The sequence below is a fragment of the Geodermatophilus sp. URMC 65 genome (assembly GCF_053502545.1).
Genome location: NZ_CP199954.1, coordinates 4366071 through 4481413 on the forward strand (window position 1 = coordinate 4366071; position 115343 = coordinate 4481413).

At 73.9% G+C, this 115343-nt stretch carries 106 protein-coding genes and 2 pseudogenes (1 of these 108 only partly in view); 48 read left to right on the plus strand and 60 right to left on the minus strand.

From position 1 onward, the window contains the following. The 3 genes in view from cydC to ACWIX7_RS21195 are tightly spaced (at most 34 nt apart) and all read right to left on the minus strand, a layout consistent with a single transcriptional unit that may run on beyond the window. Window positions 1-2911 carry the 5' portion of a thiol reductant ABC exporter subunit CydC gene (gene cydC / locus ACWIX7_RS21185; RefSeq protein WP_448618383.1) on the minus strand. The gene continues 473 nt to the left of window position 1, outside the view, so 2911 of the gene's 3384 nt are visible here — the first part of the coding sequence; its start codon is at window positions 2909-2911; the stop codon falls past the left edge of the window. Then, window positions 2908-3924 (minus strand): cytochrome d ubiquinol oxidase subunit II, encoded by a 1017-nt coding sequence (gene cydB, locus ACWIX7_RS21190; protein WP_448618384.1) that lies wholly within the window; start codon window positions 3922-3924, stop codon window positions 2908-2910. Before cydB ends, cydC begins: the two co-directional genes overlap by 4 nt. A gap of 34 nt (window positions 3925-3958) precedes the next feature. Further along, window positions 3959-5494, minus strand: a complete 1536-nt coding sequence (locus tag ACWIX7_RS21195) for a cytochrome ubiquinol oxidase subunit I (RefSeq protein WP_448618385.1) — start codon at window positions 5492-5494, stop codon at window positions 3959-3961. 114 nt (window positions 5495-5608) lie between these two features. Between ACWIX7_RS21195 and ACWIX7_RS21200 the strand changes: the two genes are divergently transcribed. Continuing rightward, the gene (locus tag ACWIX7_RS21200; protein WP_448618386.1) at window positions 5609-5974 is read left to right on the plus strand and encodes a BlaI/MecI/CopY family transcriptional regulator; all 366 of its coding nucleotides are present in this window, start codon (window positions 5609-5611) and stop codon (window positions 5972-5974) included. A gap of 2 nt (window positions 5975-5976) precedes the next feature. Next, the gene (locus ACWIX7_RS21205; protein WP_448618387.1) at window positions 5977-6906 is read left to right on the plus strand and encodes a M56 family metallopeptidase; all 930 of its coding nucleotides are present in this window, start codon (window positions 5977-5979) and stop codon (window positions 6904-6906) included. A 141-nt stretch (window positions 6907-7047) separates the two neighbouring features. Here ACWIX7_RS21205 and ACWIX7_RS21210 read toward each other — a convergent pair whose 3' ends face one another. The 6 genes from ACWIX7_RS21210 to ACWIX7_RS21235 all read right to left on the minus strand — a co-directional run bounded on the left by ACWIX7_RS21210 (window position 7048) and on the right by ACWIX7_RS21235 (window position 11806). Then, window positions 7048-9318 carry a heavy metal translocating P-type ATPase gene (locus tag ACWIX7_RS21210; RefSeq protein WP_448618388.1) on the minus strand — a complete coding sequence of 757 codons (2271 nt, stop codon included), beginning with the start codon at window positions 9316-9318 and terminating at the stop codon, window positions 7048-7050. 43 nt (window positions 9319-9361) lie between these two features. Further along, window positions 9362-10234 (minus strand): hypothetical protein, encoded by an 873-nt coding sequence (locus ACWIX7_RS21215; protein WP_448618389.1) that lies wholly within the window; start codon window positions 10232-10234, stop codon window positions 9362-9364. An 11-nt stretch (window positions 10235-10245) separates the two neighbouring features. After that, the gene (locus ACWIX7_RS21220) at window positions 10246-10452 is read right to left on the minus strand and encodes a heavy-metal-associated domain-containing protein (protein ID WP_448618390.1); all 207 of its coding nucleotides are present in this window, start codon (window positions 10450-10452) and stop codon (window positions 10246-10248) included. Window positions 10453-10486: 34 nt separating this feature from the next. After that, window positions 10487-10783, minus strand: a complete 297-nt coding sequence (locus ACWIX7_RS21225) for a metal-sensitive transcriptional regulator (protein ID WP_448618391.1) — start codon at window positions 10781-10783, stop codon at window positions 10487-10489. Between the two features lie 78 nt (window positions 10784-10861). Then, the gene (locus tag ACWIX7_RS21230) at window positions 10862-11218 is read right to left on the minus strand and encodes a helix-turn-helix domain-containing protein (RefSeq protein ID WP_448618392.1); all 357 of its coding nucleotides are present in this window, start codon (window positions 11216-11218) and stop codon (window positions 10862-10864) included. 90 nt (window positions 11219-11308) lie between these two features. Next, window positions 11309-11806 carry an Hsp20/alpha crystallin family protein gene (locus ACWIX7_RS21235; protein ID WP_448618393.1) on the minus strand — a complete coding sequence of 166 codons (498 nt, stop codon included), beginning with the start codon at window positions 11804-11806 and terminating at the stop codon, window positions 11309-11311. Window positions 11807-12050: 244 nt separating this feature from the next. On the opposite strand from ACWIX7_RS21235, the gene ACWIX7_RS21240 reads away from it, so the two are divergent. From ACWIX7_RS21240 to ACWIX7_RS21255, 4 genes are read left to right on the plus strand one after another with little or no spacing between them, the layout of a single operon-like run. Continuing rightward, the gene (locus ACWIX7_RS21240) at window positions 12051-12473 is read left to right on the plus strand and encodes an STAS domain-containing protein (protein WP_448618394.1); all 423 of its coding nucleotides are present in this window, start codon (window positions 12051-12053) and stop codon (window positions 12471-12473) included. A 50-nt stretch (window positions 12474-12523) separates the two neighbouring features. After that, window positions 12524-13810 (plus strand): YibE/F family protein, encoded by a 1287-nt coding sequence (locus ACWIX7_RS21245; RefSeq protein WP_448618395.1) that lies wholly within the window; start codon window positions 12524-12526, stop codon window positions 13808-13810. Window positions 13811-13824: 14 nt separating this feature from the next. Further along, on the plus strand, window positions 13825-14463 hold the full coding sequence (locus ACWIX7_RS21250; RefSeq protein WP_448618396.1) for a class I SAM-dependent methyltransferase: 639 nt from the start codon (window positions 13825-13827) through the stop codon (window positions 14461-14463). Further along, window positions 14460-14786, plus strand: coding sequence for a TraR/DksA family transcriptional regulator (locus tag ACWIX7_RS21255; protein ID WP_448618397.1), 327 nt, complete (start codon window positions 14460-14462; stop codon window positions 14784-14786). Before ACWIX7_RS21250 ends, ACWIX7_RS21255 begins: the two co-directional genes overlap by 4 nt. A 90-nt stretch (window positions 14787-14876) precedes the next feature. Here ACWIX7_RS21255 and ACWIX7_RS21260 read toward each other — a convergent pair whose 3' ends face one another. The 5 genes from ACWIX7_RS21260 to ACWIX7_RS21280 all read right to left on the minus strand — a co-directional run bounded on the left by ACWIX7_RS21260 (window position 14877) and on the right by ACWIX7_RS21280 (window position 19928). Then, window positions 14877-15758 carry a glycosyltransferase family 2 protein gene (locus tag ACWIX7_RS21260; RefSeq protein ID WP_448618398.1) on the minus strand — a complete coding sequence of 294 codons (882 nt, stop codon included), beginning with the start codon at window positions 15756-15758 and terminating at the stop codon, window positions 14877-14879. A gap of 98 nt (window positions 15759-15856) precedes the next feature. Beyond that, the gene (locus ACWIX7_RS21265; RefSeq protein ID WP_448618399.1) at window positions 15857-16738 is read right to left on the minus strand and encodes a glycosyltransferase family 2 protein; all 882 of its coding nucleotides are present in this window, start codon (window positions 16736-16738) and stop codon (window positions 15857-15859) included. Continuing rightward, the gene (locus tag ACWIX7_RS21270) at window positions 16735-17799 is read right to left on the minus strand and encodes a prenyltransferase (protein ID WP_448618400.1); all 1065 of its coding nucleotides are present in this window, start codon (window positions 17797-17799) and stop codon (window positions 16735-16737) included. Before ACWIX7_RS21270 ends, ACWIX7_RS21265 begins: the two co-directional genes overlap by 4 nt. 19 nt (window positions 17800-17818) lie before the next feature. Beyond that, the gene (locus tag ACWIX7_RS21275; RefSeq protein ID WP_448618401.1) at window positions 17819-18565 is read right to left on the minus strand and encodes a class I SAM-dependent methyltransferase; all 747 of its coding nucleotides are present in this window, start codon (window positions 18563-18565) and stop codon (window positions 17819-17821) included. Window positions 18566-18677: 112 nt separating this feature from the next. Next, window positions 18678-19928 carry a glycosyltransferase family 4 protein gene (locus ACWIX7_RS21280; protein WP_448618402.1) on the minus strand — a complete coding sequence of 417 codons (1251 nt, stop codon included), beginning with the start codon at window positions 19926-19928 and terminating at the stop codon, window positions 18678-18680. Window positions 19929-20016: 88 nt separating this feature from the next. Here ACWIX7_RS21280 and ACWIX7_RS21285 point away from each other — a divergent pair, with 88 nt between their 5' ends. The 3 genes from ACWIX7_RS21285 to ACWIX7_RS21295 all read left to right on the plus strand — a co-directional run bounded on the left by ACWIX7_RS21285 (window position 20017) and on the right by ACWIX7_RS21295 (window position 22479). Then, window positions 20017-20310 carry a Dabb family protein gene (locus ACWIX7_RS21285; protein ID WP_448618403.1) on the plus strand — a complete coding sequence of 98 codons (294 nt, stop codon included), beginning with the start codon at window positions 20017-20019 and terminating at the stop codon, window positions 20308-20310. A 147-nt stretch (window positions 20311-20457) separates the two neighbouring features. Then, on the plus strand, window positions 20458-21264 hold the full coding sequence (locus ACWIX7_RS21290) for a hypothetical protein (RefSeq protein WP_448618404.1): 807 nt from the start codon (window positions 20458-20460) through the stop codon (window positions 21262-21264). 141 nt (window positions 21265-21405) lie between these two features. Then, entirely contained in the window at window positions 21406-22479 is a 1074-nt protein-coding gene (locus ACWIX7_RS21295) for a DUF4192 domain-containing protein (RefSeq protein ID WP_448618405.1), read from the plus strand. A 40-nt stretch (window positions 22480-22519) separates the two neighbouring features. On the opposite strand, the gene ACWIX7_RS21300 is transcribed toward ACWIX7_RS21295, so the two are convergent. Continuing rightward, window positions 22520-24604 (minus strand): S9 family peptidase, encoded by a 2085-nt coding sequence (locus tag ACWIX7_RS21300; protein ID WP_448618406.1) that lies wholly within the window; start codon window positions 24602-24604, stop codon window positions 22520-22522. A 130-nt stretch (window positions 24605-24734) separates the two neighbouring features. Next, window positions 24735-25442 carry a metal-dependent transcriptional regulator gene (locus ACWIX7_RS21305; protein ID WP_448618407.1) on the minus strand — a complete coding sequence of 236 codons (708 nt, stop codon included), beginning with the start codon at window positions 25440-25442 and terminating at the stop codon, window positions 24735-24737. A 141-nt stretch (window positions 25443-25583) separates the two neighbouring features. On the opposite strand from ACWIX7_RS21305, the gene ACWIX7_RS21310 reads away from it, so the two are divergent. Beyond that, the gene (locus ACWIX7_RS21310; protein ID WP_448618408.1) at window positions 25584-26765 is read left to right on the plus strand and encodes an acetoin utilization protein AcuC; all 1182 of its coding nucleotides are present in this window, start codon (window positions 25584-25586) and stop codon (window positions 26763-26765) included. Beyond that, window positions 26758-29484: a bifunctional acetate--CoA ligase family protein/GNAT family N-acetyltransferase gene (locus ACWIX7_RS21315; protein ID WP_448618409.1), complete on the plus strand. Its 2727-nt coding sequence runs from the start codon at window positions 26758-26760 to the stop codon at window positions 29482-29484. Before ACWIX7_RS21310 ends, ACWIX7_RS21315 begins: the two co-directional genes overlap by 8 nt. Window positions 29485-29588: 104 nt before the next feature. Here ACWIX7_RS21315 and sigB read toward each other — a convergent pair whose 3' ends face one another. From sigB to ACWIX7_RS21330, 3 genes are all read right to left on the minus strand, one after another. Continuing rightward, window positions 29589-30572, minus strand: coding sequence for an RNA polymerase sigma factor SigB (gene sigB / locus ACWIX7_RS21320; RefSeq protein ID WP_091216823.1), 984 nt, complete (start codon window positions 30570-30572; stop codon window positions 29589-29591). Window positions 30573-30824: 252 nt separating this feature from the next. Next, entirely contained in the window at window positions 30825-31256 is a 432-nt protein-coding gene (dtd, locus tag ACWIX7_RS21325) for a D-aminoacyl-tRNA deacylase (protein WP_448618410.1), read from the minus strand. 74 nt (window positions 31257-31330) lie between these two features. After that, complete coding sequence (locus ACWIX7_RS21330) at window positions 31331-32071, minus strand: ANTAR domain-containing protein (RefSeq protein ID WP_448618411.1); 741 nt, start codon at window positions 32069-32071, stop codon at window positions 31331-31333. A 381-nt stretch (window positions 32072-32452) separates the two neighbouring features. On the opposite strand from ACWIX7_RS21330, the gene ngg reads away from it, so the two are divergent. Then, window positions 32453-34204, plus strand: a complete 1752-nt coding sequence (ngg, locus tag ACWIX7_RS21335) for an N-acetylglutaminylglutamine synthetase (RefSeq protein WP_448618412.1) — start codon at window positions 32453-32455, stop codon at window positions 34202-34204. Between the two features lie 211 nt (window positions 34205-34415). Here ngg and ACWIX7_RS21340 read toward each other — a convergent pair whose 3' ends face one another. Together ACWIX7_RS21340 and ACWIX7_RS21345 are read right to left on the minus strand one after the other, a co-directional pair. Then, window positions 34416-35498, minus strand: coding sequence for a tartrate dehydrogenase (locus tag ACWIX7_RS21340; RefSeq protein ID WP_448618413.1), 1083 nt, complete (start codon window positions 35496-35498; stop codon window positions 34416-34418). A gap of 99 nt (window positions 35499-35597) precedes the next feature. Continuing rightward, window positions 35598-36521: a LysR family transcriptional regulator gene (locus ACWIX7_RS21345; protein ID WP_448618414.1), complete on the minus strand. Its 924-nt coding sequence runs from the start codon at window positions 36519-36521 to the stop codon at window positions 35598-35600. A 140-nt stretch (window positions 36522-36661) separates the two neighbouring features. On the opposite strand from ACWIX7_RS21345, the gene dctA reads away from it, so the two are divergent. The 6 genes from dctA to ACWIX7_RS21375 all read left to right on the plus strand — a co-directional run bounded on the left by dctA (window position 36662) and on the right by ACWIX7_RS21375 (window position 42852). Next, a complete protein-coding gene (gene dctA / locus ACWIX7_RS21350; protein ID WP_448618415.1) occupies window positions 36662-38083 on the plus strand; it encodes a C4-dicarboxylate transporter DctA in 1422 nt (473 codons plus the stop codon). Between the two features lies 1 nt (window position 38084). Further along, complete coding sequence (locus ACWIX7_RS21355; RefSeq protein ID WP_448618416.1) at window positions 38085-39224, plus strand: glycerate kinase; 1140 nt, start codon at window positions 38085-38087, stop codon at window positions 39222-39224. A 388-nt stretch (window positions 39225-39612) separates the two neighbouring features. Next, window positions 39613-40677 (plus strand): alpha/beta fold hydrolase, encoded by a 1065-nt coding sequence (locus ACWIX7_RS21360; RefSeq protein WP_448618417.1) that lies wholly within the window; start codon window positions 39613-39615, stop codon window positions 40675-40677. A gap of 144 nt (window positions 40678-40821) precedes the next feature. Beyond that, entirely contained in the window at window positions 40822-41691 is an 870-nt protein-coding gene (locus tag ACWIX7_RS21365; protein WP_448618418.1) for an alpha/beta fold hydrolase, read from the plus strand. 76 nt (window positions 41692-41767) lie between these two features. Further along, complete coding sequence (locus tag ACWIX7_RS21370; protein WP_448618419.1) at window positions 41768-42352, plus strand: HhH-GPD-type base excision DNA repair protein; 585 nt, start codon at window positions 41768-41770, stop codon at window positions 42350-42352. 158 nt (window positions 42353-42510) lie between these two features. Further along, complete coding sequence (locus ACWIX7_RS21375) at window positions 42511-42852, plus strand: DUF3099 domain-containing protein (RefSeq protein WP_448618420.1); 342 nt, start codon at window positions 42511-42513, stop codon at window positions 42850-42852. A gap of 82 nt (window positions 42853-42934) precedes the next feature. Here ACWIX7_RS21375 and ACWIX7_RS21380 read toward each other — a convergent pair whose 3' ends face one another. Beyond that, window positions 42935-43804, minus strand: a complete 870-nt coding sequence (locus ACWIX7_RS21380) for a carbohydrate kinase family protein (RefSeq protein ID WP_448618421.1) — start codon at window positions 43802-43804, stop codon at window positions 42935-42937. A 2-nt stretch (window positions 43805-43806) separates the two neighbouring features. After that, the gene (locus tag ACWIX7_RS21385; RefSeq protein ID WP_448618422.1) at window positions 43807-44757 is read right to left on the minus strand and encodes a pseudouridine-5'-phosphate glycosidase; all 951 of its coding nucleotides are present in this window, start codon (window positions 44755-44757) and stop codon (window positions 43807-43809) included. Window positions 44758-44834: 77 nt separating this feature from the next. Here ACWIX7_RS21385 and ACWIX7_RS21390 point away from each other — a divergent pair, with 77 nt between their 5' ends. Further along, window positions 44835-45062, plus strand: coding sequence for a DUF3039 domain-containing protein (locus tag ACWIX7_RS21390; RefSeq protein ID WP_448618423.1), 228 nt, complete (start codon window positions 44835-44837; stop codon window positions 45060-45062). Between the two features lie 173 nt (window positions 45063-45235). Here ACWIX7_RS21390 and ACWIX7_RS21395 read toward each other — a convergent pair whose 3' ends face one another. From ACWIX7_RS21395 to ACWIX7_RS21410, 4 genes are all read right to left on the minus strand, one after another. Then, a complete protein-coding gene (locus tag ACWIX7_RS21395) occupies window positions 45236-46300 on the minus strand; it encodes a YihY/virulence factor BrkB family protein (RefSeq protein WP_448618424.1) in 1065 nt (354 codons plus the stop codon). 161 nt (window positions 46301-46461) lie between these two features. After that, on the minus strand, window positions 46462-48660 hold the full coding sequence (locus ACWIX7_RS21400; RefSeq protein ID WP_448618425.1) for a VanW family protein: 2199 nt from the start codon (window positions 48658-48660) through the stop codon (window positions 46462-46464). A gap of 143 nt (window positions 48661-48803) precedes the next feature. After that, complete coding sequence (locus tag ACWIX7_RS21405; RefSeq protein ID WP_012949566.1) at window positions 48804-49028, minus strand: DUF7455 domain-containing protein; 225 nt, start codon at window positions 49026-49028, stop codon at window positions 48804-48806. 1323 nt (window positions 49029-50351) lie between these two features. Next, on the minus strand, window positions 50352-50900 hold the full coding sequence (locus ACWIX7_RS21410) for a 2,4'-dihydroxyacetophenone dioxygenase family protein (RefSeq protein WP_106277443.1): 549 nt from the start codon (window positions 50898-50900) through the stop codon (window positions 50352-50354). A 668-nt stretch (window positions 50901-51568) separates the two neighbouring features. Between ACWIX7_RS21410 and ACWIX7_RS21415 the strand changes: the two genes are divergently transcribed. Next, window positions 51569-52380, plus strand: a protein-coding gene (locus ACWIX7_RS21415; protein ID WP_448618426.1) for an IS5 family transposase whose coding sequence is annotated in 2 segments (ribosomal slippage) — window positions 51569-51908 and window positions 51908-52380 — 813 coding nt in all. Because the reading frame shifts where the segments join, the coding sequence is not laid out codon by codon here. A 63-nt stretch (window positions 52381-52443) separates the two neighbouring features. Here ACWIX7_RS21415 and ACWIX7_RS21420 read toward each other — a convergent pair. After that, window positions 52444-53370 carry a transposase family protein gene (locus ACWIX7_RS21420; RefSeq protein WP_448618427.1) on the minus strand — a complete coding sequence of 309 codons (927 nt, stop codon included), beginning with the start codon at window positions 53368-53370 and terminating at the stop codon, window positions 52444-52446. A gap of 180 nt (window positions 53371-53550) precedes the next feature. Here ACWIX7_RS21420 and ACWIX7_RS21425 point away from each other — a divergent pair. Next, a pseudogene (locus ACWIX7_RS21425) lies at window positions 53551-54376 on the plus strand (IS5 family transposase). Between the two features lie 181 nt (window positions 54377-54557). On the opposite strand, the pseudogene ACWIX7_RS21430 reads toward ACWIX7_RS21425, so the two are convergent. The 5 genes and pseudogenes from ACWIX7_RS21430 to ACWIX7_RS21450 form a co-directional block, all read right to left on the minus strand. Next, window positions 54558-55730, minus strand: a pseudogene (locus ACWIX7_RS21430) (IS701 family transposase). Between the two features lie 65 nt (window positions 55731-55795). Further along, window positions 55796-58351, minus strand: coding sequence for an FxSxx-COOH system tetratricopeptide repeat protein (gene fxsT, locus ACWIX7_RS21435; protein WP_448618428.1), 2556 nt, complete (start codon window positions 58349-58351; stop codon window positions 55796-55798). Between the two features lie 106 nt (window positions 58352-58457). Next, complete coding sequence (locus ACWIX7_RS21440; protein ID WP_448622176.1) at window positions 58458-58712, minus strand: tetratricopeptide repeat protein; 255 nt, start codon at window positions 58710-58712, stop codon at window positions 58458-58460. Between the two features lie 224 nt (window positions 58713-58936). Continuing rightward, the gene (locus ACWIX7_RS21445) at window positions 58937-59200 is read right to left on the minus strand and encodes a hypothetical protein (protein WP_448618429.1); all 264 of its coding nucleotides are present in this window, start codon (window positions 59198-59200) and stop codon (window positions 58937-58939) included. Window positions 59201-59496: 296 nt separating this feature from the next. Beyond that, on the minus strand, window positions 59497-59670 hold the full coding sequence (locus tag ACWIX7_RS21450) for a hypothetical protein (protein ID WP_448618430.1): 174 nt from the start codon (window positions 59668-59670) through the stop codon (window positions 59497-59499). 228 nt (window positions 59671-59898) lie between these two features. On the opposite strand from ACWIX7_RS21450, the gene ACWIX7_RS21455 reads away from it, so the two are divergent. Next, a complete protein-coding gene (locus ACWIX7_RS21455; protein WP_448618431.1) occupies window positions 59899-60090 on the plus strand; it encodes a hypothetical protein in 192 nt (63 codons plus the stop codon). After that, entirely contained in the window at window positions 60087-60260 is a 174-nt protein-coding gene (locus ACWIX7_RS21460) for a hypothetical protein (RefSeq protein WP_448618432.1), read from the plus strand. Before ACWIX7_RS21455 ends, ACWIX7_RS21460 begins: the two co-directional genes overlap by 4 nt. Before the next feature lie 309 nt (window positions 60261-60569). Here ACWIX7_RS21460 and ACWIX7_RS21465 read toward each other — a convergent pair whose 3' ends face one another. The 3 genes from ACWIX7_RS21465 to ACWIX7_RS21475 all read right to left on the minus strand — a co-directional run bounded on the left by ACWIX7_RS21465 (window position 60570) and on the right by ACWIX7_RS21475 (window position 62716). Further along, entirely contained in the window at window positions 60570-61253 is a 684-nt protein-coding gene (locus ACWIX7_RS21465; RefSeq protein WP_448618433.1) for a YciI family protein, read from the minus strand. 563 nt (window positions 61254-61816) lie between these two features. Further along, window positions 61817-62302: a tyrosine-type recombinase/integrase gene (locus tag ACWIX7_RS21470; RefSeq protein WP_448618434.1), complete on the minus strand. Its 486-nt coding sequence runs from the start codon at window positions 62300-62302 to the stop codon at window positions 61817-61819. A gap of 156 nt (window positions 62303-62458) precedes the next feature. Further along, a complete protein-coding gene (locus ACWIX7_RS21475) occupies window positions 62459-62716 on the minus strand; it encodes a site-specific integrase (RefSeq protein WP_448618435.1) in 258 nt (85 codons plus the stop codon). Between the two features lie 456 nt (window positions 62717-63172). Here ACWIX7_RS21475 and ACWIX7_RS21480 point away from each other — a divergent pair, with 456 nt between their 5' ends. Next, the gene (locus ACWIX7_RS21480; RefSeq protein ID WP_448618436.1) at window positions 63173-63331 is read left to right on the plus strand and encodes a hypothetical protein; all 159 of its coding nucleotides are present in this window, start codon (window positions 63173-63175) and stop codon (window positions 63329-63331) included. A gap of 636 nt (window positions 63332-63967) precedes the next feature. On the opposite strand, the gene ACWIX7_RS21485 is transcribed toward ACWIX7_RS21480, so the two are convergent. From ACWIX7_RS21485 to ACWIX7_RS21495, 3 genes are all read right to left on the minus strand, one after another. Then, entirely contained in the window at window positions 63968-65737 is a 1770-nt protein-coding gene (locus ACWIX7_RS21485) for a CocE/NonD family hydrolase (protein ID WP_448618437.1), read from the minus strand. Next, window positions 65734-66333 carry a TetR/AcrR family transcriptional regulator gene (locus ACWIX7_RS21490; protein ID WP_448618438.1) on the minus strand — a complete coding sequence of 200 codons (600 nt, stop codon included), beginning with the start codon at window positions 66331-66333 and terminating at the stop codon, window positions 65734-65736. The genes ACWIX7_RS21485 and ACWIX7_RS21490 overlap by 4 nt, the downstream gene beginning before the upstream one ends. A gap of 371 nt (window positions 66334-66704) precedes the next feature. Then, a complete protein-coding gene (locus tag ACWIX7_RS21495; RefSeq protein WP_448618439.1) occupies window positions 66705-67001 on the minus strand; it encodes a hypothetical protein in 297 nt (98 codons plus the stop codon). A gap of 908 nt (window positions 67002-67909) precedes the next feature. On the opposite strand from ACWIX7_RS21495, the gene ACWIX7_RS21500 reads away from it, so the two are divergent. The 5 genes from ACWIX7_RS21500 to ACWIX7_RS21520 all read left to right on the plus strand — a co-directional run bounded on the left by ACWIX7_RS21500 (window position 67910) and on the right by ACWIX7_RS21520 (window position 72215). Continuing rightward, entirely contained in the window at window positions 67910-68794 is an 885-nt protein-coding gene (locus tag ACWIX7_RS21500; RefSeq protein WP_448618440.1) for a diacylglycerol kinase family protein, read from the plus strand. Window positions 68795-69290: 496 nt separating this feature from the next. Beyond that, entirely contained in the window at window positions 69291-69758 is a 468-nt protein-coding gene (locus ACWIX7_RS21505; RefSeq protein ID WP_448618441.1) for a GtrA family protein, read from the plus strand. 78 nt (window positions 69759-69836) lie between these two features. Beyond that, window positions 69837-70295, plus strand: a complete 459-nt coding sequence (locus ACWIX7_RS21510; RefSeq protein WP_448618442.1) for a DUF6069 family protein — start codon at window positions 69837-69839, stop codon at window positions 70293-70295. A gap of 805 nt (window positions 70296-71100) precedes the next feature. Next, window positions 71101-71337 (plus strand): hypothetical protein, encoded by a 237-nt coding sequence (locus ACWIX7_RS21515; protein ID WP_448618443.1) that lies wholly within the window; start codon window positions 71101-71103, stop codon window positions 71335-71337. Between the two features lie 26 nt (window positions 71338-71363). Next, window positions 71364-72215 (plus strand): MOSC domain-containing protein, encoded by an 852-nt coding sequence (locus tag ACWIX7_RS21520; protein ID WP_448618444.1) that lies wholly within the window; start codon window positions 71364-71366, stop codon window positions 72213-72215. Between the two features lie 1722 nt (window positions 72216-73937). Here the strand turns inward: ACWIX7_RS21520 and ACWIX7_RS21525 are convergent. The 8 genes from ACWIX7_RS21525 to ACWIX7_RS21560 all read right to left on the minus strand — a co-directional run bounded on the left by ACWIX7_RS21525 (window position 73938) and on the right by ACWIX7_RS21560 (window position 81602). Further along, the gene (locus tag ACWIX7_RS21525) at window positions 73938-74984 is read right to left on the minus strand and encodes a hypothetical protein (protein ID WP_448618445.1); all 1047 of its coding nucleotides are present in this window, start codon (window positions 74982-74984) and stop codon (window positions 73938-73940) included. Window positions 74985-75246: 262 nt separating this feature from the next. Beyond that, window positions 75247-75849 (minus strand): hypothetical protein, encoded by a 603-nt coding sequence (locus tag ACWIX7_RS21530; protein ID WP_448618446.1) that lies wholly within the window; start codon window positions 75847-75849, stop codon window positions 75247-75249. 5 nt (window positions 75850-75854) lie between these two features. After that, window positions 75855-76652, minus strand: coding sequence for a DUF4386 domain-containing protein (locus ACWIX7_RS21535; RefSeq protein ID WP_448618447.1), 798 nt, complete (start codon window positions 76650-76652; stop codon window positions 75855-75857). Between the two features lie 114 nt (window positions 76653-76766). Further along, window positions 76767-77537, minus strand: a complete 771-nt coding sequence (locus ACWIX7_RS21540) for a DUF4386 domain-containing protein (protein ID WP_448618448.1) — start codon at window positions 77535-77537, stop codon at window positions 76767-76769. Between the two features lie 114 nt (window positions 77538-77651). Beyond that, window positions 77652-78416: a DUF4389 domain-containing protein gene (locus ACWIX7_RS21545; RefSeq protein ID WP_448618449.1), complete on the minus strand. Its 765-nt coding sequence runs from the start codon at window positions 78414-78416 to the stop codon at window positions 77652-77654. A gap of 141 nt (window positions 78417-78557) precedes the next feature. Next, entirely contained in the window at window positions 78558-78932 is a 375-nt protein-coding gene (locus ACWIX7_RS21550) for a hypothetical protein (RefSeq protein ID WP_448618450.1), read from the minus strand. A 109-nt stretch (window positions 78933-79041) separates the two neighbouring features. Next, window positions 79042-79728 (minus strand): response regulator, encoded by a 687-nt coding sequence (locus ACWIX7_RS21555; RefSeq protein ID WP_448618451.1) that lies wholly within the window; start codon window positions 79726-79728, stop codon window positions 79042-79044. After that, window positions 79725-81602, minus strand: coding sequence for a GAF domain-containing protein (locus tag ACWIX7_RS21560; protein ID WP_448618452.1), 1878 nt, complete (start codon window positions 81600-81602; stop codon window positions 79725-79727). Before ACWIX7_RS21560 ends, ACWIX7_RS21555 begins: the two co-directional genes overlap by 4 nt. A gap of 1493 nt (window positions 81603-83095) precedes the next feature. Here ACWIX7_RS21560 and ACWIX7_RS21565 point away from each other — a divergent pair. Continuing rightward, window positions 83096-84385 carry a wax ester/triacylglycerol synthase domain-containing protein gene (locus tag ACWIX7_RS21565; RefSeq protein ID WP_448618453.1) on the plus strand — a complete coding sequence of 430 codons (1290 nt, stop codon included), beginning with the start codon at window positions 83096-83098 and terminating at the stop codon, window positions 84383-84385. A 613-nt stretch (window positions 84386-84998) separates the two neighbouring features. Here the strand turns inward: ACWIX7_RS21565 and ACWIX7_RS21570 are convergent. The 3 genes from ACWIX7_RS21570 to ACWIX7_RS21580 form a co-directional block, all read right to left on the minus strand. Next, on the minus strand, window positions 84999-85625 hold the full coding sequence (locus tag ACWIX7_RS21570; RefSeq protein WP_448618454.1) for a nitroreductase family protein: 627 nt from the start codon (window positions 85623-85625) through the stop codon (window positions 84999-85001). Continuing rightward, window positions 85595-85930 (minus strand): DUF6092 family protein, encoded by a 336-nt coding sequence (locus ACWIX7_RS21575; protein WP_448618455.1) that lies wholly within the window; start codon window positions 85928-85930, stop codon window positions 85595-85597. Before ACWIX7_RS21575 ends, ACWIX7_RS21570 begins: the two co-directional genes overlap by 31 nt. Before the next feature lie 139 nt (window positions 85931-86069). Then, on the minus strand, window positions 86070-86282 hold the full coding sequence (locus ACWIX7_RS21580; protein ID WP_448618456.1) for a hypothetical protein: 213 nt from the start codon (window positions 86280-86282) through the stop codon (window positions 86070-86072). A 455-nt stretch (window positions 86283-86737) separates the two neighbouring features. On the opposite strand from ACWIX7_RS21580, the gene ACWIX7_RS21585 reads away from it, so the two are divergent. The 6 genes from ACWIX7_RS21585 (at window position 86738) to ACWIX7_RS21610 (ending at window position 93796) form a co-directional block, all read left to right on the plus strand. After that, complete coding sequence (locus ACWIX7_RS21585) at window positions 86738-88081, plus strand: cation:proton antiporter (protein ID WP_448618457.1); 1344 nt, start codon at window positions 86738-86740, stop codon at window positions 88079-88081. Between the two features lie 264 nt (window positions 88082-88345). After that, window positions 88346-88918 carry a BBE domain-containing protein gene (locus ACWIX7_RS21590; protein WP_448618458.1) on the plus strand — a complete coding sequence of 191 codons (573 nt, stop codon included), beginning with the start codon at window positions 88346-88348 and terminating at the stop codon, window positions 88916-88918. Window positions 88919-88926: 8 nt separating this feature from the next. Then, on the plus strand, window positions 88927-89121 hold the full coding sequence (locus tag ACWIX7_RS21595) for a hypothetical protein (protein WP_448618459.1): 195 nt from the start codon (window positions 88927-88929) through the stop codon (window positions 89119-89121). 54 nt (window positions 89122-89175) lie between these two features. Continuing rightward, on the plus strand, window positions 89176-90780 hold the full coding sequence (locus tag ACWIX7_RS21600) for an FAD-dependent monooxygenase (protein ID WP_448618460.1): 1605 nt from the start codon (window positions 89176-89178) through the stop codon (window positions 90778-90780). 518 nt (window positions 90781-91298) lie between these two features. After that, on the plus strand, window positions 91299-92555 hold the full coding sequence (locus ACWIX7_RS21605) for an alpha/beta hydrolase family protein (protein WP_448618461.1): 1257 nt from the start codon (window positions 91299-91301) through the stop codon (window positions 92553-92555). A 605-nt stretch (window positions 92556-93160) separates the two neighbouring features. Continuing rightward, window positions 93161-93796, plus strand: a complete 636-nt coding sequence (locus tag ACWIX7_RS21610; protein ID WP_448618462.1) for a hypothetical protein — start codon at window positions 93161-93163, stop codon at window positions 93794-93796. Window positions 93797-94316: 520 nt separating this feature from the next. Here ACWIX7_RS21610 and ACWIX7_RS21615 read toward each other — a convergent pair. The 5 genes from ACWIX7_RS21615 to ppgK all read right to left on the minus strand — a co-directional run bounded on the left by ACWIX7_RS21615 (window position 94317) and on the right by ppgK (window position 100926). Then, window positions 94317-97022, minus strand: a complete 2706-nt coding sequence (locus ACWIX7_RS21615) for a LuxR C-terminal-related transcriptional regulator (protein WP_448618463.1) — start codon at window positions 97020-97022, stop codon at window positions 94317-94319. 570 nt (window positions 97023-97592) lie between these two features. Next, window positions 97593-98234, minus strand: a complete 642-nt coding sequence (locus ACWIX7_RS21620; RefSeq protein WP_448618464.1) for a tyrosine-type recombinase/integrase — start codon at window positions 98232-98234, stop codon at window positions 97593-97595. Further along, complete coding sequence (locus tag ACWIX7_RS21625) at window positions 98235-98489, minus strand: site-specific integrase (RefSeq protein ID WP_448618465.1); 255 nt, start codon at window positions 98487-98489, stop codon at window positions 98235-98237. 115 nt (window positions 98490-98604) lie between these two features. Next, window positions 98605-99879 (minus strand): RNA polymerase sigma factor, encoded by a 1275-nt coding sequence (locus tag ACWIX7_RS21630; RefSeq protein ID WP_448618466.1) that lies wholly within the window; start codon window positions 99877-99879, stop codon window positions 98605-98607. Window positions 99880-100182: 303 nt separating this feature from the next. Then, window positions 100183-100926, minus strand: coding sequence for a polyphosphate--glucose phosphotransferase (gene ppgK / locus ACWIX7_RS21635; protein ID WP_448618467.1), 744 nt, complete (start codon window positions 100924-100926; stop codon window positions 100183-100185). 58 nt (window positions 100927-100984) lie between these two features. Here ppgK and ACWIX7_RS21640 point away from each other — a divergent pair, with 58 nt between their 5' ends. Further along, window positions 100985-101803, plus strand: coding sequence for an inositol monophosphatase family protein (locus tag ACWIX7_RS21640; RefSeq protein WP_448618468.1), 819 nt, complete (start codon window positions 100985-100987; stop codon window positions 101801-101803). Between the two features lie 89 nt (window positions 101804-101892). On the opposite strand, the gene ACWIX7_RS21645 is transcribed toward ACWIX7_RS21640, so the two are convergent. Further along, complete coding sequence (locus tag ACWIX7_RS21645) at window positions 101893-102432, minus strand: LytR C-terminal domain-containing protein (RefSeq protein WP_448618469.1); 540 nt, start codon at window positions 102430-102432, stop codon at window positions 101893-101895. A gap of 52 nt (window positions 102433-102484) precedes the next feature. Continuing rightward, window positions 102485-103531, minus strand: a complete 1047-nt coding sequence (locus ACWIX7_RS21650) for a phosphotransferase family protein (protein ID WP_448618470.1) — start codon at window positions 103529-103531, stop codon at window positions 102485-102487. 323 nt (window positions 103532-103854) lie between these two features. On the opposite strand from ACWIX7_RS21650, the gene ACWIX7_RS21655 reads away from it, so the two are divergent. The 7 genes from ACWIX7_RS21655 (at window position 103855) to ACWIX7_RS21685 (ending at window position 108643) form a co-directional block, all read left to right on the plus strand. After that, entirely contained in the window at window positions 103855-104157 is a 303-nt protein-coding gene (locus tag ACWIX7_RS21655) for a DUF4193 domain-containing protein (protein WP_012948011.1), read from the plus strand. A 165-nt stretch (window positions 104158-104322) separates the two neighbouring features. Further along, entirely contained in the window at window positions 104323-105216 is an 894-nt protein-coding gene (locus ACWIX7_RS21660) for a hypothetical protein (protein WP_448618471.1), read from the plus strand. Window positions 105217-105393: 177 nt separating this feature from the next. After that, window positions 105394-105888 carry a dUTP diphosphatase gene (dut, locus tag ACWIX7_RS21665; RefSeq protein WP_448618472.1) on the plus strand — a complete coding sequence of 165 codons (495 nt, stop codon included), beginning with the start codon at window positions 105394-105396 and terminating at the stop codon, window positions 105886-105888. A 1-nt stretch (window position 105889) separates the two neighbouring features. Beyond that, a complete protein-coding gene (locus ACWIX7_RS21670; protein WP_448618473.1) occupies window positions 105890-106603 on the plus strand; it encodes a DUF3710 domain-containing protein in 714 nt (237 codons plus the stop codon). Further along, the gene (locus ACWIX7_RS21675; protein WP_448618474.1) at window positions 106600-107418 is read left to right on the plus strand and encodes an alpha/beta hydrolase family protein; all 819 of its coding nucleotides are present in this window, start codon (window positions 106600-106602) and stop codon (window positions 107416-107418) included. The genes ACWIX7_RS21670 and ACWIX7_RS21675 overlap by 4 nt, the downstream gene beginning before the upstream one ends. Beyond that, the gene (locus ACWIX7_RS21680; protein ID WP_448618475.1) at window positions 107415-107792 is read left to right on the plus strand and encodes an OB-fold nucleic acid binding domain-containing protein; all 378 of its coding nucleotides are present in this window, start codon (window positions 107415-107417) and stop codon (window positions 107790-107792) included. The genes ACWIX7_RS21675 and ACWIX7_RS21680 overlap by 4 nt, the downstream gene beginning before the upstream one ends. Further along, entirely contained in the window at window positions 107789-108643 is an 855-nt protein-coding gene (locus ACWIX7_RS21685; RefSeq protein WP_448618476.1) for a DUF3159 domain-containing protein, read from the plus strand. The genes ACWIX7_RS21680 and ACWIX7_RS21685 overlap by 4 nt, the downstream gene beginning before the upstream one ends. On the opposite strand, the gene ACWIX7_RS21690 is transcribed toward ACWIX7_RS21685, so the two are convergent. Then, window positions 108640-109308 (minus strand): potassium channel family protein, encoded by a 669-nt coding sequence (locus ACWIX7_RS21690; protein WP_448618477.1) that lies wholly within the window; start codon window positions 109306-109308, stop codon window positions 108640-108642. The genes ACWIX7_RS21685 and ACWIX7_RS21690 overlap by 4 nt on opposite strands. Beyond that, window positions 109308-109976 carry a potassium channel family protein gene (locus tag ACWIX7_RS21695; RefSeq protein ID WP_448618478.1) on the minus strand — a complete coding sequence of 223 codons (669 nt, stop codon included), beginning with the start codon at window positions 109974-109976 and terminating at the stop codon, window positions 109308-109310. Before ACWIX7_RS21695 ends, ACWIX7_RS21690 begins: the two co-directional genes overlap by 1 nt. Window positions 109977-110139: 163 nt before the next feature. Between ACWIX7_RS21695 and ACWIX7_RS21700 the strand changes: the two genes are divergently transcribed. Further along, window positions 110140-112179 (plus strand): APC family permease, encoded by a 2040-nt coding sequence (locus ACWIX7_RS21700; protein ID WP_448618479.1) that lies wholly within the window; start codon window positions 110140-110142, stop codon window positions 112177-112179. A 79-nt stretch (window positions 112180-112258) separates the two neighbouring features. Further along, window positions 112259-113551, plus strand: coding sequence for a class I SAM-dependent RNA methyltransferase (locus tag ACWIX7_RS21705; protein ID WP_448622177.1), 1293 nt, complete (start codon window positions 112259-112261; stop codon window positions 113549-113551). 4 nt (window positions 113552-113555) lie between these two features. On the opposite strand, the gene ACWIX7_RS21710 is transcribed toward ACWIX7_RS21705, so the two are convergent. Then, the gene (locus ACWIX7_RS21710) at window positions 113556-114296 is read right to left on the minus strand and encodes a hypothetical protein (RefSeq protein WP_448618480.1); all 741 of its coding nucleotides are present in this window, start codon (window positions 114294-114296) and stop codon (window positions 113556-113558) included. A gap of 210 nt (window positions 114297-114506) precedes the next feature. Here ACWIX7_RS21710 and ACWIX7_RS21715 point away from each other — a divergent pair, with 210 nt between their 5' ends. Both ACWIX7_RS21715 and ACWIX7_RS21720 read left to right on the plus strand, forming a co-directional pair. Continuing rightward, on the plus strand, window positions 114507-114734 hold the full coding sequence (locus ACWIX7_RS21715; RefSeq protein ID WP_448618481.1) for a DUF4177 domain-containing protein: 228 nt from the start codon (window positions 114507-114509) through the stop codon (window positions 114732-114734). Window positions 114735-114909: 175 nt separating this feature from the next. Further along, complete coding sequence (locus ACWIX7_RS21720) at window positions 114910-115278, plus strand: hypothetical protein (RefSeq protein ID WP_448618482.1); 369 nt, start codon at window positions 114910-114912, stop codon at window positions 115276-115278. The last annotated feature ends 65 nt before the right edge of the window (window positions 115279-115343 follow it).

The following is a 115343-nucleotide window of genomic DNA, read 5'->3' on the forward strand; positions in this document are numbered from 1 at the left end:
ACGCGGTGTCGACGCCGCCCAGCGCGTACGTTCCCGCCCGGGGCCGCAGGGCGGCGAGCAGCACGGCGAGGAACGTCGACTTGCCGGCGCCCGAGGGCCCGCGCAGGACCAGCCAGCCACCGTCGGCGTCGACCCGGGTGGTCAGGCCGCGGAGCACGTCGGGGCCGCCGGGCCAGCCGGCGACCAGGCCGTCGGTCGCGAGCGCGCGCACCGGCGCGGGGACGGGGCGCGGGTCGGCGGGGTCGGCCGGCACCGGCGCGGTGAGGACGGCGTCGAGCCGGTCGCCAGCGTCGGCGAGCGTGCCGCGCCGCTGCAGCGCCGTCACCAGCCCGGCCAGCGGCTCGGCCAGGGCCAGCGGGGCGAGCGCCACCGCCGCGATCGCCGGTCCGATCACCCCGGCCGCGGCGCCGGCAGCCGTGGCGGCCACGGCAGCCAGGCCGGTGCCGAGGACGACGACCCCGGTGCCCAGCGCGCCGGCGCGGGTGCGGGCGCGGTCGGCCACGCTGCGGTCGGCGGCGAGCGCGGCGAGGTCGGCCGCCGTCCGCCCGGCCAGGCCGTGCGCCCGCAGGTCGGCCGCGCCCTCGAGCGCGGTGGTGGTGTCGCGCAGCGCGGCCACCCGCAGCGCCGCCTCGGCGCGCGCGGCGCCGGCGTCCACCCGCCGGTGCGCGAGCAGCACCAGCGCGACGGTGGCCAGCAGGACCGCCGCCGCGGCGCCGGCCGCGGCGGGGGAGACCAGCGCCAGCGCGCCGACGGTCGCGGCGGTCACGGTGCCGGCCACCAGCGCGGGCGGGACGACCCGCACCGAGAGGTCCTGCACCAGGCCCACGTCGCCGACCACGCGGGCCAGCGCCGAGCCCGCCGTGCGGTCGGCCGCGATGCCCTGGGCGGCCAGCGCCCGCCAGACCCGGACCCGCAGGTCCGCGGCCAGCCGGAGCGCGGCGGCGTGCGCGGTCATCCGCTCTCCCCAGCGCAGCCCGGCGCGGCCCAGCCCGAAGGCCCGGACGCCGACGATCGCCACCAGCAGGGTGAGCACCGGCGGCATCTCGGCGGCCCGCACGATCAGCCAGCCCGAGACCGCGGTGAGCGCCACGCCCGCGCCGGCCGAGGCGGTGCCGGCGGCGACCGCCCGCACCAGCGCCCGCCGCGGCCAGCGCAGCCCGCCACCAGCGGAGCCGGTCGGTGGAGGTGCGGCCGGGGTCGGGACAGCGGTGTGTGCACGTGCTGTCGTCGGGGTGGGGGTCGGTGCGGCGGGATGTGCACGGACCGCGGACGAGGGACCGGGAGAGACCAGGTCGACGGTGCGGTCGGCGAGCGCGGCCAGGCCTGCGTCGTGGGTGACCAGCAGGACGCTCACCGTGCCGCGCAGCCCGGCCAGCACCGCGGCCACCCGGGCGGCGGAGGCGTCGTCCAGGTGCGCGGTCGGCTCGTCGAGCAGCAGCAGCCGGGCGCCGCGGCGCACCCGCACCAGCGCGCGGGCCAGCGCCACCCGCTGCAGCTCGCCGGGGGAGAGGGTGGTGCAGTCGCGGCCGGCCAGGTCGGTAGCGCCGGCCCGGGCCAGCGCGTCGACGACGTGGGCCTCGCCGGCCAGCCCGTCCTCGACGTCTCGACTCCCGCCCGGCCCGGAGCCCGCGTGCCGGCGCAGCTCGTCGGCGACGGTCGCGCCGGTGGTGCGCGGGTGCTGGGGCACGTACGCGACGCCGCCGGCAGGGACGCCGGACACCGTGCCGTGCACCTCCGCGGCGGGGTCGGCCAGCCCGGCCAGGACGGCGAGCAGCGTCGACTTGCCCGAGCCGCTGGCGCCGCGGAGGGCGACCAGCCCGCCCGGCCGGACGGCGAGGTCGACCGGGGGCAGCGCCGGGACCGTGCGGCCGGGGAAGCGCACGGTCAGGCCGGTGACGGCCACGTCGGCGCCGCGCGGGTCGCCGCCGTCGTCCGCCGTCGGGGCGGGGGTGGCGACCGGGGTGGCGAGCACCGCGCGGGCCTCGGCGGCGGCGAGCGCGGCGTCCTCGCCGGCGTGGTGGGCGGCACCCAGGGCGCGCAGCGGCGCGAAGGCCTCGGGCGCGAGCAGGAGGGCGGTCAGGCCGACGGCCAGGTCGAGGTCGCCGTGCACCAGCCGCAGGCCGACGGTGACCGCGACCAGCGCCACCGACAGCGTGGCGAGCAGCTCGAGCACCAGCGCGGAGAGGAAGGCCAGCCGCAGGACCGACAGGGTGCGCCGGCGCGCGGCGTCCCCCAGCTCGGCGAGCGCCGCGGCCTGCTCGGCGGCGCGGCCCAACCCCACCAGCACCGGCAGCCCGCGGACCAGCTCGGCGACGTGCGCGGCGATGCGGTCCAGCGCCCGGGCGGCGGCGGTCGTGCCGTCGCGGGTGGTCAGCCCGACCAGCACCATGAACAGCGGCACCAGCGGCAGGGTGACCGCGACCAGGCCGGCCGAGAGCAGGTCGGTCCAGGCCAGCGCGACCAGCAGCACCGGCGGCACGACCAGTGCCTGCGCCAGCGCGGGGAGGCGGGTGGCCAGCGCCGGCCCGAGCTCGGCCAGCCGGGTGGTGGCCAGCAGCGCCGCCGGAGCGGGACCCCCGGCCGCCGCGACCGCGGCGGGGGAGGCGGCGAGCCGGGCGGTCAGTGCCGCGCGCAGCTGCTCCTCGGCCCGCCGGGCGTGCCGCGCGGCCGTCAGCTCGCCGGCCCAGCCGGCCACCGCGCGCAACAGACCGCCCGCGGCGGCGAGGAGCAGCGGGCCGGTCAGGACGCCGTCGTCCTGGCCGGTGGCGCGGGCCACCGCGTGCGCCAGCCCGGCCGCCAGCAGGACCAGCCCGGCGACCTGGCCGAGCGCGGCGAGGGCGGCACGGACCACTGCCCCGGTCACCCCCGGCACGCCGGCCAGCGGGCCGAGCGGGCCCCGGTCCGACCTCATGCGTGCACCCCTGCGGGCTCGCCGTGCTGGGGCTCGGCGGTCAGCCGCCTGCGGAAGACCCAGTAGGTCCACGCCTGGTAGCCGAGCACCACGGGCAGGCCGACGCCGGCGGCCCAGGTCATCACCGTGAGCGTGTAGTCGCTGACCGAGGCGTCGGCGATCGTCACGTCGAAGGCCGGGTCGATCGTCGAGGGGACGACGACCGGGTACGCGGCACCGAACAGCGTCGCGGCGGCCGCGACCAGCATCGCGCCCCACGCGGCGAAGGCCTGCCCTTCGCGGCCGACCCGCAGCCGGGCCCAGGCGATCAGGACGGCGAGCGCGGCGAACAGCCACAGCGCCCCGGTGACCGGCGTGCCGTACCGCAGGTGCACCAGGCCGGCCCAGGCCAGCAGCGGCAGCGCGGCCACCGGCGACCACCGCAGCGCGAGACGCCGGGCGGCGATCCGCAGCGGGCCGTCGGTCTTCAGCGACAGGAACACCGCGCCGTGCACGACGGAGAAGGCCAGGACGGCGACCGCGCCCAGCAGCGCCGACCAGCCCAGCCCGGAGAACGCCCCGCCGACCCGGTCGCCCTCGGCGTCGATCGGCAGGCCCAGGGTGGTGGCCCCGAGCGCGGCGCCGATGCCGGCCGCGGCGATGAGCGAGCCGGCGGTGATCACCCGCGTCCAGGTGGCGTCCCACGCGTCGGTGTGGTGAGAGTGCCGCCACTCGAAGGCGACCGCCCGGACGATCAGGCCGAACAGCACCAGCACGAAGGGCAGGTACAACGCCGGCAGCCAGGTGGCGTACCAGCCGGGGAAGGCGGCGAAGACCGCGCCGACGGCGGTGATCAGCCAGACCTCGTTGCCGTCCCAGAGGGGGCCGATGGTGCGCAGCATCAGGTGCCGCTCGGCGGTGCGGCGGCCGAGCACCGGCAGCAGCGCGGCGACGCCGAAGTCGAAGCCCTCGAGCAGCAGGAAACCGGTCCACAGCAGCGCGACGGCGGCGAACCACAGGGTCTGCAGGTCCACGGGGGAGCTCCTGGGTGGGTGGGCGGACGAGGACTCAGTACGCGAACTGGAGGACGTCGTCGTCCTCGCGGGACTCCGGCGTCCCCTCCGTCGGGGTGGCGGGGGTGGGGGTGCCGTCCCCGGTGGGAACGCCGCGGCGCACGAAGCGGGTGATCAGCCACAGCTCGACGACGGCCAGCGCGCCGTAGACGAGGGTCAGCAGCGACAGCGACGTCCAGACCTCGGCGGCGGTGACGCCGGGCGAGACGGCCTGGGCGGTGAAGAAGTACGTCTGCTCGCCGACCGGGACGTCGGGGTTGGGGTGGACGACGAACGGCTGGCGGCCCATCTCGGTGAAGACCCACCCCGTGGCGTTGGCCACGAAGGGTGCGGCGACGGCCAGCAGCGAGCCGTAGACGCCGATCCGCGAGGTCGGCACCCGGCCCTTCCGCGTGGCCCACAGCGCGTAGGCGGCGACCCCGGCCGAGACCGCGCCCATGCCGATCATGAGCCGGAAGCTCCAGTAGGTGACGCCCAGCAGCGGGGTGTAGTCGATCTCCTCGCCGGCCTTGTCCCCGAACCGCGCCGGGTCGTCGGGGTAGGTCGCGCCGTAGACCGCGGCGTACTCCTCCTGCAGCTGGTTGACACCGGGGACGGCGGTCGAGAAGTCGTCGTGCGCGAGGTAGGAGAGCAGGTACGGGACGGTGATCGAGTGGACGTCGTCGCACTCGTTGGAGCCGAGCTTGCCCCAGGCGAAGATCGACAAGGACGCCGGCGCCTCGGTCTCGCAGAGCGCCTCGGCCGAGCTCATCTTGAGCGGCTGCTGCTCGTACATGAGCTTGCCCTGCCAGTCGCCGGTGAGGGCGACGAGGACGAAGGCTGCCAGCGACACCCAGCCGCCCAGCCGGACGGAGCGGCGCCAGACGGCGTGATCGACGTCCGTGGTCGACTGCTCCGCCAGCTCCCGCCGGCGCAGGTGCCACAGCCCGATGCCGACCAGCAGCGCGCCGGCGACCATGAGCGCGGCGACGATCGCGTGGCTGAAGGCGGCCAGCGCGGTGTTGTTGGTCAGGACGGCGAGGAAGTCCACCTGCAGCGGGCGGCCGGTGGTGTCGTCGACCTCCACGCCGACCGGGTGCTGCATCCAGGAGTTGGCCGCGATGATGAAGTACGCGCTGACGATCGAGCCGACCACCGCGGCCCACAGCGCGGCGAGGTGCAGCTTCTTGGGGATGCGGCCCCAGCCGAAGATCCACAGACCGAGGAAGGTCGACTCGAGGAAGAAGGCCAGCAGCGCCTCGAGGGCCAGCAGCGAGCCGAAGACGTCGCCGACGAAGCGCGAGTACTCGCTCCAGGCCAGGCCGAACTGGAACTCCTGCACGAGGCCGGTGGCCACGCCGAGCACGAAGTTGATCAGGTAGATGCGGCCCCAGAAGCGGGTCATCCGCAGCCACTCGGGCTTGTCGGTGCGCACCCAGAGGGTGTGCATGACGGCGACCAGGATCCCCAGGCCGATGGTCAGGGGGACCATCAGGAAGTGGTAGACGGTCGTGATGCCGAACTGCCAGCGCGCCACGTCCAGGACGTCCACGACGGGCCCCTCTCCGGTCGTCGTACCATCGACACGTTCTTTCTACGCCTCGTAGAAGACCAACTTCTACACGACGTAGAACATGCCGGTGTGATCCCGGGGACAGGAGGAGCCGTGGCGTCGCTGGGAGACCTCGAGCGGGCGGTCATGGACCGGCTCTGGTCAGCCGAGGAGCCGCTGGCGGCGGCCGAGCTGCGCGACGGCCTGGCCGACCGCGGCCTGGCGCTGACCACCGTGCACACCGTGCTGTCGCGGCTGGAGCACAAGGGCTTCGTCGTCCACGACGAGGGCCGGCCGCGACGCTTCCGCGCCCGCGGCACCCGGGAGGACCACGCCGCCGAGCTCATGCACGAGGTGCTCGGTCAGGCCGGGGACCGGCAGGCGGTGCTGGCCCGCTTCGTCGGCGGGGTCGACCCCGACGAGGCCCGGTTGCTGCGCGAGCTGCTGGCCGCGGCCGGTCCGGACGACGCGACCCGCTGACCTTGCTGCCCGCCACCGCGGCCGCCCTCGCCGTCCTGGCCGCGCTGCTGGCGTGGCCGGTGCCGGTGCTGCTCGGGCGTGCCCGCTGGCCGCGGCGGGATCCGCTGGTGGCCCTGGTCTGCTGGCAGGCGATCGGGCTCGCCGGCGGCCTGTCGATCATCGGCGCGCTGCTGGTGCACGGCCTCGCGCCGTGGGGTCACTCGCTGCCCGAGGCGGTGTGGGCCGTGGCCACCGGGCACCCCGCCGAAGCGCGGGTCCGCGGTGACCACTGGGTCACCCTGACCCTCGCCGCCGTCCTCGCCACCGAGCTGGTCGGCGTCCTGCTGCTCTCCTGGGTCCGGACCGCGCGCACCCGCCGTCGGCACCGCGAGCTGCTCGAGCTCGTCGTGCAGCCGGCCTCGCTGCCCGACGCGCGGCTGCTCGAGCACCCGGCCCCGGTCGCCTTCTGCATCCCCGGCGCCAAGCCGTTGCTGGTGCTCTCCTCCGGCATGGTCGCCGAGCTCGACGACGCCCAGCTGGCCGCCGTCGTCGCGCACGAGCGGGCGCACCTGCGCGAGCACCACCACCTGTACCTGCTGCCGTTCGTGGCGTGGGAGGCCGCGCTGCCGGTGCTGCCCGCGGCCGGCCGCGCGCACGCCGCGGTGCGCACGCTGGTGGAGATGCGGGCCGACGACGTCGCGCTCGGCTCGCTGCCCGGGCGCGCGCCCCGGCGGACGCTGGCCCGGGCGATCGTCGTCGCGGCCGGCGGGGCCGGGGGAGCGGGGGTGCCCTCCGGAGCGCTCGCGGTCACCGGCAGCGCGGTCGGGGGGCGCGTGGTGCGGCTGCTCGAGCCGCCGTCCCCGCTGCCGGCGTGGGCGCGGGTGCTCGCGCTGCTGTCGGCGGGCCTGCTGCTCCTGGTCCCGACCGCGCTGCTGCTCCTGCCCGCGCTCTAGGTCGGTGCGGTGGACGTCGACGTCCCCGGCGCCGGGGCTCCCAGCGCCACCTCCCCGATGATCATGGGGTTGTCGCTGCCTGACGCGGCGTGTCGGCGCGTGTCGCCTGCACCAACCCCATGATCAACCGGGAGGCCCGGCTCAGGCCGGGACGGCGGTGGTCGCGTCCGTGTTGCCCGGCAGCGGGGCGAACCGGCGCAGCCGCAGGCTGTTGGTCACCACGAAGACGGAGCTGAACGCCATCGCCGCGCCCGCGATCATCGGGTTGAGCAGCCCGGCCATGGCCAGCGGGATCGCCGCGACGTTGTAGGCGAACGCCCAGAACAGGTTGCCCTTGATGACCGCGAGGGTGCGCCGGGCCAGCCGGATGGCGTCGGCCGCCGCGCGCAGGTCGCCGCGCACCAGCGTGAGGTCGGAGGCCTGGATCGCCACGTCGGTGCCGGTGCCCATGGCGAGCCCCAGGTCGGCCTGGGCCAGCGCCGCGGCGTCGTTCACCCCGTCACCGACCATCGCCACGACCCGGCCCTCGCCCTGCAGCCGCTTGACGACGTCGACCTTGTCCTGCGGCAGCACCTCGGCGACCACCTCGTCGATGCCGACCTCGGCGGCGACCGCGCGGGCCACCGTCGCGTTGTCCCCGGTCAGCAGCACCGGGTGCAGACCGAGGTCGCGCAGCTGGCGGACCGCCTCGGCCGAGGTCGGCTTCACCGCGTCGGCGACGGCGAGCACCCCGCGGGCGGTGCCGTCCCAGGCGACGAGCACGGCGGTCCGCCCGGTCGCCTCCGCGGCGTGCTGTGCCCGGGAGAGCTCCGCCGGGACGTCGACGCCGGTCAGCAGGCCGGCCCGACCGACGAGCACCGCCGTCCCGTCGACGACCCCGCGCACACCGAGCCCGGCCTCGTTGGCGAAGCCGGTGACCCGCCGCAGCGGGCCGGTGCGCTCGGTCGCGGCCGCGGCGATCGCCCGGGCGACCGGGTGCTCGGAGCCGGACTCGACCGCGCCGGCCAGTGCCAGCACCCGGTCGGCGTCCTCCCCGGTGGCGGGGACGACGTCGTGCAGGGTCATCCGGCCGGTGGTGACCGTGCCGGTCTTGTCCAGCACCACGGTGTCGACGGCGCGGGTGGACTCCAGCACCTCCGGGCCCTTGATGAGGATGCCGAGCTGCGCGCCGCGGCCGGTGCCCACCATGAGCGCGGTCGGGGTGGCCAGCCCCAGCGCGCACGGGCAGGCGATGATCAGCACCGCCACCGCGGCGGTGAAGGCGGCGGGCAGGCCGGCCGACGCGCCGATCCAGAACCCCAGCGTCGCGGCGGTGAGCGCCAGCACGACGGGGACGAAGACGCCGGAGACCCGGTCGGCCAGCCGCTGCACCTCGGCCTTGCCGTTCTGCGCCTCCTCGACCAGCCGGGCCATCTGCGCCAGCTGCGTCTCCGACCCCACGCGGGTGGCCCGCACGACCAGGCGGCCGCCGGCGTTGACGGTGGCGCCGACGACCGCGTCACCCGGGCCGACCTCGACGGGCACCGACTCGCCGGTGAGCATCGAGGCGTCGACGGCCGAGGCGCCCTCGGTCACCACGCCGTCCGCGGCGATCTTCTCGCCGGGCCGGACGACGAAGCGGTCGCCGACGGCCAGCCGGTCGACCGGCACCCGGGTCTCGGTGCCGCCGCGCAGCACCGAGACCTCCTTCGCGCCGAGCTCCAGCAGCGCGCGCAGCGCCGCCCCGGCCCGCCGCTTGGAGCGGGCCTCGGCGTAGCGGCCGGCCAGGATGAACGTCGTCACCCCGGCCGCGGCCTCGAGGTAGATGTTCGCGCTGCCGTCGGTGCGGGCGATGGTGAGCTCGAACGGGTGCGTCATGCCGGGCTCGCCGGCGGTGCCGAGGAACAGCGCGTAGAGCGACCAGAGGAACGCCGCCCCGGTGCCCAGGGAGACCAGCGTGTCCATGGTCGCCGCGCCGTGCCGCAGGTTGGTCCACGCGGCGCGGTGGAACGGCAGCCCGCCCCACACGACGACCGGCGCGGCCAGCGTCAGCGAGAGCCACTGCCAGTAGGTGAACTGCAGCGCCGGGACCATCGCCATCGCGACCACCGGCACGCTGAGCAGGGTCGACACCAGCAGCCGCTGCCGAAGCAGGAGGACCCCGTCCTCCTCACCCCTCGCAGGCTCGGGGCGAGCCTCGGGACGGGGTGGGAGCTGAGCGGTGTAGCCGGTCCTCTCGACGGTGGCGATCAGGTCGTCGGTGGTGACGTCGCCGCCGAAGGACACCCGCGCCTTCTCGGTGGCGTAGTTGACCGTCGCCGTGACGCCGTCCATCCGGTTCAGCTTCTTCTCGACGCGGGCGGCGCACGACGCGCAGGTCATGCCGCCGATCAGCAGCTCGACCTCGCCGGTCCGGACGTCGGGGGTGCTCATGTGCTGCGTCTCCTCAGCCGCCACGTCGTCGGTCGGCATGTCGTCAGTCGGCATGACCGTGCGCGGCGGGCTCGTCGGCCGCCGTCCCGGTGACCTGCACCGTGAACGCGGCGGTGTGCACGGCGTCGCCGTGCCGGAAGTCGAGGAACAGTCGGTGGGTGCCGGCGGACGGCGCGGTCGCGGCGAAGGCGACGTGCGGGCCGGGGGCCGGGGCGACGTGCGCGTCCTCGACGGGGTGCACGTGCAGGTACTCGAGGTCGCCCTCGCGCAGCGCGACCAGGTGCCCGTAGGCGCCCAGGTAGGGCTGCAGGTCGACGACCGGACGGCCGTCGCGGCTGACGCCGAAGGTGAGTTCGGACTCCGCGCCCGCGGTCAGCTCCCCGGTCAGGACGACGGTGTAGCCGTCGACCTCGGCCACCCGGGCGGGTCCGGGCAGCGGCTGGGGGTCGTCGGTGCCGGCCACCTGCAGGTCGGCGGTCAGCGCGAGGTCCTCGTCCGCGGCGGCCGGCGTCGTGTCGGCGACCAGGCGCCAGCTGCCCGGCGTGAGGGTCAGCAGGGTCTGCCACGTGCCGTCGGGCGCGCGGTCGGGGTGCACGTGCTGGTAGCCGGAGAGGTCGGCGCGGACGGCGACCAGGTGCAGGTCCTCGCCGTGGTCCTGCGTGTACTCGGTCACCGGGGCGCCGTCGGGGCCGAGGACCCGGAACGCCACGGTCGTCGTCCCGGCGGCGGGCTGTTCCTCGAGGACGTCGAGGACGTAGCCGGTGCCGGTCGCGGCGGACTCCGGCGCCGGTGCGGCCGCGGCGGGGTGGGCCTCCGGCGCGCCCACCGGGCCGACCGCCGCGCCGACGCCCACGGCCGCGGCGAAGACGGCGCCGAGGCCGGCGACGACGACGGCGAGCCGGATCGGGGTCCGCACGAGGAGCCCCCTCAGCCCGTGACCTGGTAACCGGCCTCCTCGACGGCGGCGCGCACGGCGTCGTCGTCGACGGGCTCGGTGCTGCGGACGGTCAGGCCGCCGCTGGCCAGGTCGACGTCGACCGCGGTGACCCCGGGGACGGCGCTGACCTCCTCGGTCACGGCGTCGACGCAGTGGCCGCAGGTCATGCCGACGACGGTGTAGCTGGTGGTGCTCACGCTGGGACTCCTCAGAGGGGCGGATCGGGTGGGGTCAGGACCGGACGAGGCGGGCGATCGCCTCGGAGGCCTCGCGGACCTTCTCGTCGGCCTCGCGGCCACCGGTCTGGGCGGCCTGGACGACGCAGTGCGACAGGTGCTCCTCGACCAGGCCGAGGGCGACCGACTGCAGCGCCTTCGTCATCGCCGAGACCTGCGTGAGGATGTCGATGCAGTACTTCTCGTCCTCGACCATCCGCTGCAGCCCGCGGGCCTGGCCCTCGATGCGGCGCAGCCGCTTGAGGTAGTCGTCCTTGCGGTGGATGTAGCCGTGCTGGCTGCTGGTCTCCACAGGTGTCCTCCCGACGCGTCCGGTGGCGCTCGGGAGCAACCATACCCCCCTAGGGCATATTCCGCCGTGCGCCGTGGGTCACCCGTCGGTGTCGTGCGCCCGCAGCCGCTCCACCGTGGCCTGCAGCCGCGCGGTGTCGGCTCGGGCGTCGGCCAGCTCGTCCTGCAGCCCGAGGATCACCTCGGCGGAGGCGAGGGTGTGCCCGTCGTCGAGCAGGCCGCGCAGCCGCGCGGCGAGGGCCAGCTGGTGGCGGGAGTAGCGGCGGTGCCCGCCGGGGGAGCGGTGCGGCTGGAGGACGCCGGCGGTGTCGAGGCTGCGCAGGAAGGCCGCCTGGACGCCGAGCAGCGCCGCGGCCTGGCTCATGGTCAGCGCGGGGAAGTCCGGGTCGTCGAGACGGCCGACCGGGTCGTCGTCCCGGGAGGCGGGGGCGGGCATGGCGGTCCTCCGGGTCTGCGGGTGGCACGGGGCCGGGAAAGCGCGAGGGCCGGGTCCACACGGACCCGGCCCTCGGGGAGTTGCCGCCGATCAGCTCTCGACGGACTTGCGCTCGGACGCCTCGCCCTCGATGGTGCGCCCCTCGACGGCGGCCGGCGTGTCGGCACGGGTCACCGAGATCTTGCGGGCCCGCGCCTTCTCGGCGACCGGGATGCTCACGGTGAGCACGCCGTCGTGGTAGTGCGCCTCGAGGCGGTCGGTGTCCAGGCTCCTGCCGAGGACGAGCTGCCGGGTGTAGCTGCCGTACGGGCGCTCGGCGATCGCCCACTCGGCGTTCTCCAGCTGCGGCACCGAGCGCTCCGCGGTGACGGTCAGCGTGGTGCCCTCGACCTGCAGGTCGATCGAGCCGGGGTCGACGCCGGGCAGGTCGAAGTGGGCGACGAAGTTGTCACCGACCCGGTAGGCGTCCATCGGCATGCCCGACAGCGGGCGGGCGGTCAGCCCACCGCCCCGGCCGGTCAGCTGGTCGAGCGCCCGGAAGGCGGCGTTCGTGGCGGCGAACGGGTCATAGGCGGTCAGCATGGCCATCGCTGTGTCAACCTCCTGTGTTCGTGCTGGCGGGTTCGCTGCCCGAGGTGAACCTCTAGTGGCAACTGGAGATTACCTCGCACGTGCACCGGAGTAAACATCCTCTGCGCAGATTTCTTCCCGCGTGTCCGCCGGGCCGGCGCGGACGGGTCCGCGGCCCGTGGCCGGGGTCGGGACTCGCACTGCCGGTGCGTCACGCGCACGCCCGCGCGTGAGCGGCGTCTCCCCGGGGCAGGAGACGGCCGTGGACGAGACCAGTGCCCCGCGAGCGCAGGGGGAGACCGAGCAGCAGCGCGGCGACCGGGAACCGGAGGTGACCACCGACCTCGACGGCGACGTCGCGACGCTGACCGTCGGTGGGGAGCTGACCGAGGAGGCCCGCCGTCCGCTGGTGCGGACTATGACCGACCTGATGCTCGGCCGGCCGGACCTGCGGCGGGTGCGGCTGGACCTGCGCGCGGCCACGTACCTGAACTCCGCCGGCATGGCCGTGCTGGTGCAGCTGCAGAAGCTGGGCCAGCCGCGTGGCGTGGAGGTCGCGCTCGTCGCCCCGCCGGCCGCGGTCGCCCGGCCCCTGCAGCTGTCGGGGTTGTGGCTGCGCTTCCCGGTCGAGGAGGACCGGGCGGTGGAGGACGACCGGGTCGACCGGGAGGGTGGCGCCGGCTGAGTGCCGGTGTCGCGGACGGCGCGCCGCGGTCCGGCTCCTAGCCTGACCCCGTGCCGTCGAGCCACTCCCACAGCCACGGTCCCGACCCGGACGCGCCGCCGCCGACCCCGGAGGTGCTCGCCCGGAGACGGCGCGCGGTCTGGCTGATGCTCCTGCTGCTCGTACCCGTCGGCCTGGCGACCGTGGTCGGGCTGGTGGTGCTCTGGCCCGGCGACGAGCCGACGCGCGCCCAGCAAGCGGCGGTGCAGTTCTCCCCGCCGGGGACGACCTACCCCGAGGGCCGGGTCTCCTCCGTCGAGCCGTTCGACTGCTCGATCCCCGGTGGCGGTGGGCAGGTCGCACAGCAGCTGACCTGCGCGAACGTCGTCGTCGAAGTGCTGGAGGGCGACGGTGTGGGGGAGTTCCAGCAGCTGGAGCTCCCACCGGAGGTCTACGCCGGCGGGATCGACGTGGGTGATGTCCTCGTCCTCACCAGGGACCCCGGCGCCCAGGGCGGGACCGGGTACGCGTTCTTCGACTACGACCGCGACGTCCCCATCATCGCCCTGACCCTGGCCTTCGCCGTCGTGACCGTGGCCGTCGCCCGGCTCCGGGGGCTGGCCTCGCTCGTCGGGCTGGCGTTCGCCTTCTTCGTGATGCTGCAGTTCCTGCTGCCCGGCCTGCTCGGCGACTCCTCGCCGACGCTGGTCAGCCTGGTCGGCTCGGCGGCGATCATGTTCGTCGTCCTCTACCTGGCCCACGGCTTCTCCGCCCGGACGACGACGGCGCTGGTCGGCACCCTCTTCGGGCTGGCCCTGGTCGCCGTCCTCGGGGCGGTGGCGGTGTCGGCGGCCCGGCTGACCGGGCTCACCAGCGAGGAGACCGTGCAGCTGCAGACCTTCGACCCGACCCTCGACTTCTCCGGCCTCGTGCTCGCCGGCATCACCGTCGCCGGGCTCGGCGTGCTCAACGACGTGACGATCACGCAGGCCTCGGCGATCTGGCAGCTGCACGAGGTCGACCCGGGCATGACGTGGCGCGACCTCTACCGCCGCGGGATGGCGGTCGGCCGCGACCACATCGCCTCGACCGTCTACACGATCGTCTTCGCCTACGCGGGCGCCTCGCTGCCGGCGCTGCTGCTCTTCGAGCTGTCCGGCCGGTCGTGGTGGACGACGCTCACCAGCGCCGCACTGGCCGAGGAGGTGATCCGCACACTGGTCGGCTCGATCGGCCTCGTCCTCGCGGTCCCAGTGACGACGGCGGCCGGCGCCTTCTTCGCCAAGGCCGCCGGCAGCCGGGCGGGCGCGGCGACCGACCAGCGGCTGACCGCCCTGCGCGCCCGTTTCGCCCGGTGAGCGAGGCTGTGCAGGTGTCCCACCCGCCCGCGCCGCCCGCCGACCTCCTGACCGCCGCCCGCGCCGCCCCCGGCTTCATGCCCGACGACGAGGGGACGGCGCTGTACGACGCCGCCCGCACCGTCGCCGTCCCGGGGCCGCTGCTCGAGGTCGGCAGCTGGATGGGGAGGTCGGCGCTCTACCTGGCCGCCGCGGCGCGCAAGACGGGCCGGCAGGTGGTGACCGTCGACCACCACCGCGGCTCGGAGGAGCACCAGCCGGGCTGGGAATACCACGACCCGTCGCTGGTCGACCCGGCCGTCGGGCTGCTCGACACGCTGCCGCGGTTCCGCCGGACGATCGCCGACGCCGGCGCCGAGGACGTCGTCATCGCGGTGGTGGCGCGCTCGGAGGTGCTGGCGCCGCTGTGGGCGACCCCGCTCGCGCTGCTGTTCCTCGACGGCTCGCACACCGAGGAGTCCGCCCGCCGCGACCAGGACGCCTGGGTGGCGAAGCTGGCCGTCGGCGGCACGCTGGCCATCCACGACGTCTTCCCCGACCCGGCCGACGGCGGTCAGGCGCCCTACGGGGTCTACACGCGGGTGATGGCCTCGGGCGACTTCGAGGAGCTGCCCGGCACCGGTTCCCTGCGGCTGCTGCGCAGGCTGCGGTGAAGGACCCGCTGCTGGCCGAGCGGGACGCGGCGCGGGCGCAGATCGCGGCGCTCACGCGCGAGTTCGACCAGGTCGTCGACGCCTCGAGGCAGTCCAACGCCGACGACGAGCACGACCCCGAGGGGGCGACGATCGCCTTCGAGCGGCAGCAGGTGGCCGCCCTGCTGGAGTCGGCGCAGCGCCGGCTGGCCGACGTCGAGGCGGCCCTGGAGCAGCGGGCGGCCGGCGCTTACGGCGCCTGCCAGACCTGCGGCCGGCCGATCGCCCCCGAGCGACTGGCCGCCCGCCCCGCCGCGCGCACCTGCATCAGCTGCGCCCGCTGAGGGGCCGCTCTGCTGGTCGAGATCGCGCGATCTCGGACGCCGGAGCGGGTGCACGTGTGCGAGATCGCGCGATCTCGACGGAGAGCTCCGTCAACTCACGTACCGGCGGGCCGTGGACGTCCGCTGGGCGTGCTCGAGCGCGGCGAAGCGGGCCTCGGCGTGCGGGGGCAGCACCCGCCGCTCGCGCAGCACCCAGGGGACACCACGGGCGGCCGCCCACAGGCCCTGGGCGGTCACCCGGTCGCGGGGCAGGGTGCGCAGCAGGTGCACGGTGCGGCGCAGCGCCGGGCGGACGGGACGGCGCAGCCACGTCGTCCAGAGGGTGTTGCGGATGCCGTCGCGGCGCCGGCGGTGCGAGTCGCGCGCCTTCGACGCCTGGTGGTGCACCGTCAGCGCGGGCAGGTAGCACAGCTCCCACCCTGCGGCGGCCAGGTCGCCGGCCATCAGCTCCTCCTCGCCGCCCAGCCACAGCCGCTCGCAGAAGCCGCCGACCTCGGTGAAGGCCTCCCGGCGCAGCACCGAGGCACCGGCGAGGAAGGAGCCCAGCGCCGGCCCGGGCAGCCAGCCGGCGCCGCGGACGGGGGAGTCGCGCAGCTCGGGCACGATGGGGTCCTCACGCCCGCCCGGCTCGACGAGGATGCGCGCGGTCACCACCGCCAGGCGCGGGTGCGCGTCGAGGACGTCGGCCGCGGTGCGCAGCGACCCCGGGTCCCACCAGGTGTCGTCGTCGCAGAAGGCGACGTAGGGGGTGTCCACCCGGGCCACGCCGACGTTGCGGCCGATCGCGCCGAGGTTCTCCGGGCTCGCGACCAGCTCCACCTGCGGGAAACGCTCGGCGACCGCCGCCGCCGTCCCGTCGGTGGAGCCGTTGTCGACGACGACGACGTGGGGCTGCTCGGGCAGCGCGACCAGCCGGGAGAGCGCGAGCAGCACCTCGTCGCGGCGCTGGTGGGTGATGACGACGACCGACACCCGCGGGTCCGGTCGGCCCTCCTGCAGGGGCCCGCCGCGAGCTTGCGAGTGGTGGGGGGCAGGAGGGTCCTCTTTCTGCGGCCGGGCCTGCGTGGCCGTCACGCCGCGGCCCCGGCCTCGGCCAGCACGCGCAGGTCGGCGCGGACGTGCTCCGGGAGCACCCGGCGGCGGCACAGCGCGGCCGGCACCTCCGGCAGCGCGCGCAGCAGCCCGCGGCGCTCCGGCGCCCCGGTGCGCAGCGCCTGCAGCGCGAGCCCGGCCACCTGGGCCCACGGACGGCGCATCACCGCGGTGAGCAGCCGGCTGCGCCAGATCGCCGTCCGCCGGCCCTCCGGTGCCGACCGCCGCGGCGACGGGTGGTGGTGCACGGTCACCGAGTCGACGTAGGCGATGCCCCAGCCGGCGGCGGCCAGGTCGAGCGAGAGCCGCTCCTCCTCGCCCGGGAAGCGGACCACGGGGTCGAAGCCGCCGACGGCGAGGAAGGCCTCGGTGCGCACCATCGCGCCGCAGGCGATGAACCCGAGCAGCGCCGGGCCGGGCAGGTCGTCGGGCGTCCCCAGCGGGCTGCGCGCCAGCTCGCTGCAGAACGAGTCCAGCCGCTCCTCGGGGCCGACCAGGATCCGCGCGTTGAGCACCGCCAGCCGCGGGTGCGCGCGCATGACCTCCACCGCGCGGGCCAGGTCGCCCGGCGCCCACCACGAGTCGTCGTCGGCGAAGGCCACGAACTCGGTGCCGGCCCGCTCGACGCCGAGGGTGCGCGCGTAGGACCCGACGTTGCGCTCCAGCGGGACGACGGTGACCTCGGGCAGGGCCGCCCGCACCGCCCCGACGGTGCCGTCGGTGGAGGCGTTGTCCACCAGCACCACCGGCGCCTCGTGGCGCGGCAGCGTGCGCAGGAGGTCCTCGCGGCGGTTCTGGCTCATGACGACGACGGCCACGTCGCCAGGGAGGGGGTCGCCGCGGCGGGGAGGGCTGCTCACGGCAGCACCCTGCCCGCGCCGCCGGGCAGCCAACCCGCGGTCTCCTGTGATCCTGCCGTCCCGGCCGCGGGCAGCAGGCCCGGGTCGGTGAACAGGCCCGACGCCGCGGTCGCGCCGGAGAGGGCGTCGGCGGCGAGGACGACGGCCGCCGCGGTCCACGTCGTCCGCTCGACCGGCCAGCGGGCGTCGTCGGGGTAGACGTAGCCGGTCCAGTAGGAGCCGTCCACGGCCCGCAGGTGCTGCATGGCGGCTACCTGTTCCAGCGCGGCGTCCGGCCGCCCGGCGGCGGCCAGCGCGAGCGCCAGCTCGCAGGTCTCCGCGCCGGTGACCCACGGCCGGTCGGCGACGCAGCGCGCGCCCAGCCCGGGGACGACGAAGCGGTCCCAGTCGGCCGCGAGCCGGGCGTCGGCCTCCTCGCCGGTGACCGCGCCGCCGAGCACCGGGTAGTACCAGTCCATGGAGTAGCGCGACCGGTCGGCGAACGCGTCGGGCCGGGTGCGCAGCGCCGCGCCCAGGTCGGCGGCGGCCAGCTCCCAGTCCGGCTGGGGCTCGCCCGTCAGACCGGCCAGCGCGACCCCGCAGCGCAGCGCCTGGAACAGACTGGCGTTGCCGGTGAGCAGCGCGGTGTCGTCGGCGGTGCCGTCGGGGCGCAGCGCCCAGCCGACCGCGCCGCCGGGCAGCTGCATGCGGGTGACCAGGTCCAGGCCGCGGCGCACGGCCGGCCACAGCGTGGCGACCAGCGACTCGTCGCGGGTGAGCAGCCAGCTGTGCCAGGCCCCGACCGCGAGGTAGCCGGCGTGGTTGCTCTCCGCGGCGGGGGAGGTCTCCGCGCCGTCCCGGTACTCCGACGCCCACGAGCCGTCCGGCCGCTGCCGGTGGGCCAGCCAGCGGTAGGCCGCCCGCGCCCGCGCGTGCTCACCGCCGAGGTCGAGGGCCATCGCGGCCTCGACCATGTCCCAGGGGTCCAGCCGGCCGCCGCGGAACCAGGGCAGCGCGCCGTCGGACGCCTGCTCGGCGGCGATCGCCGCCACCGTGGCGCGCACCTGCTCCCCGCTCAGCACGCCGGGCAGCTCGGGGAGCTCAGACAGCGGTCGCCTCCAGCTCGGTCTCGCTGCCCGTCGCCGCTCCCGCCGGCTTCTCCGCGTAGACGACCAGGCTCTTGCCGATCACCGGGTCCAGCAGCCACTCGGCGAACCGGGTCGGCCACGGCCGCTCCGTCAGGTCCCACACCAGCAGCCGGTGGTAGGCGCGGACGGCGGCGCTGTCGCGCTCCACGCCGACCGCGCACTTGAGCCACCAGAACGGTGCGTGCAGCGCGTGCGCGTGGTGCTGCGCGCCGGGGACCAGGCCCACGGCCGACAGCCGGGCACGCAGCACGTCGCCGCGGTAGATGCGGACGTGGCCGCCCTCGTTGGCGTGATAGGCGTCCGACAGCGCCCAGCACACCCGCTCCGGCCCGTACCGCGGCACCGTCACCGCGACCGTGCCGCCCGGCGCGAGCACGCGGGCGATCTCGGCCATCGCGGTCGCGTCGTCGGGGATGTGCTCGAGCACCTCGGAGGCGATCACCCGGTCGACGCTCCCGTCGGGGAAGGGCAGCGCCAGCAGGTCGGCGCGCACCACCTCGTAGCGCGCACCCGCCGGTGCCTCACCGGCCTCGGCGATGGCGCCCAGCCAGCGCTTCGTCGTCTCGACCTCGGACGTGCCCCAGTCGACGGCGACCACCCGGGCGCCCCGCCGGTAGGCCTCGAACGCGTGCCGGCCCTCGCCGCAGCCCAGGTCCAGGACGGTCATCCCCGGCCGCAGGTCCAGCCGGTCGTAGTCCACGGTCAGCACGGTGTCGCCGGTTCGACTCCGGACTCGATCCGCTGCTCGGTCTCTGTCCCCCGCAAGCGGGAGGTGCCCCCAGCATGCGGCGATGCTCCCTCGTCCGTCGCCTTCACAGGCGCCCCTTCCGGTCCAGCACCTCGCGGTACCACTCCGCCGTCCGTTCGGCGGTCGACCGCCAGGTGTAGGAGGCCAGCACCCGGCGCCGTCCGGCCCGGCCCAGCTGGTCGGCCAGGGACGGCGAGTCGAGGACCAGCTGCAGGGCCGCGGTGAGCTCGCCGACGTCCCCGGCCCGCACCCGCAGGCCGGCCTTGCTGCCCACCACCTCGGGCAGCGCCCCGGCGTCGGTGGTGACCAGCGCGGTGCCGCAGGCCATGGCCTCGATCGCCGGCAGCGAGAACCCCTCGTACAGCGAGGGGATGGCGACGACGGCGGCGTTCTGCAGCAGCCGGACCAGGTCCGCCTCGGGCAGCGGGCCGGTGAAGCGGACGGCGTCGCGCAGCGCCAGCCGGTCGAGGGCCGCCTCGGCCGGCCCGCCGGGCCGCGCGCTGCCGACGACGGTCAGCCGCACCGGCCGCTCGGTGCGCAGCTTCGCGACCGCCTCGAGCAGGTGCACCAGCCCCTTGAGCGGGACGTCGGCGCTGGTGGTGACGACGATCGAGCAGGGGTCGCGCGGCCGGTCGGCCGGCGGCGGGGTGAAGACGTCGGGGTCGATGCCCACCGGGACGACCCGGATGGCATCCGCCGGGACGCCGAGGTGGGTCTCGATGTCGCGGCGGGAGTTCTCCGAGACGGTGGTGACGCCGTCCAGCTGGGGGGCGACGCGGGCCTGCATGCGGGTGAAGCCGTACCAGCGGCGCAGGGTGAGCCGGCGGCGCAGCGAGGGGGCGGCGGTCAGCTCCAGGTCCCGGTCGATGGCCACCGGGTGGTGCACCGTGGCCACCGTCGGCACGCCGGCGCGGGTGAGCCGCAGCAGGCCCGAGCCCAGGCACTGGTTGTCGTGCACCAGGTCGAAGAGCGGCGCCTGGGGGAGCAGCAGCCGGGCCGCGCGCAGGCTGAAGGTGAGCGGCTCGGGGAAGCCGGCCGTGCACATCGTGGCGTACTCGAGCAGGTCGATCCGGTCGCGGAACTCCGACGGGCGCGGGGTGCGGAACGGGTCGGGCTCCCGGTAGAGGTCCAGGCTCGGCACGCGGACCAGCGGCACCCCGTCGTCCAGCTCGGGGTGGGGCTGGCCACTGAACACGGTCACCCCGTGGCCGAGGGCGGTGAGCTCGCGGGAGAGCGCCCGGACGTAGACGCCCTGACCACCGCTGTGCGGCTTGCTGCGGTAGGACAGCAGTGCGATGCGCAGCGGCCGTCCCATGGTCGGCGACTCTAACCAGCCCCCGTTCCCGTCCGTTCCGGGGAGCCCCGTGCTGCGGCGCCGCCCCGGTGCCTGACAGGGTGGCCGCATGCTGCGTCACGTCGTCCTCTTCACCTGGTCCGACGACGCCGACGAGGAGCGCCGGGAGCAGACCCTGGCCGCCCTGCGCCGGCTGCCCGAGGAGGTGGGCGGGATGACCTCCTTCGCGGTCGGCCCGGACGCCGGGCTGCGCGAGGGCAACGCGCACACCGCTCTGGTCGCCGACTTCCCCGACGTCGAGGCCTGGCGGCGCTACGCCGACGACCCGGTGCACCTGCAGGTCATCGCCGACCACGTGAAGCCGATCCTCGCCGCGCGCAGCGCCGTGCAGTACGAGGTCTGAACAAGGGCCCTCCTGCCCCCGCCACTCGCGAACTCGCGGCGGGACCGTGCAGGAGGGGCGTTCCATGACCTCACCTGGCCGGCGGGACCCTGCAGGAGTCCGTCGCGTAGCCGCCGCACCGCCCGGCACGGGGTTACCGTCGGCGGCATGCGAAAGGACCCTCCTGCCCCCCGCCACTCGCCAGCTCGCGGCGGGACCGTGCAGGAGGGCCGGCGCAGCCGCCGCACCACCCTGCTCGCCACGGGCCTGGTCGCCGGTGCGGTCCTGACCGGCTGTGCCTCGGGCGCCGATGTCCGGGAGGCCGCGGCCACCGGGACGCCGTCGCCGTCCGAAGAGGCCGCCGCGGCGACCCCCTCCGGCGCCGACCTGGCCGCCGGACTGCTGCCCGGCGAGGCGTTCGGCCCCGGCGCGCGGGTCGTCCCGGTGTCCGGGGAGCAGCTGTCCCGGGGCGCGCTGGCCGGGATGGGCTCGCCGGCCGACGTCGAGGTCACGCCCGAGTCGTGCACTGCGGTCCTGCAGGCACTGCCGGTGCAGCAGCCGCCCGCCGCGGAGGACCTCGCCGCGCAGGTCGCCGTCCAGGGGACGACGTACACCGCCGAGCTGCTGGCCGTGGCCGGGCCCGCGGCCGAGCTCGTCGGCCGGGTGCCCGAGCTGGTCGACCGGTGCCCGCAGGTGACGGTCAGCTCGCCCGAGCGCGGCAGCGCCACGGTCGACCTGGCGACGTTCGACGTGCCCGACCTCGGCGACGCCGCGGTGGGGGTGTCGGTGGAGGTCGTGGCCACGGAGCCCGGCGGCGCCCAGCGGGAGGCCTCCGGACTGGTCGGGCTGGTGCGGGACGGGGACCGGGTGGTCGCGCTCGCGACCGGTGACCGGGAGGGCGCCGAGGCCGACCGGGCGGCCTTCACCGCGCTGCTCGAGCAGGCGTACGACGTGCAGGCCGACGCTCTGGACTGAACGAGGACCCCGCCCCCCGCCTCGGAGGCTCGCCGCGGGACCCTGCAGGGGGCCGCGGCGCCGTATCCACAGCCGTCCGGCCGGTCCCCAGACCTCCCCGCGGGCCCGCTCCGGGCGGGCACGGCGGCCAGGGTCGGGCGCATGGACGACCCCATGCGCCCCCTGGTGTCCCTCTCCGACTCCGCGGACATCGCCGCCGCGCTGCCCTACCTCGTCGGGTTCCACCCGCACGAGTCGGTCGTGCTCGTCTCGCTCGGCGGGCCGACCGGCAACCGGGTGGGCCTCACCGTGCGCGCCGACCTACCGGCCCGGTCGGCCTCGGCCGCGGTGGTTCCCGCCCTGGTCCGCAGCGTCGCCACCGACGACCCCGCCGGCGTCGTCGTCGCAGTCGTCTCCGAGGCGCCCGACGAGCGCGCGTCGCTGCCCGGCGGCGACGCGTTCGCCGGCCTGCCGCACCGCGACGTCGTGCACGACGCCGTCGTCGCCCTGGCGGGGCTGGACATCCCGGTCCGCGACACCCTGCTGGTGCGGGGCGGCCGCTGGTGGTCCTACGACTGCCCCGAGCCCTGCTGCGCCCCGGGGGCCGGTGCGCCGCTGCCCGGCGGCGTCTCCCCGCTCGCGGCCGCCTCGGCCGCCGCCGGCCAGGTCCTCGCCCCGGACCGTGCGGCGCTCGAGGCGCGGATCGCGCCGCTCGACGGCCCGGCCCGCGCCGCGATGGAGGCGGCCACCTGGCGGTCGGTGGACCGCCGCGCCCGCGCGGCGCGGACCGACCCGGACGCCGAGGCCCGCCGCTCCTGGGACGCCGTGCTGCAGGCCGTCCGCGGCTCCCGTCCGCCCGAGGCCGGCCGGCTGCCCGACCGCGAGGTCGCCGGTGTGCTGTGGGCGCTGGCCGACGTCCGGGTGCGCGACCGGGCGCTCACCCTCGCCCTGGGGGACGACGCCGCCGCGGCCGAGCTGCTGTGGACCGAGTGCACCCGCCGGGCCCCGGCCCCGCTGGACGCGGCCCCGGCCACGCTGCTGGCGGTCAGCGCGTGGCTGCGCGGGGACGGCGCCATGGCCAACGTGGCCCTGGAGCGGGCGTTGGACAGCCGCCCGAGCTACACGCTGGCGAGGCTGCTGGCCGACGGGCTGGCCGTCTGCCTGCCGCCGGCCGAGCTGCGCGCGATGCTGGCCGAGGTGTCCGCCGACCCGGGCGAGGTCTGGGCCGCCGGATGATCGACGGTCCGGTCGCTGCGAGCGAGGACGGGGCCCTCCTTCAGAGCAGGTCGGGGCGCTGCCACTCCTGGCCGTGCACGTGCTCGGAGAGGAAGGCCAGCACCGTCTCGTACCAGACCTGAGCGTTGCCCGGGGTGAGCACCCAGTGGTTCTCGTCGGGGAAGTAGAGGAACCGGGACGGCAAGCCGCGCTTCTGCAGGTCGTACCAGAGCCGCAGCGCCTCGCCGATCGGCACCCGGTAGTCGCGGTCACCGTGGATGACCAGCATCGGCGTGCGGATGGCGTCGGCGTAGCGGTGCGGCGAGTTCTGCTCGTAGCGCTTGGGCTCGCGCAGCGGGTCGCCCCACTCCCGCTCCCAGTAGTAGGCCGCGTCGGTGGTGCCGACGAACGAGTCCACGTCCCACAGGCTGGCGTGGGTGACGATCGCCCGGAAGCGGTCGGTCTGGGTGGCCACCCAGTTGGCCATGTAGCCACCGAAGGAGCCACCCATCGCCGCGGTGCGCGTCTCGTCGACGTCGGGCCGCTGCTCGACGGCGTCGACGGCCGCCATGAGGTCGGTGTAGGGCGCCTCGCCCCACGCTCCCCAACCGCGGCGGACGAAGTCCTGCCCGTAACCCTGCGAGAGCGCCGGGTCGGGCAGCAGGACGGCGTAGCCGCGGGCGGCCATGACCCACGGGCACCAGCGCCAGGACCAGGAGTTCCAGCTCATCAGCGGCCCGCCGTGGATCCACAGCAGCAGCGGCGCCGGGTCCTCGGCCGACGCGCCCTCCGGCAGCACCAGCCAGGAGTGCACCGACGCCCCGTCGGCGGCGGTGGCCTCGACCTCGTGCAGGCTGCCGGGCAGGGCAGCGAGCGTGCCGGGGTTGGGCAGCGGCTCGGGGTGCTGGCCGGTCGCTCGCGGGTCCAGCCGCACGGGCGCGGGCGGCTCGTCGTACGCCGAGCGCAGCGCGTACAGGGCGCTGCCGTCGCGGGCCACCTGCAGGTCGCTGTAAGCGCCGTCGGTGGTCATCCGCACCGGCTCCCCGCCCTCGGCCGGCACCCGGAACAGCGCGTGCCGGCCGTCGTCATCGCCCAGGAAGTACACCGTCGTCCCGTCGGCGGCGAACTGCGGCGCGGAGGGCCAGCGGTCGAAGCCGGGCGTGAGCTCCCGCGCCACGCCGGTGGTCACGTCGACGTGCAGCAGCGTGTAGTCCGGCGGGTCGTCGTGGGTCGACATCGACTCCCGCACGCAGACCACGGCGCTGCCGTCGGGGGAGAAGCGCGGCGCCGAGAGGTCGGCGAGCGGGTCGTCCACCAGGATCCGGCTTTCGCCGGTCGCGGTCTCGACCAGGAGCAGCCGGTCGCGCCGGCCCGCGGGGCCGTCGGGCACCGTCTCCACGCGCACCAGCAGCCGGCCGTCGGGGGAGAGGTGCAGGTCGCCGCCGGCGCCGCTGGGCGGGACCGCCCCGGGGGTCAGGTCGCGCAACTCGACCGGGGGATGCTCGGCGCCGGCGTCGGGGTCGGCGGGCAGCGCGCCGGCCCAGAACACGTGCGGGGTGGCGGGGCCGAGGTCGGCGTCCCAGTGCCGCACCGGGTAGGCCTCGTGCAGGATCGCGGTGACCCCGGCCTCCTTGCGCCGCTTCCGGCGCTCGGCATCGGCCTCGGCGTCGGTCGCGCCGGGCATGGCCGAGGCGGTGACCACGACCTCGCCGGTGTCCGCGGCGACGCTGACAGCACCGATCCCGCCCGGGTGGGTCAGCACCAGCCGGGCCTCACCGCCGTCGGCGGGCAGGCTCCACAGCGCCGGCTTCGGGTCCTCCCCGGCACCGGTCCCGGACCCTCCCCCGGCGTCGGGGTCGGGGCGGGCGGAGGTGAACAGCAGCGAGTCGTCGGGCGCCCACACCGGTGCGGACTCGCCGGGCGCGCTGCGGGTCAGGCGGCGGGCCGGCCGCCGTCCCTCCGGGTCGACCTCCCACAGGGCGGACTGCCACTTCTTCCGCTCGGCGTCCAGGGTCTGCACCGCCACGGCGAGCCGGCGGCCGTCGGCAGAGAGGGCCAGCCCGGCGACCCGGGGCAGGGCGACGAATGCGGCCAGGTCGGCGAAGGGGGAGGCGGGCGTGGCAGGGGCGTCGGAGGGCTCGCTCACCCGGCCCACCGTAGGAGCCGGGGGAGCGTGGCCCCCGTGGAGGGTCCCGCCGCGAGCTCGCGAGTGGGGGGCGGCCCCGTCCAGGGGCCGGCCCCGAGCCTGCGAGGGGTGGGGAGGACGGGGTCCTCTCTCAGAGGCGGGGAGCCGCCTCGGCCGGGGTGAGCTCCTCGTCGAGGGCGCTGACGAACACGTGCTGGGCCACGCCCATCGGCAGCACGTTGCCGTCGAGGCTGACCGAGCCGGCGGTCAGCTGGGCGACGGCGGTCATGCCCGGCCGCAGGCCCTTCGCGGCGAGCTCCCGCATGAGGGCACTGTCCTCCTGCAGGTTCTCACTGATCCGCTTGATCTCCACGCGGCGCCCCTCGGGGGTGGCCGTGGTCGACAGCAGCGTCAGGGAGTCGAGCACCGCGGAGGTCGCGCCACCGAGGGCGTCGAGGCCGGGGATGGGGTTGCCGAACGGCGACACCGTCGGGTTGCCGAGCAGGGTCAGCAGCTTGCGCTCGACGGCCTCGCTCATGACGTGCTCCCAGCGGCACGCCTCCTCGTGGACGTCGGCGTAGTCCAGCCCGATGACGTCGACCAGCAGGCACTCCGCCAGCCGGTGCTTGCGCATGACCGCGGTGGCCAGCTTGCGCCCGGACTCGGACAGCTGCAGGTGCCGGTCGCCCTCGACGGTCAGCAGGCCGTCGCGCTCCATCCGGGCGACCGTCTGGCTCACCGTCGGGCCGCTCTGGTGCAGCCGCTCGGCGATGCGGGCGCGGAGGGGGACGACCCCCTCCTCCTCCAGCTCGAAGATCGTCCGGAGGTACATCTCCGTGGTGTCGATGAGATCGTTCACTGGTCTCCTCCGTGTCGTCCCTGATGGTACGGGGGGAGAGCGCGTGCACCCGCTCACGCGGCGGCACCGTCATCGGGACGGCGCCGTGGTGCCGACGGTAGCGTCGCCAGGGACATCGCCGTCGCCGTCGAGGAGTGTGCCGTGAGTGACTCGGTCGCGGTCGTCTGGGACGACGCGCTGCTCGGCTACACGATGGGCGGGGACCACCCGCTGCACCCGGTCCGGCTGGACCTCACGATGCGGCTGGCCGACAGCCTCGGCGTCCTGGCCACCGACCGGCTGCAGGTGCTGCGGCCCACGCCGGCCGACGTCGACCTGCTCACCCGGGTGCACGACCCGGCCTACCTGGACGCGGTGAAACGCGCGCCGTCGGACCCGGACGTCGGCCACGGGCTCGGCACGGCGGACAACCCGATCTTCGACGGGATGTACGACGCCGCGGCGCTGATCACCGGCGGCAGCGTGCTCGCCGCCCAGCAGGTGCACGGCGGCCGGGCGCAGCACGCGGTCAGCATCTCCGGCGGCCTGCACCACGCGATGCGCGACCGCGCGTCGGGCTTCTGCGTCTTCAACGACGCCGCCGTGGCCATCACGTGGCTGCTCGACCAGGGGCACCAGCGCATCGCCTACGTCGACCTCGACGTCCACCACGGCGACGGCGTGCAGGCCGCCTTCTACGACGACCCGCGGGTGCTGACCGTGAGCATCCACCAGACGCCGCTCACCCTCTTCCCCGGCACCGGGTTCCCCGAGGAGACCGGCGACCCGGAGACGGCGCTGGGCAGCGCGGTCAACCTGGCGCTGCCCAACGGCACCGACGACTCGGGCTGGCTGCGGGCCTTCCACGCCGTCGTGCCCAGCGTGCTCAAGGCGTTCCGGCCGGAGATCCTGGTGACCCAGTGCGGCTGCGACGCCCACCACGAGGACCCGCTCGCCGATCTCGCGCTGACCGTCGACGGGCAGCGGGCCAGCTACCGGGCCATGCACGACCTGGCCCACGAGATCTGCGACGGCCGCTGGATCGCCCTCGGCGGGGGCGGCTACGGCCTGGTGCGCTGCGTGCCACGCGCGTGGACGCACCTCATCGCCGAGGCCGCCGGAGCCCGGCTCGACCCGGCCACCGAGATCCCCGAGTCGTGGCGGGAGGACGTCGTCCGCCGCAGGTTGCGCGCCCGTCCGCCGACGCACATGACGGAGGGCGGCTACACCGGCTTCGCGCAGTGGGACCCGTTCACCGAGTCCCGCGTCGACCGGGCCATCGCCCGCACCCGGACCGCCTCGTTCCCCTACTTCGGCCTGGACCCGGACGACCCCCGTGACTGAGCAGAGCACCTCCACCCCACCGGCACCGGCGGAGGACGCCCTGCCACCCCAGCCGCCGGCCCACTGGGAGGCCGACATCATCGCCGCCGACGGCGGCACGGTGCACCTGCGCCCGATCTGTCCCGAGGACACCGAGGGCCTGGTCGGGCTGATGGACCGCAGCTCCGACCAGACCCGCTACTACCGCTTCTTCGGTCCGATGAAGCGGCTGTCGGACAAGGACCTGCACCGCTTCACCCACGTCGACCACGACACCCGGGTCGCCTTCGTGCTGGTGCTGGGCGACCAGGTCATCGGTGTCGGCCGCTACGACCGCTACCCGGGCACGGACGACGCCGAGGTCGCCTTCCTCATCGAGGACGCGCACCAGGGACGCGGGCTGGGCTCGGTGCTGCTCGAGCACCTGGCCGCCGCCGCCCGGGAGCGGGGCATCACGAACTTCGTCGCCGAGGTGCTCGCGCAGAACAACCGGATGGTGCGGGTCTTCCTCGACGCCGGGTACACCCCGACCCGGTCCTACGAGGAGGGCGTCGTCCACCTCACCTTCCCGATCGCGCCGACCGAGACCGCGCTGCAGGTGGCCTACGAGCGGGAGCAGCGCAGCGAGTCCCGGTCGATCGCGCGGCTGCTCACGCCGTCGTCGGTCGCGGTGGTGGGCGCCAGCAACGACGAGGAGAAGATCGGCCACGCCGTCCTGCGCCACCTGCTCGACTACGGCTTCCGCGGTCCGATCTACCCGGTCAACCCGGGCACCCGGCACGTGCGCGGGGTACCGGCCTACGCCGGCATCGAGGACATCCCCGACGACGTCGACCTCGCCGTCCTCGCGGTGCCCGCCGACGAGGTCGCCGACGTGGTCGAGGCATGCCGGCGCAAGCGGGTCCACGGGCTGGTCGTGATCTCCGGCGGCTTCGGTGAGTCCGGCCCGGAGGGACGGGTCCGCGAGCGGCAGCTGGTCACCGCGGCCCGCGCCTCCGGCATGCGGGTGGTCGGCCCCAACTGCCTGGGCATCGTCAACACCGACCCGGCGGTGCGGTTGAACGCCAGCCTGGCGCCGCGCATCCCCGGTCACGGGCGGGTGGGCTTCTTCGCGCAGTCCGGCGCGCTGGGCTCGGCACTGCTGGAGCGGGCGCGCAGCCGCAACATCGGCCTGTCCAGCTTCGTCTCCGCCGGCAACCGGGCCGACGTCAGCGGCAACGACCTGCTCCAGTACTGGGCCACCGACGCCGGCACCGAGGTGGTGCTGCTGTACCTGGAGAGCTTCGGCAACCCGCGCAAGTTCGCCCGCCTGGCCCGCCGGTTGGCGCGCATGAAGCCGGTGGTGGCGGTGAAGGGCGGCCGGCACGTGCGGATGACCGAGGGCCTGGCCGGGACCTCGGTGGCGGTGCCCGAGGAGTCGGTCGCGGCGCTGTTCGCCTCGGCCGGGGTGATCCGGGTCGAGACCCTGGCCCAGCTGTTCGACGTCGGCACGCTGGTGGCGCACCAGCCGCTGCCGGCCGGCGACCGGGTCGCCGTGGTCGGCAACTCCACCGCCATGGGATGGCTGGTCAGCGACGCCGTCCTCGAGCACGGCCTGCGGCTGGCCCACGAGGCGCCCACCGACATCGGCGCCGCCGGGACGGCGGAGGAGTTCCGGGCCGCGCTGCAGGACGCCGTGGACGACGAGGACGTGGACGCCGTCGTCGCGGTGTTCCTGCCGCCGGTGACCCGAGGGTCCGGGTCCGCGGAGTTCGGCCGGGCGCTGCTGGAGGTCACCCAGACGGCGGACAAGCCGGTCGTGGCGAGCTTCCTCTCCACCGAGGGCATCCCGCCGGAGCTCGCCGTCCCCGGGGAGGACGGGACGCCGGCCCGCGGCTCGGTGCCGTCGTTCTCCACCCCCGAGCGGGCGGTCATCGCCCTGGCCAAGACGGCGCAGTACGCGGCCTGGCAGCGCCGCCCGGTCGGTGAGGTCCCCGAGCTCGAGGGGATCGACGAGCAGGCCGCGCGGGACGTCGTCCTGTCGGCGCTGGCCTCGGCGCCGGATGGCCGGGCGCTGACCGACGAGGAGCTCATCGCGCTGCTGGCCGCCTACGGCATCCCGCTGCTGGGCACCCGCACGGTCAGCGACGCGGAGGCCGCGGTGGCGGCGGCCGAGGAGATCGGCTACCCGGTGGTGCTCAAGTCGACCGCTCCGTGGCTGCGGCACCGCTCGGACCTCGGCGGGGTCCGGCTGGACCTGGGCGACGCCGACGCGGTGCGATCGGCGATGGCCGCGATCCCGTCGGGCGACCCGGTGATCGTGCAGGAGATGGCCGCGCCCGGGGTGGCCACCGTCGTGGGGGTCGTGGACGACCCGTCCTTCGGTGCGCTGGTCAGCTTCGGCCTCGGCGGCGTGGCGACCGACCTGCTCGGCGACCGCGCCTACCGGACCCTGCCGCTGACCGACCTGGACGCCGCCGAGCTGGTGCGGGCGCCGCGAGCGTGGCCGCTGCTCAACGGCTACCGCGGCTCCGAGCCGGTCGACGTCGCGGCGTTGGAGGAGCTGCTGCTGCGGGTCGCCCGGCTCGCCGACGACCTGCCCGAGGTGCTGCAGCTGGCCCTGGAGCCGGTCCTCGTCGGCCCGCCCAACCCCTGGCACGGCGGCCGGTCCCTGGTCGTGGCCGGGGCCACCGCCCGCGTCGGCCCGCCCACCGCGCGGGTCGAGCCCGGTCCGCGCCGCATGCGCACCCCCGGGGTGTGACGCACGTCGCGACGACCGGCTGAGCCCACCTGATCACCGAGGGCGGTCCCGGACGCGACGGAGGGCCGGCCACCTGGCGGTGACCGGCCCTCCGTGCGGCTCGTTCAGGCGAGGTAGTCGCGCAGGGCGTCGGCGCGCTGCGGGTCGCGCAGCTTGGCCATCGTCTCGCGCTCGATCTGGCGGACCCGCTCGCGGGAGAGACCGAACTGCTTGCCGATCTGCTCCAGCGTCCGGGGCTGGCCGCCGTCGAGGCCGAAGCGCAGCACGACCACGTCGCGCTCCCGCTCCTCCAGCGTGGCGAGCACGTTGCGCACGTCGCCCTTCATCATCTGGAAGGCCACGGCGTCCTCGGCGACCGCGGCGTCGGCGTCCTCGATGAAGTCACCGAGGCGTGACTCCTCGTCGGCACCGACCGTCTGGTCCAGCGACACCAGGTCGCGGGAGTACTCCAGCAGCTCGGTGATCCGCTCGGGGGTCATGTCGAGCTCGAGGCCCAGCTCCTCGGCGGTGGGCTCGCGCTCGAGCTCCTGGTGGATCCGGCGCCGGGTCCGCACCACCTTGTTGACCTGCTCGGCGAGGTGCACGGGCAGCCGGATGGTGCGGCCCGAGTCGGCCATCGCGCGGGTGATGGCCTGGCGGATCCACCACGTCGCGTACGTCGAGAACTTGAAGCCCTTGGTGTAGTCGAACTTCTCGACCGCCCGGATCAGGCCGACGTTGCCCTCCTGGATGAGGTCCAGGAACGTCATGCCGTGGCCGGTGTAGCGCTTGGCCACCGAGACGACCAGGCGCAGGTTGGCCTCGAGCAGGTGCCGCTTGGCGGCCTTGCCGTCGGCGGCCAGCGCCTTGTAGTCCCGCTGGAGAGCAGGGGTCAGCTGCCGCTCGGCGAGCAGCCGCTCGGCGTAGAGACCGGCCTCGATCCGCTTGGAGAGCTCGACCTCCTGCTCGGCGGTCAGCAGCGCGGTCTTGCCGATGGTGTTGAGGTACACCCGGACGAGGTCGGTCGAGACCAGCCCGCTGGTGTCCGGCTCGCGGCGCGGCGAGCGGACCTCGAGGGTGTCGGTGGTGGAAGACTGCAGCAGCGTCACGATCTGTCTTCGTCCTTGCCTTCGGATCGGATGCGCACCGTCGGTCGTCGATGGGCGACGGTGCACCCCGGGCGTCGGGGGTGGGGCCGCTCGGCCGGCTCCGGTGAACCGGTGAGCCCCTGCTCTGTGTGTCCGTGTGGTACGCCCTGTCCAACGGCACCGACGGGGTCGGGTGTTCCACGGATGCCCGTTTCACAGCAAAAGCACAGGGCGTGTGTCGCGTCACGTCGGGATACCCCGATCGGGACCGGGTCAGACCTCCAGCAGCAAGGTCATCGGCCCCTCGTTGACCGACGACACGAGCATGCGGGCCCCGAACACCCCGGTCGCCACCTCGCTGCCGCGGCGGCGCAGCTCGGCCACCACCTCCTCGACCAGCGGTTCGGCCACCTCGCCGGGGGCGGCGTCGGCCCAGGAGGGACGGCGGCCCTTCCGCGTGTCGGCATAGAGTGTGAACTGGCTCACGACGAGCACCGGGAGGCCGAGGTCGCCCACCGAACGGGCGCCGTCCTCGGTGGGGAAGACCCGCAGCTCGTGCACCTTGCGCGCCAGCGCCCGGGCCCGCTCCGCGTCGTCCTCGCGGCCCACCCCGACCAGGGCCAGCAGTCCGCGGCCGATCTCCCCGACGACCGCGCCGTCCACCGTCACCGCCGCCGTCCCGACCCTGCTCACCACCGCGCGCACCCGGCCATCCTCCGTCGGGTGGACCGGCGGACTGCCGGCCCTCGGATCCCGCGGCGGACGGGCTGCAGGTCCGCTCAGCGGTCGCTGGCGGCGTCCTGCCCGAGCTGCTGGGCCGTGAGCCGGCCTGCGACGAGGTCCGCGGCGAGGTCGTCGACGGTGCGGTCGACGGCGTAGGCGCGGCTGCGCAGCACGGCCAGCGCGTCGGAGGTCTGGAGCCGCAGCGCGAGGCTGACCATGCCGGTGGACATCCAGACCCGCGCGCGTTGCCGGGCGGCCTCGGTGTTGGTCCAGGCGGGAGCCGCGACCTCGGTCCACTCCGACCAGGCAGCCGCGTGGCCGAGTTGGTCGGAGATCAGCTCGGCGACGCAGAGCGCCTCCACCGCGTCGAAGGTCACCAGGCCGACGGGATGGGTCAGGTACAGGTCCAGGGCGCCGGAGCCGCGCAGGTCACCGGGCAGGGCGAGCGCCACGACGCTGCGGAACGCGGTGTGGGTCAGCAGCAGGTCGTGGAACGCCGGCCAGCGGGTCCGCAGCTGGTCCTCGGGGGCGAAGACCGGCCAGCCGGAGCTCGCGGCGAACGTGCACGGACCCGCGCCGGCGGTGAACTGCAGTCGCTCGGCCGTGGTCGCGGCCTCGTCGTTGGCGCCCAGCGGCGTGCTGTGCCCGGCGGTGTCGTGGATGCTGAGGCCGGCTCCGTCGACGCCCAGCGCCGCAGCCGCCGCCCGGGCCAGCTGCACCGGCAGCACCTCCGGGTCGTCCCCGTCCCGGGTCCATTCGCGAGCCAGCGCGTTGCCGAACTCCTGCCGGATGTCCACGGCCACCCTCCGTGCCGTCCAGCGGAACGCGCGACCGGTGGGGTGCCGGTCCCCACGTCGGCGCGAGCCGGGTGAGGAGGCGCGATGGCCAGGGCTGCACGGGCTCGGCTGGCCGACTGGGCGGTGGTCCGACAGGTACCCGGGCGAGCCGCGCCAAACGTCGTCCACCCCACGAGTCACGCGGGAACGCCTGGTGGGAGGCCCGATTGTTACGGTCGTGTTTCGTGCGCGCCAGGGTGGGCATGGTCTCCCGGCGCGGCCGGGGTGGAAGACCCCGCCCACGGGCCGGGCACGACTCCGGGTGGCGGCACATCGTGTGGACCGGTACGCCTCGTCCGACCTCCTGCCTACGAGCGGCACGGCACGGCGGGGAGGTGACCCGTGGTCGCGCGGCCTGAGCTCCGCCGGCGGCCGCTGAGCGCCGTCCCGACGATCACCGGTACCCCCTGGCACCCGCCGTCGGAGCACCAGCTGCGCGGCATGGACACCGAGGCCGCCCTGGACCTCGGCTGGGGTCGGCTCCTGTTCGGCCAGACGTTCGCCGACCCGCAGCGGCTGGTGGAAGCGCTGCACGGGGAGGCCGAGGGCCGCCGTGACATCTGCATCTACCCGCGCGACCCCCAGGTGCTCCTGAGCCTGGCGCCCACCGAGCTGTTCCTGGACCCCTCGCTCACCTTCCGGCTGGACCTGCACCGGTACCGGCCGCGACGGGAGCTGGTCGAGAACGTCTTCGTGCGCACGGTGACCTGCCCGGACGACGTCGCCGAGATGGAGCGCATCGTCACGCTCACCGGCATGGTCCCCGGGGACCCGGACACCGTGTGGCACAACCACTCCACCCGCACGGTCCGGTACCTCGTGGCGGAGGACCGGCGCACCGGGCGGGTCGTCGGCACGGTCACGGGGGTCGACCACGTCCGGGCGTTCGGCGACCCCGAGGGCGGCAGCAGCCTGTGGTGCCTGGCCGTGGACCCGGGCGAGGCCCCGCCGGGGACGGGGGAGGCGCTGGTGCGCGTGCTCGCCGAGCGCTACCTCGCGCGGGGGCGCAACTACCTCGACCTCTCGGTGCTGCACGACAACGGCCCCGCGATAGCGCTCTACCGCAAGCTCGGCTTCCGCCAGGTGCCCGCGTTGGTGGTCAAGCGCCGCACCGCGGTGAACGCGCCGCTGTTCGTGCCCGGCCCGGCCGGGCTCGACCGGCTCAACCCCTATGCCCGGATCCTCGCCGACGAGGCGCTGCGCCGGGGCATCCGGGTCGAGGTGACCGATGCCGCCCACGGGGAGATGCGGTTCACCCTGGGCGCGCGCGGCGTGCTGACCCGCGAGTCCCTCTCCGAGCTGACCACGGCGGTGGCCATGAGCCGCTGCGACGACAAGCGGGTCACCCGCCGCATCATGGCGGGCGCCGGCGTCCGCGTCCCCGTCGGCGCCGAGGTGGCCGGGGATGACTTCGGGCCGGCCCTGGCCCTGCTCGAGCGCTTCGGCGAGCTGGTGGTGAAGCCGGCTCGGGGGGAGCAGGGCAAGGGCATCACCGTCGGGGTGCGCAACGAGGCGGGCTTGCGGTCGGCGGTCGCGCTGGCGCGGCAGCACTGCCCGGACGTGCTGGTCGAGGAACTGGTGGCGGGGGAGGACCTGCGGGTGGTCGTCATCGACTGCGAGGTGGTCGCCGCGGCCGTGCGGCGGCCCGCCACGGTGGTCGGTGACGGCGTCTCCGACGTCACGACGCTGATCCAGCGGACCAGCCGGCGCCGGGAGCGGGCCACCGGCGGGGAGTCGCGGATCCCGCTGGACGACGTGACGGCCGCCGTCGTCGCCGAGGCCGGCTGGGCGATGGACGACGTCCCGCCGGCCGGTGAGCGGATCCGCGTGCGCCGGACGGCGAACCTGCACACGGGAGGCACCATCGAGGACGTCACCGATCGGCTGCACCCCGAGATCGCCGCGGCCGCCGTCCGCGCTGCCCGGGCCATCGGCATCCCGGTGACCGGCCTGGACTTCCTCGTCCCCGACCTCGACGGGCCCGAGCACGTCTTCGTCGAGGCCAACGAGCGGCCGGGGCTGGCCAACCACGAGCCCCAGCCGACCGCCGGCCGCTTCGTCGACCTGCTGTTCCCCGAGACCCGTCGCCGCTGAAGGAGGGCCCCTTCCTGGGTCCCCCGCACGCCGGGGGACGGCGAGGGAGGGGCTAGGCCGACGGGGACCCGGCCGGGTCCAGGGGTGGGGTCGGACTCCGGTGCCGCGGGGTCGACGGAGCAGTGGCGTCCGACGCTGGCCACGCTGTCACCAGCACGTGCAGGAGCCCCCGGCCCGTGCGCGGGCCGGGGGCTCCTCCGGGTGGGGCCGGTCAGCGGGACAGGTGCTCGATGATGGCCGCGGTGACCTCCTCCGTGCTGGCACTCCCGCCGACGTCGCGGGTGCGGATGCCCTTGCCCGAGGTGACCTCGATGGCGTGCTGCACGGCCTTGGCCTCGTCGTGCAGACCGAAGTGCTCGAGCATCAGCGCCGCGCTGCCGATCGCGCCGACGGGGTTGCAGATCCCCTGGCCGGCGATGTCCGGCGCGGAGCCGTGCACGGGCTCGAACATCGACGGGAAGCGCCGCTCCGGGTTGAGGTTGGCGCTGGCCGCCAGGCCTAGGCTGCCGGCGAGCGCGCTGCCGAGGTCGGAGAGGATGTCGGCATTGAGGTTGGACGCGACGACGACGGAGAGGTCCTCGGGGCGGAGGACGAACTTCGCGGCCATGGCGTCGACCAGCACGCTCTCGGTCTCGACGTCGGGGTACTCGGTGGCGACCCGCGTGAAGACGTCGTCCCACAGCACCATGCCGTACTGCTGGGCGTTGCTCTTGGTGACGCTGGAGACCTTCCTGCGCGGCCGGGTGCGGGCCAGGTCGAAGGCGAACCGGATGATCCGCTCGCAGCCGACCTCGGTGAAGACCGCGGACTGGACGGCGACCTCGCCTCGGTCGGCACGACCGCCGAAGTTCCGGCCGCCGAAGCCGGCGTACTCCCCCTCCGAGTTCTCCCGGACCACGACCCAGCTCAGGTCGGTGCTGTCGGCCTTGCGCAGCGGACTCTGGATGCCGGGGAGGAACTCGACGGGGCGGACGTTGGCCCACTGGTCGAAGTTCTGGCAGATCTTCAGGCGCAGGCCCCAGAGGCTGATGTGGTCGGGCACGGTCGGCCAGCCGACGGCGCCGAAGTAGATGGCGTCGAAGTCCTTCAGCTGGTCGAGGCCGTCCTCGTCCATCATGCGGCCGTGCTGGGCGTAGTGGTCGGAGCCCCAGGGGAACTCCTGCCAGGCGAAGTCGAACCGCCCGGTCGAGGCGTCGGCGAGGGCGTCGAGGACGGCGCGGCCGGCCGCGACGACCTCGATCCCGACTCCGTCGGCGGGGATGGCGGCGATGCGGAACGTGCGCTGGGCGGTCATGACGATCTCCGTGGGGACGGCGGTGGGGTCGTCATCGAGTGAACGGCGTCACTCCGCCGGCGTCCAAGACGGAAGCTCGATGGTCTCCATAGCTCCGGCCTATAAGTGGTCGGAGCCGGTCCTCGCGGAGATGTAGCGCTCGACGCAGGTGACGAAGGCCTGTGCGGCCGGCGTCAGGCTGCCCGTCCGGGACACGAGGGAGATCCGCAGGAGAACGGGCGGCTCGAGGAGCCGCACGCGGGCGCCGGACCGCTGGGCCAGCGGCGACCAGGACGACGGCAGGACCGCGTGGCCGACGCCCGCCAGCACCAACGGGAGGATCGACGTGCGGTGCTCGACCTCGACGACGATCTGCGCGTCGACGCCGCTGGCCAGGACCTCGTCCACCAGCCGCCGCATGAGGCTGCCCTCCTTGCTGACGACCAACCGCGCGCCGGCCAGGGCCTCGCGGACCACGGCGGTCGCGGCGGGTTCGTCCGGCCGGCTCGGCTCCCGGACGTCCGGCGGGGAGATCAGGACCAGTGGCTGGTCCTCGATCGGCAGGACGCGCAATCCGCCGGTGTGCGGCGGTGACGCCGCGCCGAGCAGCCCGAGCTCGCTCCGGCCGGCCTTGACCGCCTGGACGACGTCCTCGGGGGTGAACGCGGCATCCGCCGTCACCGTCATCGCCGGGTGAGCGTCGGTGAAGTCCTGGATCAGGGTCGACAGCGGTTCCATGCCGGGGCTGGGCATGGCGATCAGCTCCACGCGGCCGCGTTCGAGGCCACGCGCGGAGCGGGCCGCGGCCTGGGCCGCCTCCAGGTCACGGACCACCTGGCGCGCCGGTTCGATCAGCTGGCGGCCGGCGTCGCTGAGCACGATGCCCCGGCCGACCCGGTGGAACAGCGGCACACCGAGCTCCCGCTCGAGCGTGCCGATCGCCTGCGACAGCGAGGGCTGCGCGATGTACAGCTGCTCCGCGGCACGACCGAAGTTCATGTGCTCGACGACGGCCAGGAAGTAGGTCAGCTGCCGGACGTCCACCGCAGCTCCTCCCGACGGACCGATAGGCCCAACCTACCGGTGAGGTAGCCAATGCGTCTTGGACCGGTGTGGCCGGGCTCACCCACTGTGGCGCCTACCACGTCCACCCCGTCGGCAGCTGAAGGACCGAGGTGCCTCCCATGGATCTGACCCACGCACACACACCACCGGCCGAGAAGAAGCGCTGGTACCGGCAGCTGTACTTCTACGTCCTCGTCGCGATCGTGCTCGGCGTCGTCGTGGGCGCGCAGTGGCCCGGCGTCGGGGTGGCGATGGAGCCCATCGGCACCGCCTTCGTCGGGTTGATGAAGATGCTGATCGGCCCGATCGTCTTCCTCACCATCGTCGGCGGGATCGCCAGCGTCGCGGATCTGAAGAAGGTCGGGCTGACCGGCATCAAGGCGCTGACCTACTTCCAGATCGGCACCATCCTCGCGATGGTCTTCGGACTGGTCGCCATCAACCTCTTCCGCCTCGGTGACGGCGTGAACGCCGACGTCAGCACGCTCCGGCCGACCGACGACGTCGGCTCGCTCGTGGAGGCCGGGCAGGAGCAGCACTGGTGGGACTTCCTGCTGCGGGTGCTGCCGGAGAGCGCCGTCGCCCCCTTCGTCGAGGGCGAGATCCTGCAGATCATCTTCATGGCGGTGGTCTTCGGCGTCGCCCTCAACGCCGTCGGCTCGGTCGGCGCTCCGGTGCTGTCGGGGATCCAGCGGCTGACCGCGGTGGTCTTCAAGGTGCTGGGCTTCATCATGAAGGCGGCCCCGCTCGGCGCGTTCGGGGCGATGGCCTACGCCATCGGTGAGTACGGCCTCGAGACGCTGACCAGCCTGGGTTCCCTGATCGCGCTGTTCTACGTCACCTCGGCGCTGTTCGTCTTCGTGGTCCTGGGCTCGCTGATGGCCTACCTGCGGCTCAACATCTTCCACCTGCTGCGGTACCTGAAGGAGGAGCTCCTGCTCATCCTCGGTACCTCCACCGCCGAGCCGGCCCTCCCTGGCCTGATGAGGAAGCTGGAGCACGCCGGGGTGGAGAAGTCGACGGTCGGCCTCGTCGTGCCGACCGGCTATTCCTTCAACCTCGACGGCGCGGCCATCTACCTCTCCCTGGCCGCCCTCTACATCGCCCAGGCCACCAACACCGACCTGTCGATCGCCGAGCAGCTGGGCCTGCTCGCGGTCATGCTGCTGACGTCGAAGGGTGCAGCCGGCGTCGCCGGTGGCGGCTTCATCGCCCTGACGGCCACCCTGTCCACCGTCGGCACCATCCCCGCGGCGGGCATCATGCTCGTCTTCGGCATCGACAAGTTCATGTCGGAGTGCCGCGCGCTGGTGAACTTCTGCGGCAACGCCGTCGCCACGCTGTTCATCGCCCGCTGGGACAGGACGCTGGACCGGGACCGCGCCCGCCGCGTCCTCCGCGGGGACGACGTCCCGCCGCTGCACGAGATCGACGAGGTGCCTGGCGAGACCGTCGACGCCCCGAACGTCACCGCCGCTCCGCCGGCCACGCCGCAGCCGGTGACCGGCGACGCCGCCCTCCCCGTGGCAGTGCGGGCCTGACGTGCACGTCCTCGTCGCTCCCGACAAGTTCAAGGGTTCCCTCACCGCCCTCCAGGTGGCGACGGCCATCGGGCAGGGCCTGGAGGCGGCGGGGGTCGCCTTCAGGCTCCTGCCGCTGGCCGACGGCGGTGACGGCAGCGTGGCCGCCGCGCTGCACGCCGGCTCGACGGCCCGCACGGTGACCGTCCGCGGCGCCGACGGGCGACCGCACCGCACCGAGTTCGCGGTCGACGACACGACTGCCGTCGTCGAGGTCGCGACCACCTGCGGACTGAGCACCCTCCCGCCGGGCGTGCTCGCCCCGATGACGTCGTCGAGCCACGGCTTCGGGCAAGCCGTGCTCGCCGCGCTGGATGCGGGAGCCCGGCGGATCGTCCTGTGCCTCGGCGGGAGCGCGAGCACCGACGGAGGCGCGGGCATGCTCGCCGCGCTCGATGCCCGGTTCCGGGACGACGCGGGCCAGGACGTCGACCCGACGGGCGGCACGCTGGCGCGGATCGCCGAGGTGGACGCGTCGGGGCTGCGGAACCTCGCCGGCGTCGAGCTGGTCGTCGCCACCGACGTCACCAACCCGCTGCTCGGTGCCGACGGTGCTGCCGCCGTGTTCGGGCCGCAGAAGGGGGCCACTCCGGACCAGGTCCGCGAGCTCGAGGTCGGCCTGCGACACCTCGTCGACCTCCTGGCCGCCTGCCGGTCGTCAGCGGCCGACCGCGGCGGGGACCTCGCGGACGAGGCCGGTGCCGGGGCGGCGGGCGGTCTCGGCTTCGCCTGCCGGTGGCTCGGTGCGCGTCGGGTGGCCGGGGCCGACTTCTTCCTCGACCTCCTCGGCTTCGACGCCGCGGTCGCGGACTGCGCCGTCGTCGTCACCGGCGAGGGGCGCATGGACGGGCAGACGCTGGCCGGGAAGCTGCCCGCCGTCGTCGCGGCACGATCGGTGCCGCGTGTGGTCAGCGCAGTCGTCGGGCAGTCGCTGCTGACCCCCGAGGAGCGACGACGGCTCGGGCTCGAGCAGGTGGTCGCGCTCGGCGAGCTGACCGACGAGGACCCGAGCCGGGACCCCGACCTGTCGAGGCGCCTCGCCGCGGTCGCGGGTGGACTCATCGGCCGGCAGGTCCGCTCCCTGGCCGCCACCACGTCGTAGGAGGGCCGCGGCAGACCGTGCGGCACACTCCTCGTGTGCCGCAGCTCCGCATCACCCAGGACGCGGCCGATGGCCGGCCGCGCGCTGTCCTCGGAGTCGTGCCGGGCCCTGCGACGTGGCCAGCTGTCCGCCATCGCGTCGGCAACGACGGCGAGTGCGATGGGCGTGCTCCGCGCGATCGCATCCCGAGCTCTGGGAACGACGCGTCGACTCGCGGGACGTGACCGGGCTGGTCCACGTCGCGCCCGACGGCCTCATCCCGTCGAGCCCGGGGTGCGCCGCCGCCGGAGCGGCGCGCATTGCTGTTCGCGTCGCACGGCGCGATGCTGCTCACTGGCCGGAATCCGCCCGGGCAGGCTGACGCGCTCGCGGATGGAGGCAGGTGAGGGTGACCAGCGAGGTCCGGTTCTGCACCGCTCCCGACGGCTCGCGGCTGGCCTGGACCCTGCACGGTTCGGGCCCGCCGCTGGTGCGAGTCGCGACCTGGCTGACCCACCTCGACCGCGACCGGGAGAGCCCGGTGTGGCGCCATTGGCTGGACCGGCTGGGCGCCAACCACACGCTGCTGCGCTACGACGAACGCGGGTGCGGTCTCTCCGACACCCAGATCGGCGACCCCTCGGTCGAGACCTGGGTCGGGGACTTGCAGGTCGTCGTCGAGGCAGCGGGCCTGGAGCGCTTTTCCCTGCTCGGCGTCTCCCAGGGCGCGGCGATCGCGGTGGCCTACGCCGCGCGGTACCCGCAGCGGGTCCGTGATCTGGTGCTGTACGGAGGCTTCGCGCGAGGTCGGCGGCTTCGCGGCCAGACCAGCCAGGAGGACGCGCTGATCGCGGCCATCCGGGCCGGCTGGTCCGACGACGACTCGGCGTACCGGCACTTGTTCAGCATGTTGTTCCTCCCACGCGGCACTCCGGAGCAGATGGCCTGGTACGACGAGCTGCTGCGGACGACGACCTCGGCCGAGACCGCAGTGCGGCTGTTCCACGCGCGGGGCGGCATCGACGTGGTGGACGCCGCGCGCGAGGTCCGCGCCCGGACCCTGGTGATCCACGCCTGGGACGACCGGATCGTGCCCGCGGCCGAGGGGCGGCTGCTCGCGACGCTCATCCCTGGCGCACGGTTCGTCCTGGTCGACTCCTGCAACCACATCCTGCTGGCCGACGAGCCCGCCTGGGGCACGTTCATGGCCGCGGTGGACGACTTCCTCGGCCGTGCCGGCACGCGACCGCTGCCGCGGCCCGCCGCCCTGAGCGCCCTGAGCAGTCGCGAACTCGAGATCCTCGCGCTCGTCGCAGCCGGGCTGACCAACGAGGCGATCGCCGAACGTCTGTGCCTGAGCACCCGCACCGTCGAACGGCACCTGTCCAACCTCTACGCCAAGCTGCACGTCTCCGGCAAGGCGGCGCGCGCGGCGGCCGCCGCCTCCTTCGCGGGAGTACGACCCGCCGGCTGACCGACGGCGCCCGGCGGCGTACGTGCATGCCGACAGGAGGCCCCGCAGCGATTGCGTGCTGGCACCGATGCTGCGGCAGCGGGCCGTTCCTAGCGTCGTCCCCGTGCACAGATGCACACCGGTCGACGTCCGGAGGAGGCGGAGATGGCATCCGATCTGTTGGTGGGCACCCCGCCGACGACGCCCGTGGACGAGTACACGGTCATCGGTGGCGCCGGGGTGGAGCTGCACGCCCGGGAATGGGGTGACCCCGACGGCCCGGCGATCGTGTTCGTCCACGGCTGGTCACAGTGCGACCTGTGCTGGCGGGCGCAGGTCGGCAGCCCGCTCGCGGCGCGGTTCCGGATGGTCACGTTCGACCTGAGGGGCCACGGCATGTCCGAGCGGCCGCCGGCGGCCGGCAGCTACACCGACGAGCGGCTGTGGGCCGACGACGTCGCTGCGGTGCTGGATCAGCTGGCGGTGGAACGGCCCGTCCTGGTCGGGTGGTCCTACGGCGGCTTGGTCATCGGCGACTACCTCCGCGCCCACGGGGAGGCCTCCATCGCCGGCATCGACCTCGTGGGCGCCGCCGTCCAGCTCAGCCCGCCGACCTTCGAGCACATCGGCCCCGGCTTCCTGGAGACGGCGCCGGAGGCCAGCGTGCCTGACCTCGGCACGAACATCGCCGCCATCCAGCGGTTCATGCGCCGCAGCACGGTCCGGGCCCTACCCGACGAACTCCGCGACACGGCGCTGTGCTGGACCATGGCCGTCCCGCCGGAGGTGCGCGGAGCGCTGATCAGCCGCCGGGTCGACAGCGACGACGTGTTGCGGCAGCTCACGGTCCCGGTGCTGGTGACGCACGGCTGGCAGGACGAGATCGTCCTGGCGTCGATGGCCGAGCACGTCCTGGACGTGTGCCCTACGGCGGTCGCGTCCTGGTACGACGGTGTGGGGCACATGCCCTTCCTCGAGGACGCCGAGCGCTTCAACCGCGAGCTGGCCGGGTTGGTGGGGCGGACGAGCCGGTGAGTGCCGATCCCGACGGCCACGGAGATGGGGGGCACGTCCGGTGCCGTGCACCGCAGGGTGCGGCACCATCTCCGGTGTGCCGCCCCTGCGCCTGACCCAGGACACCGCCGCCGACGCGCTGCTGAGCCGCGACCCGCTGGCCCTGCTGCTCGGGATGCTGTTCGACCAGCAGTTCCCCATGGAGCGCGCCTTCTCCGGCCCCCGGCTGCTGGCCGACCGCATGGGCGTCGACACCCTCTCGGCGGCCGACCTCGCCGACGCCGACCCCGAGCAGGTGACCGCCTGGTTCCAGGGGCCGCCGGCGGTCCACCGCTACCCGGGGTCGATGGCCGCCCGCACCCAGGCGGTCTGCCGGCTGCTGGTCGAGCGCTACGACGGCCGCGCCGAGGGCCTGTGGGCCGACGTCCCCGACGGCGCCACGCTGCGGAAGCGTATCGGCGAGCTCCCGGGCTTCGGTGCGCAGAAGGCGAAGATCCTCGTCGCGCTGCTCGGCAAGCAGTACGGCGTGACCCCGCCGGGCTGGCGGGAGGCCGCCGGCGACTACGGCCAGGAGGGTTCCCGGCGGTCCGTCGCTGACGTCACCGGCCCCGAGTCGCTGGCCGAGGTACGGGCGTTCAAGCAGGACGCCAAGCGCGCGGCGAAGGCGGCCGTGACCTCCTGAGATGCGGTGCCGGGGCGCCTGCATCGTGCGCGATCCGGTGGCACGATGGGCGGCAGACCCCGGGCTGTGCGGGGATCCAGGCGCCGTCGGGACGCCGGGCGCCGCAGCCCGTAGAGGGTATCCGTCGTCCCGGGGGGACGGCGGAGGGGAGGAAGCCCGTGGCCTCGAGCCAGCAGCCCGCGCGATCCCGCCGGCCGGAGCCGGTGCTCATCACCGAGGCAGCACCGAGCCTGGCCGAGCAGCACGCCGCCCGGAAGAAGCGCTACGTCCTCACCATGGCCGTGCGTGCCGTGAGCCTGGTGCTGGCGGCGGTCTTCTACCAGACGCTGTGGTTGGCGATCATCTTCGCGGCACTCGGCACCGTGTTGCCGTGGATCGCGGTCATGATGGCCAACGACCGGCCGCCGAAGAAGAAGCTCGACGTGAACCGCTACAGCCCGCCGCGGCCGGACCGCATCCTGGAGAACCCCGCACGCCCGAGTCGGGTCATCGAGCACTGAGAGGGGGGCCCGTCCTCCTCACCGCTCGCAAGCTCGCGGTGAGCCTCTGGACGGGGCCGGCGGCGGGCTCCTGCAGGGGGCCTCACCGGGCACCGGCCCGCGCGACCACGGCCGCCGCCCGCGCGAGACCGGCCTCCAGCGCGGCAGCGGGGTCGCCGTCCGGGGCGGTCAGCCAGACCGCCAGCAGCCCGGCGGTGAACGCGTCGCCGGCGCCGGTCGTGTCGACCACCGCAGCCGGGTGCGCCGGGCGGTGCACCAGCCGGTCACCGGCGGCCCACAGCGCACCCTCGGCGCCCAGCGTCACGACGGCGACCGGGTGGCGGGTCGCCAGTGCCCGCGCGGCCGCCGCCGGATCGGCGCAGCCGGTGAGCAGCCGCGCCTCGTCGGCATTGGGCAGCACCAGCGTGGCCGCCGCGGTGTCGGCCAGCCAGCGCTCGACGCCGTAGGCGGCCAGCGGCCCGGTGGAGGCGGGGTCCAGTGACACCGTGCAGCCGGCCGCGCGGGCCGCGGCCAGCGCAGCCAGCCCCGCGGCGCGCGGACCGGGCGCGAAGAGGGTGTAGCCGGACAGGTGCAGGTGCCGACGCGGCGGGGGGACGTCGTCCGGCGCGAGCGCGAGGTTGGCGCCGCGGTCGGCCAGCATGCTGCGCTGCCCACCCGGCTCGACCAGGCTGACGATCGTGCCGGTGGCCGCGCCCGGGACGACGCGGACGGCCGGCGTCACCCCGTCGGCGGCCAGCTCGGCGACCAGGGCGGTCCCGGCGGCGTCGTCCCCCACGCACCCGGCGCAGGTGACCGGCGTGCCCAGCCGGGCGAGGTGGACGGCGACGTTCGCCCCGGCACCCCCGCCACGGCTGCGGATCGACGCCGGCCGGTCGGAGCCGGGCGCGGGGTCGCCGTCGAGCAGCACGACGACGTCGGTGGCCAGGTCGCCGACGACCACGACGTCCGGCACGGTCAGCGGGGGACGCCGGCGAGGGCGGCGGCGATCCGGCCGGCCAGCTCCGCGTTGCGCAGCACCAGGCGCACGTTGACCGCCAGGGTGGCGCCCCCGCTGGCCCGGTGCAGGTGGTCGAGCACGAACGGCGTCACCGCCTTGCCGCGCACCCCCGCCCGCGCCGCCGCGGCCAGGGCGTCGGCGATCACCCGGTCGTGCAGCGCGGGGTCGAGCTGCTCCTCGTCGGCCAGCGGGTTGGCGACCACCACGCCGCCGGGGGCCAGGTCGCGCCGGGCGGCGAGCACGGCCGCGGCCTCCTCCGGCGAGGACACCGCCCAGTCCACCGTCGCACCGGAGTCGGCGACGTAGAAGCCGGGGAAGGTCGTCGTCCGGTAGCCGACGACGGTGACCGACAGCGACTCCAGCCGCTCGAGCGTCGCCGGGACGTCGAGGATCGACTTCACCCCGGCACAGACCACGAGCACCGGCGTGCGCGACAGCGTGGTCAGGTCCGCGGACTCGTCGAAGGTGTCCGCCGCCTCGCGGTGCACGCCGCCGAGGCCGCCGGTGGCGAAGACGCCGATGCCCGCGGCGGCGGCCAGCAGCGCGGTGCTCGACACCGTCGTCGCCCCGCTGCGGCCCAGCGCCAGGGCCACGGGCAGGTCCCGGACGGCGAGCTTGGCCAGGTCGGGGTCGGCGCAGACCCGGTCGAGCTGGTCGGCGGTCAGACCGACGTGCGGTGCGCCGTCCAGGACGGCGATGGTGGCCGGGACCGCCCCGCCGGCCCGCACGGCAGCCTCCACCTCGTCGGCCGCGGCCCGGTTGTCCGGCCGGGGCAGACCGTGGGCGAGCAGGGTGCTCTCCAGCGCCACGACCGGCCGGCCGGCGGCCAGCGCCTCGGCGACCTCGGGGGAGAGCACGGGCGCAGAGGACGTCGACGCGGAGGACGCGCCGGAGGAGGGCAGCTGCACCCTGCCATCATGGAGGGCAGGGGAGCCACGCTCAGGGAGCGCCTCCCGGACCCGTCCCCGACCCGAGGGAGCACCGCGTGAGCAGCACCGACCTCCTCGAGAAGCCCGACGTCCGCGAGGGCGACACCGGCAACGCCAACGAGGTCTTCCACTACGTGCGCAAGAACAAGATCGCCGAGAGTGCGGTCATGGGCACGATGGTCGAGGCCCTGTGCGGTGAGGTCTTCCCGGTGACCAAGAGCCCGAAGCCGGGCAGCCCGGTGTGCCCGGCCTGCAAGGAGATCTACGAGCAGCTCCGCAAGTAGGAGGACCCCGTCCTCCTCACCGCTCGCAGGCTCGCGGCGAGCCTCTGGACGGGGCCACGGGACCCGCTCCCGCGATGATCATGGAGCCCGGGTGGCGACGCGCCGTCCGGACGCGGTGTGTCGCCACCGCAACTCCATGATCGTCGCGAGGAGCGTCCTGGGATTCCATGTGCTCAGTCCTGCAGCTCGCGGGCGCGCTCCAGCTTGGCCGCTCGCCGGGCCTGGCTGCGGCGCTGGTGCCGGCGCAGCGGTGCCGGCCAGCGGGACTGGATCGTCGCGTTGAGCTCGGCGCCCAGCAGCACCGACATCCCGAAGAAGAAGCAGAACAGCAGGACGGCGATCGGGGTCGCCAGCGCTCCGTAGGGCAGCGTCGTGGTGAGGATGTCGGCGACGTAGGCGCGGGTGGCCAGCGCCGCGACGACGAAGAAGGCGACGGCCAGCACGGTCCCCGGCAGGTGCCGGTGCCACGGCAGCCGCCGCGGCAGCACCACGTGGTAGAAGCTCGTCAGCGCCAGGAGCAGGCCGATCAGCACCACCGGCCAGTAGACGGCGTTCACCAGCACCATCGCGGTGCCCCGCCAGTCGGCCGGCAGCAGCGAGACCAGCACCCCCCGGCCGAGCACCAGCAGCGGGAGCGTGAGCACCGCCAGCAGCAGGCCGACGACGAACAACCACAGCGCCTTCAGCCGGGTGCGGATCGGGCCGCGCACGTCGCGCTGGTCGTAGGCGATGACGACGGTGTTCATGAACGTCGCCGTCGCCGAGGAGCCGGCCCACAGCGACAGCAGGAAGCCGACGCTCACCAGGTCCAGCCGCCCAGAACCGAGGATGTCGTCGAGCGTCGGCTGCACCAAGCCCTCGACGACGTCCGGCGTCAGCACCTCGGTGGAGGCGCGGACCAGCTCCGCCTCGATCCGGGTCACCGAGGCCTCGCCGATGAACGTGCCGAGGTAACCCAGCGTGCCGAGCAGCCCGATCAGCAGCGGCGGCACCGAGAGGATCTGCCAGAACGCCGCCTCGGCGGAGAGCCCGAGGATGCGGTCGTGCCAGGCCTTGCTGACCGTGCGCCCGAGCACCTGCAGCGGGACCCGCAGCACCGCGGGCCAGCGATCCAGCCGTCCCCGCGACAGCGGGGTCTCCAGGCGGACGGCGGTGGCGCCCGCCGGCCGGTCGTCGTCGGCACCGTCCTCGGGGTGTCCGGCGTCGGCCGGTCGGCCCCCGGGCAGGACGGTGCGCACCGTCCCAGTGTGCACGCCGGTCAGCCCGCCGACCGGCCCGCCTGCAGGGTCCCGCCGTCGGCCCCGTCCCGAGGCTCCGGCCCCGTCTCGGGTCCCGCCCCGAGCTCGCGCGAGGTGAGGTGGACGGGGTCCTTCCATGGCGGGGGCAGGGGGGTCCTTCTTCAGCCGCCCGGGGCGGGCGCCGGGGCCGGGACTGCGCCGTCCGGCGCCGGCGGGGCGGCGGGTGCGGCGACCGGCACGCAGGTGATCCGCGGCTCCGCGGCGTACCGGGTGCGGAAGTCCTCGCGCTTGACCTCCGCCTCGCTGGCCGGGTCGCGGAACACCCGGGTGACGGTGATGTCGAAGCCGGTCGAGCCGGCCTGCGGCTTGCAGCTGCCGTCGTCCGGCTTCTCCTGCACGACCGGCTCGCGGAGGTTGTAGCTCTCACTGCTGATCGACTCGATGTCGTAGCGCTTGGTCCCGTAGAAGGTGACCGTCAGCGAGTTCGGCGTCCACTGGGTGTCGACGTAGACGCCGGTGTCGCTGTCGTTGCGCCACTTCAGGTCGATCGAGTCGTAGTAGACCGTCGCCTCCCGGCCGGCCGGGTAGCGGCTGATGTAGAAGCTGTGCGGCTTGTGGTGGACGTCCTCGAGGCCGGCGAAGAAGACGGCGTTGAACATCGTCGTGGCGACCTGGCTGACACCGCCGCCAACGGCGGTGTCGAACGCTCCGTTCTGGATGACGCCGGCCTCGACGTAGCCCTGCGCGGTGGTGCGCGGGCCGGTGTGACCGTTCAGGCTGAAGGTCTCGCCGGGCCGGACCAGCGCGCCGTCGATCTCGGCGGCGGCCACCCGGATGTTGGTGCCGCTCGCCGCGCTGGTGAAGTTCGTGGTGAAGCTGCTGATCTCCTCGCGGATGCCCAGCGCCTCCGCCTCGGCGGTGCTGAACTCCGCCGGCACCGGACCCAGGTCGGCGGTGACCGTGCGCGGCGCCGGCTGCGGCAGGACGTCCAGCAGGTGGGTCGCGAGCGCGTCCGGGTCGACGCCGGTGCCGTCGACCGACGGGACGATCGAGACGCTGCCCCCGGACAGCTCGAAGCGCGCGTCCTCGGCCGGCGTGCCGAACTCGGCGAAGTCGTCGCCCATCGCCTCCTGCAGGGCCGCCGGGTCGACGGCGACCGCGAGCCCGCCGTCCTCCTGCGGCGTGAAGGTCAGCGAGGCGGCGATCGCGGTCTCGGGCACCTCCACGGAGGTGGCGCCGTCCTGGCTGGTCACCGTCACCGGCGCGGCCAGGCCCGGGGTGACGGTCTCGTCGAGCACCCGCTGGGCCTCAGCGGCGTCCACGGACACCTCGGTCACGTCGACGGGCAGCTCGATCGGGGTGCCCGGGTCGCCGCCCGAGGCCAGCGCGGTGGTGACGGCGTCGGCGGCTCCCTCGCGGTCGAGGGTGCGGCCGGGCACGGGCTCGACGACGCCGGCGCTCGTCCCCTCGATGGCGATGGTCGCGTCCACCGGGGCACGGTCGACCTGCTCGGCGATGACGTCGATCTGCGCGGCCAGCGCGGTGTCCTCGCCGGTGATGACGGGGGCCACCTCGCGCTCGTCGACGAGGGTCATGAGGCGGGTCCAGGGGTTGAGCGGCTGCTCGCCGGCCCGCTCGACGGTGCCCTCGACGTCGAGGGTGATCCCGGCGGTGGCGGGGGAGAGGGTGCCCTCCACGTCGTCGGCCAGCATCACGTGGTCGGCGACCACGCGCGGCGCGAGCTCGGTCTGCAGGCGCTCGGTGGCCGCCGCGGGGGAGAGCCCGCCGAGGTCGACGCCGCCCACGACCGTGTTGCGGGGGACGTCACCGCTGGAGACCAGCAGGTCGACCCCGTAGGCGGCGGCCAGGACGCCGACGGCGGCGACCGGCGTCACGACGGCCGGGCGGCGCCACCACGGACGGCGGGTCCGTGGCGTGTCGTCAGGACCACCGGAGCCGTCGGAGCCGTCGCCCGTGGCCCGGGTGTCGTCAGGGACGTCGTCCGGGCCGTCGGTCACCGGGGGCAGGACGCCGGTGTGCTGGTCGGCGTCCGCGGTGGGTGGAGGCAGCTGGGCGGGGGCCTCCCCGGGAGCGAAGCGGATGTCCTGGGTCTCGCCGTCCTCGACCGCCGGCGTGCCCGCGTCGTCCTCCGCACCGGTCGCCGGCGGAGCGGGCGTCTGGGCGGCGGTCGCCGGGCCGGGCACCTCGGGGCCGACGGGCCCACGGTCGCGCGGGACCGGGCGGGTCTCGTCGGACAGGCCCTCGGCGTCGGTGCGGTCGGGCTGGTCGGGTACCTGCTGCGCCGGCGTCTGCCCGGTGGGGGACTGCTGGTCGTGCGGCGCGGGGGTCTGCGGGGGCATCGCGGGATCTCCGGGTAGTCGTCGACCGGGAGATCCCGGGAACGACGGAGCCGCCGGCGCCCTGTCCCCGTCAGTCGGGAACGGGACGCCGGCGGCGGCGTCGGGTGAGGGCTTCATCGCTGTGCGCGACGATAGCGCCTCCGTCAGTGGCTGAGGCGCTGCTCGCCGTCGGTCTCGATGATGTCGACCGCGATGTCGCGGAGCTTGCCTTCGTACTCACGGGCGTGGTGCCCGCAGAAGACGAGGTCACTGCCGCTGGCGAGGACCACCCGCACCTTGGCCAGTGCGCCACAGCGGTCACAGTGAAAGGGAACGACGAGGTCGTCGGCGGGCGGGGTCGTCGTCAGCGTCTGGGTCATCTGGGTCATCACTCGCTCTCTACCGCACGGACCCGCGGCTGCGGATCGGCCTCCTGCACAGCGCCAGGATGTCCCCCTGTGTTCCCGACCCGCCCGATCCGACGCCGGGACTCGCCGAGAGCGGTGAGGCCGGTGCAGGTGGTGCAGGTGGTCCGGGTCAGCAGGGACGTCACTGGGTCGTGCCGGTCTGTCGTGTCGTGCTGTTCTCGTCGTTCGCGTGCGCCGGTCGTCGTCCGGCTGGTGGGTCCGCTGCTGTCTTGACGGGCCCCACGCTACGCCGTCTACCCGGCGCGTGACGGCGTACACCGGCGGACCAGCTCATCGGGGTGAGATCGTGACCTCGCCGCAACACTGAGCACATCGTCGGCCTGCCGGCCGACACCGCGGCCAGGTGCCGTCCCCGGCCTGCGTGGAGCCCCGCCCGGCCAGGTGTCGTTTCCGACCTGCGTGGAGGCGTGCCGAGCGGCGGGTCGTCGTGGTCTCGAGGGGGACGAGGCCACGACAGGTCGCGACTCGGTGGTGTGACGCACACGACAACGGCCCCCGACCTGTGGGTAGGGGGCCGCCGGGCGGAGCTGGGAGTGCCTAGTCGAGGTGGTCGCGCACTACGGACGCCTGAACGGTTGTGCATCGTCTGCGCCCAAGCCTGCAGGTGAGAAGCGCTGTGCCTGCAAATATCCTGGACGGCCGCGGCCAGGGATGACGAGACAGCGCGGCGCGGGCTGACCCTGCCCGACGCAGATCGTGTTCCGCGACGTGCAGCGGCGGGCAACTCGGGATCGTCACGGATTTCCAGTTCCGGCCGCACCCGGCGGGACCGCACGTCATGGCCGGTGCTGTCTTCTGGTCGACGCATACGCCCCTGCGGTTCTGCAGTTCTACCCGGACTGGATCGCGGACTGCCCGGACGAGCTCATGACATCGCCGGGCAGCGCAGGGCACCCGCGTTGCTCGGCGTCGCCCCCGAACCTCGTCGGCAAGCTCGCCACCGCGGTCCCCGTCTGTCATGCCAGGCCGGTCGACGCCTGCCAGCCTGGCACGCGCTGAGCCCGCCGGCGTCTTGCCTCGGCGGGGTGCTCAGCGCGCTGGTTAGGCGGCCTCGGCGTGGTGCCACGATGGTGGCCAAACCGTGGCGTTCACGGTCGTCCGCAGTGGTTCCTCGGAAACCATACCTGGCGGTGACCTGAGCAAAGACAACGGCGGACGTCCGCAGACCCCCACCAGCCGCCCTGACATTATGAGGGTCCGGGGTCCGAGTCCCCTCAGCTCCACCCGTAGGCAGGCCTGACCGGCCCGGGACGATGGCTGCGCTCGCGGCCGGCGGCGGTCAGGTTACCGCAGGAGCTTGTTCACCGCCTCGGCACCCAGACCGGCCTTCTCATAGTGCTCGCGCGCTAGTTCCAAGTAGTCGTAGGCGTCGAACGTGCCGTTGGGCTCCCCGTTTTCGTCGAGCCAGATCAACGGTCCGGTGACGTTGAAGTGGACGCGCATGGGCTCGGGGGATTCATGCGCCACCAGCGTGTGGGCCTCGCCAGGCGCCTCGTAGACAAAGGTGCCGGCGGTGGCGACCCAGTCGTGTTCAAGGTAACTCCACTGGCCAGAGAGGGTGTAGCCGAACACCTGGTGAGGGTGATAGTGCCGGTTGACCAGGCCTGGCTGCTTGGCCATGAGGACATCAGCCCACCGGTTCTGAGCCAGGGAGATCCACAACGGCCGAGTGAACACAGTTTCCGACAGCGGTACAAAGAAGCGGTCGTCGTCGGACATCGTGTCGGGCAGGAAGACCTCGGGTGCGGCGTCCTTGCGGAAGACCTTCTCCTTGTCGATCGGCTTGATGTCACGCCAGAACTCGGTACCGGCAACGGGATCGGGGGTGACCATGGAGCCTCCTCGCGCGCAGGTCGGCGCAGAGCGGAGTGCCGCCCTGCGGTCCACCGACCGACAGGACGCCCGAGGAGGCTCGCGGCGCCGAAACCGACCCCGGGCCGCCCTGCGATCCGGTGTGTCTCCATTCTCTCCTCCACCGGAGGACCCGGCACACCGAGCGGGCAGCGTTGCGCACGGGGAGACGGCGGCCGGTCAACCTTTCAGGGACACCAAGCGGTTACCTGTCGACCGTCTCCAGCACGGCGGCAGCGCTGGCGGCTGGTTAGCGCGGCCGAAGTAGACGTCGGCGCGTCAAAGGGTGTCCGGGCGTGGGTGTGACGGTCGTAATCGTCCTACTCGGCGGCCGTATCCGCCCGATCCCGCCATGCACGGTGAGCGGTACTCCATCATGGACCGCCTCTGACCTCAGTGACACGCCCGAGCGCGGGGGAGAAGTACAGCAACCGGTACAGCAACGCGCCCCGAACGGCGACGAATTGAGGGACCACAGTGGACGTCATAGACCGTTGACCTGGGCATGTACCACTATCACGAACCAGGGCGAACCCCTCGGATGTGACTGGGGTTATGTCGGCATCGGGTCGACCGGCTTAGAAATCGTTTCAAGATGAACTCGGCGTGCCTCCCGCGAGGATCGGGCCGACCTGCTGAGGCTGTGGTGGGTGATCGAGGAGCTCGTACCTGACGGGTTGTGGGAGCGGGTCGCTCCCCTGTTGCCGCCGCCGAAGCCACGCCGCTACCGCCATCCGGGTCGGCGGCCGATCGATGACCGGGCCGCACTGGCCGGCATCGTGTTTGTGCTCAAGACCGGCATCAACTGGAACCAGCTGCCCACGTCGCTCGTCGGCTGCTCCGGGGTGACCTGCTGGCGCCGGTTGCGGGACTGGACCGCCGCCGGCGTCTGGCCGGCCCTGCACGGACAACTGCGGGACCAGCTGCGCGCGCTCGGTGAGCTGGACCTGGACCGGTGCGCGGTCGACGGCTCCCACGTGCGAGCGCTCAAAGGGGGGACCACGTCGGCCCGTCGCCGGTCGACCGCGGCCGGCCCGGCTCCAAGCACCACCTGATCTGCGACGCCGGCGGCATTCCGCTGGCGGTCAGCCTGACCGGCGGCGACCGCAACGACGTCACCCAGCTCATCCCGCTGGTCGATGCCGTTCCGCCGATCCGGGGCCGGCGCGGCCGACCCCGCCGCCGACCGCGGGAGCTGTTCGCCGATCGCGGCTACGACCACGACATCTACCGCCGACAGCTGCGCGCCCGCGGCATCACCCCGCGGATCGCCCGCCGCGGCGTCGCGCACGGCTCGGGCCTGGGCCGTCAGCGGTGGGTGGTCGAGCGCGGCTTCGCCTGGCTGCACGCCTTCAAGCGGCTGCGCACCCGCTACGAGCGCCGCGGCGACCTGCACCTGGGCCTGCTCCAGTTGGCCTGTGCGCTGATCTGCTACCGGCAGCTGACCGTCGTTCTGAAATGAGTTCTTACGACCTCGTGCATGGTTAGCGGCGAGCGGTCGTTGCACTGCTCGGGGCGGACCTGCTCACCTGGTGGTGCCGGTCGCGAGCGCTTCCGGTTGGCGGAGCCGGTCGGGTCGTGGGGCTCGTTCCTGACTGGAGACCAGTCCGGCGACCGCGGGAAAGATCGTGTCCAGGTGCTCGCGTCGACCGAGGTGGCGAGACAGGGCCCGCCAGTTCTTCAGGTGGCTGATGCCGTGCTCGACGCGGATTCGCCTGGACGTGTGAGCCCGGCGTTCGGCCTCGTGCGCCGCGGCGACGGCGGGAAAGACCGGGATCTGGTTCCTCCGCCGGTGCGGCCGCGGGGTGATGACCGCACCGGCGGTCTGCGCGCTGAGCCCCTGATAGCCGGCGTCGGCCAGCAGCGTCACGCCCGGAGTGCGGGCCAGCAGTTCGACCAGGCCGGCCTGGCGGACCTGGGTCAGGTCATGGAGGGAGCCCGGGCGGGTCTGTCCGCAGAACAGCAGCCGCCCATCAAGGTCGGTGAGGACCAGCGCCTTGACGGTGTTGGCCCGGGCCTTTCCCGAGACGAACCGATGGCGGCCGGCCCGATGGGCCGCCGGGCGGCGCACCCGGACCTCCGTGGCATCCAGCAGGCCGACCCGCCCGCTGGCACCCAGGTGGGCGACCACATCGGCCAGCGTGCGCAGCCGGAGCCCGCCCTCGACGGTGCACCCGCGCTCGGCCAGCAGCGGGCCGACCTCCCCGACCGCGCGGGTGATCGTCGAGCGGGACACCCCGAACCAGCAGGCCAGCACGTCATGGGTGACCCCGTGGCGCAGATGGACCAGGGTGGCCAGCAGCCGGTCGAGGAACACCAGCCGGTACCGGGCACCGGCGCCGACCGCCCGCCGGCGCGGCCGATCGGCCAGCCGCGCGTCCTGGCGTGCCTGCCAGCGCGGTCCCAGCTCGGCGACCAGCTCGGCCAGGACCTCTCGAGACAGTCCGGTCACCCGGCGATCGACGACAGCGGCGGCACGGGGAAGAGTGCTCGACACATCACGACCCTGCCCGTCCTGCCCACAGCACGGTCAAGTCGTCGGGCTAACCATGCACGAGGTCGTTAGATGACATTGCAGAAGTAGGTCGTCGGGCTCTGTTCCGTCCTGACGGTTCGGCGCAGGTTGCTGGTCATGTCCTCGCCGGCGTCTTCCCCGCCCCGGCTGATCAGCGACGAACTGTGGGCGCTGTTCGAGCCGTTGATCCCACCGCAGCCACCCGCGGTGCACGGGTGCACCGGCCGGCCCCGGGTCTCGGATCGGGACGTGCTCGAGGGCATCGCCTTCGTGCTCTTCACCGGCATCGGCTGGACCAAGCTGCCCCGCCGGCTGGGCTACGGCTCGGGCTGGACCTGCTGGCGGCGGATGCGCGAATGGGCCGAGGCCGGCGTCTTCGACCGCGTCCACCAGGCCGTGCTCGACCGCCTCGGGGAGCAAGGTGCGCTGGACTGGTCGCGGGCCAGCCTGGACTCGGTCAGCGTCCGGGCGAAAAGGGGGGTGAGCTGACCGGCCCGAACCCCACCGACCGGGGCAAGGCCTCCCAGCTTGTACCACCTGCTCGTCAACGCGCACGGGCCAGCGCTGAACGTGCTGGTGTCGGCCGCGAACGACACGACAGCCTGTTCGTCGAGCCGATCCTCGACGGCATGCCGGCGATCAAGCGGGGTGGTCGCGGTCACCTCGGCGTCGGCCGGTCAAGCTGCACGGCGACAAGGGCTACAACATTCCACGGGTGCGCCGCTACCTGCGCCGCCGCGGCATCACCGCCCGAATCGCCCGGATCGGGGTCGACTCCAGTCAGCGCCTGGGGCGGCACCGCTGGGTCGTGGAACGGACGCTGGGCTGGCTGCTGTCCTACAAACGCCTGGCCCTGCGTTACGACCGCACCGCCACAACGATCACCGCACTGGTCCGCCTGGCCGTCATCCTCATCTGCGCCCGACGCCTACCGCCGAACTAATGCAACGACTTCTAATACTGCAATGGCAGTTATGGGGGTGCCTGGCCTCGGGTGCGGTAGTGAGCGGCGCGGGCCTGGGCCTGGCGTCGTCGGCGCCACCAGGACCAGTCCGCGGCGTGGTCCAGGTCGGGCCGGGGAGCGCGGATGAGGGTGTTGAGCAGGCGCCGCAGCTCGGGCACGGTCAGCGCGATGAGCTGGTCGGTTCTGGCTGCGGATCCCCTTTTTCCGCGGTGGCGCGGGTGGCGGACAGATAGGCGTGGGCGAGCATCGCCAGGGTGATGTGCCGATACCAGGCGGTGTAGTCGCGCACCTGGTAGGAGGCCAGCCCCGCCTCGTTCCTGGCGGCCTGGAAGCACTCCTCGATGCGCCAGCGACCGCCGGCCACGGCGACCAGCTCCTCGAGGGTGGTGCCCGCCGGGCCGGCGCAGACGTAGAAGGCTAGCTCCGGCGTCTCCTCCGGGGTCTGCGGGATGCTGCGGCGGGCCAGCGCCCAGCGGGATCAGTCGGGATCGAACCCGGCTAGCAGCTCGACTCTTGCCCAGTCGTAGAGGCGCAGGCCGTGCGCGCCGGCGCCGGCCGAGCGCCGCTGCCAGTTCTCGGCCGGGACCTCGGCGATCAGCGCGCGGACCCGGCGCTGCCGCCAGTCGACGGTGGCCACCGTGTCGTTGCTGCGGGTGGCCAGCACGTAGGGCAGGCCGTGCTGTTCGCACCAGACCCGCAATCGCTTGTCCTGTCCGTAGATCTCATCGGCGGTCAGCCAGCCGACCGCCACCCCGGCGTCAAGGGTTCGCTGCAGCATGCTGCGGGCCAGCTCGGGCTTGGTGGCGAAGCCGACCTCGTCGCCGATGCCGGCGGCGCGGGCCCGCTCGCGGTCGTCGGTCCAAGCCTTCGGCAGATAGAGCTCCCGGTCGATCAGCGCCCGCCCGATGTCGGTGGCGTAGGCCAGAAAGACCCCGATCTGGCAGTTGTCGATCTTGCCGGTGGTGCCGGTGTACTGCCGGCCCACTCCGGCCGACCGGGTGCCCTTCTTGATGAACCCGGTCTCGTCGACGATGAGCACCCCGCCCGGGCCGAGCCCCTCGCTCACGTAGGAGCGCAGCTCGTCGCGCACGGCGTCGGCGTTCCAGTCCGCGGTGCGCAGCAGCCGCTGCATGCCATCGGGTGAGATCTCGCCGGCGGCCTCGGCCAGCGTCCAGCCGTTCTTGCGCTCCAGCTGGCCCAGCAGCCCCCGCAGATACGCCAGCACCCGGGCCCGCGGCTCCGCGCGGGCGAACACGCCGGCGATCCGCCGGTGGACCTCCTCCAGGCCTGCCGCCCAGTCCTGCACCTCGGCCACCAGGCCATCGCAGCGCATCGGCACACGCTGCTACCAGCCCTCAGCCGATCCCGGCAACGACACGCGCAAGTGCCGTTGCAGTACTAAGCCAGGTACCGCGTGATCGGGTGGTCCGCGCCGAGCATCCGGCGGCAGCGCTGCAGGGTGTCCTCGCCCAGGGCACAGGCCGACTTCGCCCCGCTCGGCTCGTTCAACGCGCCGGCCAGCGCAGTCACCGCTGTCAGGGTAGTGGGGTGGTCTGGGCCCAGGGCCCGGCGGCAGCGCTGCAGGGTGTCCTCGCCCAGGGCGCGAGCCTCCTCTGCCTCGCCGCCCAGGACCAGTGCGCTGGTCAGGGCGGTCGCCGCCCACAGGGTTCTCGCGTGGTCCCGACCGTGTATCCGGCGGCAGCGCTGCAGGGTGTCCTCGCCCAGGGCGCGAGCCTCCTCTGCCTCGCCGCCCAGGACCAGTGCCCTGGTCAGGGCGGTCGCCGCCCACAGGGTGACCGGGTGGTCCGGACCGTGTATCCGGCGACAGCGCTGCAGGGTGTCCTCGCCCACGGCGCGAGCCTCCTCTGCCCCGCCCAATTCGGTCATAGCGCGGGTCAGGGCGGTCGCTGCCTGCAGAGTGGTGGTGTGGTCCGGGCCGAACACGCGACGGCAGCGCCGCAGAGTGTCCTCGGCCAGGGCGCGGGCGGGCCTGGCCTCGCCCCGCTGGAACAGGACTCGCGTCAGGGCGGCGGCCGCCCACAGGCAGGTGGGGTGGTCGAAGCCGAGCGCCCGGCGGCAGCGCTGCAGAGTGTCCTGGCCCAGGCTGCGGGCCGACTCCGCCTGACCCAGCGACACCAAGGCGCGGATGAGACTGCTCGCGGCGGTCAGGGTGTCGGGATGGTCGAGACCGAGGATTGCTCGCCAGCGGTCGAGCAGTGGGTCGGCGACGGCCCTGCTGGCGTGGCTGTCTCCATGGGCTTGCAGGTAGCGGGTGGTGTCCAGGACCAGGCGTCGGCCGGCGGGATCGTGGTCGCACAGCAGGGCGGTGGCCAGCACGTGTGGAGCGAGCTCAGCCCAGCCGGCCCAGCCGGCCGGGTCCTCCGGGTCGCCGGGGCAGGCGGCGGCCAGCAGCGCCACCACTCGCTCGGCGGTGGCCTGCTGCCGCTCGGGGGCAAGCTGGTGACGGATGACCGCCTGCACCAGCCGGTGCAGCTGGAACCCGCCGGGGGAGCGGCGCGCCAGGGAGTAGCCGACCAGCGTTCCCACGGCGTCGGCGAGCGCGTCAGGGTCGGCGGCGCTCCGCAGCGGCTCGTCGAGCAGTTCGGCGTGCTCGCCGAACAGGGTCAGGGGGATGGGTTCGGGGGCCAGGAAGGCGGCCAGCTCCAGCAGCTGCACCACGGCCGGGTCCGCGCCGCGCAGCCGCTCCAGGGCCAGCGCCCAGGCGGTGTCGAGTCGCCCTCGGTAGCCGAGCACCTCGCCGCGGGCCAGCAGGGTCGTCCGGCGGGCGCGGAAGCGGCGCAGATAGTCCGCCGCCGGCAGGTCGGTCTGCTCCAGGTAGCCGGCGGCCTGCGCGGCGGCCAGCGGCAGATCCCCGAGTTCGGCGGCGAGCTTGTCGGCCAGCTCCTCGCCCAGGGCCGGGATCCGTGCTTGGAGCAGCGCGATCGTCTCCGCCCGGGTGAGCACGTCGACCTCTAGCCGGCCACCGAGGGCGCCCCAGCCAGGGGAGCGGGAGGTGATCAGCACGTGCCCGGGCCCGCCAGGCAGGTAGGCGGCGACGTCCTGGGGCCGCTCCGCGTTGTCGAAGAGCAGCAGCCAGCGGTCCCCGCCGCGCAGCTCGGCCAGCAGCCGCTCCACGGTGTCGGCCACCGTCGGCCCGGGCGGCAGGTCGAGTCGGGCGGCGAGGGCGGCGAGCTGCTCGGGGATGAGCACCGGCTGCTCGGCGTCGATCCACCACACCAGGTCGTAGTCGGCGGCGAACCGGTGGGCGTGCTCGATGGCCAGCTGGGTCTTGCCGACCCCGCCCAGGCCGTAGAGCGCCTGCACCACCAGCGTGGCCTCACCCGAGTGCAGGCGCCGGCGCAGTTCGGCGAGCATGCCGTCGCGGCCGGTGAACCGTGGATTTCGGGGTGGGACTTTCCAGCCCTCGGGCAGGCGGCCGGCGAACCGCGGCCTGTCCTTCGATGCAGGTCCCGCTCTCGGAAACGGTGGTGATCGGGTCGGGCGGCCTCCGGACAGGCGGTTTCGCAGCCGGGCCGCCGCCGCGGTCTCATCCAGGCCGGTCAGGTCCAGCGGGATCAGCGGCGCGTACAGCGCGGGCAGGGTGACCGGCTCGACGAGCACCGGCACGATCCGCCCCAGCGCCTGCTGGGCGAAGGCGGCGCGCAGCTCCGCAGCGCCGAACGCGGAGGCGAAGTAGGCGTCGGTGCACACCGCCAGCAGCCGGTACGCGCGCTCCAGCGCCTGCTGCATGCGGGCGATGAAGTCCTCCCCCGGCGCCCAGTCCCACACGGCCAGCTCGACGGTGTACCCGGCCTGGTGCAGCTGCCAGGCCAGCCATTCGGCCCAGCCGGTGTCCCGGCCGGCGTGGCTGATGAAGAAGTCGGTCTGCTCACCGCTGACGCGCCACGGGGTCGCGCCGCCGGATGCGGCGCCCGCTGGCCCGCCCACGGTCACGGCTTCCCCCTTGTGGCAGGTAGGGGAATCGAGCGTCGAACCTGCCGGTCTGATACGGGGACTCACTGTTCTCACGATGAGGCGCATGAGTTCCGTAGGTCCACGTTCACAGCGGACGATCCAGGCCGTCGGCCGCGGCGTCGCCAGCTGGCGGGGGATGGCTGGTGCGGGTGGCACGGCTCAGGTACAACGCGATCGCGTGGTCCGGGCCGAGGACCCGGCGGCTGCGCTGCAGCGTGTCATCGCCCAGCGAGCGGGCCGGATCCACCTCGTCCAGCTGGGCTAGGGCTTGGGTCAGGGCCCTCGCCGCCCACAGGGTGATCGGGTGGTCCGGCCCGAGCCCCCGGCGGCTGCGCTGCAGCGCGCCACCGGTTGGTCGACATCCGGGTCACCCCGAAACCGGGTCGCCACCTCCCGGTCGGTGGGCCCCTCCTCGATCCACTCGGCTGTCGCCAGCCGCATCCGCTCCCGCCGAGCCCGCTCCACGGCGGTCAGCCCACCAGCCTCGGGACACCGCATGTCACCGGCATAGCGCGGACGACGTCGACTGTCAGCAGGACTCGCAACCCCCGCCGTTGATTGACCTTAGCTCGCTGCCTCATAGGCGTCGACCTTGATCGTCTCGCCATGCAGCGCCTTCTTCAGACACTGCTCTCTCTCCTTGACCTCCTGCTTCTGTCGGTGCGCCGATTCCGCCTCGGAGAGGTGTGCCAGAAACTTCTCCAGGTTTTTCATGAGCCGACTGAAGTCGTATTCTCCAGCTATCACCAGGATCTCATAGCAGAGGGCCTGCAGCCTCAGCTCCTCCGAGGGGTAGTCACCATTCTCCTTGTCGTATATCTCATCCATCTTCTTCTTTGACGCGCATCACATGCTTCACCCCATGCGATGTCAAGCGCGGGACCGCGTCCCGTTGGTGCCGGTCCCGCGGGGAGGGCAGCGCGGGGAACCGCCTTCTGACCCATGGGACGACACGCCGACGACAGGGCGCGCAGCCCGGCATGATCCCCGCCGCTCGGGCGCGGTAGTGCTCATCGGCTCGGCGACCGGCATACAGCGGCTGGTCGCCCGGACGCCTTACGCCGCCTCGGAGATGGCGTTGGTCGGGCTGGTCGGCACGCTGGCCTGGGGGCGGCCCTCCCGCGTCAGGCGGAGACCGTGCGGCTGATCCAGTCCGCGACGAGTGCGTGCTTGGTCCCGCCCTCGATCTCGACGGTGCGGACGAACTGCAAGGTGTCCTCGCCCTTCAGTTCGACCTCGGGCAGGATGTTGGACGCCCGGGTGCGGGAGCTGACCTTGACCGGGTTGATGACGCGCACCTCTTCGAAGACATGTTGACCCGACGGCCGCACCCTCGTGTCATTCGGCCGGCTCCTCGATCGTCTCGGTGAGCCGCGGCAGCAGCCTGTGCACCGGCGACGCCCGCAACGGCCTGCCCGCGGCCGCGGCCCGGCTGCTGCACCGACTCGCGCGGGACCTGCCGATGCTGAAGACCCTCACGTGATGACCGGGCACGCCTGTCGGTTCTGCTGCGTGGCGGCTGGGCGGTGCCCGGCGACGGCGTCGACGGCGGCTCGGCTGCCATCGCGGTGCATCCCGACGTCCGCTTCTCCCGCGCGCTCGACGAGGGCTTGTCCTGCACCGCAGCGACCGCGACCTCGCCGCATGCACCCCGCGGGCGTCGCCCGCTGCCCTGGCTCACCGATACCGATACCGACACCGAGGCGGAGGCACCGTGACCGACGACGAGGTGACCCGGCTGCGGGCACTGCTGGGCCACCCGCCTCGAGCGGGACGAACGGGCCCGCGCCGGTTGGCCGCGGCAGCCGACGAGCCGCCGACGATGACCGCAGGCCAGGAGCCGCGGCCGCTGCCGGACCTGCCCGGTCGACGCACCGCACCGAGGTAGGCCCGCCGACCTGCCCATACCCGTCACCGGGCTGCTGGCCGGTCGGCGGTCGCCGCATCAGCTTCCGTTCACCTACGGGCGCACCGCCACGACCTGCTCCGCGCCGTCGTGCGAGGCGCCTGGCCCGGCATCAATCCACGCCTGGTGGTCCGCATCCCCGCGCCGCTCATGTGCCCCACCTTCTCGAAAGAGGGCTCGCCGGCCACCCCGTGCCCACGACGGTGCCTCCGGAGGCGGACCGCGGCGCTCCGGCTGCACCGCGGCGGGGCGGCCCGGCAGGCCGCCGCCGGGGGCGGTACAGACCGGGCCTCACGTCCTCGATGTCGGCCGCGCGGTCGGCGAGGGCCCGTGCGGCTCGGTGCTGCCGGGAGTCTCGCCGGCGAGCAGCGACGCGGCGAACGGTCCCCGGTTGAGTCGGAACTCGATCAGGTCGTAGGTCGCCACCCCCGCCCGGGCGAACGGGTCGGTCCGGGTCAGGGCCTCGAGGTCGGCTCGGTGGTGGCCGCGAGCCAGGATTACCCCGCCGTCACGGGGGACCCGTGGTCCCGAGGCGAGGAAGGTGCCGCGGGCGTAGTGCTCGTCCAGCCAGCGGCGATGCTCGGGCAACAAGACCTCGATCTCCTCCAGGGGCTGCGTGTAGGTCAGGACGACGAGGAAGAGTGAGACGCCGTCGTCGGGGGTGGGCTGGTTGGTCGCCGTGGAGTCGCTGCCGGTGGTCATGGTGGTCGCGGCGTTCCGCATGTCCTTCCGGTCGGAGGTCGGTGGATCGGTGGCCGGTGGGTCCCGGCGCCGGTGCGCCGCGCGGCCGGAGGTGGCGGTGTTCGGATGACGGGGCGGGGGCTCCGCCATGTCGAGGGCCTCCAGGGTGCTGACGGCCGGCTTGGCGTAGCGGTACATGATGGTCCAGGCCAGCACGATGGTGACCAGGATGACGGTGGGCAGGATGAACGGGTCGGCGACCATCGCCGAGGCACCGACTGCGCCGCCGAGCATCGCGGCAGGTCGAGCACATGGAGCACAGGATGGCAGCCAGCAGCCTGTCGCTGCCGTGGTGGAAGGCCCAGCAGCCGGCGCAGAACGCGGCCTCGATGGCGAAGTCCCGCCAGAGGTTGCCCTGCAGGTCAGCCCGAGCGCAGGGTGGGGCATCCACGGCAGCAGGCGGATGTTTGGTTCGTGCTGGACGACGTCGCGGATGATGCGGCTGGCGCCGACCCAACCGAACACCCAAGGCCAGCTGCGGTCGGCGGATCACCCAGCGCACGACCGCGACGTGGCCGAGTGAACCAGGCGGGCCGACGTACTCTGCACCGCCCGCGTGCTGCGACTGCCCGGGCATCCGCGACCGCGCGGCGCAACCACCTCAACTGATCCGGGTGCCAGCTGATCCGGCGCGCCCTCGTCGGGCATCCTCCTGGCCCACCGCACGGCCAGTGGCCAGCCTGACCCGTTCGGTTGACGGCGGCGGCTCGGACGAGGTGGCCATCCCACGGTCTCGTAATCTGGCCGACGTCAAGCACGTCGTCGGGTCCTCAGCGGATGACCGCTGCCCGCCGCCGTCAGAAGTCGCCGAGCCCCAGCGGGCGGGCCTCGGCGGCGGCTCGGGCCGACGCCTGCGCGCGCGTGTAGCGCAGCATGTCCGGCCGCGTCCAGCCGGCCACCGCCATCAGACTACCCTCGCTGCCGCCGGCGGCGAGCCAGCGGTGCGCCGCGGTGTGCCGCAGCCGGTGCGGCCGGTGCGGCCGGAACCCCTCGATCCCGGCCGCGCGGGCCCGCTCACCGAGCGTCTTGTGCAGTGCGTCGTAGGAGAACGCCCTGCCGCGGTCGCCGAGCCACAGCGCCGGGGCGCCGGCCAGCCGGTGGCTGCGGCGGGCACGGAGGTAGCGGTCCAGCGCCCGGGAGGTCTGCGGGCCGAAGGGGACCACCCGGCCCCGACCGCCCTTGCCGCGGCGCACGGTGGCCGTGCCGGTGGACAGGTCGACGTCCGCGGTGCCGAGCGCGACGACCTCTCCGGCCCGGGCGCCGGTCTCGATCATCAGCCGCACGAGCGCCTCGTCCCGGCGGTCGCGTAGATCCCTGCCCGCGCAGGCAGCGACCAGCGCCCTGATCTACTCGGGAGTCAGCGGCTCGACGACCTTCGCGTCCAGCTTGGGCGACTTGAGGCCGAGCAGGTGGTCGGCGTCGCTCTCACCCTCCTCCAACTACCACGCGGAGAAGCGCCGGAGGGCCAGCTGCCGGGCGCGGGCGGTGGCGGGCTGGCCGCCGCCCGCGAGCAGGTCCGCGGTGAAGGCGTTCACGCTGGCCCGGTCGAGCACCGCGGGGCGGCCGGCGGCGTCGGCCCAGGCGAGGAAGCGGCGCACCCCGTCGCCGTAGGACTTCACCGTCTCGGGGGGGCTCTTGCGCTCGGCGCGCAGGTGCAGCTCCCAGGACGGCAGCAGGGCGGCGAGGTCCACGGCCACGCCCCGCACCGTAGCCCGATATCTGGACTGGGAGCGGTGTGCATGCGTCCCACCGGCCGGCCCGAGCCCAAGCCGTCCCCTGACCTGCGCAGACAGGTCAGGAGACGGTCGGTGCTCAGTCCAGGTAGTCGCGCACTAGGGAGGCCTGAACGGTGTGCACCGCCTGCGGGTAAGCCTGCCGGTGAGAAGCGGTGTGCATGGAAATACCCTGGACTGACGACCTCGTGCATGGTGAACCAGACGGCTTGCTCGTGAGGGACGGAGCAGGGTCGTGGTGTGTCGAGGAGTCTGGCCCGTGCCGCCGCTGTAGTCGATCGCCGGGTCACCGGGCTGTCGACGCAGGTCTTGGCGAAGTTGGTCGCCGAGCTGGGGCCGCGCTGGCAGGCATGTCGGGACGCGCGGCTGGCTGATCGGCCGCGTCGGCAGGCGATTGGGGCCCGGGCTGACGATCCTCTGGTGTCCGTGGACCGGCTGTTGGCCGATGTGGTGGCCCACCTGGGCGCCAGCGGGCAGGTCGGCCTGCTGGATGCCATGGCGGTGCGGTTGCGCCGCCCGGCCGCTGGCCGCGCCGGTCGGCCGGTTCGTCTTGGGCAAGGCCCGGGCGAATACGGTTGAGGCGTTGGTGATCACCGATGCCGACGGGTGGCTGCTGTTTGCGGGCAGACCTTCCCAGGCTCGATCCGCGATCTGACCCAGGTCCGCCAGGCTGACCTGGTCAAGTTGCTGGCCCGCATCCCGGGCGTCACTTTGCTCGCCGACGCCGGGCGCTCAGGGGTTGTGCCGGCAGACCGCCGGTGCGGTCCTCACGCCGCGGCCGGCTCGGGGGAAGAACTAACTGCCGGTCCGGCCCATCGTCGCCGCCGCGCACGAGGCCGAACGCGGAATTCACACGTCCAAGCGGATCTGCGTCGAGCACGACATCAGCCGTCTGAAGAACTGGCGGGCCCTGTTCCGTCATCTCGGCCGACGCGACCACCTCGACACCATGCTGCGCGCTGTGGCCGTAGTGGTCCCCAGCCAGCAGCGAGACCCACGATGTGACCAGCCCCGCCGCCCACGGAAGCTTTGCCGGCCCGCAGGGCCGGGTGATGAACCCCCTGCACAGGTCAACGACGGTCCACGGCTGACCATGCACGAGGTTGTGAGCGGCGCGCGGCTCTTTCGGTCCCTGGGGCGCCCGGTCGGGTCGCCTCCGCTCCCAGTTATCGAGCCGCACGCTGGTAGAGGCGCGGCCGTGCGCGGGTCATCTCGTCACGCGGGTCGGACGGGCACCTCGGTGACCTCGACCCAGCTCTTACCACCGAAGTGCACGGTGTTGCGGCACGGGTACGGCGGCACTGGCATGTCGAACTGGGCGTAGCCCTCGTTCGGGTCCATGCGGAGCAGGTCGATCCGGCTGGCGAGCTCGAGCCGCAGCGTGTCGCCGCGGCGGAGCAGCGTCGGCCCGGGAGTGAGGCTGAAGCGGAGGACGACTGGCTCGTCCGGGACGAGTGGCTCGCGGCGCCCGGCGTCGATGGCGATCTCGAGCGGCGTGCTGCGCTCCTCCTCCTCCGTGCGGGACACGGGCCGGATCGCGCCGAGGGAGAGCTGGTGGCGCTCCCCGACAGCGTCGAGCCGGGACAGCCGGGCGACGACGTAGGAGTCGAGCTCGTTGCAGCTGTAGGTGAGCCGTGCGGTGACCGGCCCCGCGAGCTGGGTGTCCTGCTCGACCGGCAGGTCGAAGGCGAGTGTCTGGTCGGCCACGTCGTCCATGCCGCCGAGGAGCGGCAGCCCCAGGGGAACCGCGACCCAGGAGCCGGTGCCCGCGGCCGTCGCGTTCCGGCTTAGCCGGTGGGTCGTGGCGTCCTCGCCGGGTGTCCCGAGGTAGAGGCGGCGGACATTGCCGCTGGCGGGCGGGAAGGCGTCGGCGGTCTCGAAGCGCTCGGCGCCCTCGACCCAGTAGCGCACGTGCGGCTGCTGGGCGTAGCCGTTGTCGGTGCCGCGCAGGATGTGGTCGAAGAACGCGAGCGCCTCGCCCTGCCAGGAGTAGACCGGTAGGTCGTAGGCGGGCGGGGCGAGGATGAGCCACTTGTGGTCAGCGGGTGTCGCGGCGTTGGCAATCAGGTCGTAGCAGCCGAACTGGTGGAGGTTGAAGTAGCCGAGGTTCTGCACGACCGTGAACGGCACCTCGACGTTGCCGAGCGTGGCGGTCGGGCCCTCGGGGATCGTCGCCTGTGCGCGGGTCTTCTCGTCGAACATCCAGTGCGCGTAGATGCGGCGCATGAACTCCACGGGCGTGGCGGACTCGAAGGACTCGAACATCCCCGTGACCCGGCGGTGGACCAGCCGCTCGAGCAGGGGGTGCAGCGGTCCGTTGGTGACGTGGCTGATGAGCGCCCGACGGTCTGGTGATACGCGCTGGTCGTAGTTGTGCTGGGTGTAGTTGGCGCCCATCCAGAGGCTGACGAAGAACCAGGCGGGCACGCCGGCGAAGTGGACCATGTGCCGCCACAGGTCAGTCGAGACCTCGTTGCAGAACAGCGCCTTGAGCGCCGGTGGCTTGCGTGCGGCGACGCTGAGCTGGGAAACGGCGTAGTAGGAGGTGCCGAAGAGGACGACCTCCCCGTTGCACCACGGCTGCTCGGCCGCCCAGGCGATGACCGCCTCGTGGTCGTCGATGTCCTGCGGGTCGAAGAACATCACCTGCTCGCCGGTGGAGCGGCCCATCCCCCGGCGCTCGACGACGACGGGACAGAAGCCGCGGTCGGTGAACACCGGCGGCGAGCCGATCTCGTTCGACCCCGTCGGGACGCCCGCCGTGTGCGTCTCGGTGGCGTAGCCGCCGAAGGACACGACCGCCGGATAGCGGCCCGGCGCGCTAGGGGTGTAGACGTCGGCGTGCAGCTCGGCGCCTCCGGCGACGGGGATGCGCTGGTCGGCCAGCACACGGTCGCCGAGCCCTTCCATCGCGACAGCACGCGGTTCCCAGCCGGCGTACTGCCGGCCGGCGATCGAACCCTTCAGGGGGATGTGCGAGGTCATGCCGGTGCCTCCCGTGCGTCGGTGCTGCGGTGGGTGATGCCGGTTCCGGTGTAGGGCTGCTCGGCGAGCAGCCCGGTGAGCAGCTGGGTGAGGATCTGCTCGGCGCGGTCACGGAACGCCTCGCCGCCGGTGGCCAGGGCGAGGACGGCGATGCCCGTGGACGTCGCCTGCAGCAGCGCGAGTGAGGCCTCGGTGGGTTCCGCGCCGAAGGCCTCGAGCAGCGCGGCGCCGAGCGGGGCGATCCCGGCGCCCAGCGCCAGGAAGGCGCGGCGCACTCCCGGGTCGGCGTCGGCGCTCTGCGTGAGAGCCGTCAGGATCCGCGTCTGGCGGGGGTCGACGAGCACCTCGACGAGCCCGGCGACCTTCGCAGCAGGGTCCTCGGCCGACACCGCCGCGCGTAAGACCTCGATGCGCCGGCGCACGGCCTCCTCGGCGACGGCGAGCAGCAGGTCGGCCCGTGTGGGGAAGTAGTAGGTCAGATGGCTCTGACGCAGCTCGGCGCGGAGGGCGACCCGCGGCTGGGTGAAGCCGCTGGGCCCCTCTTCCCCGATGACGTCGAGCGCGGCCGCCACGATCGTCTCTCGCTTGCCTGACACCTACAGCCTCCTGGTTAGTAAACTTACCAACATACTAGCGTAAGGAGTCACTGCATCGGGGCCGGCTTTCCCGGGTGCTTACTTCGGCAGGTCGGTGACGTCATTGGTTGAGGCCTGCCAGATCGGCCTGTCGATCTGCGCGGTCACCGACGCCGCCTCCTGCCCGCTCTCCTGGCGGCTGTTCCCGCCGGCCGCCTGGGATGACCCCGAGGCCGCGACGGAGGCGGCCGCCGCGGCGATCGGGGCGCATGCTGTGAGAGGTGGAAACGAGCCGCTCGCGTCACCGGCTTCCCGGTCGGGCACTGGAAGGAGATCTGGTCGACCAATCGCTGGAGCAGCTGAACAAGGAGATCAAGCGTCGCTGCGCCGGACTACTGCGGCCGATCTTCGTCCGGCCCTTTTGGTCCGCCGTCCACATCTTCGACGGCGGGTGCCTTGCGTCGCGCCTGTGCCGACCGCAGCGCGAGGCGGGCGAAGTAGGCCTTGCGAGCGTGCTCGGCTCGGCGTGCCCGCTCGGCCGGTGACAACACCCCGTCGGGATCCACTTGGCGCTCGAAGCGATCCAGCAGCGCGCGACGTGCCGGCGCCGTCCGCGCACTGGGGTCGGCCGTGTTGGCCCACGACTCATGCGCGGCGAGTCGCGCTATCAGGGAGCGGTCGGCCGTCATGGAGGCGAGGCTGCATCCTCCTTCTCCAGTGCATCTCCAGTGAGGCAGGTGCTGCACGGACCCTCTGGCTTGGGAGCGATTGAAGTCTCTTGTTTGTCCGCGCTCCTGGCGACGCGGACTCCCGACATCTGGCGCCCGCGGTGACTGGTGCTCCAGTCCTTCCGGTGTCGTCTCCACTGCAGAACAACTGGAGGCTCGCGTCTGCGCTCAGGGTCCAAGGCCCACCGCGCAGGCCGAACGCTCCAAAGCTGAACCGGGCCCGGGGCGCTCACCGCAGATCGGGGAAGCCTCCTGTGCGGCTCCGGTCCTGGACGTACGGGCGTCGGCTGTAGGCATAGATGACGGTGTTCAGCGCCGTGGCGAGTGCCACGAGGTCGCGGTCGTAGATGCGGCCGTCCTCCAGTTGACGGGCCAGTTCCCTCAGTAGAGGCGCCCAGTCCCGACGCGTGGGTGCGAGCGGCGTCGGGATCGCGACTCGGCGTTCGACGACCTGGACGGCCGAGCGGCCGGATGCTGCGGCCCGCGTCTGCTCCCAGGCGCGGTGGCGGCAGTTGGCTGAGCACCACTTGGGAATTGGTCCCCGCGATCGTGGCGTGATGGCACCGCCGCACCAGGCGCAGGACGTGGCGGCTGTCCGTCGAGCACTGCCGTCTACCGCCACGGGAGTGGCCTCGCTCGGCGGCGTTGGGACGTGCCTGGCTTCCTCGCGTTGAGGGCGCTGGCGACGCTGACGCTCGCGCTCTCGCCGGCGTGCCCTGTGCTCGGCGCTGCCTCCGTTTGCCACGTCCCCAGCGTCCGAAGCGACCTCCTGTAACCCGTCACCACGAGTTCCCGAGCCCGAGATGCAAGACGTGTGTGGCACATGATCTTGGTCCTTCTCCAGTAGCGATGAGGAGCAGGATGGCCCGGTGGAGAAGAGCACCAGGACCGAGGTCGACTCCCCGGTCGAGCAGGTCTGGGAGGTGCTGCGCGAGGTCGAGCGGTGGCCGGAGCGGGCGCCGACGGTGACCTCGGTGCGTCGCCTCGACGACGGGCCGTTCGCCGTCGGGTCCCGGGCCCGGGTGGAGCAGCCTCGGATCCCCCTCGGTGTCTGCGGCGGAGACGGCACCGTGGGCGCCGCGGCGCAGGTCGCCATCGAGGCGGCCCTGCCCCTTCTGGTGCTTCCCGGCGGCACGTTCAACCACTTCGCCGCCGATCTCGGGATTGACCGGATGGCTGACGCGCTGGCAGCGCTGCGCCGCGGCACGGCGGTCCGGATCGACGTCGGCCTGGCTGGTGAGCGGCTGTGCCTCAACACGTCCAGCTTGGGCAGCTATCCCGCGTTCGTTGCCATCCGGGAACGCTGGGAGGGCCGGGTCGGCAAGCCCGCGGCCGCGGTCATCGCACTGTGGTTCGCCGTTCGGCAGCAACGACCGCTGCGGCTGGTGGTCGACGGGCACGAGCACGACGTGGCCATGATGTCCATCGGCAACGGCCGGCACCAGCCGCAGGGTTTCGCGCCCAGCTGGCGTCCCCGACTCGACGACGGGCGGCTGGACCTGCGCATGGTAGTCGTGGCCGGCCGCGCGCCGCTGCTGCGGCTGGCCCTCTCCATCCTCACCGGCCGACTCGTCCGCAGTCGCCTCTACATCGAGGACGACCCGGTCGATGTACACATCACCCGACCGGATGGTCCTGGCCTGCTGGCCAGCGACGGCGAGATCACCCTCGGCCCTGCCGAGATGGACTACAAGAAGCTGGCCCGTAGCCTGATCGTCTATCGATTGTCGGTCGGCGCACTCTTCGAGCGCTGAGCCCTGCCGCGTCCGCGTGCGCCCTCGCGCCACCCCCCGACGTCTCATCCAGACGGTTGCCGAGCGCCCCGCAGCCGTGAACCCCTGCTCACCGGTGATGCGTCGGAACTGCACACTGGCGGCCGGCACGCTGGGGGACCCAGACGCTGACTTGGGTGGGTGACCGGGTGGGGTCCCTGGTGGGCGCGGGGCGCCGCTGCTGACCGTGTTCGCGCGCTCGGACGAGCCGGACACGCTCCTCCGTCAGGCGGGGCGTGCGGTGGAGTTCGATGAGCGCGACCCGAACGAGTGCGGTGTAAGTCCTTGCGGAGCACGGTGTCGTCGGCTCCTCCTCTTGACACGGTCCCTTGTCGACACGGTCCCTCGTCGACACGGTCCCTCATCGACACGGCCTGAAGGCAGGCAGGTGGAGCACGACCTGTAGTTGCTTGACGCAGCAAGTAATTCCCTTGTACACTCACTTGCGCAATCAAGTCATCGCTCGAGGAGTCCTTCGATGAACGTCGTCAGCAGGAGCCGATCGCTCGTGGACCGGCTGCGCAGCGACGAGGGGCCGGCCCAGTTCGCCCGGTTCGTCGTCGTCGGTGGCCTCTCGAGCGCGGTGTACGCCCTCCTCTTCCTGGCCCTGGCCGGGTTCGGCGACCAGGCGGCCATGGTCGCGGGATCGGTCGCCTCCTCCGTCCTGGCCAACGAGTTGCACCGCCGGCTGACCTTCCACGCCGGCGAGCGGGTGACCTGGCAGGCCGCGCAGGCGGAGGGCGGGGCGCTCATCGTCGCCGGGATGGTCCTGACCGGCCTCGCGCTGTACGGGTGGGACGCCGTGGCCGGCCCGGGCAGTGCGCTCACCGACCTGGCGGTCATCGCCACCGTCACCGCGACGATCGGGCTCGTCCGGTTCGCCGCACTGCGCTGGCTGTTCCGGCCGCCCGCCCACGCCCCCGCCCTGGCCCTGGCCCTGGCCTGAGTCCGCGGCCCTCCCGGCCCCATTGCCGGACGCCATGCCGCTGTCCGGATCCGCCTGTCCCTGTTCGAGGAGCACGTCATGACCAGCAGCCCTGCCGTCACCACGCCCAGTGCCCCGGAGTCGACCGCATCCTCCGGAGCTCGGCACCCGCTCGCCGCCGCGATCGCGGTGGCAGCGGTCGGCTCCGCGGTCGTCAACTCCGTGATCGCCGCCATCGCCCGCGGTCCGCTGGACGCCTCACCGGACTTCCAGCCGCTCACCGCGCCGGTCTTCCTGATGTGGACGGTCGTCGGCACCATCGTCGGGGCGCTGGGGTGGCGGCTCATCACGCGGCGCAGCGCCCGCCCCGCGCGCCTGCTGCGCTGGCTGGTCCCCACGGTGGTCGTGGTCTCCCTCGTCCCGGACCTCCTGCTGCTCGCCGCCGACTCGATGCCCGGCACCAGCGTTTCCGCCGTGCTCGCCCTGATGGCCATGCACGTCGCCACCGCAGCGGTCGCCGTCCCCGCCTACCACCGGTTCCTGCCCGCCACCGACTGATCCGACGCGGGCGGGCCGGGTGGTCAGGCAGGCCCGCCCGCAGCCGCAGTCGACCCCGAAGCAGCCGGCGCTCGATCATGCTCGTGGGCGGTCGTCGACCGCACCGCCGGATCCGTGGCCGAGAAATCTGCGCCGTCGCGTGAGAAGAGGTGCCATGGAAGCGGTCGAGGAGCCGCGGTGGTTGACCGCGGAGGAGCAGCAGACCTGGCTCGAGCTGATCGGGGTGCTCACCTGGCTGTCCGACGCCATCGACGCCCAGCTGCAGCGCGCACCCCTCCACAACAGACCGGCGGGCAGGTCGACTGGCCGCACAACCCACCGGACACGACGTGACCTCGACCGGACACGGGAACCGGGTGAGCGACCGGTACCGACCGGGCGTCCGTGGACGGGCGTGCACGTGGAGCCACGAGCAGCGATCCTGGCGGGGGTCGGGGAGTGGCTGCCGCGGCCAGGAGGGTCTGACGTGTGGGGTCGCCGATCGGTCACCGGGCCGGCCAGGTGAGCAGACTCAGGTTGCCGCGGCGCGCCGGCCGGGCAGGTGGACCGGACGACCTGCCCCGCGAGGACGTCGCGAGCCGCGTGTCCGCCTACGTGTACGGCAACGTCCTGGTGATGGCGGCGTTGATCGCACTGCACCCGGACGAGCTGCGGGGACCCACTGGCGTGCGCTACCTGTTCGGGGTCGGGGTCTCGACCTTCGTCGCGCACACGGTGGGTGAGGCGGTCGGGGCTGCGGGTCCGCGAGGGCCGATCGCTGGACACGACTGCTGTCCGGCGGGAGATCCGGAATGCACTGCCCATCGTGTCGACCGCCGGTGCCCCCATCGCGGTGCTGCTGCTGGCGTGGACCGACCTGGTGGACGCCGACGTGGTGCTCGTGCTGGCGCTCGGGCTGGTCGACGTCCGGTTGGCCCTGCTGGGCTCGGTGGTGGCGTGGGTGTCCGGGGAGCGCAGTTCGACCCGGGTGTTCCGGGCGGGCTTCGTCCTGGCGGTCGTCGCCGCTGCCACGGTCGTGCTCAAGTGGCAGCTGACGCACTGAGCAGCGGGGACCGGGACTGCGGACCGGTGGCCACCGATGGCGGGATGACGGCGGCGCGGACGGTGGCGCCCTACCGGGACGTCGGCACTCGGGGAATCATGCCGGCCGCACTGAGCGTCGTCCGCCTGTCGACCACGCCGATCAAGGGTCTGTCGCTGGACCATCCCTCCTCGATCGAGCTGACGACGCACGGTGCCGTCGGCGACCGGCAGTTCTTCCTCATCGACGAGGAGGGGCGGCTGCAGAGCTGCACCGCCAACGCCGAGCTGCTGCCCCTGGCGGCGAAGTTCGACCAGGACAGCCGCCACCTGGAGGTGGTCCGCGGCGACGAGGTGCTGTGCGCCGGCACCGTCGACTCCGCCGGCGCCGTCGACACCGACATGTGGGGCCTGCGCACCATCGTCGCCGATGTCGTGGCCGGCCCGCAGTGGAGCACCTTCTTCTCCGATCTCCTCGGTACACGGGTCCGCCTGGTGCAAGCCCGGCAGTCCGCCTACGACGTGCACCCCGCGACGGTCCTGGGCAGCCATTCGGTCGCCGAGCTCGCCCGCCGGTCGGGCCTGGCCTCGGTCGATGCCCGGCGCTTCCGGATGCTGATCGAGTTCTCCGGCGGGACGCCGCACCTGGAGGACTCGTGGGGTGGCACGCTGCTGCGGATCGGCGGCGCGGTCCTGCGGGGCGGTGGCCCGGTGAAGCGCTGCGCGGCGACCACGCGCGACCCCGCGTCCGGTGCTGTCGACCTGCAGACGCTCCGCCTGATCACGGCCTACCGCGGCCGCCGGGAATCCGAGCTCGGAGTCGGGGCGACCTTCGGCCGGTACTGCGAGGTGCTCGAGCCAGGGACCGTCGCGGTCGGCGACTGTCTGCGCGTCGGCTGACCGATCTGGCGAGCCCCCGCCGTCCTCAGCTGCTTCTCGCGGGCCTCGAGCCACCGGCCTGCAAGGTGGCCCCGCTCGGCGACGTCACTCGCACACATCAGCTCGAGATCGGCGAGCGTGTCCGTGAGCAGGGACTCGACAGCCAGGCAGCTGGGGACGGGCGGTCGCCCTGCTCGTCACCGGCGTCGTAGTCGGGCCGCTGGGCACCGTCCTCAGCCCGTCCTGGGACGCCGTCAGCTGCCCCACCCATGCATCCAGTACTCATCCAATACCGCCGTCAACAGCCGTAGTCCAGTGAGTCGAACCCTCGACTCGCTTCGCCCTCGACCTGCGCGTGCAACGCCTGCCAGCGCCAGCAAACAAGACCGCGATCAAATCGCAGGGTCACCTGTGTTGAGGTACGGCTGGTCCAGCGGGCACTCAGCAGGCGAGGTTGTGGCCGCGGACGAGTCGGTGGGCCTCGACAGTGTGTCGTCGCCTTCGGTCCATCCGTGGGACCACGTCACTGCGGTGCCGTGTCGGTGTAGCAAACGACGCCGGATAGCCGACTGGAGAAGTAATGGAGAAGTACTGGAGGATGTATCCATCCTGCCAGCCGGGAGTGCAGCAGGCGCCCGCCTGGGTTCAGCACTGGAATGCTGTGAACAGTGGACGACACGCCCGGGCGCAGGCGAGGACTACAGCAACGGGTACAGTCACGCGCTGCGAACGGCCGCGACTGCGGGCGGGCGACAACGAACTCTACGAGTCGCTGACCTGCACGTATGCGCCTGCGCGAACTTCCGCGAATGCCCTGCATCCGACTGGGGGTTATGGGTCCAGCAGCGCTCCCAAGTGTCCCCAAGCGGCCCACTCAGGGCGAGCGGCGTTGTGCAGCGGGCGCCAATCAGGTTTCGTCGGGCTGCACCCCGTCGACGATGCCGGCCGCGATGTCCCTCAGCTTGCAGTCGTATCGCTGCGAGGCCTCCCGCAGGGTTCCGAACGCTGGTCGGCGTTCACGTGCCGCTGAGCCATGAGCATGCCCTCGCCTGCTCGATAACCGACCGCGACTCCGTGGCGTGGCGCAGGTTGAACCCAGTCGCCTACCTCGGGCACGACGCCGGCCACAAACAGGTCGCACGCACCAGCCGCGTGAGCTACCTGATGGGCGCGAGCCCCGAGAGCTTCCAGCTCCGCCAGGGATGGTTCACGGACGCAATGAGAGACCGTCACCGATAGAGCACCTTGCCCCCACAGTGGGAGCAGTACTCGGATGAGGCAGTTGCTATCTGCCTTCCGCAACTGCAGCAGTAAGGTTCTACGTTGTCCGGGAGATCTACTGCACGTGGCACGCCACATACCGAGCAGTACTTCGACGTTACAGTCGAATATTGTTCACCGCAGCCGGGGCAGAAACCCGGGCGTGGCGCACTCGGAGTGTATGGACGATCCGTTCCCGGCGCGCCGCAGTGGGGACAGAATCTCGTGAAGCCTGACTTGTGTCCACACTGGTCGCAGTATGTATGTCGTACCTCTACCATGGTGCACTATAGCCTGACTGGCAAATTGGGAACCGAGGGCGGGTCGACCCCATTCGCTGGGTGGTCCCGACGTGGGGTGCGGCCGTGCCAGTCGCGACCGTCAGCACCGGTGGGGATGGGGTCCTTGATTGCCCGATCCACGTGGGACGCCGTCACGCTGCTCTAGGCCGCCTGCGGATCCCGGGTGGTCGCGCCCGTCGGCTCAGCGGCTCTGGCGGTCGATCCGGAGCACCATCCCGTCGGCGCCGGCGAGGACGATGAACTGGCCGCGGCGGAACCGGATCCGTGACGGCGTGTTCTCGTTGGGGGAGACGTCGTCGGGCGCATCCAGGCAGCGCCGGATGTCGGCGTTGGCCAGTTTCATGCCGGTCGCAGCCTTGCGCGCGCCGCGCGTCATTCGCACTGTCACAGTCGCCTGCTGACCGCTGGCCGTGTGCATGGTCGAGCGGCTGGGTGAGGTGAGGGCCGGGATGTCGGGCGGGCTGTGGTCATGGTCGTCGTCGAACGACGGGGGAGCGAGAAAGGTCAGGGGAGGTGCAGTCATGCAGTCTTCCGAACTGTACGGGCGGGGGCGCGTGGCCTCTCCGCGACGCAGGGTGCCGGGGAGGGCCCGCTCGAGCGGTGTGGCCTCGCCGCCGTGCTTGTCGATGATCTTGCTGCTGTCGATGACGAACGGCTCGGCGAACTGGTAATGCATCTCGACCAGCTCCCGGAGGGCGGGGTTGACCAGCCCGAGGGCCCGCAGCACGAGCGAGGGCATCGCGCGGAGCCGGCCTCGCGGGTGGCCGGCCTGCCGGTAGACGAGGTCGACCAGCTGGCGGGTGGTGCGGGGGTTCGACTCGTTGGGCAGGTGCCACACCTGCCCCGAGGTGTCGGGGTGCTCGCCGAGGACGGCGAACCCTTCGCCGATGTCGGGGATGTAGGTGTAGGTGTGCGGCTGGTCGGGGTCGCCGAGCACGCCGGCGGTCGTGCCGGCCAGCGCGGCGGGGAAGACGTGGTCGCCCGGGTTGGACTGGGCGCCGCCGCGTGGCCCGGAGTAGTCCGAGGCCCGGCCGATGGCGACCTCGACCCGTCCGGCGTCCTGGGGCGCCGAACAGCTCGCGCGCCATCCGGCCGCGCAGCTGCCCTTGATGGTGTGTGCGCCGTCGGGCAGGTCCTCGGTGAGCACCCGGCCGGTGGGACGGCCGTACGTGTAGACGTTCTCCATGCTGACCAGCCGGGCGCCGGTCGCCTCGGCGGCGGCCAGCACGCCGGCCTGCAGCCGCGGGAACTGGACGGTCCACTCGTGGTAGGGCGGGTTGAGCGTCTGGTAGACGACGGCGGCTCCCCGCGCGACCTCGGTGTGGAGGCCGGGTCGCGGGGGTCCCCGCCGATGACCTCGACGTCGTCGGGCACGCGGGCGGAGCCGGAGCGGTTGGCCAGTCGGGCGGTCTCGCCTCGGCGGCGCAGGGCATCCAGCACGGCCAGGCCGATGGCACCGGTGCCGAAGATGACGTGCCGCGGGCCGGCGGTCATGCCCGCGCCCCGCTCGGTGCCGGCGCCGGTGCCGCGGCGGAGCCAGCCGCCGTGCGGTCGGGCAGGAGCAGCAGCAGGAGCAGCCCGGACAGGGCCGAGAAGGTCGCCGCGCCGTAGGCGCCGAAGACGGTGAACTGCTCCTCGACGGCGATCCCGCCCAGGGTGGTGGCGGTCCAGCCCAGCGCCCACAGGGCGGGCATCGCGGCGGCCCACAGCCAGCGCAAGCGCGTGCCGCGGGGCAGTGCCAGCGCCTGCGCGGGCCCGAGCACCAGGCCGGTGAGTCCACCCATCAGCGCCAGGTCGACCAGGGACGTGCCGTAGCCGACCGTGGCGGCGCCCAGCAGCAGGCCCAGGCCCATGCCGACGCCGGTGGCCGGCACCCACCTGCGGATGTCGAGCCGCCCCAGGCCGGCCAGCGTCTGCCCGAGGCCGATGACCAGGCCGGCGACCGCCCCACCGAGCAGCGCGGCGAGCGGGCTGTCGACCCGGCCGGCGGCCCCGGTCCCGGCCAGCCCCGCGAGCGGGAAGGCGAGGAACCCTGCGGTCCAGATCAGCCACCGACGCAGGCGGGAGGCGCGGGATCCGGCGCGAGCGGTCATGGCGGTCAGCTCCGGACACGGGCCGCGGCCGGCGGTCGCGGGGAGGGGACGGTCGTCGAGCCGGTCGACGAGTCGCTGTCGAGCGGGGCACGCGGAGGCCGCGCCAGCACCATCAGCCCGAGGGCGGCGACCCACAGGCCCCACGCGGTGCTGCCGATCAGGCCGCCCAGATCCCAGACCGGAAAGCCGGAGACGGCGGTGGCCAGGATGTCGCCCTGGTCGGTCAGGTACAGCGCGCCGGCGATCAGCCCGGTGAGGCCCAGCCAGCGCGGCAGTACCCGGCTGCGCAGGATGACTAGGCTGAGCGCGACCGACCAGCCGACGGCCAGCAGCTGCCCCAGGTGCTCGCCGAGCAGGGAACCGCCGAACTGGTGCTGAGCGGTCCAGGCCGCGTCCACCGCGGCCCGGGTCGTGGCGTTCCCCGCAACGTAGGAGTCGGCCAACGGCGGCACGACGAACACCCAGCGCAGGAACCCGATCAGCGCGAGCACCACCGAGGTGGCGCCCACGTAGGTGGCCGCCCGCAGCACCGGGTCGCCGCGCCGCCCCAGTGCAGCGGGGAGCAGCAGGATCGGCACGAGCAGGGTCGCGTACGTCCACGCTGTGGCGAACCAGGTCCACACCAGGCTCGTGCCGCCGGCGACGAACGCGGGCAGCACCACCTCGGCCGGTTCCCGCAGGACGTCCGGCCAGTCGAAGGTCGACGACAGCGCCGTCGCCGCCGCGGCGAACGCCAGGGCGCCGCCGAGGAAGAGCGTGCCAGTCGTCCGGCGCAGGCTGTCGCTCACGCTCGCAGCAGTCATCGCAGGGGCCTCATCTCACCGAGGGATCGAGGAGCAGCAGGAGACGGGTTGCCCGCCCGTCATCGGATCGGTGGGGGACGGACGACCGAGCACCCGTGTGGTCGGCGCGCGAGCTCAGGCGCGGGACACGTCTGCGGGCAGCTTCACCGAGGCGGTCCTCGCGGCGGTGATGGGCGAGGGCTGGAAACCCTTGACGACGAGCCACACGCCGAGCGACAGCTCCCAGAAGAAGATCGGAGCGAGCGCGATCGCCGACCACAGGGAGACGTCGTCGTTGACGCCGAAAACCGTCCCGAGCTTGGCGGAGAGCAGCAGTGGCGCTCCGATGAGCCCCATGAGCGGGATCGCACGTGGCACGAGTCCGGACCGGTACACCAGGGTGCCCAACAACAGTGCGTTGATGGCGGCCATGACGCCGGGCCCGAGCAGGAACGTCCAGTCGCGGATCGCGACGAGTGACGCTCCGACGGTGATCAGGGAGTCCGCGTCCCCGTCGGCGGCTCCGGCCATGTCCTGCCGCAGGGTCACGACCGCGAAGAGGCTGATGACGCCGAGGAAGATGATCGCCGCCTCGAGCATGCGGGAGGTGACGAAGCCGAGGGCCAGGGTCTCGTTCTGCCGCTTGACCACGGGGAACAGCACGACCGCGGTGCCGATGCAGGCAAGCGCGTTGACGATGTCGAGCAGGCCGCCGAAGAGGACGCGGGTGTCGGCGCCCGAGCCGACGACGTAGTGCGCGTCGCTCAGGACGGGGTCCAGCACGAAGATCGCCGGGATCGAGGCGGTGAAGGTGAGGAGGTACAGCGCGCCCGCCAGGAACGCGGTCCTCCGCAGGGGGGCCGTCGGGATCTCGCCGGTTGCCGTGGTTCGGCTGGTGATGGTCATGACGGCCTCATCCTGTGGATCGATGGCCGCGCGAGGTGCGCGCTGGGCGGGATGGCGGGTGCGGGCTCCGCCTGGCCGCCCCGGGGCTCTCGTCTCCCGGGGCGGCCAGGGCTCTCACGGCGTGGAGGCGACCGGCGTCGGCGGGCCCGCCGCCGGCGCCGCGGGGGAGTGCGGCGGCGTCGGCCCAGGGGGCAGCGAGACGGGGTCGGTTCCGCCCATGTCGAGCCGGAAGGGGGGATACCGGTCGGTCATCAGCGCCACGTAGGGCCCCACCCGGAGCGCCCACCGGTCCATGCCCATCACGAAGTCGTAGATCGGCTTCGGGTAGCCGCCGGTGAACAACAGCACGATCGCGGCGATCAAGACGAGCAGGCCGACCAGGCTCCAGCCGGCGTTCGCGCCGTCGTCCCAAGAACCGTCCACGTCGCCGACGCGCGTCCCCAGCCACACCCCGCCGCCGACGAAGACCGCGAGGACCAGGAGGTGCGGGAGAGCCAGCAGCCACTTCACGAAGATCAGACCTCGGGACAGCCGATCGGGGTAGGCCACGTCGAGGTGCGCCGGGTAGTCCGGCACCTCGTGCAGCGAGAACGGCGGATAGCGGTCGGTGCCCAGCGCCCAGTAGCCGTAGTAGTGCACCCGCCAGGACCAGCGCATGACGCCGACGTTGAAGTCGAACAGCGACCGTGGATAGCGGCCGGTGAACAGGATCGCGAAGAACGCGATCACCGTGACGACGACGAACGCCACCCACAGGAAGAACAGCACGATGACGTGCGGGATCAGCAACAGCCACTTGACCAGCCACAGCCACCGGGAGAGCGGCGCGTCCAGCACCGCGTCGACGCGCACGGGACAGGGGGGGCGGTGCTCGGTCATTCCGGCCTCCCCGAGGCTGGTGTCAGAACGCTCTGGGGTGAGGTCTGCAGTCTGGAGCCGCCCCGCGGACGGGCACATCGGCGTGATGACCGGGCCGGGCGGGCGATGTGACGTAGGCCCGCTGACGGACTCGCCCTCCGGTCAGCACGGGGATGCCGGCATCGACGGTCCGGCCACCGCCCGTACCGCCTCGGCGAGTCGGTCGGAGAAGTCGACGCCCTTGTCCAGGCAGGCACTGGCGCCGGCCTGGAGGACGGCGGTCATCGAGGTGGGCCCGCTGCACACGGCGATCACCGCGCGTCCGCGGCGGGCGAGCTCTTCGACGATGCGCAGGTCCTGGGCCTGCTCGCCCCGGCTCAGGTCCAGAACCACCAGATCAGGGCCGAGGTCGGCATCCTGCTGCGGCAGCAGGCGCGGCGCGCCTGTCGTCCCGACGACTCGGACCCCGTCGAGCTCCAGCAGGTTGGACAGGGACCTGCGGACGCGGACGTCCCGAGCGGCAACCAGCACCCTCATCGCTGCACCGCCTGAATCCGGAGTGCCTGCCCTGCATCTCATCACGCCCCTGGCTGGGCGACATCGGCGCTATGTCCGGTCGCGGCGGGGTGGAATGTCCCAGGCGGAGCTACGGGGAAGGTGTCGCCTGTGCCAGGCCCTGCTGGATGGCGTACAACGCCGCCTGAGTGCGCGATCGCAGCCCGAGCTTGTCCAGGATGCTGCTGACGTGGGTGCGGGCGGTGCGCTCGCTGATCACCAACCGGGAGGCGACCTCCCGGTTCGACAGCCCGGCCGCGAGCAGCACGAGGACCTCGTGTTCCCGGGCGGTGAGGGTGTCGGCTACGGCCCGGGCCGGTGCGCTGAAGGCCCGGGCCAGCTGCCGGGAGACCGCCGCTCCCAGCGGCATCTCCCCGCGACGGGCCTTGCGGATCCCGTCGACGACCTGGTCGGCCTCGGCATCCTTGAGCAGGTAGCCGGCGGCGCCTGCCTCGAGCGCGCCGCGGATCCGGTCGACCTCGCTGTAGCTGGTCATCGCCATGACGGCGAGGCCGCCGTGCCGCTGAGTGAGCAGCCTCGTGGCGGTGACCCCGTCCATGCCGGGCATCAACAGATCCATGAGCACCACGTGCGGGGCTCTCCCGTCGGCGACCAACGCGGCCACCATGTCCAAGGCGGCCTGTCCGTCGGTGGCCTCGCCGACGACCTCCACGTCGTCGACGAGCTCGAGGTAGCCGCGCAGTCCGCGCCGCACCACCCCGTGGTCATCGACGAGGCAGACGCGGATCCGACCGCCGTCCGGTTCGGGCGTGGTCATCGCGCGTCCGATGCCGGTGACGTGCCGGCCGGCACCGCCAGCCTGCCCCCGGGTGGGGTCAAGGGGATCGTCGCCGAGACCCGGGTCCCTCGTCCGGGACCGGTGTGCACCACGAGGGAGCCGCCGAGCTGCTCCGTCCGCTGCGCCATCGTGCGCAGGCCCAGATGGCCGGGCCGGGGGGCGGATGGGTCGAAGCCCACGCCGTCGTCTGTCACTTCCACGAACAGCTCACGCCTCGTGCGCCGGTGGCGCAGCTGCACGACCGCGCCCTGGGCCCCGGAGTGCTTGGCGATGTTCGCCAGGGCCTCCTGCACCAGCCGGTAGACCTGCTCCTCGACGTCCCCTGGCAGCGGGATCGGCCGCTTCGGCGCACGGACGTCGACGGTGATCTCGGTGCGGGCGCTGACGCCCTCGGCCTGCTTGCGGATGGCGGCCGCGAGACCCTCCTCCCGCAGCGCTTCCGGCCGCAGCTCGAAGATCAGCGCCCGCATCTCCGCGAGCGCACCCTGGGTCAGCTGGCGCAGATTCCTCAGCCGCTCACCCAGCGGCCCGTGGGGCGGCAGACCTGCCCGTTCGAGGAGGAGCTGCGCGCCGCGGGTCTCCAGCGTCATCGAGAACAACGCCTGGGACACCGAGTCGTGCAACTCACGCGCCAGGCGGTGCCGGGCCTCCAGCGCCAGCCGCTGCTGCGCCTCGGCGAAGAGCCGGGCGTTCTCGATCGCGACCCCGGCCTGCGCGGCGAGGGTGACCACGGCGCGCTCGTCGCCGTCGGTGAACTGGGATCGGCCGCGCTTCTCGGTGAGGTAGAGGTTGCCGTAGATCCGGCCGCGCACGCTGATCGGCACCCCCAGGAACGAGGTCATCGGCGGATGGTGCTGCGGGAAGCCGACCGAGCGCGCGTCGCCCTGGATGCTGCTCAGACGCATCGGATGGGCGTCGGAGGTCAGGGCCCCCAGGATGCCCCGGCCGATGGGCAGGGCTCCGATCGCGGCGCGCTGGTCCTCGGTGAGGCCGTGCGTGATGAAGTCCTCCAGGCGACCGTCCTGGCCGAGCACCCCCACGGCGCCGTACCGGGCGTCGGCCACGTCGCACGCAAGCTCGACGATGTTGGTCAGCACGGCGGGCAGGGACAGTTCGGAGGCCAGCGCCAGCCCGGCCGCGATCAGTCCCTCGTCCCGGCGGGAGGACGCGGCGGCGTCGGCGAACAGTCGCGCGTTGTCGACGGCTGTCGCGGCCTGGTCGGCGATGGCGGCGAGGAACCGGAGTTCCTCGCCGTCCGGCGGTGGGCCCGGCCAGAAGGTCTTGACCGCGCCGACCGGGTGGTTGCGGGCAACCATGGGAAAGGATGCGATGCTCCGCCATCCGAGATCGCCGTCAAGGTGCTCCAGCGCATCGAGCACCGGCTCGCCGCGCGTCCGGTCGACGATGACCGTCCGCTGGCCGCGGAAGGCGGACAGCGCCGGGAGGGCCTCGTTCCCGGACCGCAGCGCCCGCCGGAAGCGGTCGGCGTAGTCCGCCGGCAGGCCGGCGGTCCCGGCGACGCGCAATCGGGCGGGCTCACCGTCGAAGACGATGGCGGCGCAGCCAGTCATCTCCGTGGACTCCAGGAGGCAGGCGGCGACGGTGTCGAGAGTGGCCTCCAGCGACTCCGCCAGCGCGACCCGCGCCGCCACCTGGGTCAGCGTTGCTTGCCAGCGCATCGCCCGACGCTCCTCGGTGACGTCCCGGAACGCGCGCACGACGAGGTGCTGGCCCTGGACTTCCAGGGGCACATCGGAGTACTCGACCTCGCGCCGCCCACCGCCCGCGGGCGGGTGCGTTCCCCGCTCGGGCACCGTGATCCCCGCGGTCAGCAACGGTGCAGCCGGACCCATCAGCGCCTCACCGCCGCCGCCCTCGATCGCACGCCCAGCGGGATTGACGTGCAGGACGCGCAGATCTGGCGTGAGCAACGCGACGCCCCGGGGCAGGCCGTCCACTATCCGGGCGAGATCATCGAGTCCCCGTATCGTCGGCCAGGCGCCATCCCAAGCCAGAGCGGCGGTGTCGGCAGCGCTCTCCACAGCCACCACCACCCAACGGTCCGCTGCCGCCGACCGTACTCGCGCCTACCGGCCTCGAGATCGTCCTCGACCGCGTCATGACGGCCGCCGTGCGGGGAGCCACCTGAACTCGCCCAATCCCTCCGTCCATGAAGGGTGTCGGAACCCATTTTCGTTTCCCCGGTGGATCCGGCTCCCGCGATGGACAGCACCGTGGCCAGTGGGAGACGTGGCTGTGCGGCAGGTAGGTCCGGTGTCCTGCGTCATTGCGGTGGAGCGGGTGACCGGAGTCGAACCCGCACAGTCAGCTTGGAGCGCAAGAGATCGTCGTCGCCGCTGCTCGGCTCGGACTCCGCTACCCGGTTGGTCGCCACCGGCGAAGCCTTCGGGACCGCGAGGGTGACGGCCGGACGGTGGGCTCTCGGCGGGCGACGCCTCTTCAACGCTCAACGCGTGCCGCGGGGCATGACCGTCACGGTCATGCATCCTTTGCTCATTCAATACTCCCGGAAGCAGCCGGTCCGAGCCATCGACGCTCAACGCCGCGCTGGCCGCTCCACCTGCATGTTCAACGCGAGTTAACAGTGGTCAACGATCCCGAGATCAAATCGCAGGGTGAACGGTCTGGCGGCCGCGTACGTGACGTCTCCGCCGAGGCGAGCCAGAAGAGCCAACTGGAAAAGTACCGCAGAAGGGTCTGGCCGCTGGGTCGATGCAACCTTGCGACGAGAGTTGTGTCCGCCGGGTGCAAGCGTCGGCAAGGCCGGCTCTGGTGGGAGTGAGCCCTGGAGTGAGAGACACGCCCGAGCGCGGGAGCGAAGTGCAGCAACCGGTACAGCAACGCGCTCCGGACGGCGGTGGACCAAGACGGATCCCGGCGGAATCCGCAGGCCGCGAACCAGCGGAAATGAATGACGGCGCACCAGGGTGAACCCCTCGAATGTGACCCGGGGTCCAGGGGTCGCGATTCAGATCCTGTCAGCCCGACAGCGGGAAACCGCGGGTGAGGGGCCGTGTTCGGAGAGATCCGGAACGGCCCCTGACTGCTTCTCGAGGCGGTTCGACCCCCGATCTGACCACCATCAGGTCACCTCGAGGTCGTGCCCGTTCGCCGTGCTGCTGCGCAGCGTGTTCCTCGGTGACGAGCACGGAGCCCGCGCCATGCAGGCCGGCGGGCGGGGCGGGGCGATCATCGACACGGCCTCGGTGGCAGCGCCCAGCGGGGGAGCCGGCCCGCAGGCGTACTCGGCCGCCAGGGCAGCGGTGCTCGACCTCGGTCGGGATCCCGCTTGTCGGCACCCGCCCGGCACCGGCAGGCTGCTGCCGTGCAGGTCCCGCTGACCGCCGAGGACAAGACGATCCTCGCCCTGGAGGACGCCCGGCTGGTGGGGCACACGGCCACGGTGGTCCACCTGCCGGGAGGCGCCCCGGACCTGCGGCGGCTGCGTGACGCGGTCGCTCGCCGGCTGCCGGCCGCGCCGCGGTTGACCTGGCGGCTGAGCGGGACGCCCGACGAGCCGGTGTGGCGCTCGGACGAGGTGGACGTCGCGGCGCACGTCCGGGCCGTCGGCGCGGCCCGCCCGCTCGACGGCTCCGGGTTGCGCGCCGCGCTGGTCCGGCTGTTCGGGGAGCGCCTCGACCGCAGCCGGCCGCTGTGGCGGATGGATCTGATCGGTCCGGTGGCGAGCGGCGGTGCGGTCCTGGTGTGGCGGGTCCACCACGCCCTCGCCGATGGCGGGACGGTCATGCGCCTGGCCGAGGACGTGCTGTGGGATCCCGCGCCGACCCCTGCCAGCCCGGGCGGGCACGGCTCCGGAGCCGCGGGGGCAGGGGCTGCCGGCGGACCCCCGCAGCGTTCGTCCCTGGCCGGCGTGCTGACCGGTGAGCTCCTCCCCGGGCTGCGGCGTTCGCCGTTCGACGCGGCGGTGGGCCGCGAACGCGAGGTCGCCCTCGCCGTGACCTCGATGTCGGGTCTGCACGAGGCCGCCGGCAGGCTGGCCGGCGCGACGGTGAACGACGCCGTGCTCGCGGTGGTGGCGGGTGCGCTGCGCCGGTGGCTGGAGCACCGGCACGGGCCGATCCACGGGCTGAGGGTCAAGGTGCCGGTGACCATGCACCACGACGGCGACCGGGCCGGCAACCGCGACTCCTGGTTCCGGGTGGACCTGCCGGTGGACGAGCCGGACCCGGTGGCCCGGCTGGTCGCCGTCCGCCGGGAGACGGCGCAGCGCAAGGCCCGCCACGACGCCCAGGAGCTGGACGAGCTCTCGGACCGGATGGCCCGGTTCTCACCCCGCCTGGCGGACTGGTCGCAGCGGCTGCAGCGCAGCGGGCGGTCGTTCGCGTTGAACGTGTCCAACGTGCGCGGCCCGGACCGGGCGGTCACCGTGCTCGGCGCGCCGGTCGGCGCCGTCCAGCCGCTGGTCGAGGTGGCGCAGCACCACGCGTTGCGGGTGGCGGTGCTGTCGGTCGCCGACCGGCTGGGCTTCGGGTTGGTCGCCGACCCCTCGGTGGTTGGGGGTCTCGACGTGCTCGCCGCCGCGGTGGAGCAGGAGGCAGCCGAGTTCCTGCGTGGAGCGAGAGGGGCGCGGGTAGGCCCTCCAGATGAGCCCTGACGGGTCCCTCACCGGCACCGACCCACCGGGGACCTCCCGACCGTGGGCGGCGCGCACGCCGGAGGCACGGTCAACGGTGCGCGACACCGGAAGCCGACCCGCGGCCCCCCTACTCGACTGCCACCCTCCGCGGGGCCGACGATCGCTGTGAGATGGACGACCGGGTCTCCGCGGTCATCGACCATGGGCCCTTGATCTGTGTCCGAGGGGAATCGGACACCGTGAGACGGGAGCCGTCCCACCAGCGACGTCCCGATGGGGGAGCGCGGTGGTGCACCAGCACGACGGTGACGTCGGCCGCGTCGGGGCAGCGTGCGGCCCTCCCGAGAGGCGACCGGCGGCAGGTCGAGATGGGGCGGCCGCCCTCACTGCGATGGGACGGCAGGGCCGATGGCGTGCCGGGTGATGCCAGGCAGCGGCTCGACGATGGGCGGGGACCCGTCTCGGCCACACCAGCGGCATTCCTCCAGGGGCGGTCGCCGGCCGACGCGGTCGACGACCGCGCAACTCGTCGGGGCTCACCGGAGGGACCTGCACGCTGCCGCCCTCGCGCTGTCCAGCACGGGCGGCGGGTCACCTGGGCTCACCTCAGCGTGGCTGGGAGCGGTGCACCTCAGCGCGCCCGCGGGGAGGGCGCCGGCCCGGCCGAGCGGGGCCGGTCGGACGGGACCCAGCTGGTGAGGTCGCGCCAGGTGAGGCCGGGTTGGCCGCGCATCGGTGCCGGGCCACCGGGCTCCGGATGGCCCAGGCACACGATGAGCTCCGGCGTCCACGAGTCCGGCAGGCGCAGGAGCTCGGCGACCGCGGCGCGGCTGAAGGAGGTCACCGGCCCGGCTCCGACCCCGAGGGCGTGGGCTGCGAGCAGGATCGTCGCCATCGCCGTCCCGACGTCGACGAACAGACCGGGTGCGTCGGGCGGGAAGCCGTAGTCGGCCGCCAGCTCCCGGTCGGTGCAGATGGTGATCGCCGCGGCCGGCCGCTGCAGCATGCCGGGGGAGACCGCGCGCAGCACCCGGAGGACGCCGGCGTCGTCGGTGACGACGAACCGCTGCAGGTGCCGGTTGCCTGCGGTCGGAGCCCACCGGGCGGCGTCGAGGACGGTCTCGAGCGTCTGGCGGTCGACCGGCTCCGCCGTCATCGCGCGCACCACCCGGCGGCTGCGGATCGCCTCGAGCACCGCCGCGCCCCGGATCCGGCCGTCCTCGCCGATCACGCCGACCCCGACCGATCGGGTGCCCACCGGGCGGTCAGGTGCGCGGCGAGCGCCCGGCAGAGGTCGTCGAGGCGGCCGACGTACCCCTCCCGGTCCTCGCGCGGGACGGCGAGCTCGGGCACCTGTTCCAGCGGGCCGGCGATGAAGGCGGCGGTCTCGTCGGAGGACCGCGGTGCGATTCGGTCGGCGAGTCGATGGGCGGCGGTCAGCAGCCGCAGCGGCCCGTACTCGGCGGCCTCGTCGACCTGGGTGCGCGCGGCGGTGAGCAGGTAGGCGAGCAGTTCGAGCGCCTCGTCCTCGTCGAGGACCCAGGCTGGGTCGGAGCTCGGCATGACGGATCCCTCCCTGCCGAGGATCCTGCCAGCGGATCCGAGCTCCGCGGCCACGACCGCACGCGCCGGGCGTCGGGGCGTCGGGGCGGCGGGGCGGCGGGGCGGCGGGGCGTCGGGGCGGAAGCCTGGCCCGCACCCGTCACCGGTTGGCCTGCCGCTCCCCCGCGGCACGCGTGAGCAGTCCTGCTCCGATGAGCAGCGCCACGACAAAGGCGGCGGCCGCGCAGCCGAAGCCGGCGGCGATGGCATCGGCGGTGCCGGCCCGGTCCGGCGGGTGCGGGGTGAGCCGCAGCACCACGCTGCCGATGACCGCGAGGCCGAGCGTGCCGCCGAGCTGGCGGACCGCCTGCACGACGCCCGAGGCCTGACTGCGCTCGGACTCCCGTGCCCGGCCAAGCGCGTCGGTGTTGGTGGGGGAGGGTCAGCCCAGGCCCAGCCCGACCGCGACCATGCCGGGGACCTGCCGGGAGTAGTCCAGGGCCGGCAGGGCAAGCAGCCAGACGACCGTGCCGGCCGTGCACAAACCATCCCGGTGAGCACGGGGGCACGGACCCCGGAGCGGTCGTACCAGCGGCCTGAGCCTCCATTGAACCGGGGCGGTTCATGGCGTTGCCGGCCAGCGCCGGGTGACCGCTCGGGTCGTGGACGGGGGCGCGACGGTCGAGGTGCTCTGCCCGGGGCGCGGCTGCGCCCACGACGACGCCCCGGACAGCTCCTGGGCGAGGCCGGCTCGCTGACAACCCAGTCGAGGACCTGCCTGCGGGATGATCCGGCCGGCCGCGGCCGGACCAACGACGGGAGATCCGCGTGGACGCCGTCCTCCTCGTGGACGACCTGGTGGCGGTCTTCGTCGTGGCGCTGCTCGCCCCGGTCGTCGTCGGGCTGCTGCCGCGGCTGCCGGTGCCGCAGGTGGTGCTCCTGCTGGCCGGCGGCATCCTGATCGGCCCCGACGTCCTGGGCCTGAGCACACCGGGCGGGGTGCAGGTGCTCGCCGACGTCGGCCTCGGGTTCGTCTTCCTCCTCGCCGGTTACGAGGTCGACCTGCGGCTGTTCGGTCAGGACGCTGGACGGCGGGCGGTGCTCGCTTGGTTCGTCTCTCTCGTCCTCGCCCTCGGCGCCGTGGGATTGCTCGCCGCCGCCGGCCTGGTGCGCGCGTTCGCGCCCGTGGCGCTGGGCCTGACCACGACCGCGCTGGGCACGCTGCTGCCGGTGCTCCGCGAGCACGGCCTGCTCGGTGGCCGGCTGGGGCGATACCTGCTGGCGGCCGGTGGAGTGGGCGAGCTGTTCCCGGTGCTGGCGATCGCGCTGTTTCTCGGCAGCCAAAACCGCTTTGCGGCGCTGGTCTCGCTGGCCGCCGTCGGGGTGCTCGCGGTGCTGCTCGCGGTGGCTCGGCGCGGGGTGCGGGAGGGTGGGCGACTGGCGACGGTGGTCCTGCTGGGCCAGCACGAGACCGCCCAGATCACCCTGCGGGCGACGATCTTGCTGCTGATCGTCCTCATTGCCGTCACCGACGAGTTCCACCTCGACGCGGTGTTGGGTGCCTTCCTCGCCGGCGTCGTCCTGCGGCACTGGGTCGGGGGGCAGGCGCCGGTGCTCGAGGGCAAGCTCGACGCCGTCGGGTACGGGTTCTTCGTCCCGGTCTTCTTCGTGTACTCGGGGATGAGCCTGGACCTGTCCTCGATCGCCGGGGCGCCGCTGCGGGTGCTGCTGTTCTTCGCGCTGCTGCTGGCCGTCCGGGGTCTGCCCGCGCTCCTGGTCTACCGCGGCGTGCTGCCGGCGCGGCAGCGCGTGCAGACCGCGCTAGTGACGGCGACCGCGCTGCCGGTCCTGGTGGCGCTGGCCGAGATCGGCCTGCGCAACGGCACAATGCTCCGGGAGAACGCGGCGGCGCTGGTGGGGGCCGGCGTGCTCACCGTGCTGCTCCTGCCGGTGCTGGCCATCGAACTCGACCGGCCGGCCCGCTCAGCCCGGGGTCGGCGCGAGGCGACCGAGCAGGGATCGCTCCAGCGGGCCGGTGAAGAACAAAAGGAACAGCTCGAGATAGCTGACCCGCGGGAATACCAGGCCGAGGACCAGCGCCAGGAGGATGCTCCTGGTCGTGACAACGCCCGCCACGGGCGGCGCCGATCGCGTCCCGGAGCGGCGCAGTGACGGGCGCCGCCAGACAGGGAGGCTCAGGGTGGTCAGGCAGGCCGAGATGGTGGATGTCGCCTGTCCGGCCCATGGCGGACGGTGAAGGCGGCCGCGCCACACCTGCTGGCTCAGGGAAGCGGATCGGTGATCCTGACGTCGTCGGTCAACGGACTCGAGGCTGGTCCCAACTACGCGCACTACACCCCGGCAGCGCAGCGTCGGTGATCTTCGTATGCGGCATGAGGTGGGGGAGTAACTAGGGCCTGTCCTGGCGATCGGCCGATGGCACCGGTGCCGAAGATGACGTGCCGCGGGCCGGCGGTCATGCCCGCGCCCCGCTCGGTGCCGGCGCCGGTGCGGGTGCCGCACGGGAGCCGGCCGCCGTGCGGTCGGGCAGGAGCAGCAGCAGGAGCAGCCGTCCTACTCACCGGGATCGGCGCAACCACGCCGCACGTGCTGGAGCTGCGGCACCTGGGCGGCGCACTCGCCCGACCGGCGGCCGTGCCGAACGCGGTCGGCCACCGCGACGCGGCGTTCAACCTCTTCACCTCCGCCCACCCCGGCCCGGGCTTCAGCGCAGCCGTCGCGATGCAGACCGAGCTGTACCGGCGGCTGCTGCCCAGGAGCGGCGGACGGTCCGTCTACATCTTCACGGCGCGACCCGACGGCCGACCCGCCGACGCCCGCGGCGCCTTCGAAGCTCCCGTTCTCAGCAGGCTCCAGTCGGTCAAGGCGGCATGGGACCCGCAGGACCTGTTTCGCTTCGCGGTCACCATCCCGCCGGCCGGGACCACCGACCGGGCCGACGTTGACTCACCGCGGTCCGGCGCCGCACCCCTCCCGGGCTCCGCATGAGGCAGGCCATGGCCCCTTGTCCGTGCCGGTGGGCGAGGGGCCCCAGTACGTCGGCGCTGTGCCTGCTCACCCACGACGCCACGCCGGACCACATCCACGGGGCCCGCGCCGGCACGTACGCCGAGCCGCTGGCTGAGAACTTCGACCGCGGGCAGGAGGTCGCCCTGCGGCGGGCCCTCGACGCCGACCCCAACGTCCGATGAACGCACATCAGGTGGCACGAGACGGCCGAACGCACCGCGACAGGAGAGACGACCATGACCACGACGGATGAGGTGCTGGTGGTGGGGGCCGGCCCGGTGGGGCTCACGGCCGCCTGCCAGCTGGCCCGCCACGGCGTGCCCGTACGCGTCATCGACACGCTCGAGCAGCCGACCACCGAGTCGCGCGCGGTGGGCGTGCACGCCCGCAGCATGGAGATGCTCGCCGCCCTGGGGGTCCTGCCCCGGCTGGAGGCACGGGGCCGTCGCATCGACGCGCTCGTCGTGCTCGACGGCCGCACCGGCGCCACCCGGGCCCGTCTCGACGTCGGCAGTGTGCCCAGCCGCCACCCCTATGTCCTCGACGTCCCCCAGCCCGACACCGAGGCCGTCCTGGCCGAACGAGCCGTCGAGCTCGGCATCGTCGTCGAACGCGGCGTCACGCTCACCACGCTCGCGCAGGACGCCGACGGCGTCGACGTCACCCTCCGCTCCCGTGCCGGGGAGGAGTGCGCGCGCGTCGGCTGGGTCGTCGGCGCCGACGGCGGCCACAGCAGCACCCGCGCCCTCGCCGGCACGAAGCTGGAGGGCGGCTTCCACGGCCAGCACTTCGCCATGGCCGACGTCGACGTCGACACGGCGTGGCCACCGGACACCATCCGCATGTTCACTCACCCCGACGGGATGGGGATCCTGTTCCCGTTGGCCGGGAGCCGCGCGCGGATCATGTTCGTCGTCGACGACCCCGGTACCGGCGCCCCCGACCCCACGCTGGAGCAGATCCAGGCCCTCGCCGACGCGCGCATGGACGGCGGCGTGACGGTGCGCCACCCGCGCTGGCTCGCGTACTTCGAGGTCCACCACGCCCAGGTCCCGCAGTACCGCCTCGGGCGCGTCCTGCTCGCGGGCGACGCCGCCCACATCCACAGCCCCGCCGGCGCCCAGGGCATGAACACCGGCATCCAGGACGCCGCCAACCTCGCCTGGAAGCTCGCCCTCGTCGCCCACCGCCGAGCGGACCCGGAGCTGCTCGACACCTATCAGGACGAACGGCACCCCGTCGGAGCCATGGTGGTCCGGGACACGACGACGCTGACCGACGTCGGCACCGCCACCGGTCCGGAGGCTGCGATCCGCGACCTCGCCCTGTTCCTCGTCGGCCACCTCCCGCGGCTCACCGACACCGGCGCCGCGACGCTGACCGAGACGACGATCCGCTACCGCGACAGCGTCCTGTCGGTGCAGCACGGCGCCCACCACCGCGGCGCGAGCCGGGCGGGAGACCACGCGCCTGACCCCGATGGCCTGCTCCGCCCGGACGGCACCCCCGTGACCGTCGAGGACCTGCTGGCCCGGCCCGGCATGCTGCTGCTGGTCCGGAGTGTGGACTCCGACATGCTCGACGAGCTGCGCGAGGCCCTCGGCGACCCCGGCACGGTGGTCCGGGTCGTGGACGGCGACGAGGGGGCGCCCGAGGACTGCGTGGTCGATCCGGACAGCGGGATCGCTCGGGCGTATGGCCTGGGCGCAGCGGGATCCGCGGGGCTTGCTCTGATCCGCCCGGACGGGTACCTCGGCCTCGTGGCGGACTCGGCCGACGTCGGCGTGCTGCGCGCCTATCTGGCCGATGCGCTGCGCATCACGCAGCTGTCGACGAGCTGACCAGCCCACCTCGCCGTCGCGGGCCGGCTGGGCGGCTGCGCCTGTTGATCGGTGTGACGATCGCCGACCGCCCACGGTGGCCGGACCCACCCCGGGAGTCGATCGTCGTGGAACCGGGCGCGGCGGGGAGGCCAGCCGTCCGCCGGCGCGGCCGTGGGGGCGACCCGGGCGGTGGTGGCGGCTGTGGGTGGGGGTGGGTCGCAGACGTCCGTCACCGTCAGCCGCGGGGCTGGGGACGGCGGGCCCGGGCCACGGACGGAGGAGTGGCAACGGTCGCGTTCGCCGCCACGGTCATGACCCCGTGAGGACCGGCGCCGCGTCGTCGAGCCCCGGCACGCGGTCGTCGATGCGGCAGCCGCTGGTTCGCACCGCGCATGTGGCCCGCGGGGCGGTCGCCGCGCGAGCGGTGGCCTGGCGCAAGGGGTATCCGGGCGGGTCCCGTCCGTCAGATGGCGGATGTCCGCGAGACCTCCGGCTGCGAGGCTCGGCTTCCGAGCAGCTCGAGCCGAGGAGGAGGCATGACCGCGCAGCAGACGGTCCCGACCACCGCGACCGGTTCCCACGTGCTGGAGGAGGGATTCTTCGCCAACCGGAGCTTCGACTACGGGATCCGCATCGCACTCGGCGCCACTGCCTACGGGGTGGGTGACGTCGGAACGGTGCTGGCGACTGCGGCACGGATCACCAACGGCGACTGGGCGAGCTGGTTCTCGGCGTGGACGGATCGGGCGGACCAGCTCGCGGCACTCGCTGCGCAGCACCGCCAGGCGGGCGACCTCCGGGGAGCGAGCTGGACCTTCCTCGCGGCGGCCGACGCCTGGTCCCGCTCGCTCGATGCCGTCGACGGCCTGCCGGCCGAGCAGGCCGAGGCCGTCCTGCTGCCGACGTTCCGCAAGGGGCGCGACTGCTGGGAGGCGTGGATCGACTGCGCGGGCTCCCGGTTCGTGCGGGTCGACGTCCCGTACGAGGACACCACCTTGCCCGGGTACCTGCTACGGCCCGACGCCTCCGGTAGGGCGCGGCCGACCCTGGTGATCACAAACGGCAGCGACGGCCCGATCACCGACATGTGGTGGGCCGGCGCGGCGGAGGCCCTGGACCGCGGCTGGAACGCGTTCGTCTACGACGGCCCGGGGCAGCAGTCGATGCTCTTCGAGCGGGGGACGACCTTCCGTCCCGACTGGGAGGCGGTGCTCACCCCGGTGGTGGACGCCCTCGTCGGGCGCCCGGACGTCGACGCCACCGCCCTCACCGCCTCCGGGATCAGCCAGGCCGGGTACTGGGTGCCACGGGCGTTGGCGTTCGAGCACAGGTTCGTCGCGGCGGTCGCCGACCCGGGGGTCGTCGACGTGTCGACGTCCTGGACGGAGTACCTGCCGGCCGAGATGCTCCAGCTGCTCGACGCCGGCCGCAAGGACGACTTCGACCGGTACATGGCCCAGGCCGGCGGGGACCCGGAGACGGCGCGCACCTTCGCCTACCGGGCCCGTCCCTTCGGCGTGAGCAGCCCGTTCGACCTGTTCACCGAGGTCCGCCGCTACCAACTGCGGGACGTGGCGGAGCGGATCCGAACTCCGCTGCTGATCACCGAACCCGAGGACGAGCAGTTCTGGCCCGGGCAGTCCGAGCAATTGGCCGGGCTGCTCAGCGCACCGCACGAGATGGCCCGCTTCGGCGTGGCGGACGGCGCCAACTGGCACTGTCAGCCGCTCGGGCGGCGGCTGACCGCGCTGCGCGCGTTCGAGTGGCTGGAGGCCCACCTGCCGAGCCGCTGACGTCCAGGCCGCGATCCGTGCTTCCCGGCCTGTACCGAACCTGGGTTCCTACGGTGCCGGGGGTGTCCTGCTGGACCGGCTGCCTGCCGATCCCCTCGTCGCCGGCCACGTGGTGCCCCGCGCGAGTGGGGACGACCGCGGCCTGCGGCACGGCCTCGCAGTGGTCGCGCAGCTGCTGGCGCCCCGCCGGACGGCACCCACCCGGCTGACTTCGCCTGCGCACAGGTGGACCCCTGGTGCCAGGCGGGGCCGGTCCTGCTGTGCGTCGACGACGCCCCCGGTTGGACACCGCGTCTCTGCTGTTCTCGACCGAGCCGCGGCGACCCGCTCTTCGTCCTCCTGCTGATGGGGACCTGCAGACCCGGGGCCTGCTCGTCCGGTCGGGTCGCGACCGGATCGCTGTGTCGAACGACGCGAGTGCCGTCCCGGCGGCTGTAGGTCTCGCCGCGGACGGTCCAGAGCCACGTCCCGCACATCCTCGCCCAGTTCGACCTCCGCTCCGGGACGGAGATCGCCGCGCAGTGCGCCGATGTCGCTCCCGCCTGGACCGAACATCGGCCTGATGGCGGATGTCTCCTCGGTGGCGGCTTCCTAGCGTCGCTGCCATGAAGCCACTGTCCTTCGTCCTCGACTTCCTCCCGTGGATCGTCTTCACGGTCGTGGCGCGTCGATCGGCCGCGGATGCCGTGGCGTGGAGCGCGCTGCTCGCGGTCGTCCTCACAGCCGTCCTGCTGATCAGGGCCAGGCAGCGGGGCGATCCCACGACGCTGAACGCCGTGTCCCTCGGCACCTTCGGGGTGATCGCCACCCTCGGGTTCGTCGGCGGCCCTCCGGTCGACGACTGGCTCTACACCTGGGGCCGGCCCCTCGTGGGCGTGGTCCTCGGCGTGTACGTCCTGGCCACAGCCTCGGCGCGCCCCTTCACCGAGCAGTACGCCCGGCAGTCGACCCCGCGTCAGTACTGGGGATCACCGACGTTCCACTCCATCAACCGGGTCATCAGCGCGGCCTGGGGACTCGGCCTGGTCGTCATCGGGGGGTGCTCTCTGCTCCTCACGGCCCTCGACCAGCAGCACACCACCTTCTCCTCGGTCCACCTCGTGGAGCTGCTCCTCAACTGGGTGATCCCCATCGCGGTCATCTGGGGACTGGTGAAGTTCACGGCTGCCTACCCCGACCACGTCACCGGAAGGGAGCAGACGGTCCCGACGCCGGCGCAGGACCACGACCGCAGGACCTGACCCGTGTCGGGGGACCGGGAGTACCAGGACGGGGGTGGTGTCCGCCGGGGGCTCGTACGACCTGTGGGCCTCAGGACGAGGCTGACCGCGCTCGTCGAGCGGTCGGCGCTATGGCGACCGCAGCACGGGCAGCACCTCCTCGGCGACCAGGCGGTCCGAGCGCTCCCGCACGGGGGAGTCCATGTCGCGGGACCCGCCCCCGACGGTCACGTGGGACCGACATACCCCTCTGGCCTCCCACTGCTGGGTCAACGGGATGTGGGGGATCGGATCACGAGGACCTGTGTCGCGGCCGCGTCGCCGTGATCCGGGGCGATCGCCGCTGGGCACCCGATGGGTCGACGGCGGCTCCCGGCGGGAGGCGGACGGGATCACCGGGAGCCGGTGACCTCGCCCGGCGCTTCCCTGCGAGAGCGGTCCGGGTGTCGGTGGCGCGGCCCGCCAGACCGGGCACGCTGTCCCCGGGAAGAGCACGGTCGGTCAAGGCCCACGTCCGGCGCCGTCGGCGGTACGCCTGAGGTCAACGGTGCCGCGCCACCGTGGTGGCCAGCTGGACCCGGGAGCCGAGGCCGAGCTTGCGCAGGCTGTGCGAGATGTGCGTCTGCACAGTGCGGGGTGAGACGTAGAGCCGGGCGGCGATCTGCGGGCTGGTCAGCCCCCGCCCGACGAGCTCGGCGACCTGCAGTTCCGTGGGCGTGAGGCTGTTCCACCCCGATGACGGACGTCGCCGCCGGCCGGTCACACCCAGCCGGATCTCGTGCTCGCGCAGCCGGGCGGTCAGCCGTCGCTCGACGGTGGTGGCGCCGAGCAGGTCGGCCACGCTCGTGCACCGGGCCGCGCAGCTGCGGGCCCGTTCCGTGTCCCCGCGGGCCGCGGCGGCCACGGCGGCCTCCTCCCAGGCACCGAGCTCACCGGGGACGTGCCCGCGCCCGGCGAACGCCGACGCGGCCGCCATCGCCCGGTCCGGGTCCCGCTCCGCGATCGCCCGGACCAGGTCGGTCGCCGGGGCCATGCCGGGCATCTCCTGGACGGGCGCCGCCGCCGAGTCGGCCGTGATCCGGGCGAGCAGGTCGGTGTCCCCAGCCTGTAGAGCGATGCGGGCGGTGTCCGGACCGGCGTACACCGCCCACACCAGGCGGCCGGAGCCGAGGGTCTCGATCCAGCTCCGCCGCGCCAGGTCGATGGCGCCGGCGAGGTCGCCACGGGCCTCGTGCAGCAGCATCTCCGCGTGTCCGACGGCCGGCAACCCGTACTGCTCGGGCAGCGCCCGCAGCTTCCACCGGGAGAGCCCCGTCGCGGCGGTGTCGAGCTCGCCGCGCCGCACCCGGATGCCGAGGCCGAGGCCGACCGCGCGGGAGAGCCATCCCGTCCCGGTGACTGCGGTCGCCTCGAGACCGGAGTCGAGAAAGGCCAGCGCGTCGTCCCAGCGGCCTCCGACGTAGTCGATCGAAGCTGCGACGAACAGGTGGTACGGCAGTTGCCAGCCGCGCCCCGACTGCTGTGCCTGCCGGCGCAGCTCCACCGACCGTGCGCGGGCGACCTCGATGCCGTCGGCGTACAGGGCGAACCACGGTGGCAGGACTGGAGCCGTCGGCCCGTCCGCCCAGTCCGGGGAGCCGGCGTCCACGCGCGCGCGCACCGCGTCGTCGATCATGCACAGGGCCCGGCGGCAGCGGCCCGACAGGAACAGGTCCACCGCGGCTGGCAGCAGCGCGGCGCCGCTGCTGCCTGTGGGGACCCCGTCCCCGACCGGCTGACGTCCCCCGAGCACGACCACCCACCGGCGCAGCTGGATCAGCGCCTCGCGGGCGCTGTCGGGGAGCTCGCCAGCCAGATGACGGTCGATCTCGCTGAGTGCGCCGGGGACGTCGGCGGTGCTCACGATGTGGTGCAGGCGGAGCCGCACGAGCTCCGCGCGCACCGCGGGATCGGACGTGCGGTCCAGGGCCTCGCTCGCCACCTGCATCGCCTCCGCCATCCTGCCCGCCGTTGCCAGCACCCCGGTCCGGGCGACGGCGATCCGGTCCTCCAGCTGCGTCCGCTCCGGGCTCGCGGGGAGCGCGGCCACCTGGTGCGCGGCGGTGGCGAGCAGATCGGCTGCCTGCACAGGGGCGTGGGCGAGGTCGGTACCGGCGACCTGAAGCGCGACCTCCGCCTGCGATGCCGCGGACAGAGCCGCGGCGGCGGATTGCTGCAGCACCTGCGACGGGATCTCCCCGCCTGTTCGCAGCTCCGCCGCGCACGCCGCATGCAGCATCTCCCGCAGCGGGGGCTCCAGATCGGCATAGACGACGTCGCGGTAGAGGTCGTGCCGGAAGGCGAGCAGCCCGTCGTCGGTCCAGCGGGCCACACCCGAGCCGACGGCGGCCTGGATGGCGCCGAGCAGGGCGGCTGGTCTGCTGCCGGTCACCGCCGCGAGCTGGTCGGGCGCCGCGGGCCTGCCCCACACGGCCAGCACCTGCAACAGGTCCCGGGACGCCGGGTCGAGCATCGCCAGGTGCGTCCGCGCCCCGGCCTGCACCGACGCGGGCGTGTCGGCGGCCGTGGCCGAGGTGGTGAGCAGCTCTCGCCCGGCGTCGAGCAGCCCGCGCCGCTGCAGGTCATCGAGCATGACGCGCGCGTGGAGCGGGTTGCCGCCGGTCACGGCGAGCAGCTCCTGGACCTGCGGACCGGGTGGCGCGCCGTAGCGGGCGGTGACCAGAGCGTCCAGCTCCTCCGGGGCGAGCCCGCTGAGCTCCACCTCGTGCACATCGGGGCGGGCCGCCAGCACGGCCAGACCCTCACGGACGGGCAGCGGCCGCCGCGTGAGCAGCAAAGACAGCGGCAGGTACCGCGACATGTCGACGAGCCACCCGAGCAGGTCGAGCGAGTCCCCGTCGGCCTGGTGGAGATCGTCCGCGCACAACAGCACCGGTCCCTCGGCGCACAGTCTCTCCGTCGCCTCCACCATCCGGTCCCCGGTGTCCGGCCCCGGCGGGTACACGGCCTCGACCCCCAGCAGGCCCGCGATCAGACCAAACGGCCGGCTGCGGCTCATCTCGTCCGCTTCCACCCAGTGCACGGACGTCCCGGCACGGGCGAACCTGGCCGCCAGGAGGCCGACCGTCGTGGACTTCCCGATCCCTGGCAGCCCCGTGAGCAGGACTGCCCGATCCGCGTCCCCGCTCAGCCGCCGGAAGAGCTCGTCGACGACGGTGGCGTGAGCACGGGACGGTACGGGGGCCACCGCGGCAGGCTATTGGCCGCCTACCCGTCGCTCGTGCTCCTCGCGCATGGTCCCTGGGGCCGAGGAGGAACGCCCGGACGCCGGTGAGGGAGCTGTCTGGCTCCGCTGCGTGGCAGGCGGAGACCGGGACCAGCCTGTGCGAAGCAGGAAGCCGGCCACGATGTGGGGGTGTGGCTGCACCTCGGTCCGCGGAGCAGGAGGCATGCAGTCCCGTTGTCGGGCGCCGCCAATCCCATTCCTGGCACCATTGAGTGGCCCGCTCGCGGAGTAAGACGGCTCCGTCCGCCAGTGTCTCGGCCGCCGTCCACGCCTCCGCGCATGACGAGCCCACCGGACTCGCCTCCGCCATCTGACGACCGAGGAACCCGACAGCGGTGCGGGTACACGTCGGCGACGCCGGCCTGCGCGGCGCGGGCGTTGCGGACGGGCGCAGGCGCCGTCGGGCGTCATCAGGCCGCGCTGGCCGAGCAGCAGCCGCGGGGAGCGGGCGTGGGGGTGCAAGGCCCGCACACGGGAGCCGACGCCGAGCAGGGAGTCGGGGTCACTGCGGATGACCGCTGCCCGCCGCCGTCAGAAGTCGCCGAGCCCCAGCGGGCGGGCCTCGGCGGCGGCTCGGGCCGACGCCTGCGCGCGCGTGTAGCGCAGCATGTCCGGCCGCGTCCAGCCGGCCACCGCCATGAGACCACCCTCGCTGCCGCCGGCGGCGAGCCAGCGGTGCGCCGCGGTGTGCCGCAGCCGGTGCGGCCGGTGCGGCCGGAACCCCTCGATCCCGGCCGCGCGGGCCCGCTCACCGAGCGTCTTGTGCAGTGCGTCGTAGGAGAACGCCCTGCCGCGGTCGCCGAGCCACAGCGCCGGGGCGCCGGCCAGCCGGTGGCTGCGGCGGGCACGGAGGTAGCGGTCCAGCGCCCGGGAGGTCTGCGGGCCGAAGGGGACCACCCGGCCCCGACCGCCCTTGCCGCGGCGCACGGTGGCCGTGCCGGTGGACAGGTCGACGTCCGCGGTGCCGAGCGCGACGACCTCTCCGGCCCGGGCGCCGGTCTCGATCATCAGCCGCACGAGCGCCTCGTCCCGGCGGTCGCGTAGATCCCTGCCCGCGCAGGCAGCGACCAGCGCCCTGATCTGCTCGGGAGTCAGCGGCTCGACGACCTTCGCGTCCAGCTTGGGCGACTTGAGGCCGAGCAGGTGGTCGGCGTCGCTCTCACCCTCCTCCAACTACCACGCGGAGAAGCGCCGGAGGGCCAGCTGCCGGGCGCGGGCGGTGGCGGGCTGGCCGCCGCCCGCGAGCAGGTCCGCGGTGAAGGCGTTCACGCTGGCCCGGTCGAGCACCGCGGGGCGGCCGGCGGCGTCGGCCCAGGCGAGGAAGCGGCGCACCCCGTCGCCGTAGGACTTCACCGTCTCGGGGCTCTTGCGCTCGGCGCGCAGGTGCAGCTCCCAGGACGGCAGCAGGGCGGCGAGGTCCACGGCCACGCCCCGCACCGTAGCCCGACATCTGGACTGGGAGCGGTGTGCATGCGTCCCACCGGCCGGCCCGAGCCCAAGCCGTCCCCTGACCTGCGCAGACAGGTCAGGAGACGGTCGGTGCTCAGTCCAGGTAGTCGCGCAGCACCTGGGAGCGGCTCGGGTGGCGCAGCTTCGACATCGTCTTGCTCTCGATCTGCCGGATCCGCTCGCGGGTGACCCCGTAGACCTGGCCGATCTCGTCGAGGGTGCGCGGCTGGCCGTCGGTCAGGCCGAACCGCAGCCGGACGACGCCGGCCTCCCGCTCGGAGAGCGTCTGCAGGACGCTGGTCAGCTGGTCCTGCATGAGGGTGAAGCTCACCGCGTCGACGGCGACGACCGCCTCGGAGTCCTCGATGAAGTCGCCGAGCTGGCTGTCGCCCTCGTCGCCGATGGTCTGGTCGAGGCTGATGGGTTCCCGGGCGTACTGCTGGATCTCCAGCACCTTGTCCGGGGTGATGTCCATCTCCTTGGCCAGCTCCTCCGGGGTGGGCTCGCGCCCGAGGTCCTGGAGCAGCTCGCGCTGGATGCGGCCGAGCTTGTTGATGACCTCGACCATGTGCACCGGGATGCGGATGGTGCGGGCCTGGTCGGCCATGGCGCGGGTGATCGCCTGCCGGATCCACCAGGTGGCGTACGTGGAGAACTTGTAGCCCTTGGTGTAGTCGAACTTCTCGACCGCGCGGATCAGACCGAGGTTGCCCTCCTGGATCAGGTCCAGGAACGCCATCCCGCGGCCGGTGTAGCGCTTGGCGAGGGAGACCACGAGGCGGAGGTTGGCCTCCAGCAGGTGGTTCTTGGCGCGCTCGCCGTCGCGGACGATCCAGTTGAGGTCGCGGCGCATCTGCGGGGAGAGCTTCTGGCCCTCCTCCTCGGCCTGGCGCAGCCGCTCGGCGCCGTAGAGCCCGGCCTCGATGCGCTTGGCGAGGTCGACCTCCTCCTCGGCGTTGAGCAGTGCGACCTTGCCGATCTGCTTGAGGTAGGCGCGGACCGAGTCGGCGGAGGCGGTGAGCTCGGCGTCCTTGCGGGCCTGGCGGAGGGCCTCGGACTCCTCCTCGTCGTCCCACTCGAAGTCGCCGCCCTCGGCGACCTCCTCGGGACTGGGGGCGTCGGTCTCGGCGACACCGTCCGGGGTCGCTACGACGGTCTCGTCGATCTTCAGGCCCTCGCCACCGGCGTCGACCACGGCGACCGTGGCGCCGTCGGAGGCCACCGCGGTGAGCACGGCACCCTCACCGCCTCCCGGCGACGGGGAAATCGTGGGCTTGCGGGCGCCCTTGGCGGCGGTCGGCTTCGCCGCGCCCTTGGCCGTCCGCTTGCGAGCGGGGGCCTTGGCCGGTGCTGGCTGGTCGGCGGGCACTCATGTTCCTTCCCGTGCTGGGTGCGTTCCCCGGGGAGCCGTCTGGTCCCCGGGCAGCGGCCTCGGCCGGCGTCCGGAGCGGGAGGGCCCGACGAGCGCTCCGGGGTTTGACCGGAGCGCGGGCGGGGGATGCCTCTCCGCTGGGAGCGACGGGAGCGGGGCTCCTCCATTGTAACGACGCGTTGTGGTGGGTCCACCGCTTCGGACCGACGAGCTGCCCCCCGACCTGGGGAGGACACCAGGTCCAGGGGCGTTCTCACTCTCCGTGGTGACCCGGCGGCGGGCGGCCGCGCCCCTCCGGTGTCACTGCCCGATGCGCTCCTCGGCGGCCAGGGCCGCGCCGACGATGCCGGCGTCGTTGAGCAGCTGCGCGGGGACGACGGGGGTGCGGGTCGACAGCAGCGGCACCCACTTGTGCGCCTTCTTGCTCACCCCGCCGCCGACGATGACGAGGTCCGGCCAGACGGCCGCCTCCAGGACGTCGAGGTAGCGGTCCACCCGCTTGGCCCACCGCGGGTAGCTGAGGTCCTCGCGGTCCTTCGCGGCGGCCGACGCTCGCTTCTCGCCGTCCTCGCCGTCGACCTCGATGTGCCCGAACTCGGTGTTGGGCACCAGGACGCCGTCGGTGAACAGGGCGCTGCCGATGCCGGTGCCGAAGGTCAGCATGAGGACGACACCCCGCTTGTCGCGGCCGGCGCCGTAGCGCATCTCGGCGATCCCGGCGGCGTCGGCGTCGTTGAGCGTCTGCACGGTGCCGGGGATGCGGGAGGCCAACCCCTCGGCCAGGTGGGTGCCCAGCCAGCTCTTGTCGACGTTGGCCGCGGTGCGCGCGACCCCGCTCTTCACCACGCCGGGGTAGGTGACGCCGATGCGTCCCTCCCACCCGAAGGAGTCGACGATCCGCGCCACGACGTCGTAGACCGGCTCGGGCAGCGAGGGCTGCGGCGTCTCGATGCGCAGCCGATCACCCTCCAGTTCCCCCTTGTCGAGGTCCACCAGGCACCCCTTGATCCCGCTGCCACCGATGTCCACGCCGAACCCGAGCACGCGGCCAGGGTAGTGATCGCCCGCACAGACGCCAGACCTGCTCGTGCAGGATCGGGCGATGACCACGACGCCGGAGCCCGCCGCCCTGCTCGACCTCGCCGTCTCGACCGCTCGCGAGGCTGCCGACCTGGTCGCGCGCGGGCGCGCCTCAGCCGCCGAGCAGGTGGACGTCAAGTCCAGCCCCATCGACATGGTGACCGCCGTGGACCGGGCCTGCGAGGAGCTGGTGATCAGCCGGCTGCTCGGCCCCCGTCCGGACGACGGGCTGCTGGGGGAGGAGGGCGGCGAGCGCACCGGCACCAGCGGGGTGCGCTGGGTCGTCGACCCCATCGACGGCACCACCAACTTCGTCTACGGCCTGCCCGCGTACGCGGTGTCGATCGCCGCGGAGGTCGACGGGCAGGCCGTCGCGGGCGTGGTGCTCAACGCCGCCACCGGCGAGCTGTACTCGGCGACCGCGGGCGGCGGCGCGCACCTGACCCTGCCCGGCGCCGAGCCGGTGCGGCTGACCGGCAGCCGGCCGGCCTCCCTCGGGCAGGCACTGGTCGCGACCGGCTTCGGCTACCGGGCCGAGCAGCGCCGCGCCCAGGCCGCCGTGGTCGCCGAGCTGCTGCCGGAGGTCCGCGACATCCGGCGTCACGGCTCGGCCGCCCTCGACCTGTGCACCGTGGCCGGCGGCCGGGTGGACGCCTACTACGAGATGCACCTCAACCGCTGGGACTTCGCCGCCGGCGCGCTGGTGGCGGCCGAGGCCGGCGTCGTCGTCACCGGCCTGCCAGGACGGGCGTTCGGCGAGCCCCTGGGCATCGCCGTGGCGCCGTCGGTCGCCGAGGAGTTCCTCGAGCTGCTCACCCGTCTGCACCCCTCCGGAGCCTGATGGAACGGCCCTGGTGACGGGCTGGAACGGCCATCCTTCAGGGCCCCGCGTCGAGCTTGCGAGACGTGGGGGGGAAGGGTGGTCCTTCGTCAGCAGGCGGCGGCCGCGCTGGCCCCTGCCGCCAGGGCGGCGTCGACGTCCTCCGGCGGCGCGAGGCCGGCGAAGTCGGGGCCGATGACGACGTCGACCGTGGCGGTGGCCCGGGTGTCGAGGAAGTCCCCGGCCTGGGGGAGGAACAGCCGGACGAAGACGGCGGCGTCGTTGCCGCGCGGGCCGTGCCGCAGCTCGCCGACGCCGGTGACCTCGCGCTCGCTGGGGTCGTTGGCGATCTCCTCCACCACGAAGCCCCGCTCCTGCAGCGCCGCGGCGACCTCCTGGGCCAGGCCGCCGCGGTCGGTGGCGTTGAAGACGCGCAGCGAGACCGTGGTCGGGTCCAGCGAGGGCGGCGCCGCCGACGCGCTGGCGCAGGCCTGGGCCTCCTCGGCCTCCAGCTCACCGTCGGTGTCGAACACGTTCCACCAGACGACCAGCGCGGCCAGCGCGAGCACCAGCAGGAACACCAGCGGCGGGATCGGCCGACGGCCGCTGCGGGGACGCACCGCGGAACGGTCGGTGGGCGGCGCGCTCACGGGCTCTCCTCGGTCACTGACGGTCGACCGGAGTCTAGGGCCGGGAGGGTGTCTAGATCACACCGTCGTCGAGTGCGGCGCGTCCCCGCTCCACGCACGGGTCGATGCGGTCGGCGTAGCCGGCGGTGTCCTTGCCCGCCATGGCCCCGGCGGCCGACCGGGCGACGATGCCGGCGACGATCGCGGCGAACTTGAAGTAGGCGAAGGCGACGTACCAGGGCAGGTCGGAGAGGTCCAGGCCGCTGCGCTCGCCGTAGCGTGCCGCGACCTCCGCGCGGGTGGGGAAGCCCTCCAGCGCGGTCACCGTGCTCTGCCCGGCGACGGCCTCCTCGCCGGCCTGCGGCCAGTAGACGTGCAGCATCCCCAGGTCGGCGAGCGGGTCGCCGAGGGTCGACATCTCCCAGTCCAGCACCGCCCGGACGCGGCCGGGGGCCTGCGGGTCGAGCAGGCAGTTGTCCAGCCGGAAGTCGCCGTGGACGATCCCGTTCCGTTGCGTGGTGGGCACGGTCTGGGCCAGCCGCGCGGCGAGGGCGTCCAGGCCCGGGCGCTCGCGGTCGCGGGTGGCGTCCCACTGCTGGGTCCAGCGGCGCACCTGCCGCGCCATGAAGCCCTCGGGCCGACCGAAGTCGCCCAGCCCCACCGCGACGTGGTCGACGGCGTGCAGGTCGGCCAGAACGTCGACCAGCCCGTCGCCGATCGCCCGCCGCTGGGCCGGCTCGTCGGCGTAGCCGGCCGGGATCCGGTCGACGACGTGCAGGCCGACGACCCGCTCCATCACGTAGAAGGGCGCACCGAGCACGGCGGTGTCGGTGCACAGGTGCAGCGTCCGCGGCACCGGGACGGGCGTGGGCCCGAGCGCCGAGACGACCCGGTGCTCACGCGCCATGTCGTGCGCGGTGGCCAGGACCGCACCCGTGGGCGGGCGGCGCAGGATCACCGCGTCGTCGTCCGTCCCTCCCTCCGGGGTCACCGTGTAGGTCAGGTTGGACATGCCCGCCGCGATGAGCTCGACCCGCACCCGGGACCACCGCTCGTCGCCCAGGACGGAGGCCAGATAGGGCCCGACGACGGCCGGGTCAGCACCCACAGGAGTCGACACGGGCGCAGGGTAACCTCTGGCGCTCCGCGTCCCGTCCGACCCGACCCGGCAGCGAGGTGGTTCTCCCCTCGCGCGTCGGGCACAAACGGGGGCCGCGCGACGTTGGGGGGTCCGCCGGTCAGACCGTGCCGGCTCGCTCCGCCGTCCGCCGGTGGGTCGGACGGCGCGGTGAGGACCAGTACCGGCCGGTGCCCGCCTCCGCGGTCACCGGCCCACCGACCCCCGGTCGCCCCCGGTGACCGGACAGCACGGCGGCGCCACCGCGCGCCGCCGCGGAACATGCGGGCTGCGCCCGCGACGACCCCGGAGGAGGGGCACTTCCCATGGCCACCGACTACGACGCCCCGCGCCGCAACGAGGCAGACGAGCTCGGCGAGGACTCGCTCGAGGAGCTCAAGGCCCGGCGCGCCGAGGCGCAGTCCTCGTCGGTCGACGTCGACGAGACCGACTTTAACGAGAACCTCGAGCTCCCCGGCGCCGACCTGTCGAACGAGGAGCTGACCGTCCGCGTGCTCCCCAAGCAGGAGGACGAGTTCACCTGCTCGCGCTGCTTCCTCGTGCAGCACCGCAGCCGCCTGGCCGCCACCAAGGGCGACCAGCTGTTCTGCCGCGACTGCGCCGCCTGATGGAGGACCCCGCTGCCCCCCGCCGCTCGCACGCTCGCGGCGGGACCCTGCAGCGGGGCGCCCGTCCTCCCCACCCTTCGCAGGTTCGGGGCGGGACCCGGGACGGGGCCGCCGTCCTCACACTCGAGGGCGGGCCGAGGAGAGGCACGTGATCGAGGAGGGTCAGTGACGGACCACGGAGAGCGCACCGGGCCGGTGCGGGACGTCCCGCCACCGCGCCCGGTCCTGCCCGGCGCGGCCGGTGGACCCACGGCCCCGCCCGCGGAGGAGGGCCCGCTCGCACGGGCCGGCCGGCTGCTCGCCGAGGCCGTGTCCGGCCTGGTCGGCGGGACGAGCGAGCCGCCCACCGAGGGGCGCCGCTCGACCGCGGCGACGCTGCGCGACGTCGTCGCCGCGGTCGCGGCCGCCGGGGCGCGCGCCGGCCGCGGCGCCCGGGACACCGTGCCATCCGGTCCGGACGACGGCGGGGCCCCCCGCACTCCTGGCGCGATGCTGGGCGACCTGCTGGCCACCGCCGCCCCGCGGCTGCCGATCCGGGACGCCGCCCGGCTGCGCGTGGCCCACCCCGGCGCCACGGACGACGAGATCGCCGAGGCGCTGGTCTCCCGGGCCGCGACGCTGACCGCCGGCATCGGCGCCGCGACCGGCGGGCTGTCCGCGGCCTCCTGGCTCGCCCCGCCCTCGCTCCTGGCGCTGCCTCTGGAGCTCGGCGCGGAGACGGTGCTCACCGCCGCCGTAGAGCTCGTCCTGCTGGGCGAGCTGCACGAGCTGTACGGGCGGCCGGCCCCTGGTGACGCCCGCGACCGCGCGCTGGCCTACCTGTCCAGCTGGACGCGGCAGCGGGCGGTCGAGGACGCCGCCGTCCCGGGCCTGGGCGCTGTCCTGGGCTCGGCCGGCCTGCGCACGCTGAGCCGCCGGATGACCCGGCGGATGGCCCGCAGCGTCCCCGGCGCAGCTCCCTTCCTGGTCGGCGCGGCCCTCGGCGGCCGGGCCAACCGCAAGGCGACCGAGGCCCTGGCCCGCCGGGTGCTCGCCGACCTGCGCCGCCCCCGCCCCTGAGGCGAGGACCCGGCCCCCTCGCAGGGTCCCGTCGCGAGCTGGCGAGGGGCTGGAACGGCCACCCACCAGGAGCCCGCCGCCCCGTCCAGAGGCTCACCGCGAGCCTGCGAGCGGTGAGGAGGACGGGGTCCTTCTCCGAGCGATGGGGGACAGGGGGGTCCTTATAGGGTCGCGGACGTGCCCGACCCCTCCCCCCCCGCCGTCCCCGAGGTGGAGGTCCCGGTGCGGCTGACCTCCCCGGAGGACGTCGTCCCCGCCTACGCACTGCCCGGGGACGCCGGCGCCGACCTGGCGATCGCCGAGGACCTCGAGCTCGCGCCGTTGCAGCGCGCGCTGGTGGGCACCGGCGTCGCGGTGGCCATCCCGGAGGGCTACGCCGGCTTCGTCCACCCGCGCTCGGGCCTGGCCCACCGGGTGGGCCTCTCCCTGGTGAACGCCCCGGGCACCATCGACGCCGGCTACCGCGGGGAGGTCAAGGTCAACCTGGTCAACCTCGACCCGACGACGCCGCTGACGCTGCGGCGCGGCGACCGCGTGGCCCAGCTGGTGGTGCAGCCGGTCGTGCGCGCCCGCTTCGTCCCGGTCGAGCAGCTGCCGGAGAGCGCGCGGGGAGCCGGGGGCCACGGGTCGACCGGCGGGCACGCGAGCGTCCAGGAGAAGGGGGCCGACTGACATGCCGTTCGGACGGCGACGCAACCGGATCGACCGCAGCCTGCGCGAGCGCGGGGTGCCGCCGGAGCCGCAGCACAAGGTCCGCGAGGTCGCGGAGACCACGGGGCCGTGGGACTCCGCCGACGCCCCGGACGACGGGGTCGCCCGCATCGACCTGGGTTCGCTGCTGCTGCCGGCGGTCCCCGGCACGGAGCTGCGGGTCGACGTCAACAACCAGCAGAAGGTCATCGGCGCCACGCTGCGCTACGGCGACTCGCTGCTGCAGGTGGCGGTGTTCGCCGCGCCGCGCGCGTCCGGCATCTGGGACGACGTCCGCGCGGACCTGGCCCGCAGCGCCTCGGGTCAGGGCGGGCACCTCGAGGAGGTCGACGGGCCGTTCGGGCCGGAGCTGGCCGGCTTCGTCCGGACCAACCCGCCGGCGCAGCCCGGTCAGCCCGCACCCGCTCCGGTGCGCCGGGCCGCCCGCTTCCTCGGCGTCGACGGCCCCCGCTGGTTCCTGCGCGGCATGATCAGCGGCCCCGCGGCGGAGAGCCCGGAGGCCGCGGCGGCGCTGGAGCAGACGTTCCGGCAGATCGTCGTCGTCCGCGGGAGCGCGCCGATGCCGGTCCGCGAGCAGCTGCCGCTGACCCTCCCGCCGCAGGCCGCCGCGCAGCTGGCCGCGCAGCAGGCCGCCCGCCAGCCGGGCACCCCACCGCCGGCCGCGCCCGGCCCGTGAGCGGGTTCGCGCATGGGTGCAGCAGCGCCGTCCGCACCGCCTACGGACCGCACCCCGACCAGTTCCTCGAGCTGACCCTGCCCGCGGGCACCGGCCCGGCGCCCGTGGCAGTGGTGCTGCACGGTGGCTTCTGGCGCGCCACCCACGGCGTCGAGCTGGCCCGGCCACTCGCCGCGGACCTGGCCGCGACCGGCCTCGCGGCGGTCGCGGTCGAGTACCGCCGGGTCGGCGCCGGCGGCGGCTGGCCGGCCACCCTGGAGGACGTCGCCGCGGCACTCGACGCGCTCCCGGACCTGTCGAGCGCCGACCGGCTGGACCCCTCCGACGTCGCGGTCGTCGGGCACTCCGCCGGCGGGCACCTGGCCGCCTGGGCGGCCGGGCGGTCGCGGCTGCCGGAGGGCGCGCCGGGTGCGCGGCCGCGGGTCCGGGTGACCGCCGCCGTCCTGCAGGCCGGGGTGCTCGACCTCGAGCGCGCCGCCGCCCAGCGGCTGGGCGGCGGGGCGGTGCAGGACCTGCTCGGTGCCGAGCCCGCGGACGCGCCGGAGCGCTACGCGGCGGCCGACCCGGTACGGCTGGTCCCGCCCGGCGTCGACCTGCTGTGCGTGCACGGCACCGGCGACGACGTCGTCCCGGCCGAGCAGAGCGCCCGCTACGCGGCAGCGGCCGCGGCGGAGGGCGGAGCCGTCGACGTGCGGCTCGTGCCGGGGGACCACATGGTGCTCATCGACCCGGCGGGGGAGCCGTGGGCGCTGGTGCGGAACTGGCTGCGGTCGCGCGCCGAGGGGGTCCGCGGCGGTTCTACGCTGGGGCCGTGACGCAGACACGCCAGAGCGGTTGGTTCGCGCGGACGCTGCAGCGGCTGACCGCCGACGACCACACCATCGACGCGGAGGAGCTGCGCGCGGGCTCGGCCAACGCCGGCTGCGAGCCGGTCAGCGCCTGCCGCAAGGGTGCCGTCGTCACCGTGACCGGCCGGCTGAAGTCGGTCGTCTACACGCCGCGGGAGACGGTGCCCACCCTCGAGGCGGAGCTGTTCGACGGGTCCGGTTCGGTCACTCTCGTGTGGCTCGGCCGCCGGCGGATCCCCGGCATCGAGCCCGGCCGCTCGCTCACCGCGCACGGCCGCTTCGCCTCCTTCGACGGGCGGCAGGTCATCTACAACCCCCGGTACGAGCTGAGCGCCGGGTGACGGCTGCGCCCGAGGGGGACGGGCGTCCCGGTCCGGCGCGTCCCGCGGACGGCGCCGGGACCGGGTCGCAGGGCCTGGCCTTCGACCGGCACCTGGTCCTCGAGCAGCTCGGCGGCTGGCGCGGCATGCTCGACGCCACGCTGCCCACGGTCGCGTTCATCGTGGCCAACTCCCTGGCCGGGCTGCGCGCCGGCATCTGGTCCGCGCTCGCCGTCGCCGTCCTGCTCTTCGCACTGCGCCTGGTGCGGCGGGAGAGCGTGCAACAGGCCTTCAGCGGGCTCTTCGGCGTCGCGATCGCCGTGGCCATCGCCGCCGCCTCGGGTCAGGCCCGCGACTTCTTCGTCCCCGGCCTGATCCGCAACGCCGCCCTCGGTGTGGTGCTGATCGGCTCGATCGCCGTCCGCTGGCCGCTGGTCGGCGTGGTCGCCGAGTTCCTCGCGCCCAGCCACCTGGGCTCGATGGCGTCGCACTCGTTGCCGGGCCTGCGCCGCCGGATCGACCGGGTCAACGCCACGCTGCACCACCGGCCACCGCCGGACCCCGCGACCGGCGCCCGCCCGGCCGACCCCGCGCCCGAGCGGCACTGGCGCGACGACCCGCGGATGGTGCGCGCCTACTCGTGGCTGACGCTGATGTGGGGCGTCGTCTTCCTCGTCCGCGTCGCCGTCCAGTGGGTGCTCTACCGCGCCGACGAGGTGGAGCTGCTGGGCACCGCCTCGCTGCTGCTGGGCCTGCCGGTCACCGCCGTCGAGGTCGTGGTGACGCTGTGGGTGGTGTCCCGGCTGCACCGGCACCGGATCGACGCGGCCGACCCGCCGGCGGAGGCCGGCGGGCAGCGCCCGGCCGCCTAGAAGGACGGCGCGGGGGAGAGCACCTGCTGCAGCTGCTCCTCGACGTCGGCGTGGGTGATGAACAGCAGCTCGTCGCCGACCTCGAGCGGCTCGTCCGGGCTGGGGGTGATCACCCGGTCGCCGCGCAGGACGGCGGTGAGCACGGTCTCCCGCGGCAGCGGCACCTCGCGCAGCGGCTTGCCGGCCCACGGGGTGTCCTCGGCGAGGGTGATCTCGACCAGGTTGGCCGCGCCCTTGCGGAAGGTCATCAGCCGGACGACGTCGCCGACGGTCACCGCCTCCTCGACCAGCGCGGCCAGTACCCGCGGGGTCGAGACGGCGACGTCGACGCCCCACGCCTCGGTGTAGAGCCACTCGTTGCGCGGGTCCTTGACCCGGGCGACGACGCGGTTGACCGCGAACTCGGTCTTGGCCAGCAGCGAGACGACCAGGTTGGCCTTGTCGTCGCCGGTCGCGGCCACGACGACGTCGCAGGTGGCCAGCTGCGCCTCCTCCAGGGAGGAGACCTCGCACGCGTCGGCCTGCACCCACTCGGCGCCGGGCACCGCCCGGGTGCGGACCTTGCGGCCGTCCTTCTCGATGAGCATCACGGTGTGCCCGTTGGAGAGCAGCTCCCCGGCGATCGAACGCCCGACGGCGCCCGCGCCCACGATGGCGACCCGCATCAGTGTCCTCCTCCCGTGGGGCCCTGCTCGACGACCTGGTGCACCCGCTGGGTGATCGCGTCGGTCGAGGCGACCACGAGCTGGTCGCCGTCCTGCAGCACGGTTCCCGCGGTGGGCAGCTGGGCGTCGCCGTAGCGGACCAGCCAGGCGGCCCGCGCCCCGGACGCGGCCTCCAGCTCGGCCAGCCGCCGGCCGACCCACGGCTCGGTGACGGTGACCCGCATGAGCAGCACCTGCCCGGTGGGCTCGCGCCACAGCTCGCTGACCTTGACCGAGAGCAGCTCGCGCAGCAGCCGGTTCACCGTCCACGGGACGGTCGCGACGCTGGGGATGCCCATCCGCTCGTAGACCTCGGCGCGCTTGGAGTCGTAGATGCGGGCCACGACGTGCTGGACGCCGAAGGTCTCGCGGGCCACGCGCGCGCTGATGATGTTGGAGTTGTCACCGCTGCTGACGGCGGCGAAGGCGCCGGCGGAGTCGATGCCGGCGTCGAGCAGCGTCTGGCGGTCGAAGCCCAGGCCGGTGACCTGGCGGCCGGTGAAATCCGGGCCCAGCCGGCGGAAGGCCTCCGGGTCCTGGTCGATCACGGCCACGCTGTGGCCGATGTCCTCGAGCCGGCGGGCGATCGCCGACCCGACGCGGCCGCAGCCCATCACGACCACGTGCACGAGCAACTCCCGAGTTCACGAGTGCGGTGCGCCGGGGCCGGAGCCCGGTGCGTGTCCGGCCGCGAAGCTACACCTGAGCCGCGGTGGGGCCGCGGTCCGCAGCGCCGCAACTCACCCCCCGGACGGGGGCGGGAGGGGTCCCGGCGTCCGTACCATCGCCGCCGTGCCAACGCTGTCCGACCTCGGACAACTCCCGAAGCGCCTGGTCCTGGGTCGTCCCGTGCGCAGCGACCGGCTCGGGGAGTCCCTGCTGCCCAAGCGCCTGGCGTTGCCCATCTTCGCCAGCGACCCGCTCTCCTCCGTGGCCTACGCCACGCAGGAGATCCTCATCGTCCTCACCCTGGCCGGGACGGCGTTCCTCTACCTGGCCCCCTGGTTGGCGATCGCCGTCGTCCTGTTGCTGGTGACCGTCGTCCTCTCATACCGCCAGGTGGTGCGGGCCTACCCCTCCGGCGGTGGGGACTACGAGGTCGCCATGAAGAACCACGGGCAGCTCGCCGGGCTCACCGTGGCCAGCGCGCTGCTCGTGGACTACCTGCTCACCGTGGCGGTGTCGGTGGCGGCCGGCACCGACAACATCATCTCCGCGTTCCCGGCGCTCGACGAGCACCGCGTCGCACTCGCCGTCGGGCTGGTGGCGCTGCTCGCGGCGGCCAACCTGCGCGGGCTGCGTGAGTCCGGCCGCACCTTCGCCGTCCCGACCTACCTGTTCATCTCCGGCATCATCGTGATGGTCGTCACCGGGTTGGTGCGCGACCTGTTCACCGAGTCGCCGGTCGTCGCCGAGAGCGCGGGATACGCGATCACCCCCGAGCCCGGGTTCGAACAGGTGACCGGCCTGGCGCTGGTCTTCTTCGTGCTGCGGGCCTTCGCCTCCGGGTGCACGGCCCTCACCGGCGTCGAGGCGATCGCCAACGGGGTCCCGGCGTTCAAGCCGCCGAAGAGCCGCAACGCCGCCACCACGCTCGCGCTCATGGGCGGCATCGCCGCGACGATGTTCTCCGGCGTCACCGCGCTGGCCCTCGCGGCCGACGTGAAGTACGCCGAGCACCCGTGCGACCTGGTGGGCTTCACCGCCTGCGAGACCGAGCCGCAGCGGACGGTCATCGCGCAACTCGCCGCCGCGACGTTCGGCGGGCCGACGTCGCCGGGCTTCTTCTACGTCCAGGCGGCCACCGCACTGATCCTCATCCTGGCGGCCAACACCGCGTTCAACGGCTTCCCGCTGCTGGGCTCGGTGCTGGCCCAGGACCGGTTCCTGCCCCGGCAACTGCACACCCGCGGCGACAAGCTGGTCTACAGCAACGGCATCCTGCTGCTGGCCGGCTTCGCCGCGCTGCTCATCGCCGCCTTCGACGCCGACGTGAACCGGCTGATCCAGATGTACATCGTCGGGGTCTTCACCAGCTTCTCGATCGGCCAGTGGGGCATGGTCCGGCACTGGAACCGGGAGCTGCGCTCGGAGAACGACGCGCAGGCCCGCCGCCGCATCCGCCGGTCCCAGGCGATCAACGCCGTCGGCGGCAGCCTGACCACGATCGTGCTGCTGATCATCGTCGTCACCAAGTTCACCCGCGGGGCGTGGCTGGTGCTGCTGGTGATGCCGGTGCTGTTCCTGTTGATGAAGGCGATCAACCGGCACTACTCGCACGTCGCCGAGCAGCTGGTGCCCGACACCGACTCACGACTGCTGCCCAGCAAGGTGCACGCCGTCGTGCTGGTCTCCAAGGTGCACAAGCCGACGCTGCGGGCGCTGGCCTTCGCCCGGGCGACCCGGCCGGACCACCTCACCGCGCTGACGGTCAACGTGGACGACGCCGAGACGCGGGCCCTGCAGCAGCAGTGGGAGCGCTACGACATCCCCGTGCCCCTGACGGTGGTGGAGTCGCCGTACCGGGAGATCACCCGGCCGGTCGTGGACTTCGTCAAGTCGATCCGTCGGGACAGTCCGCGCGAGCTGGTGGTCGTCTTCGTGCCGCAGTACGTCGTCGGCCACTGGTGGGAGAACGTGCTGCACAACCAGAGCGCACTGCGGCTGCGCGCCCGCCTGCAGTTCCAGCCCGGCGTCATGATCACCACGGTGCCCTGGCAGCTGGAGAGCTCCCTCGGACGGGAGGACGCCGGACTGCGCGGCACCGGGCCGGCGCCCGGTGACCTGCGCCGCGGCCTGACCGACGAGCCGGAGCAGACCCCCTATGGCTGAAGTCGGAGGACCCCGTCCTCCTCACCCCTCGGGGAAGGACCCCGCTGCCCCCCACCGCTCGCAGGCTCGCGGCGGGGCCCTGCAACGGGGCCGGAAGCGGGCGGCGGGCCCCGACCGCGGCGGTGGCTGGGTCGGCCGCGAGTTCGAGGTCACCGTCGGCCCGGTGGCCCACGGCGGGCACTGCGTCGCCCGGCACGAGGGGCGGGTCGTCTTCGTGCGGCACACGCTGCCCGGCGAGCGGGTCGTCGTCCGGGTCACCGAGGACCGCCAGCCCGGCTTCTGCCGCGCCGACGCCGTCGAGGTGCTCGAGGCCGCCCCCGACCGGGTGCCCCGGCCCTGTCCGCACAGCGGCCCGGGACGCTGCGGCGGCTGCGACTGGCAGCACGTCGCGCACGAGGGGCAGCTGCGGCTCAAGGCCGCGGTGGTCCGCGAGCAGCTGACCCGGCTCGGCGGACTGTCCGGGGACGACGCCGTCGTGCGCGACCTGGTCGTCGAGGCGTTGCCCGGTGGTCCGCTGCGCTGGCGCACCCGCGCCCGGTTCGCCGTCGACCGCGCAGGGGCCCCGGGGCTGCGCCGGCACCGTTCGCACGACCTGGTGCTGCTCGACGACTGCCCGATCACCGTGGAGCCGGCCGCGGCCGCCGTCCTCGACCGCCGCTGGCCGGGCGCCGGCGCGGTGGACGTCGCCGTCGACTCCGCCGGCACGGTGACCACCACCCGGCTCGACCGCCGGGGCCGGCCGCAGTCGACGCGGGTGCTGCGTGCCGGCGAGGACGTGCCTGCAGAGCCGGCCGGCCGGGCCGCGCGCTGGGCCGCCGGGCGCGACTGGGAGGTCGAGGGCACCGGCTTCTGGCAGGTGCACCCCGCCGCGGCCGACGCGCTCACCGCGACCGTGGCCGAGTTCACCGCCGTCCGGGCGGGGGAGACGGTGCTCGACCTCTACGCCGGGGCGGGACTGTTCGGCGGCGCGCTCGCGCCCGCGGCCGGATCTGCGGGTCGGGTGGTCTGCGTGGAGGCCGACGAGGCCGCCTGCGCCGCGGCCGAGGCCAACCTCGCCGCGCTGCCGCAGGCGGAGGTCTGGCAGGGCGACGTGGACGCCGAGGGGCTCACCGAGCTGCTCGCCGAGCTGGGCGGGGCCCCCGACGTCGTCGTCCTCGACCCGCCGCGGGCCGGTGCCGGGGCGGCGGTCAGCCGGGTGCTCGCCGGCGCCCGGCCGCGCGCGGTGGTCTACGTGGCCTGCGACCCGGCAGCACTGGCGCGCGACGTCGCCGCGTTCGCCGAGGGCGGCTACCGGCTGACCGGGCTGCGCGGCTTCGACGCCTTCCCGATGACCGCGCACGTGGAGTGCGTGGCGCTGCTCGAGCGCGCCTGACGGATCAGTCCCGGTCGCGCTTCTGCTTCTTCTGCTTGCGGTCCCCGTCGTCCTCGCGGTCCGGCGCGGGGGTCGTCTCCGTGGCCTCCGTCGGCTCCGCCGACGGGGTCGACGGCACCACCTGCGGGACGGCGGGGGCGGCGGACTGCACGGTCGGGGCCGGGGCGGCCGGCTGCGGGACCGACGGCCGCGGGACCGACGGCCGCGGGACCGACGGCGCCGGGGCGGCCGGGGCCCGCGGTGCCGGGGTGGAGGACGACGCGACCGACGGCGAGGGAGCCGACGGCGACGCAGCGCGCGCCGGCTGCTGCACCGGCGGCGAGGCCGGCGCGGTGCCGTCGGCGGAGGGCGTGGAGGCCGGTGTCCCGGCGGCGGTCGGTGTCCCGGCGGTGGTCGGCGTCCCGGCGTCCGCGGGCACGGAGGCGGCGGAGGAGGGGACCGGGGTCTCGCTCTCAGCCGTACGGACGGTGCCGCCGACCTCGCCGGCGCGCTCGGCGTCCCCGATCTCCCCGGCCCGGACGGCCTCGCCGACCTCTCCGGCCCTGACCGCGTCCCCGACGCCGCTGTCGGAGGCGTCGACCGTGCTGTGCACGGCCGTGGTGCCCGGCCCGGACACCCCGCCGTCGTCGGCCGCGACGGCGCCCAGGCCGGCGGCCATGCCGACGAAGGACAGCATCCCGAGGGCGGTCGTCGCGAACCGGGGCGAGCGGGCGCCCTCGGGGTGCGGGCGCGACAGGCGGAGCATGCGGGTGGTCCCCTCGGCGGTGCGTGCGGCGGGTGTGGGGCGGCGGTCGGGCGGAGGGCCCGGAGGACGGCACTCCGCTCTGCACACGCAGAGCGCTCGGACGGCCGCGCAAGGTGACGGTAACCCGGACGGCGCCGTGACGGAAGGGTCCGGCCGGGATCAGGTCGGCCGGACCGGGGAGGAGGAGGGCGACCGACTACGGTGCTTCCCGTGACCACCTGGGAGTACGCCTCGGTCATCACGGCCAACGACGCGGAGTCGCAGCGGGCAGGGGTGAGCGTCAAGCTGCCCGGCGGCCAGCCGGAGCGCCAGGCGGGTGACACCAGCTCCGTGCTCAACCGACTGGGGAGCGAGGGCTGGGAGCTCGTGAGCTACCACTCCAGCGGCGCGGGCACCTGGGGCTTCGAGCAGTTCTGGCTCAAGCGCCCCACCTCCTGAAGGAGGACCCGCCACCCCCACCGATCGGCCCCCTCCCGGACACCGCCCCGAGCGGAGCGAGGGGTGGGGGGACGGGGTCCTTCTCCCTGCAGGGAGGCCGGTGAGATCGACGATCGCGCCGCTGACCAGCGCGACGGATCGAACGTGCGTTCGACCGGTGGGGCAGACTGCGGCGGTGGACGCTTCGCTGCCGCCGGGCTGGCCCGCCGCCGTGCGACCGCCCGGCGCCCCCGACTGGGAGCACACCGCGGTGGCCTGGCTGTTCGACCTGGTGCCGCCGGACTACCGGGCACACGAGGTGCTGCGCCGCTATCCGCTGCTGCTGGCCCGCTTCGCCCGTGACCACGTCGCCGCCGGGCTGGAGGCGGCGCGGGCGGGGTGGCGCACGGTGCGGGTGGAGCTCGCCGACGAGCTGCCGGCCGATGCGATGGAGGCGGCGATCACCGCCTACGAGCGGGAGGGGGCCCGGCTGGCGGCCGCCGCCCGCGGGGTCGAGGCGGTGGCCGGTGCGCTGCGGGGCGAGCGGTGGGTGCCGCGGTTGTGAGCCTGCATCCAGCGCCGGTGCTCGGCCGGAAGAGGGAGGAAAGCGCGGATACAGTGGGTCGGCGG

Bases quoted from the DNA above. Each gene is read 5' to 3' on its own strand.
- ACWIX7_RS21495 (WP_448618439.1), bottom strand. From the start codon at position 67,001: ATGACGGCCGACCGCTCCCTGATAGCGCGACTCGCCGCGCATGAGTCG.
- ACWIX7_RS21235 (WP_448618393.1), bottom strand. From the start codon at position 11,806: ATGGCCATGCTGACCGCCTATGACCCGTTCGCCGCCACGAACGCCGCC.
- dctA (WP_448618415.1), top strand. From the start codon at position 36,662: ATGGATCTGACCCACGCACACACACCACCGGCCGAGAAGAAGCGCTGG.
- ACWIX7_RS21485 (WP_448618437.1), bottom strand. From the start codon at position 65,737: ATGACCTCGCACATCCCCCTGAAGGGTTCGATCGCCGGCCGGCAGTAC.
- ACWIX7_RS21535 (WP_448618447.1), bottom strand. From the start codon at position 76,652: ATGACTGCTGCGAGCGTGAGCGACAGCCTGCGCCGGACGACTGGCACG.
- ACWIX7_RS21510 (WP_448618442.1), top strand. From the start codon at position 69,837: ATGACCAGCAGCCCTGCCGTCACCACGCCCAGTGCCCCGGAGTCGACC.
- ACWIX7_RS21405 (WP_012949566.1), bottom strand. From the start codon at position 49,028: ATGACCCAGATGACCCAGACGCTGACGACGACCCCGCCCGCCGACGAC.
- ACWIX7_RS21530 (WP_448618446.1), bottom strand. From the start codon at position 75,849: ATGACCGCTCGCGCCGGATCCCGCGCCTCCCGCCTGCGTCGGTGGCTG.
- ACWIX7_RS21560 (WP_448618452.1), bottom strand. From the start codon at position 81,602: ATGGGTCCGGCTGCACCGTTGCTGACCGCGGGGATCACGGTGCCCGAG.
- ACWIX7_RS21340 (WP_448618413.1), bottom strand. From the start codon at position 35,498: ATGACCGCCCAGCGCACGTTCCGCATCGCCGCCATCCCCGCCGACGGA.
- ACWIX7_RS21290 (WP_448618404.1), top strand. From the start codon at position 20,458: ATGCGAAAGGACCCTCCTGCCCCCCGCCACTCGCCAGCTCGCGGCGGG.
- ACWIX7_RS21690 (WP_448618477.1), bottom strand. From the start codon at position 109,308: ATGCGGGTCGCCATCGTGGGCGCGGGCGCCGTCGGGCGTTCGATCGCC.
- ACWIX7_RS21545 (WP_448618449.1), bottom strand. From the start codon at position 78,416: ATGACCGAGCACCGCCCCCCCTGTCCCGTGCGCGTCGACGCGGTGCTG.
- ACWIX7_RS21365 (WP_448618418.1), top strand. From the start codon at position 40,822: ATGGCATCCGATCTGTTGGTGGGCACCCCGCCGACGACGCCCGTGGAC.
- ACWIX7_RS21445 (WP_448618429.1), bottom strand. From the start codon at position 59,200: ATGGATGAGATATACGACAAGGAGAATGGTGACTACCCCTCGGAGGAG.
- ACWIX7_RS21410 (WP_106277443.1), bottom strand. From the start codon at position 50,900: ATGGTCACCCCCGATCCCGTTGCCGGTACCGAGTTCTGGCGTGACATC.
- ACWIX7_RS21610 (WP_448618462.1), top strand. From the start codon at position 93,161: ATGAAGCCACTGTCCTTCGTCCTCGACTTCCTCCCGTGGATCGTCTTC.
- ACWIX7_RS21595 (WP_448618459.1), top strand. From the start codon at position 88,927: ATGGCCCCTTGTCCGTGCCGGTGGGCGAGGGGCCCCAGTACGTCGGCG.
- ACWIX7_RS21230 (WP_448618392.1), bottom strand. From the start codon at position 11,218: ATGCCCGCCCCCGCCTCCCGGGACGACGACCCGGTCGGCCGTCTCGAC.
- ACWIX7_RS21710 (WP_448618480.1), bottom strand. From the start codon at position 114,296: ATGCTCCGCCTGTCGCGCCCGCACCCCGAGGGCGCCCGCTCGCCCCGG.
- ACWIX7_RS21575 (WP_448618455.1), bottom strand. From the start codon at position 85,930: ATGCCGAGCTCCGACCCAGCCTGGGTCCTCGACGAGGACGAGGCGCTC.
- ACWIX7_RS21505 (WP_448618441.1), top strand. From the start codon at position 69,291: ATGAACGTCGTCAGCAGGAGCCGATCGCTCGTGGACCGGCTGCGCAGC.
- ACWIX7_RS21605 (WP_448618461.1), top strand. From the start codon at position 91,299: ATGACCGCGCAGCAGACGGTCCCGACCACCGCGACCGGTTCCCACGTG.
- ACWIX7_RS21555 (WP_448618451.1), bottom strand. From the start codon at position 79,728: ATGACCACGCCCGAACCGGACGGCGGTCGGATCCGCGTCTGCCTCGTC.
- ACWIX7_RS21640 (WP_448618468.1), top strand. From the start codon at position 100,985: ATGACCACGACGCCGGAGCCCGCCGCCCTGCTCGACCTCGCCGTCTCG.
- ACWIX7_RS21550 (WP_448618450.1), bottom strand. From the start codon at position 78,932: ATGAGGGTGCTGGTTGCCGCTCGGGACGTCCGCGTCCGCAGGTCCCTG.
- ACWIX7_RS21655 (WP_012948011.1), top strand. From the start codon at position 103,855: ATGGCCACCGACTACGACGCCCCGCGCCGCAACGAGGCAGACGAGCTC.
- ACWIX7_RS21400 (WP_448618425.1), bottom strand. From the start codon at position 48,660: ATGCCCCCGCAGACCCCCGCGCCGCACGACCAGCAGTCCCCCACCGGG.
- ACWIX7_RS21600 (WP_448618460.1), top strand. From the start codon at position 89,176: ATGACCACGACGGATGAGGTGCTGGTGGTGGGGGCCGGCCCGGTGGGG.
- ACWIX7_RS21280 (WP_448618402.1), bottom strand. From the start codon at position 19,928: ATGGGACGGCCGCTGCGCATCGCACTGCTGTCCTACCGCAGCAAGCCG.
- ACWIX7_RS21295 (WP_448618405.1), top strand. From the start codon at position 21,406: ATGGACGACCCCATGCGCCCCCTGGTGTCCCTCTCCGACTCCGCGGAC.
- ACWIX7_RS21285 (WP_448618403.1), top strand. From the start codon at position 20,017: ATGCTGCGTCACGTCGTCCTCTTCACCTGGTCCGACGACGCCGACGAG.
- ACWIX7_RS21210 (WP_448618388.1), bottom strand. From the start codon at position 9,318: ATGAGCACCCCCGACGTCCGGACCGGCGAGGTCGAGCTGCTGATCGGC.
- ACWIX7_RS21465 (WP_448618433.1), bottom strand. From the start codon at position 61,253: ATGCTCGGCGGCGCAGTCGGTGCCTCGGCGATGGTCGCCGACCCGTTC.
- ACWIX7_RS21590 (WP_448618458.1), top strand. From the start codon at position 88,346: ATGGCACCGGTGCCGAAGATGACGTGCCGCGGGCCGGCGGTCATGCCC.
- ACWIX7_RS21670 (WP_448618473.1), top strand. From the start codon at position 105,890: ATGCCGTTCGGACGGCGACGCAACCGGATCGACCGCAGCCTGCGCGAG.
- ACWIX7_RS21540 (WP_448618448.1), bottom strand. From the start codon at position 77,537: ATGACCATCACCAGCCGAACCACGGCAACCGGCGAGATCCCGACGGCC.